The organism is Sinorhizobium kostiense (assembly GCF_017874595.1).
Taxonomy (GTDB): Bacteria; Pseudomonadota; Alphaproteobacteria; order Rhizobiales; family Rhizobiaceae; genus Sinorhizobium; species Sinorhizobium kostiense.
In genome coordinates this window covers 57,672-173,014 of sequence record NZ_JAGILA010000009.1, presented here as the reverse complement: position 1 = coordinate 173,014, position 115,343 = coordinate 57,672, and the positions used below count along the sequence as shown (strand labels likewise).

At 59.8% G+C, this 115,343-nt stretch carries 98 protein-coding genes and 6 pseudogenes (2 of these 104 cut by a window edge); 52 read left to right on the top strand and 52 right to left on the bottom strand.

Annotated features, from left to right (window positions below; genetic code table 11):
• Positions 1–1,537, bottom strand: partial view of a potassium transporter Kup gene (locus J2Z31_RS25940; protein ID WP_234939681.1) — the 5' portion only. It extends 296 nt beyond the left edge of the window; the window shows 1,537 of its 1,833 coding nt (coding positions 1–1,537); the start codon lies at positions 1,535–1,537; its stop codon lies off the left edge, out of view.
• 519 nt (positions 1,538–2,056) lie between these two features.
• On the opposite strand from J2Z31_RS25940, the pseudogene J2Z31_RS25935 reads away from it, so the two are divergent.
• A pseudogene (locus J2Z31_RS25935) lies at positions 2,057–2,423 on the top strand (hypothetical protein).
• Between the two features lie 54 nt (positions 2,424–2,477).
• Here the strand turns inward: J2Z31_RS25935 and J2Z31_RS25930 are convergent.
• The 10 genes from J2Z31_RS25930 to J2Z31_RS25885 form a co-directional block, all read right to left on the bottom strand.
• Positions 2,478–3,314, bottom strand: a complete 837-nt coding sequence (locus J2Z31_RS25930) for a DUF4118 domain-containing protein (protein WP_234939662.1) — start codon at positions 3,312–3,314, stop codon at positions 2,478–2,480.
• Between the two features lie 285 nt (positions 3,315–3,599).
• A complete protein-coding gene (locus tag J2Z31_RS25925; RefSeq protein WP_209606136.1) occupies positions 3,600–5,057 on the bottom strand; it encodes a TrkH family potassium uptake protein in 1,458 nt (485 codons plus the stop codon).
• A 52-nt stretch (positions 5,058–5,109) separates the two neighbouring features.
• Entirely contained in the window at positions 5,110–5,811 is a 702-nt protein-coding gene (locus J2Z31_RS25920) for a response regulator (RefSeq protein ID WP_209606134.1), read from the bottom strand.
• Complete coding sequence (locus J2Z31_RS25915; RefSeq protein WP_209606124.1) at positions 5,808–8,507, bottom strand: sensor histidine kinase; 2,700 nt, start codon at positions 8,505–8,507, stop codon at positions 5,808–5,810. The genes J2Z31_RS25920 and J2Z31_RS25915 overlap by 4 nt, the downstream gene beginning before the upstream one ends.
• Positions 8,485–9,093, bottom strand: coding sequence for a potassium-transporting ATPase subunit KdpC (kdpC, locus tag J2Z31_RS25910; RefSeq protein ID WP_209606122.1), 609 nt, complete (start codon positions 9,091–9,093; stop codon positions 8,485–8,487). Before kdpC ends, J2Z31_RS25915 begins: the two co-directional genes overlap by 23 nt.
• Before the next feature lie 14 nt (positions 9,094–9,107).
• Entirely contained in the window at positions 9,108–11,159 is a 2,052-nt protein-coding gene (gene kdpB, locus J2Z31_RS25905; protein ID WP_209606120.1) for a potassium-transporting ATPase subunit KdpB, read from the bottom strand.
• Between the two features lie 9 nt (positions 11,160–11,168).
• Entirely contained in the window at positions 11,169–12,875 is a 1,707-nt protein-coding gene (gene kdpA / locus J2Z31_RS25900) for a potassium-transporting ATPase subunit KdpA (RefSeq protein ID WP_209606271.1), read from the bottom strand.
• A gap of 13 nt (positions 12,876–12,888) precedes the next feature.
• Entirely contained in the window at positions 12,889–12,975 is an 87-nt protein-coding gene (gene kdpF / locus J2Z31_RS25895; protein ID WP_209606263.1) for a K(+)-transporting ATPase subunit F, read from the bottom strand.
• 341 nt (positions 12,976–13,316) lie between these two features.
• Positions 13,317–13,988 carry a potassium channel family protein gene (locus tag J2Z31_RS25890; RefSeq protein WP_209606118.1) on the bottom strand — a complete coding sequence of 224 codons (672 nt, stop codon included), beginning with the start codon at positions 13,986–13,988 and terminating at the stop codon, positions 13,317–13,319.
• The gene (locus J2Z31_RS25885; protein WP_328243653.1) at positions 13,981–15,381 is read right to left on the bottom strand and encodes a TrkH family potassium uptake protein; all 1,401 of its coding nucleotides are present in this window, start codon (positions 15,379–15,381) and stop codon (positions 13,981–13,983) included. The genes J2Z31_RS25890 and J2Z31_RS25885 overlap by 8 nt, the downstream gene beginning before the upstream one ends.
• A gap of 746 nt (positions 15,382–16,127) precedes the next feature.
• Between J2Z31_RS25885 and J2Z31_RS25880 the strand changes: the two are divergent.
• Positions 16,128–16,284, top strand: a pseudogene (locus J2Z31_RS25880) (CsbD family protein).
• A gap of 193 nt (positions 16,285–16,477) precedes the next feature.
• Here J2Z31_RS25880 and J2Z31_RS25875 read toward each other — a convergent pair.
• Entirely contained in the window at positions 16,478–17,323 is an 846-nt protein-coding gene (locus J2Z31_RS25875) for a hypothetical protein (protein ID WP_209606114.1), read from the bottom strand.
• A 557-nt stretch (positions 17,324–17,880) separates the two neighbouring features.
• Here J2Z31_RS25875 and J2Z31_RS25870 point away from each other — a divergent pair.
• Together J2Z31_RS25870 and J2Z31_RS25865 are read left to right on the top strand one after the other, a co-directional pair.
• Positions 17,881–18,051: a hypothetical protein gene (locus J2Z31_RS25870; RefSeq protein WP_209606112.1), complete on the top strand. Its 171-nt coding sequence runs from the start codon at positions 17,881–17,883 to the stop codon at positions 18,049–18,051.
• Positions 18,044–18,412 carry a hypothetical protein gene (locus tag J2Z31_RS25865; protein WP_209606110.1) on the top strand — a complete coding sequence of 123 codons (369 nt, stop codon included), beginning with the start codon at positions 18,044–18,046 and terminating at the stop codon, positions 18,410–18,412. The genes J2Z31_RS25870 and J2Z31_RS25865 overlap by 8 nt, the downstream gene beginning before the upstream one ends.
• A gap of 105 nt (positions 18,413–18,517) precedes the next feature.
• Here J2Z31_RS25865 and J2Z31_RS25860 read toward each other — a convergent pair whose 3' ends face one another.
• Complete coding sequence (locus J2Z31_RS25860; protein WP_209606108.1) at positions 18,518–18,733, bottom strand: hypothetical protein; 216 nt, start codon at positions 18,731–18,733, stop codon at positions 18,518–18,520.
• A 110-nt stretch (positions 18,734–18,843) separates the two neighbouring features.
• Between J2Z31_RS25860 and J2Z31_RS25855 the strand changes: the two genes are divergently transcribed.
• A complete protein-coding gene (locus J2Z31_RS25855; protein WP_209606107.1) occupies positions 18,844–19,506 on the top strand; it encodes an SOS response-associated peptidase in 663 nt (220 codons plus the stop codon).
• Positions 19,507–19,536: 30 nt separating this feature from the next.
• Positions 19,537–20,193: a hypothetical protein gene (locus tag J2Z31_RS25850; RefSeq protein WP_209606105.1), complete on the top strand. Its 657-nt coding sequence runs from the start codon at positions 19,537–19,539 to the stop codon at positions 20,191–20,193.
• 81 nt (positions 20,194–20,274) lie between these two features.
• Here J2Z31_RS25850 and J2Z31_RS25845 read toward each other — a convergent pair whose 3' ends face one another.
• Positions 20,275–22,353 (bottom strand): AAA family ATPase, encoded by a 2,079-nt coding sequence (locus J2Z31_RS25845; RefSeq protein ID WP_209606103.1) that lies wholly within the window; start codon positions 22,351–22,353, stop codon positions 20,275–20,277.
• An 82-nt stretch (positions 22,354–22,435) separates the two neighbouring features.
• Between J2Z31_RS25845 and J2Z31_RS25840 the strand changes: the two are divergent.
• Positions 22,436–22,819: pseudogene (locus J2Z31_RS25840) on the top strand (ISNCY family transposase); the annotation flags it as partial.
• Positions 22,820–22,931: 112 nt separating this feature from the next.
• Here the strand turns inward: J2Z31_RS25840 and J2Z31_RS25835 are convergent.
• A complete protein-coding gene (locus tag J2Z31_RS25835; RefSeq protein ID WP_209606101.1) occupies positions 22,932–25,949 on the bottom strand; it encodes a type ISP restriction/modification enzyme in 3,018 nt (1,005 codons plus the stop codon).
• Positions 25,950–26,040: 91 nt separating this feature from the next.
• Positions 26,041–26,343, bottom strand: coding sequence for a hypothetical protein (locus J2Z31_RS25830; RefSeq protein ID WP_209606099.1), 303 nt, complete (start codon positions 26,341–26,343; stop codon positions 26,041–26,043).
• A 263-nt stretch (positions 26,344–26,606) separates the two neighbouring features.
• Between J2Z31_RS25830 and J2Z31_RS25825 the strand changes: the two genes are divergently transcribed.
• Together J2Z31_RS25825 and J2Z31_RS25820 are read left to right on the top strand one after the other, a co-directional pair.
• A complete protein-coding gene (locus tag J2Z31_RS25825; RefSeq protein ID WP_209606097.1) occupies positions 26,607–28,217 on the top strand; it encodes an RcgA family putative transporter in 1,611 nt (536 codons plus the stop codon).
• Positions 28,207–29,232 carry an RcgR family putative quorum lactone hydrolase gene (locus J2Z31_RS25820; RefSeq protein WP_209606095.1) on the top strand — a complete coding sequence of 342 codons (1,026 nt, stop codon included), beginning with the start codon at positions 28,207–28,209 and terminating at the stop codon, positions 29,230–29,232. Before J2Z31_RS25825 ends, J2Z31_RS25820 begins: the two co-directional genes overlap by 11 nt.
• A 44-nt stretch (positions 29,233–29,276) precedes the next feature.
• Here the strand turns inward: J2Z31_RS25820 and J2Z31_RS25815 are convergent, their stop codons facing one another.
• Complete coding sequence (locus J2Z31_RS25815) at positions 29,277–29,441, bottom strand: hypothetical protein (RefSeq protein ID WP_209606093.1); 165 nt, start codon at positions 29,439–29,441, stop codon at positions 29,277–29,279.
• A 501-nt stretch (positions 29,442–29,942) separates the two neighbouring features.
• Between J2Z31_RS25815 and J2Z31_RS25810 the strand changes: the two genes are divergently transcribed.
• Complete coding sequence (locus J2Z31_RS25810) at positions 29,943–30,278, top strand: hypothetical protein (protein ID WP_209606092.1); 336 nt, start codon at positions 29,943–29,945, stop codon at positions 30,276–30,278.
• An 82-nt stretch (positions 30,279–30,360) separates the two neighbouring features.
• Here J2Z31_RS25810 and J2Z31_RS25805 read toward each other — a convergent pair whose 3' ends face one another.
• From J2Z31_RS25805 to J2Z31_RS25780, 6 genes are read right to left on the bottom strand one after another with little or no spacing between them, the layout of a single operon-like run.
• Positions 30,361–30,777, bottom strand: coding sequence for a hypothetical protein (locus J2Z31_RS25805; protein ID WP_209606090.1), 417 nt, complete (start codon positions 30,775–30,777; stop codon positions 30,361–30,363).
• A gap of 22 nt (positions 30,778–30,799) precedes the next feature.
• The gene (locus J2Z31_RS25800; RefSeq protein WP_209606088.1) at positions 30,800–31,393 is read right to left on the bottom strand and encodes a hypothetical protein; all 594 of its coding nucleotides are present in this window, start codon (positions 31,391–31,393) and stop codon (positions 30,800–30,802) included.
• A gap of 1 nt (position 31,394) precedes the next feature.
• Entirely contained in the window at positions 31,395–31,799 is a 405-nt protein-coding gene (locus tag J2Z31_RS25795) for a hypothetical protein (protein WP_209606086.1), read from the bottom strand.
• A complete protein-coding gene (locus tag J2Z31_RS25790) occupies positions 31,800–32,501 on the bottom strand; it encodes a thermonuclease family protein (protein ID WP_209606084.1) in 702 nt (233 codons plus the stop codon).
• Positions 32,498–33,034: a thermonuclease family protein gene (locus J2Z31_RS25785; protein WP_209606082.1), complete on the bottom strand. Its 537-nt coding sequence runs from the start codon at positions 33,032–33,034 to the stop codon at positions 32,498–32,500. The genes J2Z31_RS25790 and J2Z31_RS25785 overlap by 4 nt, the downstream gene beginning before the upstream one ends.
• Positions 33,031–33,639 (bottom strand): hypothetical protein, encoded by a 609-nt coding sequence (locus J2Z31_RS25780; protein WP_209606080.1) that lies wholly within the window; start codon positions 33,637–33,639, stop codon positions 33,031–33,033. The genes J2Z31_RS25785 and J2Z31_RS25780 overlap by 4 nt, the downstream gene beginning before the upstream one ends.
• A 222-nt stretch (positions 33,640–33,861) precedes the next feature.
• Here J2Z31_RS25780 and J2Z31_RS25775 point away from each other — a divergent pair, with 222 nt between their 5' ends.
• Genes J2Z31_RS25775 through J2Z31_RS25715 form a run of 13 tightly spaced genes read left to right on the top strand, consistent with a single transcriptional unit; the run spans position 33,862 to position 46,790 of the window.
• Complete coding sequence (locus tag J2Z31_RS25775) at positions 33,862–34,773, top strand: lytic transglycosylase domain-containing protein (protein ID WP_209606262.1); 912 nt, start codon at positions 33,862–33,864, stop codon at positions 34,771–34,773.
• Positions 34,774–34,784: 11 nt separating this feature from the next.
• On the top strand, positions 34,785–35,123 hold the full coding sequence (locus tag J2Z31_RS25770) for a TrbC/VirB2 family protein (RefSeq protein WP_209606078.1): 339 nt from the start codon (positions 34,785–34,787) through the stop codon (positions 35,121–35,123).
• 3 nt (positions 35,124–35,126) lie between these two features.
• Positions 35,127–35,426 carry a type IV secretion system protein VirB3 gene (locus J2Z31_RS25765; RefSeq protein WP_014531077.1) on the top strand — a complete coding sequence of 100 codons (300 nt, stop codon included), beginning with the start codon at positions 35,127–35,129 and terminating at the stop codon, positions 35,424–35,426.
• A 2-nt stretch (positions 35,427–35,428) separates the two neighbouring features.
• Positions 35,429–37,888, top strand: a complete 2,460-nt coding sequence (locus tag J2Z31_RS25760; RefSeq protein ID WP_209606076.1) for a VirB4 family type IV secretion/conjugal transfer ATPase — start codon at positions 35,429–35,431, stop codon at positions 37,886–37,888.
• On the top strand, positions 37,885–38,973 hold the full coding sequence (locus tag J2Z31_RS25755) for a lytic transglycosylase domain-containing protein (protein ID WP_209606074.1): 1,089 nt from the start codon (positions 37,885–37,887) through the stop codon (positions 38,971–38,973). Before J2Z31_RS25760 ends, J2Z31_RS25755 begins: the two co-directional genes overlap by 4 nt.
• 11 nt (positions 38,974–38,984) lie before the next feature.
• A complete protein-coding gene (locus J2Z31_RS25750) occupies positions 38,985–39,686 on the top strand; it encodes a type IV secretion system protein (protein ID WP_209606072.1) in 702 nt (233 codons plus the stop codon).
• The gene (locus J2Z31_RS25745; protein ID WP_081160389.1) at positions 39,676–39,903 is read left to right on the top strand and encodes a hypothetical protein; all 228 of its coding nucleotides are present in this window, start codon (positions 39,676–39,678) and stop codon (positions 39,901–39,903) included. The genes J2Z31_RS25750 and J2Z31_RS25745 overlap by 11 nt, the downstream gene beginning before the upstream one ends.
• Positions 39,904–39,918: 15 nt before the next feature.
• Complete coding sequence (locus J2Z31_RS25740; RefSeq protein WP_209606070.1) at positions 39,919–40,947, top strand: type IV secretion system protein; 1,029 nt, start codon at positions 39,919–39,921, stop codon at positions 40,945–40,947.
• A 25-nt stretch (positions 40,948–40,972) separates the two neighbouring features.
• Entirely contained in the window at positions 40,973–41,668 is a 696-nt protein-coding gene (locus tag J2Z31_RS25735; protein ID WP_209606067.1) for a virB8 family protein, read from the top strand.
• Positions 41,665–42,474 (top strand): P-type conjugative transfer protein VirB9, encoded by an 810-nt coding sequence (gene virB9, locus J2Z31_RS25730; RefSeq protein WP_209606065.1) that lies wholly within the window; start codon positions 41,665–41,667, stop codon positions 42,472–42,474. The genes J2Z31_RS25735 and virB9 overlap by 4 nt, the downstream gene beginning before the upstream one ends.
• Positions 42,474–43,685: a type IV secretion system protein VirB10 gene (gene virB10, locus J2Z31_RS25725; protein WP_209606063.1), complete on the top strand. Its 1,212-nt coding sequence runs from the start codon at positions 42,474–42,476 to the stop codon at positions 43,683–43,685. Before virB9 ends, virB10 begins: the two co-directional genes overlap by 1 nt.
• Positions 43,666–44,694, top strand: a complete 1,029-nt coding sequence (gene virB11, locus J2Z31_RS25720; protein WP_209606061.1) for a P-type DNA transfer ATPase VirB11 — start codon at positions 43,666–43,668, stop codon at positions 44,692–44,694. Before virB10 ends, virB11 begins: the two co-directional genes overlap by 20 nt.
• Positions 44,691–46,790, top strand: a complete 2,100-nt coding sequence (locus tag J2Z31_RS25715) for a type IV secretory system conjugative DNA transfer family protein (RefSeq protein WP_209606059.1) — start codon at positions 44,691–44,693, stop codon at positions 46,788–46,790. The genes virB11 and J2Z31_RS25715 overlap by 4 nt, the downstream gene beginning before the upstream one ends.
• A gap of 256 nt (positions 46,791–47,046) precedes the next feature.
• Here J2Z31_RS25715 and J2Z31_RS25710 read toward each other — a convergent pair whose 3' ends face one another.
• The 7 genes from J2Z31_RS25710 to J2Z31_RS25680 form a co-directional block, all read right to left on the bottom strand.
• Positions 47,047–47,277 carry a hypothetical protein gene (locus tag J2Z31_RS25710; protein ID WP_209606057.1) on the bottom strand — a complete coding sequence of 77 codons (231 nt, stop codon included), beginning with the start codon at positions 47,275–47,277 and terminating at the stop codon, positions 47,047–47,049.
• Complete coding sequence (lpdA, locus tag J2Z31_RS25705; protein WP_209606055.1) at positions 47,278–48,723, bottom strand: dihydrolipoyl dehydrogenase; 1,446 nt, start codon at positions 48,721–48,723, stop codon at positions 47,278–47,280.
• 76 nt (positions 48,724–48,799) lie between these two features.
• Positions 48,800–50,083 (bottom strand): dihydrolipoamide acetyltransferase family protein, encoded by a 1,284-nt coding sequence (locus J2Z31_RS25700; RefSeq protein ID WP_209606053.1) that lies wholly within the window; start codon positions 50,081–50,083, stop codon positions 48,800–48,802.
• Positions 50,084–50,085: 2 nt separating this feature from the next.
• Entirely contained in the window at positions 50,086–51,084 is a 999-nt protein-coding gene (locus J2Z31_RS25695; RefSeq protein WP_209606051.1) for an alpha-ketoacid dehydrogenase subunit beta, read from the bottom strand.
• Position 51,085: 1 nt separating this feature from the next.
• The gene (locus J2Z31_RS25690; RefSeq protein WP_209606049.1) at positions 51,086–52,117 is read right to left on the bottom strand and encodes a thiamine pyrophosphate-dependent dehydrogenase E1 component subunit alpha; all 1,032 of its coding nucleotides are present in this window, start codon (positions 52,115–52,117) and stop codon (positions 51,086–51,088) included.
• A gap of 2 nt (positions 52,118–52,119) precedes the next feature.
• Positions 52,120–53,445, bottom strand: coding sequence for an NAD(P)H-dependent oxidoreductase (locus J2Z31_RS25685; RefSeq protein WP_209606047.1), 1,326 nt, complete (start codon positions 53,443–53,445; stop codon positions 52,120–52,122).
• Between the two features lie 484 nt (positions 53,446–53,929).
• Positions 53,930–54,910: a sugar-binding transcriptional regulator gene (locus tag J2Z31_RS25680; protein WP_209606045.1), complete on the bottom strand. Its 981-nt coding sequence runs from the start codon at positions 54,908–54,910 to the stop codon at positions 53,930–53,932.
• A 301-nt stretch (positions 54,911–55,211) separates the two neighbouring features.
• Between J2Z31_RS25680 and J2Z31_RS25675 the strand changes: the two genes are divergently transcribed.
• From J2Z31_RS25675 to J2Z31_RS25645, 7 genes are all read left to right on the top strand, one after another.
• Entirely contained in the window at positions 55,212–56,891 is a 1,680-nt protein-coding gene (locus tag J2Z31_RS25675; RefSeq protein WP_234939660.1) for an ABC transporter substrate-binding protein, read from the top strand.
• A 4-nt stretch (positions 56,892–56,895) separates the two neighbouring features.
• A complete protein-coding gene (locus J2Z31_RS25670) occupies positions 56,896–57,843 on the top strand; it encodes a carbohydrate ABC transporter permease (protein ID WP_209606042.1) in 948 nt (315 codons plus the stop codon).
• Position 57,844: 1 nt separating this feature from the next.
• Entirely contained in the window at positions 57,845–58,687 is an 843-nt protein-coding gene (locus tag J2Z31_RS25665) for a carbohydrate ABC transporter permease (RefSeq protein WP_209606040.1), read from the top strand.
• 3 nt (positions 58,688–58,690) lie between these two features.
• Positions 58,691–59,734 (top strand): ABC transporter ATP-binding protein, encoded by a 1,044-nt coding sequence (locus J2Z31_RS25660; RefSeq protein WP_209606037.1) that lies wholly within the window; start codon positions 58,691–58,693, stop codon positions 59,732–59,734.
• Positions 59,734–60,729, top strand: a complete 996-nt coding sequence (locus J2Z31_RS25655) for a carbohydrate kinase family protein (protein WP_209606035.1) — start codon at positions 59,734–59,736, stop codon at positions 60,727–60,729. Before J2Z31_RS25660 ends, J2Z31_RS25655 begins: the two co-directional genes overlap by 1 nt.
• 110 nt (positions 60,730–60,839) lie before the next feature.
• The gene (locus J2Z31_RS25650) at positions 60,840–61,445 is read left to right on the top strand and encodes a hypothetical protein (protein ID WP_328243647.1); all 606 of its coding nucleotides are present in this window, start codon (positions 60,840–60,842) and stop codon (positions 61,443–61,445) included.
• Positions 61,438–62,025, top strand: coding sequence for a hypothetical protein (locus J2Z31_RS25645; protein ID WP_209606032.1), 588 nt, complete (start codon positions 61,438–61,440; stop codon positions 62,023–62,025). The genes J2Z31_RS25650 and J2Z31_RS25645 overlap by 8 nt, the downstream gene beginning before the upstream one ends.
• Before the next feature lie 507 nt (positions 62,026–62,532).
• Here J2Z31_RS25645 and J2Z31_RS25640 read toward each other — a convergent pair.
• The 3 genes from J2Z31_RS25640 to J2Z31_RS25630 are packed head-to-tail and all read right to left on the bottom strand — an operon-like array spanning position 62,533 to position 66,096.
• Positions 62,533–62,742, bottom strand: coding sequence for a hypothetical protein (locus J2Z31_RS25640; protein WP_209606010.1), 210 nt, complete (start codon positions 62,740–62,742; stop codon positions 62,533–62,535).
• Between the two features lie 6 nt (positions 62,743–62,748).
• On the bottom strand, positions 62,749–65,691 hold the full coding sequence (locus J2Z31_RS25635; RefSeq protein WP_209606008.1) for a conjugal transfer protein TraA: 2,943 nt from the start codon (positions 65,689–65,691) through the stop codon (positions 62,749–62,751).
• A 3-nt stretch (positions 65,692–65,694) separates the two neighbouring features.
• A complete protein-coding gene (locus tag J2Z31_RS25630) occupies positions 65,695–66,096 on the bottom strand; it encodes a plasmid mobilization protein (protein ID WP_209606006.1) in 402 nt (133 codons plus the stop codon).
• Between the two features lie 703 nt (positions 66,097–66,799).
• Here J2Z31_RS25630 and J2Z31_RS25625 point away from each other — a divergent pair.
• The 4 genes and pseudogenes from J2Z31_RS25625 (at position 66,800) to J2Z31_RS25610 (ending at position 69,055) form a co-directional block, all read left to right on the top strand.
• Positions 66,800–67,514 (top strand): annotated as a pseudogene (locus tag J2Z31_RS25625) (ParA family protein).
• Positions 67,507–67,944, top strand: coding sequence for a hypothetical protein (locus J2Z31_RS29480; protein ID WP_234939659.1), 438 nt, complete (start codon positions 67,507–67,509; stop codon positions 67,942–67,944). Before J2Z31_RS25625 ends, J2Z31_RS29480 begins: the two are co-directional and overlap by 8 nt.
• A gap of 3 nt (positions 67,945–67,947) precedes the next feature.
• Positions 67,948–68,338, top strand: a pseudogene (locus tag J2Z31_RS25615) (hypothetical protein).
• A gap of 222 nt (positions 68,339–68,560) precedes the next feature.
• Positions 68,561–69,055, top strand: coding sequence for a helix-turn-helix transcriptional regulator (locus J2Z31_RS25610; RefSeq protein ID WP_328243645.1), 495 nt, complete (start codon positions 68,561–68,563; stop codon positions 69,053–69,055).
• Between the two features lie 72 nt (positions 69,056–69,127).
• Here J2Z31_RS25610 and J2Z31_RS25605 read toward each other — a convergent pair whose 3' ends face one another.
• The gene (locus tag J2Z31_RS25605; RefSeq protein WP_209606004.1) at positions 69,128–69,496 is read right to left on the bottom strand and encodes a phosphoglycerate kinase; all 369 of its coding nucleotides are present in this window, start codon (positions 69,494–69,496) and stop codon (positions 69,128–69,130) included.
• Positions 69,497–70,160: 664 nt separating this feature from the next.
• Here J2Z31_RS25605 and J2Z31_RS25600 point away from each other — a divergent pair.
• The gene (locus J2Z31_RS25600) at positions 70,161–70,418 is read left to right on the top strand and encodes a WGR domain-containing protein (RefSeq protein WP_209606002.1); all 258 of its coding nucleotides are present in this window, start codon (positions 70,161–70,163) and stop codon (positions 70,416–70,418) included.
• Between the two features lie 57 nt (positions 70,419–70,475).
• Here the strand turns inward: J2Z31_RS25600 and J2Z31_RS25595 are convergent, their stop codons facing one another.
• Positions 70,476–71,456 carry a 3'-5' exonuclease gene (locus J2Z31_RS25595; RefSeq protein ID WP_209606000.1) on the bottom strand — a complete coding sequence of 327 codons (981 nt, stop codon included), beginning with the start codon at positions 71,454–71,456 and terminating at the stop codon, positions 70,476–70,478.
• A gap of 207 nt (positions 71,457–71,663) precedes the next feature.
• Here J2Z31_RS25595 and J2Z31_RS25590 point away from each other — a divergent pair, with 207 nt between their 5' ends.
• Complete coding sequence (locus J2Z31_RS25590; protein WP_209605998.1) at positions 71,664–72,152, top strand: MucR family transcriptional regulator; 489 nt, start codon at positions 71,664–71,666, stop codon at positions 72,150–72,152.
• A gap of 546 nt (positions 72,153–72,698) precedes the next feature.
• Positions 72,699–72,905 (top strand): hypothetical protein, encoded by a 207-nt coding sequence (locus J2Z31_RS25585; RefSeq protein WP_209605996.1) that lies wholly within the window; start codon positions 72,699–72,701, stop codon positions 72,903–72,905.
• Positions 72,906–74,329: 1,424 nt separating this feature from the next.
• On the opposite strand, the gene J2Z31_RS25580 is transcribed toward J2Z31_RS25585, so the two are convergent.
• Positions 74,330–75,511: an MFS transporter gene (locus tag J2Z31_RS25580; RefSeq protein ID WP_209605994.1), complete on the bottom strand. Its 1,182-nt coding sequence runs from the start codon at positions 75,509–75,511 to the stop codon at positions 74,330–74,332.
• A gap of 165 nt (positions 75,512–75,676) precedes the next feature.
• Here J2Z31_RS25580 and J2Z31_RS25575 point away from each other — a divergent pair, with 165 nt between their 5' ends.
• On the top strand, positions 75,677–76,573 hold the full coding sequence (locus tag J2Z31_RS25575) for a LysR substrate-binding domain-containing protein (protein ID WP_209605992.1): 897 nt from the start codon (positions 75,677–75,679) through the stop codon (positions 76,571–76,573).
• Between the two features lie 405 nt (positions 76,574–76,978).
• Positions 76,979–78,475 (top strand): PAS domain S-box protein, encoded by a 1,497-nt coding sequence (locus J2Z31_RS25570; protein ID WP_209605990.1) that lies wholly within the window; start codon positions 76,979–76,981, stop codon positions 78,473–78,475.
• 210 nt (positions 78,476–78,685) lie between these two features.
• On the opposite strand, the gene J2Z31_RS25565 is transcribed toward J2Z31_RS25570, so the two are convergent.
• Positions 78,686–79,075: a response regulator gene (locus J2Z31_RS25565; RefSeq protein WP_209605988.1), complete on the bottom strand. Its 390-nt coding sequence runs from the start codon at positions 79,073–79,075 to the stop codon at positions 78,686–78,688.
• A 300-nt stretch (positions 79,076–79,375) separates the two neighbouring features.
• Positions 79,376–79,675, bottom strand: a complete 300-nt coding sequence (locus J2Z31_RS25560; RefSeq protein WP_209605986.1) for a DUF982 domain-containing protein — start codon at positions 79,673–79,675, stop codon at positions 79,376–79,378.
• Between the two features lie 931 nt (positions 79,676–80,606).
• On the opposite strand from J2Z31_RS25560, the gene J2Z31_RS25555 reads away from it, so the two are divergent.
• Genes J2Z31_RS25555 through J2Z31_RS25530 form a run of 6 tightly spaced genes read left to right on the top strand, consistent with a single transcriptional unit; the run spans position 80,607 to position 86,299 of the window.
• Positions 80,607–81,665: a LacI family DNA-binding transcriptional regulator gene (locus J2Z31_RS25555; RefSeq protein ID WP_209605984.1), complete on the top strand. Its 1,059-nt coding sequence runs from the start codon at positions 80,607–80,609 to the stop codon at positions 81,663–81,665.
• The gene (locus J2Z31_RS25550; protein WP_209605982.1) at positions 81,662–82,615 is read left to right on the top strand and encodes an ABC transporter substrate-binding protein; all 954 of its coding nucleotides are present in this window, start codon (positions 81,662–81,664) and stop codon (positions 82,613–82,615) included. The genes J2Z31_RS25555 and J2Z31_RS25550 overlap by 4 nt, the downstream gene beginning before the upstream one ends.
• Positions 82,615–83,418, top strand: coding sequence for an ATP-binding cassette domain-containing protein (locus tag J2Z31_RS25545; protein WP_209605980.1), 804 nt, complete (start codon positions 82,615–82,617; stop codon positions 83,416–83,418). Before J2Z31_RS25550 ends, J2Z31_RS25545 begins: the two co-directional genes overlap by 1 nt.
• Positions 83,415–84,419, top strand: a complete 1,005-nt coding sequence (locus tag J2Z31_RS25540; RefSeq protein ID WP_209605978.1) for an ABC transporter permease — start codon at positions 83,415–83,417, stop codon at positions 84,417–84,419. The genes J2Z31_RS25545 and J2Z31_RS25540 overlap by 4 nt, the downstream gene beginning before the upstream one ends.
• 5 nt (positions 84,420–84,424) lie before the next feature.
• Positions 84,425–85,492 (top strand): phosphotriesterase family protein, encoded by a 1,068-nt coding sequence (locus J2Z31_RS25535; protein ID WP_209605976.1) that lies wholly within the window; start codon positions 84,425–84,427, stop codon positions 85,490–85,492.
• Between the two features lie 39 nt (positions 85,493–85,531).
• Positions 85,532–86,299, top strand: a complete 768-nt coding sequence (locus J2Z31_RS25530) for a glutamine amidotransferase (protein ID WP_209605974.1) — start codon at positions 85,532–85,534, stop codon at positions 86,297–86,299.
• Between the two features lie 25 nt (positions 86,300–86,324).
• Here J2Z31_RS25530 and J2Z31_RS25525 read toward each other — a convergent pair whose 3' ends face one another.
• Complete coding sequence (locus tag J2Z31_RS25525; protein ID WP_209605971.1) at positions 86,325–87,224, bottom strand: PfkB family carbohydrate kinase; 900 nt, start codon at positions 87,222–87,224, stop codon at positions 86,325–86,327.
• A 24-nt stretch (positions 87,225–87,248) separates the two neighbouring features.
• On the opposite strand from J2Z31_RS25525, the gene J2Z31_RS25520 reads away from it, so the two are divergent.
• Genes J2Z31_RS25520 through J2Z31_RS25510 form a run of 3 tightly spaced genes read left to right on the top strand, consistent with a single transcriptional unit; the run spans position 87,249 to position 90,026 of the window.
• On the top strand, positions 87,249–88,091 hold the full coding sequence (locus J2Z31_RS25520; RefSeq protein ID WP_209605969.1) for a BtpA/SgcQ family protein: 843 nt from the start codon (positions 87,249–87,251) through the stop codon (positions 88,089–88,091).
• Positions 88,092–88,095: 4 nt separating this feature from the next.
• Entirely contained in the window at positions 88,096–88,764 is a 669-nt protein-coding gene (locus tag J2Z31_RS25515) for a TenA family protein (protein ID WP_209605968.1), read from the top strand.
• On the top strand, positions 88,761–90,026 hold the full coding sequence (locus J2Z31_RS25510; protein WP_209605966.1) for a Zn-dependent hydrolase: 1,266 nt from the start codon (positions 88,761–88,763) through the stop codon (positions 90,024–90,026). Before J2Z31_RS25515 ends, J2Z31_RS25510 begins: the two co-directional genes overlap by 4 nt.
• A gap of 320 nt (positions 90,027–90,346) precedes the next feature.
• On the opposite strand, the gene J2Z31_RS25505 is transcribed toward J2Z31_RS25510, so the two are convergent.
• Positions 90,347–91,255 (bottom strand): LysR family transcriptional regulator, encoded by a 909-nt coding sequence (locus tag J2Z31_RS25505; protein WP_234939656.1) that lies wholly within the window; start codon positions 91,253–91,255, stop codon positions 90,347–90,349.
• Positions 91,256–91,363: 108 nt separating this feature from the next.
• On the opposite strand from J2Z31_RS25505, the gene J2Z31_RS25500 reads away from it, so the two are divergent.
• Entirely contained in the window at positions 91,364–92,233 is an 870-nt protein-coding gene (locus J2Z31_RS25500) for an SDR family NAD(P)-dependent oxidoreductase (protein ID WP_209605964.1), read from the top strand.
• Between the two features lie 410 nt (positions 92,234–92,643).
• Here the strand turns inward: J2Z31_RS25500 and J2Z31_RS25495 are convergent, their stop codons facing one another.
• The 6 genes from J2Z31_RS25495 to J2Z31_RS25470 form a co-directional block, all read right to left on the bottom strand.
• On the bottom strand, positions 92,644–94,446 hold the full coding sequence (locus tag J2Z31_RS25495) for an NAD(P)/FAD-dependent oxidoreductase (RefSeq protein WP_209605962.1): 1,803 nt from the start codon (positions 94,444–94,446) through the stop codon (positions 92,644–92,646).
• Between the two features lie 63 nt (positions 94,447–94,509).
• Entirely contained in the window at positions 94,510–95,583 is a 1,074-nt protein-coding gene (locus J2Z31_RS25490; RefSeq protein WP_209605960.1) for a 2,3-butanediol dehydrogenase, read from the bottom strand.
• Positions 95,584–95,754: 171 nt separating this feature from the next.
• Positions 95,755–97,641, bottom strand: coding sequence for a sigma-54-dependent Fis family transcriptional regulator (locus J2Z31_RS25485; protein WP_209605958.1), 1,887 nt, complete (start codon positions 97,639–97,641; stop codon positions 95,755–95,757).
• Between the two features lie 362 nt (positions 97,642–98,003).
• The gene (locus tag J2Z31_RS25480; RefSeq protein WP_209605956.1) at positions 98,004–99,428 is read right to left on the bottom strand and encodes an N-acetylmuramoyl-L-alanine amidase; all 1,425 of its coding nucleotides are present in this window, start codon (positions 99,426–99,428) and stop codon (positions 98,004–98,006) included.
• A gap of 22 nt (positions 99,429–99,450) precedes the next feature.
• Complete coding sequence (locus J2Z31_RS25475; RefSeq protein ID WP_209605954.1) at positions 99,451–100,200, bottom strand: hypothetical protein; 750 nt, start codon at positions 100,198–100,200, stop codon at positions 99,451–99,453.
• Between the two features lie 65 nt (positions 100,201–100,265).
• Positions 100,266–101,129 carry a hypothetical protein gene (locus J2Z31_RS25470; RefSeq protein ID WP_209605953.1) on the bottom strand — a complete coding sequence of 288 codons (864 nt, stop codon included), beginning with the start codon at positions 101,127–101,129 and terminating at the stop codon, positions 100,266–100,268.
• A 397-nt stretch (positions 101,130–101,526) separates the two neighbouring features.
• On the opposite strand from J2Z31_RS25470, the gene J2Z31_RS25465 reads away from it, so the two are divergent.
• The 3 genes from J2Z31_RS25465 (at position 101,527) to J2Z31_RS25455 (ending at position 105,649) form a co-directional block, all read left to right on the top strand.
• The gene (locus J2Z31_RS25465) at positions 101,527–102,651 is read left to right on the top strand and encodes a lipase family protein (RefSeq protein WP_209605951.1); all 1,125 of its coding nucleotides are present in this window, start codon (positions 101,527–101,529) and stop codon (positions 102,649–102,651) included.
• Positions 102,652–102,713: 62 nt separating this feature from the next.
• Positions 102,714–103,859 (top strand): caspase family protein, encoded by a 1,146-nt coding sequence (locus tag J2Z31_RS25460; protein WP_209605949.1) that lies wholly within the window; start codon positions 102,714–102,716, stop codon positions 103,857–103,859.
• Positions 103,856–105,649: a pYEATS domain-containing protein gene (locus J2Z31_RS25455; RefSeq protein ID WP_209605947.1), complete on the top strand. Its 1,794-nt coding sequence runs from the start codon at positions 103,856–103,858 to the stop codon at positions 105,647–105,649. The genes J2Z31_RS25460 and J2Z31_RS25455 overlap by 4 nt, the downstream gene beginning before the upstream one ends.
• 726 nt (positions 105,650–106,375) lie before the next feature.
• Here the strand turns inward: J2Z31_RS25455 and J2Z31_RS25450 are convergent.
• The 6 genes and pseudogenes from J2Z31_RS25450 to J2Z31_RS29465 form a co-directional block, all read right to left on the bottom strand.
• Positions 106,376–107,353, bottom strand: coding sequence for a hypothetical protein (locus tag J2Z31_RS25450; RefSeq protein WP_209605944.1), 978 nt, complete (start codon positions 107,351–107,353; stop codon positions 106,376–106,378).
• Positions 107,350–108,144: an esterase/lipase family protein gene (locus J2Z31_RS29470; RefSeq protein ID WP_234939655.1), complete on the bottom strand. Its 795-nt coding sequence runs from the start codon at positions 108,142–108,144 to the stop codon at positions 107,350–107,352. The genes J2Z31_RS25450 and J2Z31_RS29470 overlap by 4 nt, the downstream gene beginning before the upstream one ends.
• A 656-nt stretch (positions 108,145–108,800) precedes the next feature.
• The gene (locus J2Z31_RS25440; RefSeq protein WP_209605942.1) at positions 108,801–112,127 is read right to left on the bottom strand and encodes a DEAD/DEAH box helicase; all 3,327 of its coding nucleotides are present in this window, start codon (positions 112,125–112,127) and stop codon (positions 108,801–108,803) included.
• 608 nt (positions 112,128–112,735) lie between these two features.
• Positions 112,736–113,332 (bottom strand): McrC family protein, encoded by a 597-nt coding sequence (locus tag J2Z31_RS29670; RefSeq protein ID WP_268828535.1) that lies wholly within the window; start codon positions 113,330–113,332, stop codon positions 112,736–112,738.
• Between the two features lie 68 nt (positions 113,333–113,400).
• Positions 113,401–114,024: pseudogene (locus J2Z31_RS29665) on the bottom strand (5-methylcytosine restriction system specificity protein McrC); the annotation flags it as partial.
• Positions 114,021–115,343, bottom strand: partial view of an McrB family protein gene (locus tag J2Z31_RS29465; protein ID WP_328243644.1) — the 3' end only. It continues 1,434 nt past the right edge of the window; only the last 1,323 of its 2,757 coding nucleotides appear in the window; its start codon lies beyond the right edge, outside the window — the gene reads right to left on this strand; the stop codon is at positions 114,021–114,023. The gene J2Z31_RS29465 and the pseudogene J2Z31_RS29665, both read right to left, overlap by 4 nt.

Sequence of the window (115,343 nt, the reverse complement as noted above, 5' to 3'; positions counted from 1 at the left end):
GCACGCGTTCGGACTCCGGGATGATGGGTCGCTGCTTGGTCACGATCGAGAGAATGACGTTACGTTCGTGCAGCACCTTGTAATGCTTCAAGCTGTGCATCAGCGCCGTTGGGGCGCACGTTGGATCGCTAGTCAGGAAGATGGCCGTACCCGGCACGATCTGAGGCGGTTTTTTCAGCATCTGATCGGCAAGAAAATCGAGGGGAACCTCGCTCTTGCGAGTCTTCTCGAACAGATAGCCCGTCGCGCGGACCCAGGTCCAAATGATGAGGCACATCACGAGAGCAATGGCCAGCGTGACCCAGCCGCCCTCGACCACTTTGATGATGTTAGAGCCAAGGAATACCAGGTCGACGATCAGGAACAGTATCGAGGCCAAAAGCGCTGCTGCCCAGGACCAGTTCCAGATGTGACGCATAACGACGAAGAGAAGCAAATCCGTGACTACCATCTCACCGGTAACCGAAATGCCATAGGCCGAAGCGAGATTGCCGGACCTCTGGAAGCCGAGTACCAGCAACATGACGCCGATCCCGAGCATCCAATTGACACGTCCAAGATAAACTTGGCCCTCTTGCGTCTCCGACGTGTGAAGAATGCTGAAGCGGGGCAGCAGATTCAGCTGCACGGCCTGGCGGACTAGCGAGTAGGCACCGGAAATAACCGCCTGACTGGCAATGATCGTGGCAGCGGTAGCCAGGGCGACCATCGGCAGCAGCGCCCAGCCTGGCTGCATGTCGAAGAAGACATTCTCTGGCAAATCGCTACGCGTCAAAACGAAAGCGCCTTGCCCTACATAGTTCAGGAGAAGGCAAGGGAAAACGATCGAAAGCCACGCCAGGACGATCGGTCCGCGGCCGAAGTGGCCGAGATCAACATAGAGCGCCTCTGCACCCGTGACGGCGAGGAAAATAGCCCCGATCGTGCCAAGCGAGAGTGCCGGGTTGGCGGCGAGATAATGGACTGCGTAATAGGGATTGACTGCCCACAGCACGTCGGGATTGGCGATGATATGACTCAATCCCGAAATGCCGATTGCGATGAACCAGACACCGGTAATCGGGCCAAAAACGCCTCCGACTGCGCCGGTTCCAAAGCGCTGAACGGCGAAAAGCACAAAGAGGATTAGCAGCGTGATGGGCACGACATAGGGCTCGAAGGCCGGCGTCACTGTCTTGAGCCCTTCCACCGCGGCGAGCACCGAGATTGCGGGCGTGATCATGGAGTCACCCGTAAACAGCGCCGCGCCAATGACGCCTAAGGCCAAGATGGCGGTCGAATGCGCAGGAAGGTGCCTGCGGGCAAGAGCCATTAACGAAAGGGTGCCGCCCTCGCCCTTGTTGTCGGCCCTGAGTACAAACCGCACATATTTTACTGTCACGACCAGCGTCAGCGCCCAGAAAATCAGCGAAAGGACGCCCAACACGTCCGCGCGCTCAACCGACCCGTCTGACGCTGCGACCAAAAGCGCTTCCCGAACGGCATACAGGGGACTTGTCCCGATGTCGCCGTAAACGACGCCCAGAGCACCAAGCATCAAGACTCTCAGATTGGCTTGGCCAGGCGATTCCGGGGCGGTAGGTTGCGTGGAATCGGTGCGCCCGCCGGCGTCGGCGTCGGCCATGAGAGCTACTCCATCCCGAACTAGCGGGCTGCGGTAGTCCAGCCAAAAAAACCAAATGGACTGGTGGCCGCAACCGGCCATGACCCATTGTCGGCACACTCCGAGGCCTTGAGGAACCGGTGAGTTGTGTTCTGACATCTCATATGCTGTGCATTGGCTTGTCAAGCGACGCATTTGGCTGCCAGAGCGGTTCGAAGTTCCCAAAGTGACGTCCTGGAACGACAACATGCGAGTGTCGCGTAACCAATCCCATCGCCACGAGCGCTGCGCTGCCTCGCAGGGCGGTCGCTCGAGCTGTCTCAGCGCTTGCCGGCTAAAACCGAAAGGAAGACACTTCTTCATAAATCTTGGAAAATTGGAGGAGGAGGCGATGAAACACCTGGCACCTCCAGACAGTTGCCGGCGTTTCTGCAGACATGCAAGCGTTCGACTATGACACGGGGCGAGCGCCTCGCTCGATGGGCGGAACTCTTGGAAAAAACGCCTGAACGGTGCCTCAGAACACTTTCGCAGACCGAATATCAGCCCCCGGCGCAACGCGACAAGATTGCGAAGCGCAGGTTCCGCTTTCACTGTTGCATTCGAGGATGCTGTGCTTCGTGCGGAGGGCCTCAGCGACGACACCTATGGCGAAGCGAAGCGGTTTTTCGAACTGACCGATTGGCAGTTGCACAAGATCGTGTGCGGTTCGGGTACAACGGTGCGTGCGGACACGGCTGCGCAATGGATTCGCGACACGGCACAGCCCCGGCCCGGCTTGTTCAGCATGCTGTGGGACGCGCTTTATATTTTCCAGTAGTCGCTCTGGTTCGACCCGCTTCGGAAGGTGGCGCCAGCGCCACGTTGATTTTGCTCAAGGAAGCCGGCTCAATTGCTGACGGTCGAGTGCCAACGCTAACACACTCCGAATGATGCCGACTAGCGTATCCGGTGCCGCAGGACGATCTTCGGGGTTAAATGCAAGTCCAATGACAGCGTGCTGGCCCGCTGAAGCTTTTACGGGCCAAAAGTCAAAGCGAGACGCCGTCGCCGGATAAGTTTCGGCGCGCATGAAAGTGCCCGTCTCCAAGGACAATCGCGCCGCCTCGAATTCAGCCTTCTGGGGATCTATACCGCCGACTGCCTTGGCCGCAGCCACTTCGCCCTCCGAAACGAGCATCACGACGACAGGAACCTGGAAAAGCGCTGCGAGAGCTTGGCAAGTTGTTGAGACGATCGCCTGAATGTTGTCGGCTGCCACGACAGCACGGCTGTAGTCCTGCAGCACTGTCGCCTGCCTTCTCAAGAGCGCCGCGTCGCTCGCTCTCCGCTGGGAAGTGAAGGCAACGCTACTGACGATAAGTCCGACGACAAAAAGTAGCCCTATCGCCCAAATATTTGACGGATCATCGACGAGCAGAGTGTTGCGAGGCTCAGTCAGGAAGAAATTGTAGGCGAGAGCACCAAGTACAGCCGAGCAGAACGATTGACCTAAGCCGAAGCCCACGCCGGCGACGACACCGGCACGACGAATATGAGGGAAATGTTCGGGATCGCAATCCCGCGGTCGATGCCGACGGCAATGACCGTCGCCGCTATAGTCATCGCAATGGAAGCAAGGTAACCCGTCCCCTCCGGAATCTCCGATGGTTCCAAGCTCAAATCTGGATCGGTTGCCACAGTTCGTGTGATGTTCGGTCGTGGTTGCCATTTAGCATTGGCCATTGCTTCACTTCCTTCCGAAAAAGGCACTGGTCGCGGCCCCGGTATGCTAAGCGATTATACCAGGATAACGAAACTCTGCGCGCTTGTATTCGATCGCGGAACCTCGGTCCACTGACAAGGTTGAGCTGCCCGAATGTGGGCGGTAGTGCGCTGGCGCTTACGGGCATCTATTCTTGGCAGGACGAGCAGCAACTGCCGGAAGGCTTTAGGCCGTTGCGACTTCCCGGTCGAATTCAACGCGCCGCATAGCTCACGTTCCGTGTCCAGACATTCAGCGCCGCCAGAACCACGGCTGCAGCACGACGAGAAGCGTCACAAGTTCCAACCGCCCGATGACCATAGCAAAAGCGATCAGCCACTTGGCGGTGTCCGGGATCGCGGCGAAATTCGTTGCCGGGCCCACGAGCGGGCCGAGGCCAGGCCCCGCGTTCGCCATCGCCTGCGCCACCGAAGAGATCGCCGAGAGATAATCAAGCCCGGTCGCCATGACGAGGAGCGACATGAACAGCAGGGTCATGATGTAGAGAAAAAAGAAATTGCGGACGTTGCTGATCGCCACGTCGTCGACGGACTTGCCCTGGAAGCGAACGGGGACGATGGCCTGAGGGTAAAGCGTGCCTCGCAACACTCTTCCAGTACCCACGAAGAGAATCTGCCAGCGGAAGATCTTGATGGCGCCTGCCGTCGAGCCGGCGCAGCCGCCGACAAGATAAAGTACGAAGAACAGGCCGATGGCGAAACTTCCCCAGGCGGAAAAGTCGGCAGTAGCAAAGCCGGTGTCGGTCATGATCGAGGTGACGTTGAAGGCAGACAACCGGAGGGCCTCGGGCGGCGACATGCCCTGACTGATATTCCAGGTGGTGCAGGCCAGGATCGCCGCCGCCAGGATCAGCAGAAACGGCTTGATCTGTCCCTCGATGGCGCTGCGTTTACCGCGGCTCAGAAGAAACACGGCATAGAAGGCGAGCGGCAGCGCCCCGGAAATCATGAATATGATCGTGACGACTTCGATCGGCAGGGAATTGTAGTAACCGATGGACGCGTCCTTGGTCGAGTGACCGCCCGTGGCAATCGTCGTCATCGCATGGTTGACGGCATCGAAGGTCGACATGCCGGCGAAGTCGAGCGACACGGCGCAGGCGAGCGTGAGCGACAGATACACGATCAGAATGTTCCGCGCAATCTGCCGCACCCTCGGGAACGGTTTCTCGGAAATGTCGGAGGATTCGGAGCGAAAAAGCTGCATGCCGCCGACGCGCAAAGCCGGAAGTACGCTGAGCGCCATGACGATGATACCGATGCCGCCGAGCCACTGCAGCAGCGAACGCCACATCAAAAGCCCCTGCGGCATGACGTCGAGCCCCACCAAGATGGTGGAGCCCGTCGTCGTCAAGGCCGCCGCCGATTCGAAGACTGCATCTGTCCAGCTCAGCGCGAGCGCTGAATTGTAGAGCGGAATGGCGCCGATAACGGAGACCGAGAGCCAGGCGCTGACCGTGAGGAGGAGAGCAGTCCGACGGTCGGTAAGGTCGATCTCATCCTGCTTGAAGGCTGCAACGAGCAAGGCGCCGAGCCCGGCGCTGACGGCGGCGCTGCTCACGAAGGTGATGACGTCCTCACTGTTGCCCGTGGCGAAATCGACGACGGCCGGCACCAGCATGGCCACCGCCAGCGCCAGAATGAACACACCATTGAGGAAGAGGACGAAGCGAAGTCGGTCGGCGGTCATTCTTTACCTATCTGGTTCGCCAAGGGTTTTCTAGACTAGAACGAGATGAAGCTCAGTCAGATGGGTCCAGCATCCGATAGCCGACCCCAGGTTCGTTCACGATGTAACGCGGGTTTGCCGGGTCATCGCCGAGCTTCTGGCGAAGCTGTCGGATGAATACTCTGAGATATTGCGTGTCATGCTCATGGGCCTTACCCCAGACCTCGTGCAGAAGTGTGCGATGGGTGACGATCCGGCCGGCGTGGCGCGCGAGTGTCCACAGGACCTCGAATTCCTTGCGCGTCAGCCTCAGCGGCTTACCATCCTTGCGGACCTCATGCGCGGCGACATCGATGTGCAGTTCGCCGATCTCCACGACAGCCTGGCTCACGGCATTGTCCGATGCCGACCTGTCGCGTAACAGGGTGCGGATGCGGGCCAGCAGTTCCTTGATGCCGAAGGGTTTGACGACATAGTCCTGCGCGCCCGCGTCGAGCGCCTCGACCTTTTCACCCTCTTCCTGCCGGACGGAAAGCACCAGAATTGGCGTCTGCGACCACTCGCGCACGCGGGCGATGACCTCCTTGCCGTCAATGTCCGGAAGCCCCAGATCGAGCACGATGAGGTCCGGTTCTTCGGTCGCTGCCTTGTGCACGGCTTCCAGGCCCGTGGCGGCCTCTGCGACTTCATAGGCATGTGCTTCGAGTGCCACCCGCAGGAAGCGCCGGATCTGGCTTTCGTCATCGACAATGAGAATGCGGGCGAGCGCGCTCATGCGACACCCTTCGTGTCGGCCGCGAGTGGCAGCCCAATTTCGATCCGAGTGCCGGTTCCGTCCGCCTTGGCGGGTTCGGCGCGGATGCTGCCGCCATGGGCATCAACAATCCCCTTGCAGATGGCGAGGCCAAGCCCGGTGCCGGCTCGCTGCCCGTCCGCTGCGCGCACGCGATAGAACATGTCGAAGACGCGCTCGCGATCCTCCCGCGCGATACCCGGTCCCTCGTCGCTGACGGCAATTGTCAGGCTGTTTTTGCCGGTCAAACCGGTGACGATAATGGTGGAGCCGGAGGGGGAGTACTTGGCGGCATTATCGAGCACGTTGGCAAGTACCTGCTGCATCAGGATCGGGTCGACATCCACTGCCGGCAGATCGTCAGCGACGTCAAGGACCAACAGGTGGCTTCTGAGGGCCGATCCGAGCTGGTGTACTGCCGCCCCGACCAGTTCGCGCGCGTCGCTCGGCTGACGATTGAGTTTCAACGCCCCATATCCCAACCGCGTCATGTCGAGAAGGTTCTGGACGTATCGGTTGAGCCGATCGCCCTCTTCCTTGATCGTTTCGGCAAGCTGTCGTCGGCCGCCGCTGCCCAGTGCATCGTCCGCCTCGATCAGCGAGCTTGCCGAGCCGATGATCGAGACGAGCGGGGTGCGCAGGTCGTGGCTGACGGAGGAGAGCAGCGCCGAACGCAGCCGCTCCGTTTCCGAGAGGATACGGGAGTCCTGAAGGTCCGAGACCAGCCGCGTGCGCTCGACGGCGATCGCCACCTGATCCGTCAGGGCATCGAGAATGCGCAGGTCGTTCGGTGTCAACGATCGCCGCTCCTCGAATGTGATGCCGAGCACCCCATGGGTTCCCTGCGCCGTCTTGAGCGGCAGGAATAGCCAGTCAGAGGAGGGAAGCGTGGCAGTTGTCCAGCCGGCGGGCTCTCCATGCTCCCAGGCCCAATGGGCCGCGCTGTAATCGCGGACGTCGAGTTCATCGAGCGGCGGGAAGGCGCCGCCGATCTCCAGCCGGCCGGCAGCACCCGGCGTGAGCGCGATGGCCTGACATCTAAGGATCGCTCCGACATTGCTGACGGCGGTCCAGATGACATCGTCGAAGGAGGCGGCACTCGCGAGCTTGCGGCTGAATTCGTAGAGGCTCGCAGTGCGCTTGGCGATCGCCCTTTGGGCGTTCACCTGATTGCGCAGCCGTGCAGCCAAATTCCCCGCCAGGACGGACGTCACGTAGAAGAGCACCAGCGTAAGGATGTCGTCCTGCCGGTGCATGACAAAGGTGTGGTAGGGCTCGGTGAAAAAGAAGTTGTAGGTGAAGAAGCTGACGGTCGCGGCATAAAGCGACGGCCAGAGCCCCAGGCGCGTCGCGGTAATGAGAACACCGGTCAGGAAGACGAGCGACAGGCTGGCGACCGGCAGGATGCGCTCGATCGCGAAGGCAATCGCGGTGGCAACAGCGACGATGCCTGTTGCCGCGAGATAGGCCTTCGGGTCGCGCTCGATCCGGACGCGGCCAGCGCGGATGGCAGCTCGACGGGCTTCGTCCTGATCCGGGGCGATCAGGGTAATTTCGAAATCCTGTCCTTGGCGGATCAGTGTCTCGGCCACCGTCTCGCGTGTCATGGATGCGAGAATCCGGCGCGGGCGCGGGCGTCCAACCAGGATGCGGGTGACATTGCGGGAGCGTGCGAACTCGAGGATCTCGTCGGCGATGTTGGCCTCCGCGTTGACGCTGGCGATCTCGGCTCCAAGCGTTTCGGCAAGCCGAAGGGCTTCCGCGATCCGGTTCTTGGATTCGTCCGGCAGGCTTTCGCTGGAAGAGGACACTACGTTGACGGCGATCCATGGCGCCCGCGCCCGATCCGCCATGCGCTTCGCGGCGCGCACCAGTGATTTCGCCACGGGGGACTCGTTGATGCAGACCATGATGCGGTCCTGGGTCGGCCATGGGCCGCTGATCGCGTGGGTTTTCATATGCGCGATCATCTGCGCATCGACGCGGTCGGCGGCCACGCGCATGGCCAGTTCTCTGAGCGCCGTCAGATTCCCCTTGGAAAAGAAATTCTCGATGGCGCGAGCGATCTGGTCTTGCAGATAGACCTTGCCCTGGCGCAGACGCTCTATCAGCTCTTCCGGCGGCAAGTCGATCAGTTCAATCTCGTCGGCAAGCTCCAGGACGTTGTCGGGCAAGGTCTCGCGCACGCGCACGCCGGAGACGCGCGCGACGATGTCGTTCAAGCTTTCCAGATGCTGGATGTTAAGCGTGGTGTAGACATCGATCCCCGCCGCCAGCACGTCCTCTACGTCCTGCCAGCGCTTTTCATGCCGACTGTCCGGCACGTTGGTGTGGGCGAGCTCGTCGATCAAAGCCAGTTGCGGCCTGCGCTCGATCAGGGCGTCCAGATCCATCTCGTGCAGGATACGGCCGCGATAGAGATGCGGACGGCGCGGCAGGACTGTCAAATTTCTGAGGAGCCGTTCCGTCTCCTGGCGCCCGTGCGTCTCGACGATGCCCACCACCACGTCGATACCTTCGGCCGCGCGTTTCCGCCCGGCCTGGAGCATCGCATAAGTCTTGCCGACCCCGGGTGCTGCTCCAAGGAAGATTTTCAGCCTTCCGCGGCCCTCCTTCTCGGCTTCAGCGAGAAGGGCTTCCGGCTCAGGGCGGTTTTCACTGTTCGGCGCTGGCGCCATCCATAGATCCTGTTGCGTCCGTTTCGACCGGCGCCCGTTCATTGAGCGCCAGATTCAGCTTCAATACATTGACGGCCGGTGCACCGAATATCCTGAAAAGCGGCGCTTCAACATGCGCATCGACCATCCGACGCAGTTCCTCAGCGGAAAGACCTCTCGCCTCGGCAATACGCGCTATCTGTAGATAGGCACTTTCGGGCGAAATGTCCGGGTCGAGCCCGCTCGCCGAAGATGTGACGAGATCGATCGGCACCCGCCCGGCGCCTGTCTCCGCGGCGATCTGCCGTGTCCGCTCACCAACGGCGTCGACCAGTTCGCGGTTCGTCGGCGCAAGATTCGTGCCGCCTGAAGAGGCAGCATCGTAGTCGACGGCGGATGGGCGACCATGAAAATATTCCGGCCGCGTGAACGCCTGTCCAACGTATTCGGAGCCGACCACGACGCCGTTACGAGTGATCAGGCTGGCATTTGCCTGATGCGGGAACAAAGCCTGCCCGACCGCCGTCATCGCCAGCGGATAGGCGACGCCGGTCAGCACGGTCATGATCGCCAAAAGGGCGATTGCCGGTCTTATTTGCGAATGCATCGTCTTCATCCTTCTTAAGCGAGACCAAGCGCGGAGACCGCGACGTCGATGGCCTTGATACCGGCGAACGGCACGACCAGGCCGCCCAGCCCGTAGATCAACAGATTGCGCCGCAGCAACTCGCCCGCCGTCGCCGGAGAATAACGAACGCCGCGCAAGGCGAGCGGGATTAGGGCGAAGATGACCAATGCGTTGAAGATCACGGCCGACAGGATAGCACTTGCAGGACTCGCCAAACCCATGATGTTGAGAGCCTCCAGGCCGGGATAGGCGGTGATGAACAGGGCCGGCAGGATGGCGAAATACTTAGCCACGTCGTTGGCGATCGAGAAGGTGGTCAGCGCGCCCCGGCTGATCAGGAGTTGCTTGCCGACCAGCACCACTTCAATGAGCTTGGTCGGGTCGCTGTCGAGATCGATCAGGTTACCGGCCTCCTTGGCCGCCGGCGTGCCGGTGTTCATGGCGACCCCGATGTCGGCCTGGGCGAGTGCCGGCGCATCGTTGGAGCCGTCGCCGCACATGGCGACCAGCTTGCCTTCGGCCTGCTCCTTGCGGATCAGTTCCAGCTTCCTTTCCGGGGTCGCCTCTGCGAGGAAATCATCGACGCCGGCCTCTGCCGCGATCGCGGCGGCTGTCAGCGGGTTGTCGCCAGTGATCATCACCGTGCGGATGCCTAAGCGCCGCAACTCGGCGAAGCGTTCGCGAATGCCGGGCTTGATAATGTCCTTCAGGTGGATGACTCCGAGAATACGCTTGTCGCGGGCAACGACCAGAGGCGTTCCACCCGACTTCGCTATGCCTTCGACGATGCGCGTGAGATCGGGGCTCGCCTTTGCCTCAGCATAGCGGAGGATGGCGTCGCTCGCGCCTTTGCGGGCTTCGCCTCCATCCGTCAGGTCGGCGCCCGAAAGACGGGTCTGCGCGCTGAAAGGCACGAATTTTCCGATCCCTTGCCGAAGCACATCGACCTCCCTGCCCAGCATTTTGTGGGCCAGATCGACGATGGACTTGCCTTCCGGCGTCTCGTCGGGAAACGAGGCGAGCAAGGCCGTTTCGATCAGCTCGCGTTCGCTCACCCCGGGCAGGGGCATGAAGGCGTCGGCCATGCGGTTGCCGAAGGTGATGGTGCCGGTCTTGTCGAGCAGCAGCGTGTCGACATCGCCCGCCGCCTCGACCGCACGGCCAGACTTGGCGATGACATTGGCCTTCACCAGCCGGTCCATGCCGGCAATGCCGATGGCCGACAGGAGCCCGCCGATGGTCGTCGGAATGAGTGTAACCAGCAGCGCCACCAGGAAGGCCACGGGGATCGAGGTGCCGGAGAATAGTGCGAAGGGTTCCAGCGTCACCACAACCAGAACGAAGATGATGGTCATGCCGACGAGCAGGATGTTGAGCGCGATCTCGTTCGGCGTCTTCTGGCGCTCCGCTCCTTCGACCATGGCAATCATGCGGTCGAGAAAGCTCTTGCCCGGCTCTGCGGTGACGCAGATCACCAGCCAGTCCGAGACGAGACGCGTGCCGCCGGTGACCGCCGAACGGTCGCCGCCCGACTCGCGGATCACGGGCGCCGATTCACCCGTAATCGCCGACTCGTCGACCGATGCGACGCCTTCGATCACTTCGCCGTCGGCAGGGATCAGCTGGCCGGCCTCCACCAGAACGACGTCGTCCTTGCGAAGCCTCTGGCTTGACACAAGCTCGAAATCCTTATGGGCGGCCGGGTCTCCGGTAAGGCGTCGGCATTCGGTCTCCGCTTGTGTCGCCCGCAGGCTGTCGGCGCGCGCCTTCCCCCGGCCCTCGGCGATCGCCTCGGCAAAGTTGGCAAACAGCACCGTCACCCATAGCCAAAAGGCGATCTGGCCAACTGTGCCGGTCATCGCTGCGCCGGTGACGAGATCGCGAAGAAAGATGAATGTCGTGAGCAACGCGACCACGCCGGTGACGAACATGACCGGGTTGCGGGAAAGCACGCGCGGATCGAGTTTGGCGACGGCGCTGCGCGCCGCCTGGGCGGCGAGCGCCCGGTCGAACAGCGAAAAGTCCTTGCGCTTATGCTTGCTCATCGAAACACCTCAGAACGTCTGGCCGGCAATCATCGCCACCTGCTCGGCAATCGGGCCAAGGGCGAGTGCCGGAAAGAAAGTGAGCCCGCCGAGGATCAGGACGATCACCATGAGCAGGACGACGAAGAGCGGCCCATGGGTCGGAAAGGTGCCGGCCGAGGCCGGTGCTGGCGTCTTTGTCGCAAGCGCCCCGGCAATTGCCAGCATCGGCACGATGAAGGCGTAGCGGCCAAGAAGCATGGCGATGCCCTGCAGCGTCGTGTGGAACGGCAGGTTGGCACCGAAACCGGCGAAAGCCGAACCGTTATTGCCCGTAGCAGATGAATAGGCGTAGAGGATCTCCGATAGTCCGTGCGGGCCGGGATCCTGAACCGCCGCCAGGGCGGACGGAACAACGGCGGCAACCGCGCCGAAGACCAGGATGCCGACCGGCATCGACAGGAAGGCGAGGACTGCGAGCTTGACTTCCTTCGCCTCGATCTTCTTACCGAGATATTCCGGTGTGCGGCCGACCATCAGTCCGGCTAGGAACACGGTGAGCACGACGAAGAGCAGCATGCCGTAGAAACCAGCGCCAACACCGCCGAAGATGACCTCGCCCACCTGTATATTGAGCAGAAGCGCAAGACCCGCGAGTGGCGTAAAGCTGTCATGCATGGAGTTGACCGAGCCGTTGGAAGCGGCCGTCGTGGCCTCCGCCCAGAGCGCGGAAAGACCGGTCCCGAAGCGGACTTCCTTGCCCTCCATATTGCCTGCCGTCTGATCGATCGGTAGGACGTCATAGGACGTGTTGCCGTCAATCTCCGCGCCGTAAACGACGGCGAGGCCGACGACGAACAGGATGCCCATGGCGGCGAAGATCGCGATACCCTGCCGCTGATCCTTCACCATGTGCCCGAACAGGAAGCAGAAGGCTGCCGGGATCAGCAGGATGTAGACCAGTTGCAGCAGGTTGGAGAGCTGCGTCGGGTTCTCGAGCGGATGCGAGGAATTGACGTTGAAGAAGCCGCCGCCATTGGTGCCAAGCTGCTTGATGGCGATTTGTGAGGCGGCCGGTCCTTGCGCGATGAGTTGCTGCGCGCCCTCCAGCGTGGTCACCGGCACATAGGCGCCCAGCGTCTGCGGCACCCCCTGCCACATGAGCACGAGCGCTCCGATGATCGACAGCGGCAGCAGGACGTAGAGAATCGAGCGGGTGATATCGACCCAGAAATTGCCGACCGACTTGGCGCTGTGGGCCGCAAAGCCGCGGATCACGGCAACGGCGACGGCGATGCCGGTGGCGGCCGAGACGAAATTCTGCACCGTGAGCCCGACCATTTGGCTGAAATAGGAGAGCGTCGTTTCGCCACCATAGGCCTGCCAGTTCGTGTTGGTGACGAAGCTGACGGCCGTGTTGAAGGCGAGGTCCGGGGGCATCGGCGCCAGGCCTTCCGGGTTCCACGGAAGCAGATGCTGCAGCCGCAGGATCGCGTTAAGCAACAGCCAGCCGGCGAGATTGAAGACCAGTAGAGAAAGCGCATAGCGCGTCCAGTGCTGGTCCTGCATCGCGGACTTGCCGGCAACCGCATAGATGCCGCGCTCCACCGGAACGAGCACCGGGGAAAGCAGCGTGCGCTCGCCCTGGAATACCCGCGCCATGTAGCGGCCGAGCGGCCAGGCGAGCGCGACCAGGATGGCTGCATAAAGCAGGAATTGAAGAATGTCGGTAGCCACTTCCGCACCTCCGTCAGAATCGTTCAGGACGCAGCAATGCGACCGTGAGGTAGGCAAGAAGTGCCAGAGCGACAGCGCCGCCGATGACATACTCGATCATCGCCGGCACCTCACAGGCGCTCGCAGGCGCGCACGGCGACTGCAAAAGCCAGAAAGCCGCCAACGGCGAGCGCGACGTAGATTAGGTCGAACATTAGCCGGCTCCTTTCATGGATGTCGGCCCGAGAAATGGAGCTACCGGGCGTAAGGGCGCCATGTTGAAAGCGAGGTCAGGCCATAAAAAATGCGTAAAGAATGGCGCCATGAGGCTCGATCAATGCCGAGCAAACCACTCTGACCAGAGGTGAGCCTCCTGATCGACATGGTTAAACGCATCGTCTCGCGCGACGGTGAGCCGCTACGTGCGACGCCTAAACATTGAGGTGCTCGGGCAGTAAAACCTCAAGTAAGCGCTGCGAACCTTTCAACCAGTTTTGTTGGTCCTGACACGATCAGCAGATCACCCGCCTCGACCATCGTTTCCGGCGTGGCATAGGTAAAGTCCATTTTCCGCCGTTTGACGCCGACGATCGTAACTCCGTACTTGCTGCGAAGCGCGGATTCTCCCAACGATTTGCCGACAGCTTCCTCCGGTGCAGTCGTCTTGACGATGGCAAAGCCATCGTCAAACTCTATGAAGTCGATCATCTTGCCAGTAACGAGGTGGGCGACGCGCTCGCCCATGGCCGCTTCTGGATATACGACGTGGTGCGCACCGGTACGCTCCAGAATGCGGCCGTGGTTGGGATTGATGGCCTTTGCCCAGATGTCGGGCACTCCGAGTTCGGAGAGCGCCAGAACTGTAAGCACGCTCGCTTCGATATCCGTGCCTATTCCGACGACGGCGTGGGGAAAGTCCTGAACGCCGAGGCGACGCAGAGAATCGGTGTTGCAGCTGTCCGCCTCCACTACGTGAGTCAACCGCGTCGCCCAATTCTGAACCAGCTCGGCGCTTTCATCGATGGCCAAAACCTCGTGGCCAAGATGGACCAAGGACTGGGCAACCGCGCTGCCGAAGCGGCCGAGACCAATAACGACGACGCCGTCGCCGCGGACGATGCTGTTCTTAGCCAACGATTGGGCGCTCCTCTGGGTATCGGAACAGTACATTGCGTTCTTGCAGCGCGAGTGCGCTAGCAATTGTAATCGTGCCCACGCGCCCGATGAACATCAAGACAATGATAACCAGTTGTCCTGTGGGAGGGAGACCTCCGGTAATCCCTGTAGATAGGCCAACGGTCGCAAAGGCTGAAATGACCTCGAACATGACATCCTCAAGAGGGAAGCTCGTGACACTGAGCAGAATGAGCACCCCCGCTCCGACGCAGGCAACCGACAGCAAGACAATGGCCAATGCCTGACGCTGGGGGTGGGAGCCGATACGGCGTCGAAACGCATTTGAATCCGGTTGCCCTCGAATTTCGGCCCATACGACAAAGCCAAGAAGGAAGAACGTCGTCACTTTTATGCCGCCAGCAGTTCCGGCACTGCCGCCGCCGATGAACATCAATACATACGTCACCGCCAGGGTCTCAACGTGCATCTCTCCAATATTGACGCTGTTAAAGCCGGCAGTTCTCGCCATCACCGAATGGCTCGCGGCATTTAGGAGCTTCCCCGTCCAGTCGAACGCGCCCAATGTTGCCGGATTGTTCCATTCGTAGGCGGCCGTCGCCGCGAGTGCGGCGATGAGCAGAAAAGCTGTTCCAAGTAGGGTGATCTTCGTGTGGACAGACCAGCGTGCGGGATGCCGCATGTTCTGCCGAAGTTCATGGAGAACCGGAAAACCGAGGCCACCGATGACGACGGAAGCCATAATCGGAGCAAGCATAAGAGGATCTAGCGCAAAGCCGATGAGGCTGTCCGAATATGTCGAGAAGCCTGCGTTGTTAAACGCCGAGACCGCATGAAAGAGGGCATGCCACAGCGCGTCGCTCCAATCATAGTCATAGCCGTAGCGGAGGCGCAAAGTCAGCACGGCTGTTGTCAGCAGTTCGACTGCCACTGTGACCAGAAAGATGAGGCGAAGGACGGCCGCGACATCACCCAGACTAAGGCTCTTGGTTTCCGCTTGGGCGATAAGGCGCCTGGTCAGTTTCAATCTGCGAGTAACGAGGAGGCCCAGAAGCGTTGCCCCAGTCATAATTCCGAAACCACCGACCTGGAACAACGCGAGGATCACGCTCTGACCAAAAGCGGACCAATAGGTCGGTGTGTCTTGAACGATTAGGCCGGTGACGCAGACTGCCGAGGTGGCGGTAAATAGCGCGGTGACTAGTGGAGCTCCACCGGGCTCCGCGCGAGACACCGGCAGCATCAGCAATCCTGTGCCTACAAGAATGGCAATAAGGAACGCCATCGGCACCAGCCGTGCAGGGTGTCGAATCGATCGTGGCAACTCCCACCTTTTTGTAGAATCGGCAGCTTTAATTGATCTGCCGGTAGCGGCACACGGGCCAGGAGGCACAACCTGACAAAGTCGTTGTCCATCGTCAATTCCCGCCACGATACATAGGACGCTTCTCTGCAGCCTAGGCCGAGAAGTTCGATATGTTGCTCGCTTTGCAAGTTTGCACGAGAGATTTGAGTCCTTGGGAGCGGAGCTGCTCCAGGCTCATCGCGTCAGAGGACGGTTCGCCTTATGTTCGGCCTTAGCGTACGTTTTCGAGCACTTCTTGTTGTCACCCGGATCGACACCTCGATTGCCAGGAAGCGATCGAAGCCATGTTTCAGGCTGTGGCAGCCGCGGCGGAGGCCGTTGGCTGGACGCGACACGAAACGGCTGATGCCCTGATCACGGCGCTGTAGAGCCTGTAAAAACGAAAAGACCCCGAGCCGGGAGGAGGCGTCGGGGTCTTTGAGCTTGATCGGTCCTGGGAGGAGGAGTGGGACCGATCGACGTCTTGCGCAGTGGGAGGAGGTACTGCGCTTGACGACGGTCAGGATAAATCAATCGGCATTGTTGAATAGTGCCCTGGGTAACATCGCAGCCGACAGAGCGCACGGCAGGTGCCCCGCGGAACTTTTCCGCTCTGTCTCAATTTTGGCAGCCGGAAGGGCGAACGTTATGCGTCATTAGGAACGTGCCAAGCTGATCGAGTGGATCGCGACATTCGTTGCACTTGCTCTTGTTGCGATGTTCCTGATCGCGACGTTGCACCTCTGGTGAACAGCGCATGCCGTTCGATGCGCCTTGAACAGGAGGAATCCGCGATGGATTGGAACCGTGTAGAAGGCAACTGGAAGCAAGCTGACGATGACCTGGACCAGATTGCCGGCAGCCGTGACCAGCTCGAAGGAACGCTACGGCATTGCCCGAGACCAGGTGCGGCGCGATCTCGATGATTGGTACAACCGTCAGACTTGGTAATTGCATCCCCGCCACAGAGATCGACCCGTTTCGGCGGGTCTTCTCTTGCGATTGCGTCGGCAGTGCCCGCTTTTCAGCGGGCACTGCTTGCCATCAGTAGTTGGGGGACTTGGAGTCGCTCCAGATGGAGGAGCGACCTCTATTAATTCGCGAATGCTAAAATAGTTTCGTCCGACCGATGTCCCGAACGAAGCTATTTCTGCGCGAGCGCGCGCCGAGCTATCTCACGCGTGAGCGCCCGAAGCAGATCAGCGAGATCGATGATAATCTGGTCGTCCTCCTCGCTGGAATAAGGCGAGACGAGTTCGCCATGCATGACACTGTTGCGGACCTTCTTCCAGGACCCGACTTGGGGGCGGGTTCCCACTCCGCCGTCCGCGAGTGTCAACAGCGCCCGCAGTACAGAAACTTCATCCGCTTTCCCAACCGCGTTAGCGGCTGCGTCCTTCAGCCGCTGCGCGCCCGACCACTTGTCGATGTGCGCGAGGAGGGAATCGATTGCCGCCTGATCGGCATCGGGTCGCAGCGTGCCCTTAGGGACGAGAAAACGCGCCAGTCCTTCGATACTGCTGGCCAGGGTCAGGGCCATCACCCACCTCGATCCATGCGCGGATTGGATCACCTCCTCATAGAACTTGGTAATTGAATGGCCTTCCCACTGTCCGTCACGCGCGATCAGGGTCAAGAGCCCAGCATAGAGGTCAAAGAAATCAGCGTCGTTCGTAAGGTGGTCATCGTCGATCCAAAGAGCAGTCCATGCGGAGTCCAGAGTCCAGGCCGGCGACTGCCGTACAGAGACCATCGAGCGTCCGTCCGGAAAGCGGCGCTCGACCAGACGCGAATACACCAACTGGCCGAACAGAATGCGGAGCGGCTCGCCGAACCAGTTCTCCGCTAGGTGTGCCGGCAGAGCCGGCGAACAGATGGCCGAGATAGAAAGTACGTTGGCCTCGCCGTCGAAAGCGAATCTGACCGGAACTCCGAGGATGTTGATGATACGAACGGCGTGTGCGCCATCGGTCTCATCGTTGCTCCGCACGAAGCGCCGGAGAATGATCGAGGCGCTATGACTTCGGGGAATGATAAAGCGAGCCTCAGCCCCACTTTCGCTCGTCGCCGCCCAGTGATGACAGTGCTCAGCCCATCACACGTGCCGCTGAACACCCAATCGTCATCGCCGGGGTTGAACTCAGGGATAGTCCAGCCGCCACTCCACTCTAGCCCGTCGGCATCGGTCATCTTAAGGCGGAACCTATTCAACCCATTATAGCTGTCTGTTTGCAGGCGATTGATTGCGCGGAGCGTATGCGCCAGCTCAATCGGCTTTCCCGTCATTCGGTAAGAGAACTCACGGTCAGCGACGAGTTTGAGCTCGCCTTCACCTTCTGCCAAGGGCGGCTCAAAATCACGGGCCAACAGTGCCATTCTGGGAAATCGAATGATGGCGGGGCCTCGCAGGAACGGATTTAGGCGGTCAATTTGTGACATGAATAGAAATGTAGCAGGGAGTTGTCCGTCGACGCCAGCCGTTGACTGTAACCTCAAATGAGAACATTTTAGGAACAAATTCACAGAACGACGGCAGGGTGTCAGAGAATGAGCGATGAAGCAGGCTCGAGCGCGCGCACGGAATCGGTCCATCACGAGCACTGGTGCGAGCATCCTGGCCGCAAGAAATGGGGCAGCTTCGGCCTTGCAGCGGGGAAGGCCGAACCCCAATGGTTCTGCATGGAACATCGGCCGGAGTGGAAGCTGAAACATGCCTAGATCCGGGACATGGTTGCTGTCGGAGCGACTGTACTGGAAGAAGATCCGGGTCAAATGCGAGTGCGGCGTAAAGAGGCAATATGACGCCAAGGCGCTCATTGATCGGCTCGGCGACCGCAGCATGCCGGCGCTCCTCGGCGAAATCTCGGCGGCGATCGGCTGCGCAAAGAGCGCCAATCTCTACCGGGATCGCTGCAAGCTCACCTACGACATGCCGCCAGGGGAATTGTCCGCCTCTCGACGACGCCGGCTGGTGATGCGGCCCCAGCCGGCGACCCTGACGAGATCACATTCGAGAATCTTCCCGAATGGTGCGACGTTCTTTGCAAGTGCCGGCGCAGCGGTCACATCGACCGGCTGAATCGGCGGGCATTGGCTGCACGGTTCGGCAAAGGTCAGAGAATCCTTCGCCTCGAGCGGCGAATGCGATGCAAGAAGTGCGAAAATCGCGACGGCAACACCATCTTCATAGGAAAGCCCCGACGATAAGGAGGAGGGGGCGATGCGCCATCGACGCGGAATCGACCTGATCCCTGAAAAGGGATCCATTGATCGGGATCGCGGCATCGGTCATCTGCGGCTCGCCGATCTCGCAGACGATCAACTGCTCGGCGCGCGTTGTGCCAATTGCGACCACAACCAATGGGTTGACCGATGGGGCCTCGCTGGCAAGTATGGCCACGACGTCACGCTCGATGATCTTCGGCCGCTGCTCAGATCACCAGGTGCGGGAATACAGAAGGCAATGGCTTTCGGATCGGCAGGGCACACCGCGATGGATAAGGGGGATGCATGTGCAATCGCTATCGGATCGAAGTCGAGTTTGACGAGCTCTGGCGCGCGGCCAGGCCGCACCGCGACATGACCAACCGAGCGAGGCCTTCGACCGAAGTATTTCCCGACAAGCCCGGGCCTGTCATCCGCAATACCGCCGACGGCGAACGCGAGCTGGTGAATCTCACCTGGGGAATGCCGTCGCCGCCGCTCGTCACCAAGGGCAAACCGGATTACGGCGTCACCAACATCCGCAACGTCGACTCACCGCACTGGCGGCGCTGGTTGGGGCCGCAATATCGCTGCATCGTGCCGTGGACGGCATTCTGTGAATACGAGGATACGAAGCCGAAGAGGACGGCGCGCTGGTTTGCGCTCGACAAGAGCGAACCGCTCGCCTTCTTCGCCGGAATCTGGACGCCCTGGAAGGGAGAGCGCGGATCCATGAAGAATCCGCGCGGCGGCGAACACGAGCTATTCGGTTTTCTGACCTGCGACACCAATGAGATTGTGAAGCCAATTCATCCGAAGGCCATGCCAGTCATCCTGACGGAGCCGGCAGAGATCGAGCTCTGGCTCACTGCGGAGTGGAAGGACGCTAGGCAACTGCAGAGGCCGTATCCGAGTGGCGGTATGCTGCTGCTGACTACTGAACGTGTCGGCGAGCCGAGCCTCCTTTGAGGCGGGATAAATGCTGAGGATCCGAAAGCAATGAACGATTCTTTGCGGAGATTCCCTGTACTTCAGACGGTCGACCCGACCGGAGCTGTTGCAGACGCCTTAAGATGGATTCCCCGCTATCGGGCCGCTACCGAACAACGGCACGCGGCCTTCATGTCCCGTTGGAGTGCGGGAGAAATCGATTCCGCACTAGTCGAGCTCCACTTCTTTTTGACCGCGGCATGTCGCATCGTCGCATTCATGAAGATGGCTGCGGATCGCTTGGGAGGCGAAGCCAAGTCCCATGTGGATTCCTGTGACTTCAAAGTGATGAAGAAAGCCCGCAACCACTTCGAACACATTGACGACCAGCTATATGGGACCGGGAAGAATCGCCCACGCCCGATTACCGAGGATGGAGTTACGCGTACGGTGCATTTCGGACTCCGGGCGGCGGATCAGCACATGACGTTCGGAGACGAGGCGCTCGATGTGTCGTGTACCTATCTCACCGTGTTCCTGTCGTTTGTGGATCGGTTCCTCGCAGTGGTCGATGCCGTCGTTGACGCCGCAGCGCCATTCCCGTTCGCGGATAAATATCAAGATATCAGGCACTTGAGTTCCATAATTGTTATTACGCGATTTTATCGCGCGATTTTTTCCTTCCCTCTCGGCGAATCAGCCGCGGTAGGTGCCTGCGGAAGTTGAGGATTCCCGAGTTCAATAGACGTGGCCCTGCGGTCCAGGCCGGAACCAATAGAACGCCGGCGAGAAGCACGCCCGCGGCAATCAGCTTGCTATAGCGGCAAAGAGCTTGGCCCAACGGTCGAGCACGTCAGCCTCGAACTTCGCGTGGCCACGTGCGAGCGCGCGCTTCTTCGCCTCACGGGCGATGTCGACCTTCCAGCCTTCTGCGAGCTCAATTCCCTGTCCGGCAGCCCAGGATTCGACCTGAGGGACAATGGGACGGCCAGCCTGTGCCACGTCGGAGAACGGGATGTCCGCCTGCCGGAGCTGACGGTCGATGACGTCAGAGAAGAAGTCCGTCGGGAGCAGGTCCTCGATCTCCGAATTCGCGAATCCCAAAAAGTCGTCGGTCGACAGCACCCGGTCCTTGGCGGCCTGGTAGATGCCGTTCTTTAGGTCCGTCGCCGTCTTGCGGCCGATCTCGTCTCCGTCCAGCAGCATGATCGGCAGCACCTCGTCCCGGCCACTGAGAATGCTCGCCACCACTTTCGCGTTCTTGGCGCCATGGGACGGCGGAAACACGATCTCCCGCTTCGGAGCGATGCGCTGCGCCGCGATCAGCAGCGTCTTGATCATGGCCAGGTAGTGCTGGTCCGAAGGCCCCTCGACGATCACGGGATGGCAACCGAGAAGCAGACTCTCGGCCACGTTCATGTTGAGTGCGGAGTGGATCGCGTAGGTGGCGCCTGACTTCCTTGGGTCTTCGTGCCCTCTCCTGAGGTCGGACGAAGCCTTCGTCGACCCGTCTTCGCTCACGTACACCTTGCGCGCACGATCCAGCATGTCCGCGTCGACCAGGAACGGCGAATGCGTGGTGTAGAGCAGCTGATTGGTGTGGGAGAGGTTCTCGAAGAACGCGGACAGGTCACGCTGGGCAAGCGGATGAAGCGACAGCCCAGGTTCGTCCAGCAGCAGGATCGAGTTCTGGTGGCTCTGCTCGCTCTCGACCAGGAAGACGAGATAGAAGCTCAGAAACCACTGCAGGCCGGTGCTGCGGTCCTCCAGCTCGACCTTCTCAGGACGCCGCGAATCGCTGACCCAGATCCGGAAGTGGTTGCCGTCCGCCTGGAATTCGAAAGTGTAGTCCCCCTGCTTCCACCAGTTCTTGAAACGCTTCGTCAGGTCCGTCCCCGCCGAGTTCAGCATGATCGTGCGGGTGCGCTTCCGTTCGAACACCTCGGCTATCCGGGCTTCGTTGCCCTTCTCGCCCTCCTGGATGTCACGGCCGAGTTCGAGGATCTGATCCGGCTGGAGCTTGACGAAACTGAAGAGGACGCGAAGGGTCCGGGCCTTCGCGGCCTCGCGCACGCCAAGGTCCTCCCGCCGCATGTTCTGGACAACGTGCGGAAGGTAGATTTCGGAATCGAGATTGCCGTAGTTGGAATAGTAGACGAAGCGCGGGAGCTTGCCGATTACCAGCTTCCGGACTTCCTCGATGTTTCCCGGCTCCGGCATTTCGAGCTGCTTGGCGGCAGCCTCAAGCTCCTCGAGGAGGGCGGAAAAACGCGGAACTATCGAACTCGTCGGGGCCGGATTCTCGGGCAGCGATTGCCGCAGCTTCGCGGCTGCCTGGCGCAAGCCGGCCTTGTCCAGCGGACCCCTGCCCTCGAAGGATTCGGCGACGGAGCGAACGGCAGCCTCGAGCTCCTTCCTGAGCGTTCCCTCCTTGGCCAAGGCGGCGATGCTGCCCAGCTCGCCAAGGGTTTTCTGCAGCATGCCGACAGCGTCGGCCTCCTCTATGGAGCGACGCTGCTTATGCTTCGGGAAGCTGACGAGATATTCCCCGTCGTAGAAACGGCTGACGCTCACGACATCGAGCACGGACCTCGGCAGCCCCGTCAGGGCAGCAAGTTCCTCCGCCAGGTCGCTGGCATCGAAGTCGGCCGTGATGAATGCAAACGACGCCGGCGAGGCCTGGATGTCATTGAACGTGGCCTTCGGATAGTCGGAAGTCGGCTTGAGCTCGCCCTCCCTTGCGGGATTCAACTTCCACAGCGGCAGCAGCAGGTTGGTCTTGCCGGACTCGTTCACGCCTATGAGTGCGGTGACCTGATTGACTTCCACCCAGCCGCTGTCGACCACCGACCGGAAATTCCTGACATTGAACCTGGTTAGCTTCATCCCGCGCCCTTTCCCGTAGCCCCGAATATCACTTCAGCATGCCACAATTGCAATGCGAGGAAGTGCGCCCGTCAACACCTTTGGCGGGCGTGCACTCCCTATCCGCGGGTTTCGATTCCATGTCGATCCACCAGCTTCAGCCGCGGCTGCCCGCTCCGGCGACCTGCATCGTCCCGTCGATCTTGCGCCGGATCGGCTGAAGGAGATCTTGTGCAAGCGCGAACAGCGCTATGTCGGCTCGCAACTGACGTTCTCGTTCGAGCGCAAGCGGATCATGCTGGAGAAGACTGAGGTGACGCAGGGTTTGGCCGGTCACTATGTCGAGACCTATGCCTATGCCGTCGGCCGGCTCGACTTTCGCTGGAAGGGGCATTCCCTGCCCCACAGGATGTTCGACAAGAACCAGCGGGTGACGCATGCGGCGATCACTGAGAACCAGCAGCTTCGCTCGATCGCAGCGGGAATTATGCCAGCTACCACCCCTGCGCCAGACCGTCCGCGCTGGCACCATTCGTGCCGCCCGCGACCAGGTTGTTGTCAGCCACGTCGGGCTGCCGGCCTGGTCGTAAACTCGCGTCCTACGCCACATCGACCTCCGCGATCTCATTCCGCCTGGTTGACGCCATAGCTCCCGTGACCGCGAGGGTCTCCATGGAAACGCGGGTGACGCGAGCGAGAAGGTCGATAACTTTCTCCTTATAGTCTGCGAAGCGGTAGGTGTTGAACTTTTCGCGGACAGTGGGATCCTTCGGCGTTTTTTCCTTGTATTGATCCAGAATCCATTCGAGGCCCGACCGGTTGCCAAGCTTATAGGTCCAGGCACCCTTTGGGATGCCGGATAGCATTGTTTCGCTGTCGAGATGAATGATGCCGTTGACCTTGTCTGCTTTCAACATCGCTTTCACAGGAACGCCGGCTGCTCGCGCTTTCTCATCGGGTTTATCGGTGCGGGTGAGCGGCCAGGGCTCGACCGTCTCATAGCCGATATGGAGTTCCATGAGCTTCCTGCCCCAGTCGGCCCATTTGGGAAAGTCGGGATAGAAAGGAATGCGCGGGAGCTCGTGCTTCAGATTTAGGGCGGTGAGCTTCTGCGCCTTGCCGTAATGATTATGAAACTGCTTGAGCGCCCAGTCAGTGATATTATCTACCCGCTCGCCGTCAGGGCTATGGCGATAGAGCGACACAACCTTATAGGCATCGACAGACGCCCCACAATGCAGATCGGGCAACACCTCCGACGCCGTAGCCATAAAATCTGCCCTGTAGCCAATATCGCTCCAGACAATACTCGGATTAGAAGCGCGATCCGAAAACATGTAAGGAAGTTGGTAGGTCATTCCGTTGAAGTGACGATCAAAATAGACGTAGCGCTTGTTAAATGGGCGAAACAGTGCAACGCGGATCGCTTTTTCATCGAAGTTTTTCGGAACGCCTGCCCCAAGATATTTTTCAAGTTCTCGATCCCATTTGATACTGTCGCGGGCTCCGAAGTCCGCGTTTTGACGTGTAGCTTCATAAACATCACAAAAGTAAGAGACTTTATTGGACAGGTGTTTGGGATCGAGGTCGTAGACCCACTCATCGCGTTGCGACTTTAGTCCGGTGCTGAACAGTCGGAATATTGCTTGGTTCTTTGAGCCTGTTTTGTTGGACTTCGCGCCCTTGCTGACCATCGGCATGAAATCATCCCAAACGTTTTCAGCGTGATCCAACCAATTGGCGTTTCGGTCGGGCTCTATCCGATCGAACTGTATCGCGGATGCTCTGGTATTGGATAAGAAACTTAGCTTGTCCTGCGCGGTCTCGAATTCCGGACGGCGGGCATAAAAAATCTTGCAGGTTTTAAGTGCTCGACGCTTGACAAGGAATGTAATTGCAACGCCGGTTTTGATGCCGAATACATTATGCTTATTTCCGGAGAGCTTCGGGTTTGCGATGACGTCCCCACCAAGGTCGACAACGTAAATCTCGCTAAACTCTGCTGCAACCGTGCGGCGGAAACCATCATAAGACATCTTCGCGAACGGCTTCCGTCCGGTGATCAGCGCTATCACGCCGTCGTCATGCAGGCGATCGGACGCCCAGCGGAAGAAGCGGGTATACATGTCGTAGACTGAGCTCTGGTTCTGCGCGGTCCCCTTCGAAATATACGTATCTCGAATGCGCTCATCTATCCGCTTATAAGCTCGGTTCGGATTGCGCATATTGAAGTTTTCCTGCCACGCGTTGTAAGGCGGATTCCCGATAATGACGGAGATCTTGCGGGCATTCTGTCGCTTGACCCGCTCGACGTTCTCGTCCGACAGCGCTGCAAACATGTCGTGCTGGTGGCCGGAACGTATACCCAGGCCCGCCACATTATCGAGTGTGTCGACAAAGCAGAGATTGCTGAATTCAGCGAACTGGCCGGAAATCGCAGCGTAGGTCGCCTCAATATTCAGGTTGGCGACGTAGTAGGGGAGGATCGCCACTTCGTTGGCATGCAATTCATTCTTGTATTTTTGTGCGAGTTTTCGCGGATCCCCGCGAAAATATTCGAGCAGTTCGCAGATGAAGGTGCCGGTCCCGGTCGCGGGATCAAGGATCTCGACATGCTCGTCGATTAGATTCTTGCCGAAATGCTTCTCGCACAGCCAGTCGGCGCCCTCGATCATGAATCTGACGATTTCATTTGGCGTGTAGACCACCCCGAGGCGGTCAGCCTTTTTGGTGTCGTAGACCTTGTAGAAATTCTCGTAGATAACTTTGAGAAAGGTCTGCTTCTCCGAGTGACTGGTGATCTGCGCGGCATTGGCCTTAATGGCCGCGTAGTAGAGTTCGAGACCTTTCAGCGTTTCCTTCTTCACCGCGCCGGTGAAGAATTTTCCTTCCAGCGCGTAGAGCTCTCTGGCGATGTTATTCTCGTGGTGAAAATCACCCTCGTTGAAGATGTTAGCGAAGATTTCTTCCGTCAGGATATGCTGGATCAGCATTTCGCGGACATCGGCCTCGCCGAGCGTCGGGTTGATGGTATCGCGGCAATGATCCAGAAATTTCCGCGCAGCCGCTCGGAAGACGGGGTTCTCTGTGTAAGCCGCCTCGATGCGGGTTCGAAGCGCGTCCAACACAAAGGGGAGATAGGTCTTGAACTCCTCGACTGCCTTGCGGAACTCACGAATTTCCGCGCGCTCGTAGCCGAAAAACAGGTTAAGCAGCTTCAGAAGCGCGTCGTTGTCCGTCATCGAGCAGCGGAAGACCTCCCCCCGATCCTGGATGAGGACGGCAACCTGTGAATTCTCGAAGATGATGTTGTCTTGGGGATAACCCTTTGCGAGCTTCTTGCGGATCTCTACGTCCAAGTCGTCAGCCGTATCCTTGGCTTCCCAATAGCCGAAAGGCAGGCCGAGACTGTGGAAGATCGTGCCGTCCGGTCGGATCCGCGATTTCTGTGACGAAGCGAATTCATATTGTGCGGCGAACTGCCAATTCAGCTGACGGGACCAGGTCTTCAACAGATCCTTGAAGGCCTCGGAAATAACCCCCTCGGTCACCGAGCCTGAAAACTTCCGCAGGCGGTCGATCTCGTTGAGATATTGATTGATAAGTTGCTGGCTCATGATTCCCCCGATGCTGCAATCTAATTCGATTGCGATCGACGAGGGTAGTCTATTCTCGCGCTAGTAGTGCCGAAACCTCCGTTCGGCGCAATCAGGGAACCGATGTGCCTGCCCGGCCGCGAGGGGCTTTCAAAACGGAATTCATCTCATTGGCGGTCAGAGTGCTCCCGGTCGCGATCAGGTAAGCTGCCAGATAGGTCAGCTTCAGCCTCGCCTCCCGATCGCCTCGCGGAGTGTAATTGATGATCGACAGTCGGCCGGCTTCTTCTTTTCGCCCGACGCCTAGCAGAGCGTTTGTATAGGCAACGCTCGTAACCTCTGCGATCGCCATGCCCTCATTGGACGCATGAACGGCATCCGCGGTCGCCCGTAGCGCAGCGATATGCTGATCCATCAAGTCGCAAAGGGCAACCGCAGTTTCCGCCCCGCTCTCTTCTTCTTGTCCCGCCTTGCGCTCCGGCGCTGACGCACTCAAAGACGCGCTCGGGCGCGGAGAAACGGACCCGGTACCACGGGACGAACGCGAACTGGATGACGACAACAATAGCATGGTGGAATGCCTCATTGATCAAGTTGCATTGCAGCCCTTAACACCATTGATTGAGGCTGACGGCACGATAGGATACGAAACGAAACGAAATTTGGGCCTTTAAGCTATTGGAAAAGAACGGAAAGATTTTTGTCGCACCGCCCAGGGACGGGAGCGATTTCAAGGAACTGTTCAAGCAGTTGACCGCTGCGGGAGCAGGCCGGCCATTAGCCAGTGACGGGTTTCCGCAAGGCCCTTGGACACCGGAGCTTTTGGCAGAGGCGATCTCTCAGATCGACTCCAACCGGATCGGGGTCGATTTGCGGACAGTGCAGCTCTGGTTTCAAGAGAACGAGAAGGGGATTAGCCCGTCCAACATTCGTTGGCTGGCGCGGATCTTTGGGTGCGACGATCCGGAAGCGACCAGCGAATGGCAGATGGAGCTCGCCGCGGCCCAATCCCGGCTAACCGCCAAGAGGCGAGTTTCGAAGAAGGCGGGAAGCAGCACGGCGCTGCGGGTTCCAGATATGCCGGCACCTGTGACGGTCGATGATCAGACGCAGCCTGCGGGCGATCTGCCAGAAGGCAATGAGGCCACCCGGCGAAGACAGGGTTTCAGCTTGGCGAGAAGATCGGAGGCGCTTTTCAGCCATGGATCTCCCCTGAATCTACCGGCGTCGATATTCGCGGGTGCCTCCGCCCTTGGGTTTTTGTCGTATATCGTGGGGATCCACAGCGCCACCTATAGCCGGGCGGATGGTGTCGTTAAGCAGGTCGGTTTTCTATGGGCGCCGAACTGGACGTTCCTCTTCATGGTGCTCTTGCCGCTATTTTTCGCGTTCGTGATAGAGCTGCTGGTCTTCTGGAAACATGACGCGCGCTTCGGGCTGGTAGCGCAAGGCGACCGGTTGGAAAGCGACGATGCCTGGACGCGCAACGTTCAAGCTTATTCGTACACATACTGGGCGGTTTTCTTGATCTGCGTTTTGTTCGCGGGTCTTTTTCAGTGGATCGGCGTGTGCTTGATCCCGTTGATCAACGGCGGTGGCAACTATGCGGTAGATTGGGGCAAGTTAGCCATTGTGCGCCCTGAAGTCATATCAGTGCCGATGACCATTGTGTTCACTGGTCTCGCATATCTCTACATGTGCCTCTGCTTTTATCTTTTTTTCGCGGGCCTCATTCTGCTTCATACGATCGTCCATGATCTTTCGAGAATTGAAGAGGCGTTGACGATGCGACCGGTGGAACATCGGCGCCAGGACAGTGAAATCAGCCTTAGGGTGATGCGGGGAATTTTCCGGTGCACTGTCCTGGGTGTTCTGGTCGCCATATGCATGAAGGTCCAAAGCTCTTACCTGAGCTCGAACGGAGGAGATATCGTGACCTGGATAGCCCACGATATGTCTTCGGCCCTGTATGAGCGCCACGACGGCGGCAATAGCTTCAGCTATAGAATGCCAACGCACTACAGCAGCCTCCTGGTCGCCATTTCGACCTGTATCGTTTTTCTGTACGGTTCCATCCGCTTGGGTGTCGGAAAGCGGTTTCGCGTGCCTCTACGGAGGATGTCTGCAGTCGTAGGGTTGCTCTTTGCGAGCTACTTGTTGATCGATGCCTTTGAGGGCTTTTCGATCCTCCTCGGCGTTGGAGTGCTGCTCGCGACATACGGCCTCTTTGATCCAGAGTTTCGGCGATGGCGAGCAAGCGAGTTAGGAAGCAACCAGAGTGTATCATAATTGGCTTGATCGTTGGGACGAGCGGCGGGCGCGGCGCGGAGAGGAAGCGAAGAAAGTAACGGATTTCATCCTCGACGCCGGCCGGGCCTTTCCGGGCGAAAAGAGGATAGAAACTATCGACGAGTTTTGTGTCCTCGCGGATCAGGCCTTGTCTGATTCAAGCTTTTACGATGAGCCCAGCGGGGGCGGTCAGGGCTTTGAAAGGCACCATGGGTGGCTCAGATTTCCATCGGACATTTCTACTGACGTCGAAGAGAACAACGTCGTTTGGGCAAAAATCACCGAGAGCGGCTCGCTCGATCGGGCATTGGTGATTTTTCATCACTGGAATGCCACCGCCCGAAATCGTCAGATTGCCAAGTTTTTCTCGCAGCGTGGGATCACGGTTGTCGAGATTGCTATGCCTTATCACTTCGAGCGCAGCCGTCCCGGCTCGCTGTACGCCGATTATATGCTTAGTTCGAATCTCGGCCGAACGATCCAATCTGTAAGGCAGGCCGTATGGGACGGGCGAAAGCTCATCCGCTGGCTCAAGAGCGAAGGCTATCGAGAGGTCTCGGTTCTCGGCATGAGCCTTGGCTCATGGGTTGCGGGATTGATCGCTGCGCATGATCCCGCCGTATCGAAGGCCTCGTTATTTTTGACGGCGGGTAGTCTCGCAGACATGGTTTGGACGGGCCGCGCGACCCGATCGATACGTGATAGCCTTGAGCCTGTAATTGAGCTCACCGATCTCCGAAGGGCATGGGGTCCGCTCAACTTGGAGAATTACGCGCATAATCTGGCACGGTCCGATCTCGAACTTCACGTCGTGTTGGCTACGAGGGACAAGGTGGTGTTGCCCGACCTATCGAGACGCCTCATTCAGAAGCTGAAGGAAGCCGGAGTCCGGCCGAATGTTTTGGAACTGAACTGCGGTCACTATTCGCTCGCAATGCCGCCTTACATTTTACTGGCCGGTTTGAGCTTGAAGCGGTTTCTATCGTGTGCAGACAAATCGGCCCAGCGAAAATGACTCGGCCGCCGTCACAGTGACACTTAGGAAAGATCGCGAGCCGCCTAGTGAGGCGGTTCAACGCTGATCATCGCGTCGAATGCGGCCTCTTCCTGCTGGTGCTGCGCGACGGCGCGCTCCAGCTCGGCCGCGATCTGCTGACGCTCGCCGGCGTCGATGGATGCCGCCAACTCGGCCCGCAATTCCTCGATGTGCTCGTAAGTGGTCATCGTCAGCTCCTCTGATTGAAAACAGAAGCTGGGCCCCGAGGTGATGGGCTTGGGTCAATGATCGCGCTAAGCGGCCCGAAGGGCAGATGGGGGAGCCGATTTTGTCGCTCGCGGCAAAATTGGGGGAACCGACTGTCATTGAGGCAAGCCCATTAGCTCGGTACGATCGCCCTATGTTGAGAGAGAAAACTACCTCTCCGTATTGCACCGAAATAACGGCCGAAGGCCGCATATTTTCAACTCACTGAGAGGGGAAGAAAGAGCCCTGCCCTCTCTCCCCCACAAGCACTAAACCGGTCTCCCCATGCTTCGGCCCGATGGCCTGCAGCACCGGGCGGCTGCGCCGACACGGCCCTGCGGGTGGGTGATCCCCCTCCGGTTTAGCGCTTGTCCCCCTCTCTTCCGCTGTTCCGCACGAGCTCGGGAGCAGGAGCGGGCTCCTGCCCTCCCTTCGATTTGGGAGGTCCGGTAGTTAGCGCGGAACCTGGGATTGAGGGTGCGATGACCGAGGATTTTGGAATGGAAGCCGCGGTGTCGTTGGATGCGATGATAGAGCGGCATATAGCGGCACTATCGGCGATTTCTGAGGCGGTGCGCGAATGGGATGAACGCCGCGCGGCTGGCGATGTAACCAACGTGGTCTACGCAAATGCTCTGCTCAAGGTGACGAAAGAGGAAGAGGCCACCAGGCTATGGATCGTGAACTACCGGCCGTGCAACGATCAGCAAGGATGGCAAAAGTTGACCTACTTAGCCGCGTATTTATTCGCGACGCGCGGCTCGCTCAAGCCGGAAGAAATGGATGCCGTCTTGAGTATGACCGAGCCCGTGGAATAGGCCTGTGCCTTGGCCTGGCAATGTGTTGGGTCGAGCGTGGAGGGCAGAAGAATAAAGCCGCCCTTGTTGGGCGGCTTCTTTCTTAGTTGATTGTGGCGATCCACTCGCCGGATGCAGACTTAGCGAAGCCGACTATTCGATCGATAGCTCGCGCGTCGGGTGCCATCTTGACTGAGGTCATGCAGGCGACACCTGGCCCTGCCCCGGCCTTGTCACATTGGCCGAGTGCCAGAGAGATTTCCGGCAGGTTTTTCCGATCCCAAACGAGAGGAGACGCCGCATGTGCTTTGCGGTAGGCGGCCAATGCTTCGGCTTCTGTCGGCGCTTCAACAGTCGGAATAGGGCAAAGGGATGGATCAGCGGAGATAGCCGCAACGAGTTCTGCTTTCGAGATGGCCTGAGCTTCGACTTTCGGCTCGGAGGTTACAATGTAGGTGCCGCCGGCGCCAGCCGCTATACCGAGGGTGGCTGCGATCGCGATTATGGCGTTCTGGTGCATAGATTCTTCCTCTTAGGCCAGGCTAGGTGCGTAGATTGAACCAGAAGCGCTCTTTGACGCCCTTGTCGTTGGGAACGTCGAAGAACCAGGGATTTGCGCGCCGCGGACGGGGGGACGTTACCTGCACCTTGCAACCGTTGTAGCGATTGTCGCGATTCAAGAAATGTTCGCTGTTGCCGCTGATGGACCTTACGGTCACACCGTTACGCTGGTTGGCGTCCTCGTCACCATAGAGGCGATTGTACTCGCCGCGGTTCTCGCATCTGTCCACGACCCGGACGCATTGGTCCTCCTCGTTGCGGCGGCGGAAGCCGTTGTCGTTCCCATCATTGCTGGAGGTGGGGCGCGACCCTGCAGGGCAGTCCTCGAACTCTTGCCGGCCCGGCTCGCTGGTCTTCGCCTCGTGACAAATGGGCCAATCAAATCCCGGCTTCGACATTGCGGCTATCAGCCTCTTCATCGGGGGCACGCAATAGGGAACGCCCTGCCAGGACGGATTTTGCGAGGCAGCGCAAAGGAGAACCTGGCAGCCCCAGGAAGCATCTTCTGCCTTTGCTCCTGTGGGGGGCATGGTAAGCGCAGCAAGACCGGCTGCAGCATAAAGCAGGTGTTTCATGTCAGTTGGCCCTCATGATGGTTGCGGCTGGAGACGCCCGATCGACGAATAGCTTGTCGAGCGGTGTGGCGTGGTGCACTCGACCGCCTGCTGCGTAGAGGACGGCGGCGACGAGCGCGAAGGCTGAGAACCAGAGGATCCCGATCTGAAAAAGCATCGGCTGGTTGGGAATGTCCCGGCAAAGCGGTGGAAAGGCGAATAAGCCGACGAGAAAGCTGTCCAGCGCCAGATGACGTCGATCGAGAAAGAGGATCGAAAGGATCAGGAGCACCAGGGCGAACGGACCGTGCACCCACCAGATTCGTTCCGAAACGACGATGAGCGCAAACGATAACGGAATGGCGAGCATTAAGCTCGCCAGCGGATCGGTTGCGAATGAGCTCGCAATATGTGCGAGGTCGGGCAACTATCGGTCTGTCCTCGTGGGCTTTTTCCGCGCGTCGATGAAGGGCGGCGATATTTCGCTTTCCCGTTCGACAATCAGGTTGAAATCAGCGATCGGCCGCCGGTCTAGCGTCTTGTCGACGGCCTTGCGACGCCACTCGTTCATGTCGAGAACGTAAGTTGCCCACATGCCATAGCGGGCCGCCATCGCATGCTGCTGATAGGCCAGGTATTGGCTGTTGTATGAATAGGGTGACGCGACACGCGCCCATCCGACACGAAGCAAATCGACTGCAATATCGCGGCCGGCTGACGTGCAGCGGGCTTGGGGGATACCGTCATTGCCATAGGCTAAGACGGTGCATTCGACCGGTTTGCTGCCTATGGTCCTCTTGAGCCAAGCCTTTGCAAGTGGGCCGCACGGAACGGGTGAAGGCGCCTTTTGCCGATCGCGATCCACCCACGTGGGATCAATCGCCCACTGTGGGAGCTCGCACGCGTCGATCTCGACGAGGCGAACGCGCTGCGCATATTGCGGATACCACAAGGTGCGGCCGTCCATGACGGAGACTCGGCCTTTGTAGACCGGATTTTGGTAGATCGGAGCTTCGCTCAATCTCTGCGGTGGCCGAGCCGCCGCGGCCGGAGTCTTGATGAGATCCGCGGCTGTCGCTGCATGGGGGATCGTGGCGAGCGCGGCGGCTGCAAGCAGGTATCGCTTCATTGATCTGCCTTCTTGGTTCGCGCATTCACCTCGCGGCTCAAGAGAATGGCCGGATGCTGGACGTCTTCGAACTGCCAGAGGCCGGCACGCTTATCGCGCGCAAGTTTCTCAGCCACGGCATAGGGGACGTGATAGGGCATGCCCTCACCGTTGAGGGCCGCGAAGGCGTATCCGCTCGTGATCAGGACGTTTGCCAGATCAAGCCGCTCCTTCACAACTGTGGCGTAGCAGACGACGTAAGCGATACCGTCTTTCTTCACCACCGGGGCGCAAACCGGTTTGGTGTCCTTGATATAGGCCGCCAGCACGGCAAGGGACGCCTCGCCGCAGTCGCGTTTCTGCCCGTGCTTGTCCGTATAGGAAGTGCCGCGCAAACAGGACTGGACGCCATAGAGGCGGAATCTTTCACCATTGGAAACCCACGTGTCGCCAGTTTCCAGGGTGACGCCAGGAAGAAGATCGAAATAGCCTGCCGGCGCTGCGGATACGGAAGTCGGCAAGAGAGCCAACAGAAGGGAGAGAGCCTTACTCATTGACCCTTCACCCTCGGATCGGCCCACATTCCGAATGAGCCCTTCTGGCCGATCTCCTCAGCTTTGGAGAGATCCGGACGAACGGGAGTCCCATCTGGGTTTTTTGCGAGGCGGAGCGCGCCGAGCGACAAAAGCTGCTCCTCGAACATATCGACGGAGTCGAGGCTACCGCGGAAATTATAGTAGCCGTAGCAGGTGGCGTTCTGGACGGGCGAACCTTGCTCGCTCACGAAGGCACGGCAAAACACGACCTTCGGGTTTTGTAACAGGATCTGAAGCTGTTGCTGCGCATAATCGGTGCAGCTCCCGGCGAAGTCTTCACTGCGATTGACCATTTCGCCCTTGCATGGCTCCAGGCCAAAAAGGTGCAGTGTTGTCTTGTCATCCACGCGAAAGTCGGTCGGTGAAACGGCCTTAAATCCGGCCGTTGTTGCATAGCCCTTCCGATCGGCGACCTTCCCGCTCCCGTCGTAATATTCGAGCACGAGAACCGTCTTGCCCGGCGCTGCGAGCGATTTGATGTAATCCTTGTTGATGTCCGAGACGGACAAAGCAGGTGTGGCGACTGTGCAACTTGCAAGTGCGGCGATAATGGTCCGTTTCATTTTCTAGCCCTTACCCATATTGCTTCAACTCGTTCCCCTGCAATAGGGGGTTTAAGTCTGCCTCGAAAAGTTGTATCGCTGAACCAAATCGATGCGATACCTTCATCAGCTTAGTTGGTTTTCGTTTCGATCACAACACCGCAAGTTAGGCGCGGGACGATGGAAAAAAGGGCTAGATTTTCAGGCGTTTTGGGCTGGGCCGCTTTGGCGGGTAGCGCCCTTTTGTGCACGAGCTGGGTTCCGATTTCTTACGCCCAAGATGGGCGTAAATCCGAAAATATCATAACAAATAAAAGTACTTGGCCGGTTGACAAGAAGGCGGAGCTTGCAACGAACTTCGATGAGCGCTGGCGCGGCTCAGAGAAGGAGTTCGTGCTAGGCGCTGATGGCGTAGTAAAGCAGCAAGATGCGGTTCAGAACAAAGCTGACAACAGCCCCCATGATTTTGGGGGCCTGCATCATATTGATGCAGGTTTGAGCAATTTCGCTCCCTCCAACAACGTGCCGAACAGGGTTGATGAACCGCAGGTTCCCACGGGCTCTATACAGCAAATTGGTGCATTTCGGCAGATCAATGACAACACCATAGACGTGTATGAGTGCGGTCCGTCTCCGCTCAGCCCGGAAGAGGTTAAGTCTCTGGTTGTGCAGACGGCGCGCAAATATCGCGTCGATGAAGTCTTCGCGGCGGCCATCGCCTGGGCCGAGAGCAGCTTTGACCAAAGTCGCAACTCCCCAAAGGGCGCGCGCGGACCGATGCAGCTCATGCCTGCTACGGCTGCGCGGTTCGGAGTTACGGACATGTGTGATCCCGCTCAGAATATCGAGGGCGGGATGAAGTACCTGCGCTTTCTGCTTGATGAGTTTCAGAACCCGCTCCTGGTCGCGGCTGCTTACAACAGCGGCGAACAGCGGATCTACCAACACGGCGGGATCCCGCCTTTCCAGGAAACAGTCGGATACGTCGCGAAGGTGGTGAACTACCAACTCGGGCTGCCAATGCCGTCGGCAAAGGGCAAGGCGAGGCCGGCCGCCGCTCCGCAGGCGGTCTCGGATGCGAGTGACAGCCGCGACGCCGGTGTCATCGCCGTGAAGAAGACCGGCAAGTTTGTCGGCGGTGTCATGCACTTTTGAAGGAGAGAAACATGCAATTTGAAATGCAAACGAGGAAGTCTAAGGCTCTCAAGCTCGCAGCCACGCTCGGCATTGTGGCCGCATTCCAAGTCGCGGGCGCTGATGTTGCTCTCGCGCAGAGTGCAGGCGGCGCCTTCGGGCCGCTGCAGACGGCGGTACAGATGATCGTCGATTTCATCACAGGCCCGTTCGGTCGGCTGCTCGCGATCATTGCCGTTATCGGCCTTGGCTTTCTGGCATTCGCCGGTCGCTTGTCGTGGTTCACGGCCGGCGCGGTCGTGATGGGAATCGGTCTGGTATTTGGCGCACCGGCGATCGTCGACGAGATGATCTCGGCGGTCGGTCAGTGACCGATGAGTGAGTTTCAGGACGAAAAACCGGCTCTGACGCCGTTGGTGATCGGGTTAACCCGGTCCCCAACCCTTTGGGGCGTGCCCTACATGGCGGTGGTGCTGATCGTTGGCGTCACCATCATCGGTTGGCTTGCAACGAACGACCTCCTGGCGTTGCTCATCGCGCCGGTTGCTTACCTTGTCCTGTTCTCGCTCTGCACCTGGGACAACAGGATCCTCGATGTGATGCAGGTGACGTCCCGCAAGACGCCCCGCACGCCCAACAAGCGCTTTTGGGGCACCAACTCTTACGGACCGTGACCATGCTGAAAGTCGTCAAAGAAGAGCTTGGATTCGGCCCGGTCGCCAGCAATGAGCGGCCCATGTCGACTCATATTCCGTATCTCCGACATGTCTCCGATACAGTGATCGGGCTGGAAAACGGATCGCTTCTAAGCGTCATCAAACTCAATGGACTGTTCTTCCAGACGGAGGACCAGGCTGAGCTCAACATGCGGTCGGTCGTCCAGAACACGATGATCCGTGCCTTGGGGTCGAGCCGCTATTCTCTTTGGTCGACCGTGATCCGGAGAGAGGTCGAAACGCAGATCGGTGGCGCGTTCGACGAACCATTCTGCGATCTGTTGAACAAGCGCTACATGGGGCAACTGCGCCACAAGCGCATGTTTACGAACGAAATATACTTGACGGTCGTGCGGTCTGGGATGCGGGGCGCCCTCGGCATTGGCGACTCGTTGAAGAGGCTCTTTGACAAGACCAACAGGGTCGCTCGGGTCCAGCAAACGCGCGAAGATGTTACGGAGCTCGAGGAGCTGATCGGCAACATCGCCCGCGATCTGCACAAGTATGGAGCCCGGGCGCTCGGAATTACCTATCGTCGCAGGAATGACGACGAGGCCAAGATAGAAGGGCGTGATGAGAAGGGGAAAGGCGAGCCCTACTCCGAACCCTGCGAGTTCTTCAACGCGATCCTGAGCTGCGGTGTGCCGCGCAAGATGCGCCTGCCGCGCATGGGCATTCGCAATTATGTCGGAACGTCGCGACTGCATTTCAGCAAGCGGACGATGCAGGCTCAAGCAGCTGTCGATGAAGACACCCGCTTTGGAGCGCTGCTGTCCATCAAGGAGTATCCGCCTTTCACCGGGCCGGGCATGCTGGACGGCCTGCTGCAGGTAAACCACGAATTCATTCTGACGCAGTCCTTCACCATCGCCGACAAGCCGATCGCCCAAGAACGAATTAGTCGGTTGCAGAGGCAGATCAGAGCCTCGGACGAGTCCGGTAGCTCAGTCGAACAGGATATCGACTATGCGCTCAATAGCCTGATGAACCAGGAAGCCGTCTTCGGTTTCCACCATCTTTCGCTCCTATGCCTCTCCCGCGATCTCCCAGGCCTTAGCCGCACCGTTTCCGAACTCGGTGCTTGCCTCACCGACATGAATCTCACCTGGCTTCGCGAGGATCTGAACCTCGAAGCGGGTTTTTGGGCGCAACTGCCCGGCAATCACAGCTACATTGCTCGCAAAGCGATGTTGTCGAGCGCGAATTTTTCCGGCCTGTCCTCCATGCACAATTTCGCGACGGGCCAGGCCGATCGCACTCATTGGGGACTGCCGATCACGATCCTCGAAACCACGTCGCAGACGCCGTACTGGTTCAACTTCCATCGCCGCGACATCGGGCACTTCCTCGTCACGGGACCAACCGGCTCCGGTAAAACGGTCGCTTTGACCTTCCTGCTCGCACAGGCGATGCGCGTGTCACCGACGCCGAAAGCCGTGTTCTTCGACAAGGATCGCGGCGCGGAAATCTTCGTAAGGGCGATTGGTGGTTCATATGAGGTGCTGTCACCGGGAACGCCGACCGGCTTTAATCCGCTGCAGCTCGAAAATACCGGCCCAAACCGCGAATTCCTGCTTCGCCTCTTGAAGGCAATGCTGCGCTCCGGTGATCGCAGTGATTTCACTCAGGAAGACGAGGATACGCTTGAGCGGGCGATCGTCCGCCTGATGCAGGAACCTGCGTCGGAACGAAACCTAGCGAACCTGGCCGCCCTGCTTGTGGGCCGGTCGCGGGCGGATGCCAATGACCTTCACTCTCGCCTTCGTCCTTGGATCGAAGGTGAAAAGGCGTGGCTCTTCAACGCTCAGCACGACGTCCTCTCTTTCTCGGGTCGCAGCGTCTTCGGGTTCGACATGACGAACATCCTCGGCAACGAGGATCTCCGCACGCCGGCGCTGATGTATCTCTATCATCGCCTCGACGAGCTGCTCGACGGAAGCCCCGTCATGTTCTTCATGGACGAGGGCTGGCAGCTTCTTATGGACGAGACCTTTTCGGCGTTCATCGTCGACAAGATGAAAACCATCCGCAAGCTCAACGGCATTGTTGGCTTCGGCACCCAGTCCGCGGCGGATGTCGCCAAGGCAAAAGCCTCGCATACGCTGATCGAGCAGTCGGCGACGAACATTCACTTTCCAAACCCGCGGGCCGACGAAGAGAGCTACATCAAGCGCTTTGGCCTGACGGTGAAGGAATTCAACTTCATCAAGAACACTCCACCCGAAAAGCGAACTTTCCTGATCAAGCACGGCAATGACTCGGTCATCGCTCGGCTCGATGTCTCCGCCATGCCCGATCTCGTGAAGGTGCTCTCCGGCCGCAAGGAGACCGTCGAGGAGTGCGCGGCGCTTCGGGAACAATATGGCGACGAGCCTGAAAATTGGCTGGCTCAATTTTGCGGATGGGAGAAGGCCGAATGAGGAAGAGTCCTGCTTTGTGGGTGATTTCTGCGCTGTGGCTTGGTGCCTTCGGAACGGCGCACTCTCAGGTGCCGGTGGTTGACGGCGAGGTGCTCGAGACCGACATCAAACGCGACCAGAAGACGACGGAAATCGAGAAGACGGATAGTGACCGTCATACGGTCAGCAAGAGCGTGACCTGCTCAATGTATCGTCCAGGTCGCAGCGGTGACGCCGCTTCCGCTGCAACGGCCAACCCGGAAATCACCGGCCTCGTGAAGCGAGTGGCCCAGGAAGAAGGCGTCGACGAAAGCCTCTTCATGGCGCTCGTCTACCAAGAAAGCCGGTTCAATCCCTGTGCGAAATCGCCGGTCGGCGCCATTGGGCTTTCTCAGCTCATGCCGGGTACAGCCAAGGATCTCGGGGTCAATCCTTATGACATGGAAGACAATCTTCGTGGCGGCGCGCGCTATCTGAAACAACAGCTCCGGCGCTTCAACGGCAACACGAATCTCGCACTGGCTGCCTACAACGCTGGACCTGGCAACGTCCAGAAATATGGCGGTATTCCGCCATTTAAGGAAACGCAAGGGTATGTTGCAAACATCACCCAAAAATGGCTCCCCGCCTTCGGCGGCTCCGACGTTACCAACATCCCTGTGAACTATGGCGGCGGGTCTACAGGCTTCACCGGCATGCGGGATTCCACCATCAACTCCATGGCGACGTTCCAGGCGATCGGGGAAAGCAGCGGGAATGTTGCCTCCTGGCTGCAGCAGTTGGGCGCAATGTCCAGCGGGACCATCCAGGGCAGTTGGGACCATAATTCCGGCGCGCGAAATGCCAACCTCGAAATGATGAACCAGGTCATCCGCCTCGGCACGACGATGGCGGACCTCATGAATTCTCGTAGTGCGGTCGATGTCGGCAATATTTCCGGCGCATCACGTACGAGCGACTTCAAGAAGGATGACGACGACGAGGATCGCGAAACGACCGGCGTTTGCGATCCCCGCGCGGCGCTTGAATGGAGCCCGACAGAAAAGGCTTGCGTCCAGAAGCGGGAGCGCGAAGCCAACGTAGATCTGATGTTGACCGCTCAATGAGGAGAACTGCCATGAAACGTTTGATTTTAGCGGCGTGCTCGGTGGCCCTTGCGTCCGCAGCTTCCGCGCAAGTCCCGGTCATCGACGCTGCTAATCTTGAGATCGCCCAGAGGACGTCGACGACGACCGACCAAATTCTTGGGACGAATAAGGAAGTCCTGAAAACGGTCCAGGAGACCCTTCAGGCGGTGACCGGGGATCGCGGTAGCGATGCAAACCAGATGCAGAACCTTGCCGTCGGTAATGGATTCAGCGTCTCCCAGATGCCGTCCTTCGACAGCCTGATGTCGGGCGGCGTTCCGAATTTCGGAAGCATGGGCGGCGATGTTGCCAAGGTTGCAACGACCTTCATCAATGGGCTGCAACTGGTGAAGAACCTGTCCGGTCAGACAGGCAGCTCGTTTTCAGGCGACAAGTCCTATGAAGAGATGGTGAATACCGTTCTCGGTGTTGCGGCGCTCGTTAATGGCTCGCAACAGGCCGTCCAGAAGCGCCGCACCTCGTTCGAGCAGGCGGGCGCAAATATCGGCCAGGCCAAGGACATCAAGGGCTCGATCGATCAGAACACACAGCTTCAGGTCCAGGCAGGCCTGACGATCAACGAGCTGATCGGCGTCATGAACGGCGCCGTGTCTTCGCTCCAGGCCGATAACCAGCGGCGCCTGACGGACATTTCCAACTCGAAGAAGGCGCTCTCCTACAGTGACCAGTAAAATCACCATGACGGCAAAGGTTCTGTCTTCAGTCCTAATCGCGGCCGGCCTCGCCGGCTGCGGTACGGCGGCCAAGGAGAAGACCGCACCCTGCAAGAGACCTGCCAATCTAACTTCTTACGCGCCGGATCCTCGCCAGGAATGCGGACCGATGATGAGCGTCAATGGTGATGCAGCGGCCGCCCTGGCGGCAATCGAGGCAATCGCGGCTGAATAAGGACAATTTGCAACGATGCACGATTTCTTGGGCGATCTGCTCGACAGAATTGAACAGACAGGCGCGGATTTCTCTGAGCAAGCCTATGGGATTGTCGGCGATGAGATCGTGCCGCTGCTCACCATCATGTTCATCGCATATGTGGGATACTACGGGCTCCAACTCTTCATGGGAACGGCCCGCATCAGCGTCAGCGAGATCATTGGTCGCGTGGCCCGTATGTTGATCATTCTGGCGCTGGTCAGGGAGTGGGACTACTTCAACACTCTTTTCTATTCCTGGCTGAATAACACTCCGGAAGATGTGGGCCGGGCGATCCTGACCGCCACCGGGACAGGCATCACAGAGCCGACAAACGGCCTTTCGATGATCTGGAAAACGGCGAACGAGGCCGCTTCTGCCTTTGCGGAACAGTCCGGTTATTTCGCGGTACTCCCGTCCATGATCGGTTTTCTGATCATGCTTGCAGTGGCGGTTTTCATTGCAGTGGCTCTGGCGATCCTACTCCTTGCCAAGGTGATGATGTGGGTGCTGATCGGGACCGCACCTATCTTCATCGGCTGCATGCTCTTCCAACAGACAAGAGGCATGGGCGTCGCCTGGTTCCAGCAGGTGCTGATGTATGCGCTGATCCCACTATTCGTCTACGTCGTGGCTGCATTCCTGATCTCAGCGATGGACCCGGAACTGACAAAGGTCACGAGCGCTGCAAACCAGCGGGAACTTCAGCTTAGCGACATTTCCGCTTTCCTGCTGCTTTGCGCCGCGGGCGCATTTGTACTCTTCAACATTCAGGTTCTCGCGCAGGGCATTACCGGTGGCGTGGCCGCCGGCATTGGCAACGTAGCGCGCGCCGTCGGCCGATTTGCAGGCATATCGGGGCCAATATCCACCCTGTCAGGCGGACAACGTCTGGCGGGGTCAATTGGCAGCGCCGGCATGCAAGCCAGGGCACGTACCCAGGAAGGCATGAGAACCAACATTCGCAACGCCGCTGCTGAGGCGATGCAGAACCGCATTAGCAGCAACAGCATGCCTCGCTGAGGCGCGAATTTAAGGGCTAGAACTAATGGCAGAAACGAATGACGCAGCTCTTCGGAGCTACTTTCAGGACGGCGATCGTTGGGAACTGGAGATCGTCAAAAAGGCCAAGCGATCGCGCTCGCTCGCATGGTTCGTCACAATGATTTTCGGCGCGATCACCCTGCTGTCACTGACAGCATTGGTGATGCTCGTTCCGCTGAAGAGCTTCGAGCCGTACATCGTTGAGGTCGATAAGATCACCGGCTATATGGAGGTGAAGACCGGCCTAACCAGGTCCGCCAAGCTGACCGACCAACAGGCGGTCACTCAAGCGAACGTCGTTCGCTATATCCGATCTCGCGAAGGCTACGACCCATTCGCGATTGAGCAGAATTTCGGCATCGCCGCCCTACTCTCCACTGATGATGCGGCCCGTGAGCTGCAGGAGCTTTACAGCGCGGCCAATCCCAGCAATCCCGCAAAGGTACTCGGCAAGAACAAGAAGGTGACGGTCGACATCAAGTCCGTCACCTTCTCCAATGCAAGCACGGCCTTGGTCCGGTTTTCGACCACCGAAAAATCGGACACGGATTCGATCGTCCGTCACTACATTTCGGTCGTTCGCTATCGCTATACGGACACGCCAGCGACCAACGAATGGCGCTTCGAGAACCCCTTGGGCTTCCAGGTCTACAACTACCGTCGCGATCAAGAAACGGTTACGCCGGGAGGTGAGGAATGATCAAACGCCTCCTGCTTTCCACGGCCTGCGCGGCCGCGATGATGACTCACGCCCATGCTGCGCAGGCACCTCGCCCGGGCAGCCTCGATTCGCGCGTGACCAGCGTCGTCTATCAGTCCAATAACGTCGTGAAGGTCTCTGCCACCTACGGCATCTCTACCATGATCATCTTTGACGAGGACGAAAAGTTCGAAACGATCTCGCTTGGCGACACCGACAGTTGGCAGGTTGCCCCTTCCGAGAAGGGCAACATTCTGTTCGTGAAGCCGATCGCAAAGAACGTCGCCACCAACATGAATGTCGTGACCAGCAAGAGGATCTATTTCCTCGAGCTCAACGACCATGCTCCGTCCGATGGCAAGCAGGTGTTCGGGGTCCGTTTCGTCTATCCCGAGAAGGATCTAAATGCCGCGCTCCGCAAGAAGGCTGAGTACCGGGCGGCCTACCCAAACATGTCGAATGTCGATAAAGCCAACGTCAACATCGACTATTCGTTTTCCGGTGATCCGGCGTTGAAGCCCTTGGTGATCTTCGACGACGGGAAAAAGACCTTCTTCAAGTTCGGCAGCCGGGTCCCGGCGATTTTTGCCGTCCAGGCCGACTTTTCCGAGACGCTGCGCAATTTCCGGAAGGAGGGCGAATACATCGTCGTCGATGGTGTCGCGACGCAATACACGCTGCGCGAGGGCAATCAATGGACCTGCATCTTTAACCTTCGCAAGCCCGACTTCGGCGCTCCGGACCCTGCCATTCTCGGTCCGGCTCCTGACACCAAGGCGACGAAACGTAGGAGGAGCGGCAACTAATGAAGCGCAGCCCTGAACTTGAGGCCATGACGACGGCCGATGAAACGGCCGTCAGCAACAGAAACGCTGGACGCAATCAAACCATCGGCATGGCTGCCCTACTCCTGGGGGGCGCTGTCGCCGCCTATTTCGTGCTTGCCACGGCAGGAGAAAAGCCGCGTGACGTCGCCGATAGCGATGAAGAGTTTCAGACGACCACCTTCCGGCCGCCGTCATACGTGCGTGAGCAAGAAGAGCCAAAGCCGGAGATAGAGCCTGCAGTCATCAATCTGCCCCCTCCTCCGGAGCCAGTTGAAGAAGAGCCCGCCGATACCACGGAGTTCAACGTTCCACCGCCACCAGAGGTCGTTGAAGCCACACCCGAGATTGCGCCTGTCGAAGAGTTTCCCGAACGCTATAAGTCGGGGCTGATCTCGCTTGATCAGAAAGGCAATGGCAACGGCAACGGAGGTTTTCCAGGCGAAGACGATTCAGGGCTCAGCGTCGCCGGCGAAGACCGAAACAGCAAGTACCTCGCTGCGGCCTCGAGTCTCGCGGATCGGAGCGCAAAGGCGCGGCAGATCGAACGCATCGACGCCATGATCCCAGAAGGAACGTTAATCCCCGGCATCCTCGAGACCGCAATCAACAGCGATCTTCCCGGCCAAATTCGTGCGATCACGTCGCAGGACGTCTATTCCTTCGACGGGAGGCGCGTCCTCATCCCGACTGGAACGCGCCTCATTGGCGAATATCAGTCCGAAATTACCCGCGGACAGAAGCGCATTTTCGTCATCTGGACCCGGCTCATTCGCGATGACGGCGTGTCGGTGCGCCTTAACTCCATTGGCACGGATAGTTTGGGGCGCTCGGGCCTGACCGGCCACGTCGACAACAAGTGGCGCGAGCGGTTCGGCTCCGCAATCATGCTTTCCGTCGTCGGCGCCGGCGCCAGCTTCCTGACCGGCTACGGAAGCGACGAGGCGTTCGGCGACAATAACAGCGAGGCGCAACGTGGCGAGGAGCTCGCCCGCGAAACCATCGCCGAGACCTTCTCGGACATGGCGAACCAGGCGTTGAGCGAGAACCTTCGTATTCCTCCCACCATTAGCGTCGGCCAGGGCGAGCAGATCTTTGTCTACGTGCGCCAGGACCTCGATTTCAGCGCCATGTATGACGACCCGGTCACCGAAGCGATGAAGGAGATTCAACGTGAACGTCGCCGCAGGTAACACCACTACGATCAGACGCGATCCGCATTACTTCCTCAACCGCGCTCTTGAACCGATCAGGGAATTTCTTGACGATCCGAGGGTGGTGGAAATCGCCGTCAACAAACCGGGTCATGTCTATGTGGAACGGTTTGGCGCCGATCACATGGAGCATCATCGAATCGACGCCCTGACGGGTGATGAAATCCAGAACATCGGCGAGCGTGTTGCGGCTGCGACGAACCAGTTTATCAGCCGCTCCAAGCCGATCCTCAGCGCCGCGCTTCCGACCGGCGAGCGTATCCAGATCATCTTGCCGCCGGCGGCACCCGAAGGCGGCTCGATCTCGATCCGCAAGCAGGTGGTCAATAACTTCACGCTCGAGGAGTATCGCGACAATGGTTCGCTTGATAAGGTCTCTGTCGCCGTCGGCGGTCTCAGCGACACCGATCGCGGGCTGATAGGGCATCTGCGCGCCAATCGGATTTACGATTTCATCCATACCGCCATCACCAGACGGGTCTCTATCCTGATCAGTGGCGGCACTTCCTCCGGCAAAACGACCTTCCTCAATGCCTGCCTTAAGAGCGTCGATCCGCATGAACGGATCATCACGCTCGAGGACACGCGAGAGCTCTTCCCGCCGCAAGAAAATGCCGTTCACCTGATCGCGTCGAAGGGCGATCAGGGCACAGCGGATGTGACCATACAAAGCCTGCTCGAGTCGTCGCTGCGCATGCGACCGGACCGTCTGTTCGTCGGCGAAATTCGAGGCGCAGAGGCTTTTTCCTTCCTCCGCGCAATCAACACCGGCCATCCCGGCAGCATAGGGACGGTTCACGCCGATACGCCGATGGGCGCTTATGAACAACTCACCATGATGATGCAGCAGGCCGGCATGTCGGCGGGTTTTTCGAAGCAGGATCTGATGTCGTATATCCAGAAGGTCATCCCGATCGTCATCCAGCTCCGCCGTGAAGGTGGCAAGCGCGGGGTCTCTGAGATCTTCTTCGCCCGGGATGAGTCATGACGAAGCAGCTCCAGGCGTTCTACCTGCTCTTTTGCGTCGGGATAGCGTTCGTTGTCTGGATGCTCGGGTACGGCCTGGGGCTTCAGCTCTTCTATAAGGACGGTCGGATCCTCGAAACGACGATCACGAGCAATCCTTTTGCTCCGATTCAACAGTTCTGGCACTACAACACGAGCCCTGCCCTGCAAAAGGTCGCGGTTGGTTCGATGGTGCCGGCGCTGCTGGTGGCGGGCCTTGTGGGCTACATCGGACTGAAACCGACGAGCAGCCCCTTGGGGGATGCCGCCTTTCAGGACATGGCTTCGCTACGACGCGGGAAGTGGTTCCGCAAACAGGGCCATATCTTCGGCCGGGTCGGGCGGAACATACTCCGCACCAAGGACGACCGGCATCATCTGATCATTGGCCCGACGCGCTCGGGTAAAGGCGCGGGCTATGTGATCCCCAATGCGCTGATGCACGAAGGCTCGATGATCGTTACCGATCTCAAGGGCGAAGTGTTCAAGGCGACGGCGGGTTATCGCCGCCAGAACGGCAGCCAGGTCTTCCTATTCGCCCCCGGCTCCGCAAAGACCAACAGCTATAACCCACTGGACTTTATCCGGCCGGAGCGCGGCAATCGCACGACCGACATTCAAAACATCGCCAGCATTCTTGTGCCCGAGAACACGGACTCGGACAATTCCGTTTGGCAAGCGACCGCGCAGCAGGTCCTTGCCGGCGTGATCAGCTACATCACGGAAAGCCCCTTCTACAAAGACCGGCGCAACCTCGCCGAGGTCAATTCCTTTTTTAATAGCGGCGTCGATCTCCAGGCGCTCATGAAATACATCAAGGAGAAAGAGCCCTATCTCTCAAAGTTCACCGTCGAGAGCTTCAATTCCTACATCGCCCTATCGGAACGCGCCGCCGCGTCTGCTCTCTTGGACATTCAAAAGGCGATGCGGCCTTTCAAGAATGAGCGGATCGTTGCCGCGACCAATGTCACTGACATGGACCTTCGGGCAATGAAGCGCCGGCCGATCTCGATCTACCTGGCGCCGAACATCACCGACATCACCCTGCTGCGCCCTCTCCTCACCCTGTTCGTGCAGCAGGTAATGGATATCCTCACGCTCGAGCACGATCCAAATTCCCTCCCCGTCTACTTCCTGCTTGACGAGTTCCGGCAGTTGAAGCGGATGGACGAGATCATGACCAAGCTGCCCTATGTGGCTGGTTACAACATCAAGCTCGCCTTCATCATCCAGGATCTGAAGAACCTCGACGAGATCTACGGCGAAACGTCCCGGCATTCCCTGCTCGGCAATTGTGGCTATCAGCTCGTCCTCGGCGCCAATGACCAGGCCACAGCCGAGTACGCGTCCCGCGCGCTCGGAAAACGCACGATCCGCTACCAGTCGGAATCTCGCACGATCGAACTGATGGGCCTGCCCCGCCGCACGAAGGTGGAGCAGATTCGCGAGCGCGATCTGATGATGCCGCAGGAAGTCCGGCAAATGCCGGAGAACAAAATAATCCTGCTCATCGAAGGACAACGGCCGATCTTTGGTGAAAAGCTTCGCTTCTTCCAAACGCAGCCCTTCAAATCAGCCGAGGCGTTTTCCCAAGCCAACATCCCGCAAGTACCGGAAGTCGATTATCTGTCACCGAAGCCCGTGCCGGCGACAACTCCAGAATATGCCAAGGGGGGAGATCCTTCAGTCGAAATTCCCTCGCCGGCGCCAGCGAAGGAGGAAAAGTCCTTGACGGCCGCCGCGGCGGAGGCAGCTCCGGTCAAGGCGGAACCTGAAGCAGACGAGAAAGCTGCAACACCTGCCAAACGCACGGTCAACAAAAAGGCGCTGCGCCCGAGTCCCAAGGCGACTGCTGCAAACACGGGTGGTGCGGAAGCATCTGCAAGCCTTGATGCAATGGAAGCCCGGATAAAGGCCATCGAGGAGGGCCTCAAACCAAAGGCCGCGCAACTCAAGGAAGTGGTCGAGACGAAAGCTGAAAAGCTCGGCGACAAGTCTCCAACCACGCGCCGCAACATCATGGACATCTTTAACGCGACCGTGCCTGATCCCGTCGAAGTCGGCGTGGCGGCCGAATAGCTTTGCGGCGACCCCATTACGGCCACTCGCGCGGCGACGCTGTAAGACTGGAGTGAGCCCATTGTGGACCACCAAGCCCGCCGGACCGAGGACCCGAATGTGGGGGCAAAGCGGTCTTAGCTAAATGAAAGACCCTTTGCCTTGGCTACGGCTGCATCGCCACTATTCTACTCCTGCCCTGCCCACGAGTTTCAAGGGCCGGAGCCGACGTGACGGCCCAGCGGGGTAGATTTTCAGTAGTCCCGCAGCCGGACAATCAGGCGATCAAGGTTGCGAGGCGAATCGCCCCCAAGGCAAATTCCAAATTGAATTCGCGCTTGACGCTGCGCGCCTCGTCCGAACGCGCATGCTTCTCGGCCTCGCGAGGGCTCGCGCCGTCATGGATACTACGGAAGGTTTCGGCACAACCGAGTTTTCCAGATGGAGCAGATCCCTTCGGCAGTTCATGATCAACGCCGTGCAAAATGCTGCGTGAGGCAAGGGCCACTCAGGCGTTCAGCACCTTGCCGTAGGCGTCGAGCACGCTTTCCTTCATCATTTCGGAAAGCGTCGGATGCGGGAAGACCGTGTGCATCAACTCCTCCTCGGTCGTCTCCAGGTTCATGGCGACGACAAAGCCCTGGATGAGCTCGGTCACCTCGGCGCCGACCATGTGCGCGCCGAGGAGCTCGCCGGTCTTCTTGTCGAAGATCGTCTTGATCATGCCCTGATCTTCGCCGAGCGCAATCGCCTTGCCGTTGGCGCCGAAGCTGTAGCGGCCGACGCGGATGTCGCGGCCGAGTTCCTTGGCCTTCGCCTCGGTAAGCCCCACCGAAGCGACCTGCGGGTCGCAATAGGTGCAGCCCGGGATCTTGCCCTTGTCGAGCGCATGGACGCCGGGGACGCCGGCGATCTTCTCGACGCAGATCACACCCTCGTGCTCGGCCTTGTGCGCCAGCATCGGCGGACCGGCGACATCGCCGATCGCGTAGATGCCGGCGACATTGGTCCTGCCGTAGCCGTCCGTGACGATGCAGCCGCGACTGGTCTCGACCCCCAGCGCCTCGAGCCCGAGGTTTTCGATATTGCCCTGGACCCCGATGGCGGAGATCAGGCGATCCGCCTTGATCTCAGTCACCTTGCCGTCCTTCGTCTCGACATGGGCGGTCACGTCATTGGCGCCCTTCTCGACCTTCGTCACCTTGGCATCGGTGAAGATCTTCAGGCCGCGCTTCTCGAGCTGCTTGCGGGCGAAGGCGGAGATTTCCGCGTCCTCGACCGGCATGATCTGCGGCAGGAGCTCGACGACGGTGACGTCGACACCCATCGACCGGTAAAAACTCGCGAACTCGATGCCGATCGCGCCTGAGCCCATGACCACCATGGACTTCGGCAATTCCTCAGGCTTCATCGCCTCGAAATAGGTCCAGATCAGCTTGCCGTCCGGCTCGATGCCGGGGAGCGCGCGCGGCCGCGCGCCGGTCGCAATGATGATGTGCTTGGCGGAGTAGGTGCCCTCGCCCTTGACGCCCTTCGGCACGGGGTTCTGCGGCTGCACTGCCGGCTTCGACGGCGCTGCGACGACGATCTCGCCGGGTTTCGTCAGCTTCGCCTCGCCCCAGATCACGTCGATCTTGTTCTTCTTCATCAGAAAGGCGACGCCGCCGGTCAGCCGCGCCGAAACCGCCCGCGAGCGGGCAACGACGTCCTTGACGTTGGCGGTCATCTTGCCTTCGAGCGTCAGGCCATAGTTCTTGGCGTGATTGGCATGGTCGAGGATTTCGGCGGAGCGCAAGAGCGCCTTGGTCGGGATGCAGCCCCAGTTGAGGCAGATGCCGCCCAGGTGCTCGCGCTCGACGATCGCCGTCTTCAAGCCCAGCTGCGCCGAGCGGATGGCGGTGACATAGCCGCCCGGGCCCGAACCGATGATGATTACATCGTAAGACATGAGCATTCCTTGAAAAAAAAATTGGGGGACCCGCCTCGGCTCGACTGCGCCGCGACAACGGTCCCCCATAGTTGGGAGGAGACTAGACCAACACGCTCAATGGATTCTCGACGAGCGCGCGGAACTTCGCGAGAAGCTCTGCGCCCAGCGCACCATCCACGGCACGGTGGTCCGTGGACAGTGTCACGCTCATAACAGTAGCAACGCTCAATTCCCCGTTTTCGGTTACGACCGGCCGCTTCTCTCCGGCGCCGACCGCCAGGATCGTGGAGTGTGGGGGATTGATGATCGCGGCGAATTCCTTGACGCCGTACATTCCGAGGTTTGACACCGCTCCCGTCCCGCCCTGATATTCGCTGGGCTTCAGCTTTCCTGCCCTTGCACGCACAGCCAAGTCCTTCATCTCGTTCGAGATGGTCGAAAGGCTCTTTTGCTCCGCCTGGCGGATGATAGGGGTGATAAGTCCACCCGGAACGGAAACCGCGACTCCGACATCCGAATGGCTGTGGCGCACCAGATGCTCGTCCGTCCACGACACGTTAGCGTCCGGAACACCCGCGAGGGCTAGTGCGTAGGCCTTGATGACGAGGTCGTTCACCGAGAGCTTGTAGGCCGGGACGCTCTCGACCAGCGGCGCCGCAGCATTAAGCTCCGCACGCAATTTCAGGAGCGCATCGAGACGGCAGTCTGCCGAAAGGTAGAAGTGCGGAACAGTGCTCTTGGCTTCGACGAGCCGGCGGGCGATTGTCCGACGCATGGAGGTGTGCGCCTGAAGCTCGTAGGACCCATCGGGAAAATGCCGAAGCGCATTCTCACCTGAGATGTTATCGCCAGCCTCCGATCTCGGGGTGGGCTCCGCCTGTACCCCGGCATCGGCAACACTGTTCGAGGTCGCCAGGACATCGGCACTGACAACGCGGCCATGCGGGCCGCTGCCGTTCAATGTGGCAAGATCCAGTCCGCGTTCCCTCGCGAGGCGCCGTGCGAGCGGCGTGGCGCGGACCGCGCTTTCCGCTTGCCGTTCAACAGCAACGTCTGCGGCCGGCGCCTTTCCTTCGGACACCACCGGCGAGCGTTCGACGGCCGCCGGCGCCGTAGGAGACACGGCGGTCCCGTCGACGGCCTCTCCCTCGGCATAGATCCACGCGACGGCCGAGCCGACTGGGATATCCACGCCTTCCTTGCCGGTCACGTTACGCAGGACCCCGCTTGCCGGCGCGTCGATTTCCATCGCCGCCTTGTCGGTCTCGATCTCGAAAAGGACGTCGCCCTCCTTCACGGCATCGCCCTCGCCGAAGAACCACTTCGAGATCTTTCCCGTGGCCATGTCCATGTCGACCTTCGGCAAAATGACTTCGGTCGCCATGTCTATCGCACTCCCCTGACAAGGCCGCGGGCCGCATCGACTATCTCCGGCACCTGCGGGACGGCAGCCTTTTCCAGCTCGGGGTTGTACGGGATCGGCGTCTCGGACCCGCCAAGGCGCAAAATCGGAGCATCGAGGTAGTCGAACGCCTCGCTTTCGGCGATCATCGCGCTGATCTCCGCGCCGACACCAAGCGTTTTCACGCCTTCATAAACGCAGATCAGCCGGGAGGTCTTCTTGACGCTGGCGACCACCGTTTCCCGGTCGATCGGGCGGATCGAGCGAAGATCGATCACTTCCGCGCTCACGCCCTCGCCGGCAAGCACTTCCGCAGCCTCGAGGGCCTTGTGAACCATGATCGAGGTTGCGACGATCGAAACGTCGCGCCCTTCCCTGCGGACCTCCGCCTTGTTGAGCGGAACCGTGTAATGTCCCTCAGGAACCGGCCCCTTCATCTTGTAGAGCAGCTTGTGCTCGAAGATCATCACAGGATCCGGATCCGCCACGGCAGCAAGAAGCATTCCTTTCACGTCATGCGGCGTAGCCGGCTGAATGACCTTCAGCCCCGGCACGTGGCCGAGCCATGCTTCCAGGCTCTGGCTGTGCTGTGCGGCAGCCCCGGTTCCGGAACCGGCGGGGAAACGCATGACGAGTGGAACGGACACCGCCCCACCAAGCATGTAGCGCATCTTGGCCGCCTGGTTGACGATCTGCTCCATTGCGAGCGCGGCGAAATCGGAAAACTGGAATTCGAAGATCGGCCGCAAGCCGGTGACCGCAGCGCCGACGGCGACACCTGCGCCGCCAAGCTCGGAAATCGGGGTATCCATGACGCGGTCGGGACCGAAGCGGTCAATCAGATCGCCCGTCACCTGAAAGGCGCCGCCATAGACGCCGATATCCTCGCCCATGAGGATTACGCGCTCATCCGCTTCCATGGCGATCGCCATGGCTTCCTGGATGGCTTGGGAGTAGCTGATTTCTCTGACTGGCGCGTTCATGTCATGCCTCGAACGTGTAGACGTTGTCAGCGAGGCCATCGATAGCCGGCATCGGGCTCACCTTCGCGAATTCGATGCCAGCGTCGATTTCCTGCTGCACACTGCCGCGGATCGCCTCTAGCTCGTCCGACGTCGCGATGCCGAACTCGAGCAACTGGGCTTCGTAGCGCTTGATCGGATCGCGATTGGTCATCCAGTCGTCGATCTCGTCCTTCGTGCGGTAGCGATTGCGGTCGCTTTTGGAATGTCCGCGATACCGATAGGTCTTGCACTCGATGAGCGTCGGTCCGTCGCCGCGGCGGGCCCGTTCAACCGCCTCATGCGAGGCCTCCGCGACCTCCGACAGTACGTTGCCGTCGACAATCACACCCGGCATGGAGTAGGCGGCCGCGCGATCGGCGACGTTGGCGACCGCAGTCGAGCGTTCGGTTGAAGTCGACATGCCGTAGCCATTGTTTTCGCACACGAAAATGACCGGCAGCTTCCAAATGGCCGCCATGTTCAGCGCCTCATGGAAGGCACCCTCGTTGTTCGCGCCGTCACCGAAGAAGCAGACGACAACCTTGCCCGTGCGGAGCCGCTTTGCGGTGAGGGCCGCGCCGACGGCGATCGGAAGCCCGCCCCCGACGATCCCATTCGCGCCCAGGTTCCCGGTCGACACATCGGCAATGTGCATCGAGCCGCCGCGGCCGGCACAATAACCGGTAGTCTTGCCAAAGAACTCTGCGAACATCCGCTTCACATCGGCGCCCTTGGCGATGCAGTGGCCGTGGCCGCGATGGGTAGAGGTTATCTGGTCCTCGTTGACAAGAGGCATGCAGATCCCCATCGCGCTCGCTTCCTGACCGATGGAAAGATGCATCGTCCCGTGAATGAGTCCGCGCATATAGCACTCTTCGGCACCTTCCTCGAACCGGCGAATGAGGTGCATCTTTCGGAGCGCATCGAGAAGCTGCTCGCGTTCGTATTGGCGGTAGATGAAGGGCAGATTGCTGGTCTCTTCTACTTGCATTGCCCGGGCGCGTCCCGACATGATCAAGCCTCCTCTCCGTAAACAAGCGCATCCTGGCGCGCGCGGAGTTCCGCAATGCGCGAGCCGGGCGCAACCGACGCGTTCTGATTGGTAATGAGCTCTCCTTTACGGATCGGCTGCGTGACGGTACCGCCCTGAAGGAGGCCGCACGGGATTGCAGAGGAGGACCGAGCCTCCGGCGCCGTCATGATCCAGGCCCGATAGCAGTACTCACCGATAGCATCGAGCTTTTCGCCGGGCGCAAGGTCCTTCTTGGCGACCGCGCAGACTTCCGCAACCGGGGTCGAGAGCGGCACCATGTCCGGCTTACCGTAAAGCACGACACGCGCACAGGTGAGCGGGACCTCAAGTGACGTGAGGTGATAGGGGCGATGGAAGGTGAAGTAGGGCCCCTTGCCCATCTTGAGGTCTTCCATGCGCTCGGATATGCGCGGATGCGACATGTCGGCGACAACGAACACGCCCGGCGCCACGCCCTTGCCGATGGAGTAATCGACCACACCCGCCTTCGAGAGGACGCCACCGTCCTTCTCCGGGACCAGGACCGAGGAAAGCTCGTCCAGCGTGGCCGCTGGGCCGTGCATGCCCGGCTTGTCAGGGACCAGTCCCGTGGCATTCGCGATCGCGGCCATTTCAACCATTGTCTTGGAACCGTCGACGAACTCCACGAGCATCCGGACATTCATGTTCCGGCGCGCGGCCTCCTCGGCATAATCGCCTGGAACAGCATCGACGTTCAGCGGATTGTTCTTGCCCTTGCCGGCCGCAACGATCGGATGTCCCATGGCCGACACGAACTCGATGAGCTCAATGCATGAAGACGGCTCGTCACCCGCCCCGAGCGAGTAGGTCACGCCAAGACGCTCGGCTTCGCTCTTGAGATAGGCGCCGATCGTTACATCGGCCTCAACATTCATCATCACCAGATGCTTGCCGTGCTCCATGGCGGCGAGACCGATCTCGGCGCCGACTGCGGGAACGCCGGTGGCATCGATGACCACGTCGATAAGGCCACTGTTGAGAATGTTGGCCGAATCCGCGGTGATCGCGACCTTGCCGCTTTCAATGGCGGCGTTCAGGTCCGTCGAATTGGCCGCGTCGCGATGATGACCGTCGGCTTGGTAGGCAATGTCCACTGCAGCGCGCGCGCGGGCTACGTTCAGATCGCAAATCGCGCCGATTTCGATGCCTGGCATGTGGGCGACACGGGTCACGATGTCAGTGCCCATTTCTCCACTGCCTACAAGGCCTACACGGATGGGCCTTCCTTCCTCCTCGCGTCGCATGAGGTCCCGCGCAAGGCCTGTTGGCGCAACATTGATGGGCATTTCACTCCTCCCGATATCCGCTGTCAGCAATGTAGGTAATGTACATTTGTTATTTCGTCAATATGTTTGTTCTCAATCGAAGGCAATGACCGCGCTCGGGCGAAGCGCCTTCGCCGCAAGAATCCGGATATCAAGGAGTTAAACTTGGAGCTCGGGAATACTCGCGCGCTCCTTTTGTGGATGGCATCAAATTTGACCGGCGCTGGTATCAGCAGACGCGTTCAGGCATCCGCGACACCGGCAGCACAGCGGCAGGCGTGCCATTTGGCACGCCTGAGCGCCCGTCGGGCTTCGCCTGAAACTACCGATGCTTTGATCGCTATCGCGATCCGAATTTTATGCAAAACGATGGGACGCCCATGCAAGGATGCTAACGCCGGGTCAACGCAGACAGATCAGAACAAACAACCTAGTCATATAAAAAATGTTCCCATGAGTGGAGGCGAAGCGTTACGCCAAACGGACGCCGCGCCTCCTCCGGGACCTATATGTCGGTCCGCCCAGCCGCCGACAGCAACGCCTTTGCCGTTTGCTCATCGGTTACGAAAGTGGTCGGCTTTATGGTGGCGAGAGAGGCGAGCAGCGCGTGCAGTTTTTCCGGCCCGCCCGAGATCAGCACACGCTCCGGCGTGCGACGCAAGCGATCAAGATTCACCGAGATCACGCGGGAATTAACCTCGTGATCGATCAAGTTGCCCTGCTTGTCGATGAAGTTGTAAAGGACGTCGCCGACTGCGCCCGCGTCGATGAGGGAGCGGCGGTCAGCCTCGCTCAAATAGCCCGTGCGATAGCTTGTTGTGAGGGCCGAAATCCCGCCGACGGACAAAAGGGCAACGTCGAGCTTGTCCGCCATCTCAAAGATTGCCGCAAGCCCACACCTCTCGAGCAGAGCATGCTTGGTTTCCGGACTGTCGACCACCGCCGGCGCAGGAACAAGGAATCCCTCCCCCATGAATAGTTCCGCGAACTGCCAGGCAAACTCGGCTGGATTGAAGCGCCGCGCCGCAGAAATGCCCCCCAACAAGGAGACGACGCGGAAGTCTTCGAGAGTGGCGCCAGCAATGAAGGGCAGCGTATTGTAAAGGGTTCGGCCCCAGCCCACGCCGACCACCATACCCGATTTCATCATCCCCGATATGAGCGTTCCGGCGGCAGCGGCGATAACTTTCGTGGGGTCTCCGTCGGGGTCACTGAATGGCGCGACGATTGCCCGCGTGACCCCGAAGGCGATCTCAAGCTCCCTTTCGAGCGCCACCATGTCTGAGAGCGGGGACGAAATGGAAACGCGCACCTCATTCCGACGCCGCGCCTCTGCCAAGAGTCGGACGACCATCACGCGATTGATGCCAAGCTGTTTGGCAATGTCGTTCTGCGTGTAGTTCTCCACGTGATACAGCCACACGACGCGAGCTCGCAACCTCTCAGACTCGCTCTGGGCCATCACAACTGGAGACGTGATCTGCATTTTGCGTTCCTCATTGGTTCTACAGGCGTTGCGGTCGATAGCACACTGCCGTCGCGATTTCACCTCCTCCTCCTGGTGAACACGACGGAGTCCAAATACAGGCGGCCCATCCGCCAAGCCGGGGAGGCGCTCTATCGTCCGACCTGCCGCCAGCACCTTCGCCTGCGTTGCTGCCCCCACCGAGCGCATTTTCGCACATATTTGCATCTGACACCATCGATGTTCGCATACGGAAGGTCATAAGGCGGAAAAATTGGTTGACATCCAGCCGCAGTGAACACATTGTATTTTTGGTTGGCAATTGTTCTTCCCTTACGGAGCGAGGAACGCCGCCGCAAGGGCACGGAATGGAGGCCGCGCCAAAACAGTCTTGCCTCCATGGGCATTCAACTGGTTAGCTAATATTCGGGAGGAACAGCTAATGACTATCTTGAGTACGGGTGTGTCGCGTCGCAAGTTTCTGCGGCAGACCGCAATTTTGGGCTTGGCCGCCGGTGCGGCCTCCAGCCTGAGGCTTCCGGCCTTCGCCCAGTCCGACCTTCCGGATGTTCAGTCCATTCTCGATAAAATCTCGGTTAAGGACTACGTGCGGGAGGACTACCGCAAGCTCTACTCAATGTCGGACGAGCCGTTGTGGGACCCGGCAAAAGACTGGATCAGAACGGTCGATTGGGAACAGGTACGTTCAGAGCAAGCAGGTAAAACCGTCCGCTTCGCCGTCGGAGCGGCAGACCAGGAGTCCGCGGCCGAGGGTCTCAAGCCGTTCGAACAGCTGTCCGGCATCAGGGTGGAGCTTGTTCCGATCCCGGACGATAGCTTCTACGATAAGGCGGTTGCCGAGTTCATCTCAGGCAACGCTTCCTTCGACGCGCTGCAATTTTTCTCGGCGTGGCTGGGAGATTTCGCCGGTCCGGGCTTCCTGTACGATGATCTCGGCGAGTTCGCCGAAAAGTGGAAGCTCCCGCTTGACGACTTCTACGACACCTACCGCCTCAATTACGGCTATTTCGGTGGAAAGCTCGTCGGCATTCCGTTCGATTGCGATATTCAGATGGTGCACCTTCGCAAATCGATCATGGAGAAGATCCTTGGCGGACCGATCGATCGTGCGAACTCCGTTCCGAGTTATGACGAGCTCATCCGCATCACCGCCGAAGCGAATAAACTCGGCGGTGGCGTGTCGGGCGTCGGCCTGATGGCGGCGCGTGGCTTCTGGGCAACCTACACTTGGGAGCACATCGCCGCGCAGGCCGGGTTGAAGCTCTTCGACGACCAATGGAACCCCCAATTGACGAGCGATGCGGGGATGAAGGCCATGGAAATCATCATGGCGCTTCAGAAGAACGCGATCGAGGGCGTCTCAGGCGCCGGCTGGGGCGAAAACCGTGCGGCCTGGCTCGGCGGCCAGGTTGCTGCCAATATCAGCTGGCAGGACAGCGGCACGCAGGCCATGCGCCCGGACCAGTCGAAAATCGTTGATGATTTCGTGACAATTTATGAGCCGCGGATTTCGGGCGGTGTGTTCGCTCCGCCGAACATCGCAGGCTCGACATCTTGCGTCGCTGCAACCTCGCAGAACCCCGAAGGCGCCTTCCTGATGCTCGCCTTCCTTACAACCTCCTCCATCATGGCCATGAACGAAGCAAACGCCAACGGCGTGGCGCCCGGCTATCGCTCCGTATTGGCGAACGAGCGGCTAAGAGCGGTCAGCCAACCTGCTAAGGTCTGGGCGGATAGTCTTGAACATGCCTGGTGCGCGCCCCGTCTTCCGGGCATGTTCGAGATGGAACAGGCTCTCGGCAACGAAATTAACCGCGCAGTTACTGGCCAGATCTCCGCCAAGGAAGCTCTTGAGAACGGCCAAACGGCTTGGAAGAGTATCATGGAGAAGAACGGCTTCTCAGGCGGCAGCGGCCCCGTCGCTTATGCGGACGTGGCACCAGGCATGTATGTTGGTGGCGGCAAGGCTTTGCCGTTCTAAGTCCATGGCACATCTATCTCAAAAACTTGAAAAGGGAGCGGCAAAAGCCGCTCCCGCTGCGGCGGTGTACTCGGTCCGCCGCCCTCGCTCGGCGGCCGCTAAGAAGATGTTTCCCTATCTTCTTGTCGGGCCCGCGGTCCTGTACCTGCTTGCGATTACGCTCTACCCGGGCCTGTTCGCGATGTATCAGAGCCTTTTCGTCGTCAAGTTCGTGAACTGGTCGTGGGCCGGCCTCGGGAACTACACGCGGATCGTTCAAGATCGGGAATTCTGGGCTGCACTGGGAAACACCGCAATTATCGGCGGCCTGTCGTTGTCCCTCCAGACAATCATAGCAATGACAGTTGCGTTCTTTTGCTACCGCGATCCATTTGTGCGCGGCTGGCGGATCATCTTCCTGATGCCCATGCTGTTCATGCCGTCGGCGGTAGCATTCATCTGGAAGCTCGCCTTCAACGACGGCCGCGTGATTTCCGATCTGCTGATGTCGCTCGGACTGGCGTCGAACAATGTCGACTGGCTGTCATCCGTATGGCTGGCACGGCTTACGCTCATCGTTGCCGATGTCTGGCAGTGGACACCATTCCTCTTCATCATCTTTGTCGGCGCCCTCCAGGGCCAGGACGAGGAAATTGAAGAGGCTGCCCGGCTCGACGGAGCAAGCTGGTCGAGCATCTTCTGGAACATCTCGCTTCCGATGATGCGGCCGATAATCGTCGTGGCGGTAACGCTTCGCGGTATCGATATCACGACGATGTTCACCAATGTCTACATTATGACCCAGGGCACGCCCGGCGGCGCGACGGAGACAATGAGCTACTTCATCTATCGCCAGGGCTTCCGGATGTTCAACTTCGGTTATGCATCCGCCGCCTCTGTCCTCATGCTCCTCATCACGATTGTCGTCGCCCAAACGATCGTCAAGCGTGCATTCAAGTCAGGAAAGTCGTGAGATGGCCAGCATTCGCAAATCCGGTGGCGACAACCTTCTCGTCCGCTACATCATCCTCGTCAGTTGGACGTTGGTCTGCGTGGTGCCGATCCTGTGGTTCCTGACGATCGGCTTCCGCCCGCGCACCGAAATCATTGTTCCAGAACCCATTTACTGGCCGACTTGGAGCCTGGATGCATGGCGCCTGCTTGTAAGCGATTGGCCCATCGCGCTCTACCTGCGAAACTCGGTTGTGGCCGTAGCGGGATCCGTCGTCATCGACCTTGTTCTCGCGATCCCGGCAGCCTTTGCGCTTGCCCGGTACGAGTTCAAGGGGCGCGAGGATATCGGCTTCTACATTCTTTCCACGCGGATGATGGCCCCGGCGATCGTCGCTGTGCCGATCTTCTTCCTGTTCAGGAACATCGGCCTGCTCGACTCCGTCTGGGCGCTCATGCTCATCTACGCGGCCATCAATCTCAGCCTCGTGACCTGGATCATCCGTAGCTACATGCTGGATATCCCGAAGGAGCTCGAGGACGCGGCTCGGACCGACGGCGCAGGTGACCTGACCATCCTCTGGGAGATCATGATACCGGCCTGTCTGCCCGGCATCATCACCGCGGCGGTCATCGCAGCCATTTTCGCCATCAACGAGTTTCTCTTCACACTCCTCATCGCCTCGACGTCGAAAGCCTACACGATGTCGGTTGCGCTCGCCAACTTTACCGGCGGCTCCGATGGGGTGATCTACAACGCAATCGCACTCGTCTCGTTCATCGCCTTCGCGCCGATCCTGATCCTCGTGATCCTGATCCAGAAGCATCTTTCGCGCGGACTGACGATGGGTGCCGTGAAAGGATAAGCCATGGCTTCCATTCTGCTCAAGAACGTCGTCAAGAGCTTCGGCTCGTTCGTCGGCGTACAGGACATGAACCTCGACGTCGTTGATGAAGAATTTCTGGTGCTACTGGGTCCATCCGGTTGCGGGAAAACGACGACCATGCGGATGATTGCGGGACTTGAACACCCGACGGAGGGCGAGATTCGCATCGGCGGCGCGCTGATGAACGACATCGACGCCCGGGATCGGGACGTGGCCATGGTCTTTCAAGGCTATGCCCTTTATCCGAACATGTCGATCTACGAGAACATCCGCTTCCCGTTGAGGATGCGTCAGGTGCCGAAGGCAAAGCACGACGACCTCATCCGCCGCGCGGCGGAAATGGTCGAACTGGGTCCTTTCCTGGATCGCAAGCCCGGCGCGCTTTCCGGGGGACAACGGCAGCGCGCGGCGCTCGCGCGCGCAATCGTACGCCAGCCGCAGGTGTTCCTGATGGACGAGCCCTTGTCCAATCTGGACGCGAAGCTGCGCGCCAGCATGCGCGTCCAGATCAAGCATATGCAACGGGAACTGAAGGTGACCACCGTTTACGTCACCCACGACCAGATCGAGGCGATGACGCTGGCTGATCGCATCGTGATCATGAACAAAGGCGTCATTCAGCAGATCGGGACCCCGGACGACATCTATTCGAACCCGGCCAACACCTTCGTGGCGGGCTTTATCGGTTCGCCGCCGATGAATCTCATCGCCGGCACGGCGCAGAACGGCACCTTCTCAGCCGCGGGCGTTAAGGTTCCCTGCCCTGCTAGTCTCTCCGGAAACATCACGCTTGGTATCCGTCCGGAGGACTGTCAGGTTGGCGGAGACAACCTTCAGGGGCAGGTTTACGGGGTGGAGCCGACGGGCGACATCACCTACCTCACGGTGCGCACGGCGAACAAGAACATCGAGATCAAGGCGGGGCGTGAATTCCGCGCGCCGATCGACAGCGCCATCGCGGTGGGTTTCGATACAACTCGCCTCTACTTCTTCGGCGAAGACGGCAATCGAGTTGGGGTGAAATGATGTCGACGACGTTCGATCTCAGCTGCGTGGGCTTCTACACCTTCGACGCTCTTTGCCGGCCCGTCACCAACATACCGCCGGGTGGCCAGACGTATTTCGTGGAGGACTACACGCTCGCGGTCTCGGGTGCGGCGGGATCTGCCGCCATTGTGGCCGCCAAATACGGCCTGCGCGTCCAGGCGGTCGGAGGTGTCGGGTACGACGACATGGGAGACTGGGTTCGCATGAAGCTCAGCTCATACGGCGTGGACATCCGTATGATGCAGCGCTGCGAGGGCTTCTCGACCTCTTCCTCGATCGTGACCACGCGTCCGGACGGCACGCGTCCGGCTCTGCACAAACGGGGCGCCACGGACTCATTCTACGTATCGGATTCAGACATCGATGGATTGCTGGACACGAAAATCCTGCATATCGGCGGCGTTGGCCTCATGAATCGCATGGATGATACTGGCAGGACGGCGGAACTGATGTCAGAGGCGCGCCGCCGGGGCGTGATCACCACTCTTGACGTATTCGCCTCAACGCCGGAAGACCTTCCGAAGGTGGAGGCCCTTCTTCCCTACACCGACTATTTCCTCCCATCTGAAGAGGAGGCCAAGGCGCTATCGGGGTTAACGGAGAACCGCGACCTTGCCCATTTCCTGCTGAGTAGGGGTGCCGGGTGTGTTATCCTGACGCTTGGTGCCGATGGGGCCTATTACCTCGACCAGACGGGCCTGGAGTTCCATTCTCCAGCTTTCCAGGTTGAGGTAAAATGTACGTGCGGATGTGGAGATTGCTTCAATGGCGGATTCGCCACCGGTCTCGTCAAGGGGCTCTCTCCCTATCACGCCGTCGAGCTCGGCCAAGCGTCTTCGGCGCTGAACGCGACCGGTCTCGGGAGCCAGGCGGGCGTTTCAAGTTACGAGGCGACGCGACGATTTATTGAGTCCACTCCGAGACGCGGAGGAGTTATGTTTGCGGAAGCCGGCGTAGCGAAAGCGATGCAATAGTGTCATGGGGGTAGGTCATGGGAGTGCGGCCACAATTCACTCCAGATGCAGCGCAACTGAAGGACGCGCTGCGTGGCTTGCGGTATGCTTTCTGGAGAGGATGTGACGCGGTGCAGGGGACGGCGCCGACGAAGCTTCCTCCCCCTGCCTCGAGGATAGCGCTGACAGCGCTTCGGGAAATGGGGCTGCTCGCCCGCAGCGTCGACCAGATGCTAAGCAGCGTCGTCCATACGGTTTTCGGCGAGGTGACGCTTGGATCTCACAAGCTCCAGGACATGATGGTCCCCGGCGGAAAATCAGAGGAGTTCTCTGCTGTCTTCTACGAGACGATGAAAATCGTCCTTAGCCACTTGGGCGCCAGCAGGGCGCTTGTCAGCCAGAGCGCCGGGAGAAAAGCCTTTGGCCAGGTCACGTTGCGCGACGCGCCCGAGCAGTTCGCCGCGCAACTGGCCCTCCAGCTTCTCAGGGAAGAGCCTGTCCGGATCGATTATCTGGACGCCCATTCCCCCGTCTCAAAGGAAACTGTCGCGCAGGTTGCTGTTTTTTCCGTTCTGCTGTACCTGCTCTCGGACCGCGAGAGCGGAGACTACGCGAAGATGATCCAAGCCGCGACCGCTCTGGCAACCGCGCTTCAAGACGAGATTTTGCAGGCCTTTCGGACGCAGAACGGAGCTGTGCTGTCTTCGCTCTTTGCGAGGTACGCGGCCCATGTTTGATCTTCGCCAGTTAATCTCAAATCTGCCACCGACGAACAAGCCCCTGCGGATCGCCGCCAGACAGCTCCACTGGTTCAGAACGGCGTTCGAGGCGCACGCTCAACTGTGCGGCGAGCTTATGGGATGTCGTTTTCAGATCGATGAGTTGAAACTTGCGCGTGCCTTTGTCCGTTGGCTGAAAAACATAGAGCAGCAAAGGCCGGCTCAGAAAACCGAACGCCGCGAGTTCTTCGATTTTGCTCCGTCGCTCATGCTGAGCGAACTCATTGCCGAGATGCCCCTTATTGCGACCGCGCCTCGGCAGCACGTCGGTCCCGGACCTGCCGCCGAGTTTTGGCCCGAAGGCTATGTCGCCACGACGTTCTGCCTCACCGTCTACGCGGCGACAATCGATCAGGAATTTCACGCGGAGATCAAGATAGACCAGGTAATCGATGACCTGCGAAGCTGGTGGTCTTTCCGGGAGAATGCCAACGAGGATACAAGCTATGCGGCTGGTTTCTTCCAGAAGGTGCTTGGCAACGAGCCAAACTGGGCGATGCCGGCAAACTTTGCGGCCCGCCGCCACAATCCGGGGTGAAGAGGGGCTGATCGCAGAGCAAGGAGGCTGGTTGCAGAGTGGTCTTTCTGTTGGCGTACGGTCCGGCCGACTCGCCGAAAACCGGAGGACCTTTTGACTGCAGCTGCGCCGACAAACGTTTAGCATCATCATGCCGCCGATGAGGCACCGGATCTCCTCGCCGACCCTTGCGCTTAACCACTCACCCCCGCTGACGGCTGTGTTGTTGAGCAACATCAGCCCTCGCGTCTGCCATGTAAACGCGGAAAAAACTGCCGTCTTTGTAAAGCAGAGCTTACGTCAATCCCACGTGCATCGGGCGCGTCGCGCATAGGCCGGGCACCCGGATTTGCGACTCCATGTCCGCTGTTGGGCCAAAACACGTCTTCCGGCAATCGGCTTGGCGACAACCGCTTAGTCCGCAGTGCCGAAATAGACGGTGCTCGCCCGAACTTCTGTTCACCACACGGAGCAGTCAGGTCCTGCGATAAGACCGGCATGCTTCATGCCGATCTCGAATACTGAGCTTTAGAAAGGCCAGAAACCAGCAAGATAGGCCGCGGTATCATTTAGCCAAAGCATCGTGTCACGATACCAGGCCACGACTGATTCATAGACTTCCTGGAAGAAGGCCAGAAACATGGAGACGATGAAGATGAAGGCAAACACCTTCCCCAAGCCATCCTCTTTAGTGGAGTCGGTCTGGATGACGTATTGTTGCCGGTTATCGTTGAGCATGTTCCCTTAACGGTCCCGATCGTCGCGGTCGCGTTCCCTCTGTTGCATCTGTTCCCGCTCCAGCTCCTCGAGTCGGGGAATATGCTGTTGGGCGGGGTCGGTCCGTGTCGTTTCTCCGCTGCGCTGAGCGGCTTCCTTATCTTTATTTAGACGATCTTGCAGGCGATTTGTAGCATCGACCGTGGACGCCAGCTCGTGAGCGTCGCGCGTGTCGTTGTCGATCGGCTGCCGATCCGGCTCATCACGACCCTCGCGCCGCTGCTCGGCAGCATCCACATTCGCCGGCGCCTTGTCCTTTTCCTCGACTGGCCGATCGCCGTCGCGGTCGGGCGCGGATTCCGGATCGAAATCCCTGTATATCTCGGCCCATTCTGCGTCATGGTCCCGCGGCGTCGGCTCTAGGATATTGAACTTGGTATCAACGGTAATGCCACTCTTTCTGAGCTGACCCACTTGTGCGGCAACGCTGTCCAGATGGCTTTCGTGCTCTCGTTTATCCCTCTCAATCGAAGGCTCGTACTCAATGCCACTCATCTGGTCCGACGCAGCTTCCTCTGGATCGTAGCCGTAGTCGGTTTCTGTCCGCGAAAGATCGAGAACATCGCCCGGTCCAAGCTTGTCAAGTTGGGCATTCATGTCCGCGAGGAATTGCCGTTCGGCATATGCCTCGTTTCGGGTCGCATAGCTGTCCTCGGAAATGTAGTGTGGGGAATCCTGATCGCTAAGGCGCTCACTCAGGCGGTCAATCCGCTCGGATATGACCGTCTGCACTGCTTTGATGACGTCTGCGCGCCTGTCATCTTGTCGGTCCTGCACTTCGGCTTGTTTTTCCGCGCGTTCAATGGCCTGTCGCAAATCCGGCTCCTGCTCGGCAACTTCTCTGAGGTAGCTGTTTCCTTCGACAGCCAAATGAGCAGCCCTTTCCATTGCCTGCTGAAGGCCGGCTTGCATCCCGTCCTTGCGGTCGGCGGAAAACTCGCCGGCCTCGGTCCGATCAAGCCCCTCTCGGTAGTGCTCGATTTCGATCATCGCCTCGTTGCCGTCGACAACAGCCTCGCCGTGCTTAGCAACCGCGGCGTCCCGCTCGTCGTTGGCCGGATCACGCGGGTCGCTGCGAGGCGCTTCGCCACCTTGCTCCGCCAACGCCTCCTTGCGCTGCTCGTAGAGGTCCACCAGCTCACGCTTCTGATTGACGAAATCTCGGGCCAGGCCGGCTATCTCGTCAAAGTCCGCCCGATCGTCTGCCGAGACCGACCGCTCCAACTTGAACAAGGCCGTCTCGACCTTCTTCTCGTAGGTCTCAAACTCTGCTCGTGACATTTCGCGCAATTCCTGACCCTCCAAAACCATCTCCTGCAATGTAGCCAAATGGATGCGGAAGTTCGATCCAAAATCCGCGCCAATGACAGTGCCGCTCGTTTCCGTCTGCGCTGTCGAAACGCTTGATTCTAAATAGTGTTGATGCTGCATGGCATAGGCCACGGTCTGACGATCACCACCCGCCAGAGCGACCTTCTGCCACGATTCCTGCACCTTTATGATGTACTGTCGGCTCCGATCGCTCTTCGCGACCGTGCGTCGGCCGCTACGCTTGGCGTCGTATCGCGCCTGCGCAGCCTCGCTCGTCCCGACATGCTCTGTGCGGCCTTCGCGGCTCACCGGCCGGACTTGGGTGCGCGTGAATGCCGGCGGGGTGGCAAACTCGCGCCGGTCGGTCATCTCCATCTGAATGCCGTGCTCCCGCGCCTTCTCTGCCATCACCGATCGCCATTCGCGAAACACGGCAGGCGTCGTCTCGATGCGATCACCGGAATCCGATTTCATCGCCACGATCGCATGGGCATGCACATGCGGACGCTTCCCCCCCTCCCCCGCCTCTTTCGGATCGCTAGCCGGATCGTGCATGGCGAAGACATACCGGTGGCCAGCAAACTGATGCGCCAGGAAGTCGCGAACCGCGGCTTCGAACGCGGCAACGTCGGTTCCGGCCCGAGCCGACATGATGACGTGCATCACGTCGCGGCTCTTGCGGCTGTGAAGCTCGCCGCGCCATTCTTTCTGCACCAGGTCGCCCGCGACCTTCTCATTCGCTATCAACTGGCCGCGATCGTCGCGAACGTCGTCATGCCGATCGACCAGCCCACGCAAGCGGCTGGCGCCGAACTCGACGCCATTTCCGTAGCCATGAAAGGAGAACTTCGCCGCAGCCTCGCCCGCGGCCGCGCTGGCGTCGTATCGGCCCTGGATGATGCCGGCCGCCTTCACGTCGCCCGTTAGCCGCTCCCCCTGTCCGCTTCGCAATACGACAAGCCCCTGAACGGTCACGGAGCCGCCGTCATTTTTCGCGATCGCATAGGCATAGCGCCGGTCGCCAAAGCCGCTCGTCAGGGTGCTTCTCACCTGCTCGTGCAATGCCTCGTCCGATGCAAAGCCGGACGCTGCGATTTCGACGGAAAAGCTCCCAATGTCGCGACTTTCTGCGCGGTTCTGAAAAAGGTGGTCCCAATCGCCACGGATGCGCGCCAGTTCCTCCCGCCCCTCGAGGATCCTGCCGCTTTCATTCTCCACCTTCAGCTCGCCGCCACGGGACACATAATTCAGCATCGCACCGACCCGAGCACCGCCGCCATAAGACGCCATTTTGACGACTGCCGGCTGGCTTCCCTTTGCGATGGCCGTTAGCCGCGCCTCCATCGGTCGGGCGGCCGTTGTCGCCGGCGTCGCCTGCGCTCGAGGAGCCGCCCTGCCCTTCGATGCAGATCCACGTCCACCGGGTGCGCCACTTGAGCCTTCGCCGCCACCTGTAGCGCCGAGTTGAGCCAACTGCTTCAGGCGCTTTCGCATCTCTTCTTCTGCCGAAGCGCCTCGCCCGCCAGACGACATTTCGTGCAGCAGCGCTGCGCGCCGCTGCTCCCATTCGCTGGTGAACGCGCCAAAGAAGATTTCCAAAGGCTACTTCTCCCCTCGACGCTGATAACCAGCTCGCCGCGTCAGCGCACGCAGCTCGCTCATCACGGCCGCTTGAACCCGCTGCACGTTCTCAAGATTGATGTCCAATTCGCTCGGGTGGACACCACGGCCGCTGTTGAGCGCCCTCGCAACCTGGTTCAGGTTGATCCCGATCATCCGCATGTCTTCGAGAAGAGCCGCCATGACCAGGCGGTCATCGCGGGTCAACATCGGCCGAACCCCTGCCCCCTCCAGAAGCAGCGACCGGAAAAAGCTGGATACCGTCATGTCGGCATCCTCAGCGGCCTTCTCGATCGCCGCATGTTCGTCACACGTGACGCGGACATGCACAGTGCGATCCTTCTTCGCCGGCTCGAGAAGAGCGTTGAATTTCCCCTCATCCATTTGGCCGTTGGCCCCCTACTGACGCTTGCGACAATGATCGAGGGCTCGTCCCTCGATTGCAGGAAAATGGCGTAGCACATTTTTCCGTATCCTGCCTCTCTCAATTGTAAGGGGTTTCATCCAAACAACTTGGAGCTGCCCTCGCTACGCTCGCCCTTTTGTCCTTCCGGACCGGGCCTCCGCCCCGGTCATTAACGAGGGAACGCTCACCAGGGTTCACCTCCGAAATCCGCTTTTGAAGGCCTTTATCTGCCCCTCGTACTCAGCCGCAAGGGACGCTCCGCTCTTCGCCCTTGCGGCTTCCGTGCACGCGTCAAAGCCGGCCTCACTCGGCCCCGGGGTTCACTGAATTGGCGGTGCGTTTTGGTCGACGCCGCACCGGATCTCCTCAAAAGGCCGGCTCAAAGATCAGGCGCCACACATGCCGGGGTCCGTGTTGAACTTTCACACGAGTTAGCAACACGACGCTTTCACATCATGTGGTCATGTGGGCTCTGCGACGTGATTTCAGACCGTGGGGAGCATTGCTCATATCATGTAGCGGTGGTTTAGTTCGACAGATTGACCACACCGTGAGGTAGTGGCATGTTGCCTTATTGTGTGAGCAATTGTTCCCATCGTGTGCACGCGCCGTGTGGGAACGCCGTGCAGACACACCACAATCGCCGGAATGACTTTGGCCTAACAAAGGGAGTTGCGACGCTTGCCATTATGTATTTCTGCCGTGAGCGGCAAAGGTGGGGCTGGGAAGACGACAGCGGTAATCTTGATTGCCGGGGAATATGCGCTTCAGGGAAGACGCGTCCTTCTGATCGACGCAGACGGGCGCCAGAATTTGCAGGAATGGTGGAAGCGCTGCGAGGCAAAAGACAATCTGCCGGGCAATATCGAGCTCATAACCGCCGCGCGTCAGACAACCGTACAGCAGCTCCTCGAAAACGAAGCGAACAAGTTCGACGTCGTCATGATGGACACGCCCGGCCAGGATACCGTTCTAAGGGAGACGATCATCGCCGGGTCCGATATCGTGCTGACGCCGATCCAGCCCAACCAGGACGAGATCAAGGCGGCAGGACAGGCGGCGGCCGACGCCGCGGATATATCCGACAAGGTGGGACGGGTAATCCCGCACGCCAACTTCGTCACCAGGATCACACTGCCAGCCAAATGTTTGGAGGCCTACCGACTGATCAGGCCTTTCGTGCAGAACCTGCAGGAAGCGGGCTACGACTCCTATCTGCTCGATACGCAGTTGATGGAGCGTAACTGCTACCGCGAAATACGAAACGGCTATGGCACGCTTCAAATGCTCGACCTCACGGAACCCGGTGAAAAAGGCCCGGGCGGAAGTCATGAACCTGGTGGGTGACATCGAAGCGCTCTTGGCGGGTGAACAGCGGGTGGCAGCGCATGGCTAAGCGACAAACGACAGTTTCTGACTTTGCGGTGGCGCCGCGCCGCAGCCGTCCAGCGAAACGGCAGGTGACAGAGGACGGTTCGAGCAAGCCGGCTGAGTTGCCGGCCGCCGAGCCACCGGCTGAAAATCAGTCTGACGGCCATGCGCCGGCCACCACTGCATCCGATTGGCCGATGAACCGTCTGATAGCACCGACCGAAGAGGCGCGGCGCGAGCGGACAACGGCACGGGCACTGCAGCGTGAGGACGCGAGAGTTCGTCTGCGCGACTTAAAAAGGGCGCGCGATCGGGAATCCAAGCACTACGTCAACTGCCCGCTCGATTACGACACCAAGATGCGGCTGCAAAAGGCCGCCCTCGAGAACGACGTGAAGATGACTGTAATCATGAAGGCCGCGATCGATCAGTTCCTGAAAGACAGCGGCTATTGATCGATGCTGGGCCGCGGCTTCCTGATTGGCGTGGCCGTTGGCTGCGTCCTAGGCGTGTATGTTGCTCCCCATCTCGGCCGACCAACAGTCGGGATGGGAAACATTTCTGAGTGCATTTTGCCTTACACGAACATAACGAAAGCTTTACCCGAAAAGCATTGGCCGACGGCCGATCAGGCCAAGGCTCAGCTGTTCGATTTGTCCAGATGGAATCTAAAGAAACATGGCAACGGATCCAAAGTGATCGTCAACCGTTGCATTCGAATTGCAGAGACGGAGATCGCTTGCGAGCTTTCCGCGCAGCTCAAGTGGATCGTCGGCGACCACGCGAATTGAGGCGGTTTTTCAAGTGAAAGACGGCGACTGGAACATGGTGGCGGCAAGGAATCGCTAATTGCTTTTCTCGACTGCTTCGCCATTTTTAGAGCGAGTTCAGTTGCCAACGCCAGGGCGCGCGCCGAAGCCTTTTGATTCTCTGGCTGAGCTCGCGATCGGGAAATCCCCCCTAAAAATGGAGGGGAAATGCTGTGTGTCTCTCTGGCGGCGTGCTCCAAAGTGCTTCAATTGGTGCATAGTAACCGCTCAACGGGTGGTATCTACAAAAAGGGTAAGGTCGGTGACTGATGCAAAGAGCTTGATTCGTGCACGAGGTCTGGTTGAAACAGCCGATCCGGAGTTTCCTAGGCCTGCCTTTCGCCAACCTGGGTTCGACGGCATCCTTACCGCAAAGGAGATGGACGAAAAGATCTCGGCCTGGCTCAAACACACACGCGAGGCCAAGGGTATCTCCCGCGCCGATGCAGCGCATTTGCTAGGACTGTCGGTAACTGTTTACGGCAGGTACGAGCGGTCAGAAGGTCGAATGACCGTCCCCCGCCTGATTCATCTCTGTGAGATCATGGGCTTTATGCCTCTTGATTTAATCTTTGACGCAGCGCCGCACCTGTGGGGCAAGACGCCCGAAGAGGCAGAGGAGCGCCGAACTCTGACGAGACTCATTGAGCTCCTGCCGGCTGATACGATGCGGGACTTGATTCGACTCCTGAAGCGCATGACGCCAGGCGAAGAAGTGGCCGAAGCTGTGGCGCCCGGCGAGACGCAGCGCGGCTGATCGATATCGACATGGTGGTGCCGGCCAGCCGCGCGGAAACCGGGACGGATCGACCGTCCCGGCGCGCAGGCCCTACCACCATGACACATAGAAGATTGCGAGGCCGGCTGCGAGCGCGTCGCGGGCCTTGGCGACAAAGGCGAGATCATCGTCGACTTCGCTGCCGTCGGACACCCCGAAGAAGAAGCCTTCGGTCGGCGGCAGGGTGCGATCGCAGATTGCCGTTTCCAGGCGATCGAGATCGTCGGCGGTTAGCTGAAGATTGATGCAATTGAAATTCGCGTGCGTGCCGCCCTTCTCGCGGTAGAGCCGTTCCATCCAGCCGTGAAGGTTCGGATGCTTGCGCCAGTAGTGGAGCGCCGTAGTGGCCTCTTCGACTTCAAAGTCGACCGGCGCGGCGGGCGGCTCGCGAAGCGTGCAGGCATACATGTCCAGTCCCATGATCTTCTCCTTTCGTTGCTCTGTCCCGAAGGACGCAGCGTGAAAGGCCGGGCGGCGTCGGCCGCCGCCGTCATGGCCAACACGGGCCTTCTACGAAGGGTGGCGCGGGCAGGCCATTGACGACAAGGCGCCGTCCGGCAGAAGCGCACGAAACCGAAGGGGCTGCAACGCAAGGGAGCCTGGGACCGGCCTCGTCCTGCACCGAAGGATTGCACCACGCGAGGGATGCGGAGGAGGATGTGTGCGTAAGCGCGACCCGAAGCAACGGCGCAACTCCGTATGACGGCTGCAGTGCCCTGTGCACGATGTTGCGAAACGGGCAGCCGCCCCACTCTTCGGCGCAATGGAAAGCGCGTTCAGGCCTCCGCCTGCGTCGCTCCGCCAAAGGCGGAGTGGAAAACGGGAGCGGGTCGGGACTTCTTCTTGGTCGCCGCCGATTGGCTGCGCCCGACGACACCTGCGCAGTGATCGTGCAGGCGCTGAGCGCTACAGCGCGCGATCTGTTTCGCCGCGCCGCTCGTCGGCTTCTGCGCTTCTTCAGCTTGCACTTGCGACGGACCACGGACGGATACTTCACCGTCGCATCAACGTCCTGAATCGATCAGCGCTGATCGATTCATAAATGTCGTTGGACGCCTGAGCCTTGTCCGGCCAATTTGGAGCCATGACCCAGCACTGGTTTCGCCTTTATGTTCAGCGCATCGATGCGGGCAGAAACATGGCACGCTTTTATGAGATGTCGATCGAGCCCGATCTCTTCGGCGGCTCGGCGCTCGTCCGCCGTTGGGGCCGTATCGGCACCCGCGGCCAGGAGCGCGTCCAACTGTTTGAGGATGACCGTCAAGCGATAGGTCGCTTCCTGTTCCTGCTTCGCCAGAAGCGGGCGCGCGGCTACCGGATCCTGAAACGGTATTCAGATTAGCCCCACTTGAGAAGCGCTCCGCCGCCCTCGTGGCCTGTGGTCAGCGTCAAAGTCCAGTCAGGCCCTGAAGCGATCGAAAGCGGTCAGGCGTATCACCGGCGGATCGGCTTCGTTCCACCGGTAGATCTCGGAGCGCAAGTAACGGAGCTCCTCGTCGAGCTTCTCCTCGTCGATCTCGGTCCACCAGGATTTCGGACGGCCATCGCTGCCATCCGACCAGCGGTAGCCTCTGGCCTTCAGCCGCTCCTTCATCTCGAACGGACTATGCTCGGCAAAGATGCGCAGGCGTGTTTTCTGGCTTGCCTGGACGAGCTCCGCAAATGCGTGGCCGCCGGCCCCCTCCCCGCGAAACGACAACACCTCGAGAAGGGCCAAGCAATCGTCGACGGCGCGATGGCCGTTGTGAAAGCAGCCGACCTGTCCGATCAGATAGCCGAGCTTCGTCCCTTCGAAACCCCGTGCCGCCCAGTCGATCTCGGATACCGAGCAGGCCCAGGCCTTGTCCGAGAACAGGCTCGATAATGCCTCGCAGAAGGGGCGATCGAAGGAAGCATTGTGGGCGATGACGAGGTCGGCGGGCGCGGTCAACGAGTGAAGCTTTGCCAAATCGATTACTTGCCCGGCCACCATTTCGTCGGTGATGCCGGTGAGGCGGGTGATCTCTGGCGGGATCGGATTCAAGGGCTGCTGTAGCCCGCCATACACACCGGTGACATCGCCGATGGTGCCGTCGTCGTCGAACGTGAATGCAATGGCGCCGATCTCGATGATTTCGTCCTTGCGATGGTCGAGGCCGGTGGTCTCGGTGTCGACGATGACCCCGAGGCGCGGAAATCTCGCCCGCGGCGTAGCGACGACTGCGCGGGGAACGAGCCTTCGCAGAACACGATAGTTGCCACTCTTCTCGAGATGGCGCACCATGGCTTCATCATCGAGCTCCCGTCCTTCACGCCGCTTTGCCGCCGGGAGGGGCGCCACGACAACGTCATCGGTCTTCTTCGCGCATGGCGGCGGAAACATCTCGAGCTGCAATGTCATCGTCGTTCGTACTTCCTCGGGCAGCTATGGAAGAATAACGAGGCTCACAATAGGGAGCCGGTGACGGCAGATCGACAGACAAACGAAAACGGCCGGAAATCTGTCGATAAACTCAGCCCGCCGGCGAAACCGGCTTCCTCCCGGCCGGATTGCCTGCACATTACCTCCGCCAATTCATGCCAATATCAAAGTCTCGGGAGAAGCGAATTGATCGAACCGCGTTCGGACGCCGACGAGCGAAAACTCGAGCTTACCAGCCGGATCGTGGCGGCCTATCTGAGCCGCAACGTCGTGCCGATCGGCGATTTGTCAAGTTTGATCCAGCAGACCCACGCGGCGCTGAACGGGGCCTCACAATCATTCCAGGCACAGGAGGCGCCTGTCATCGAAGAGCAGCGTCCCGCCGTGCCGGCCAAGAAGTCGGTCACGGAGGATTTCATCATCTGCCTCGAAGACGGCAAGCGGTTCAAGTCGCTGCGGCGGCACCTGATGGCGAAATACGGTCTTACACCCGAACAATATCGGGAGAAATGGAAGCTCCCGGCCGACTACCCGATGACGGCTCCGGCCTATGCCCGCCAGCGCGCCGAACTCGCTCGCGCGTCCGGACTGGGAAAAAGACCGGCGCCGTCTGCGCCGACAGAGGCTGTTGCTGCGCCCCAGCCTCGCAAAAAGATCGGTCTCAAGTTCCGTTGAGGCCTTCCACTGTGCGAGGTCGGGAATGCGGTGGCATAGCCCCATTCCCGCAGCGCGGTCTGGATGAGGCGTTCGGCCTTGCTGTTCTGGGCGCGATCGGACAGGGCGCTCATTAATGCTTCATCTCTTACCTCTAATTTCTAACCAGTTGCTGCCGCCCATCGGATACACGCAATATAGATCGATACGATCAATATTGTTAAAAAATAGTACTTGAAAATCGACTCGACCTGTAGGTCCTTCTCTGGTTCTATTCTGCCGTACTGTTTTCAGATGCTTTCAAGGGGGCGGATGCCAGATGGCTTACGACTGGGACGGAAAGCGCACACGTCGTCTTCAAATGCTTAGGTTCATGGGAGCTCTGGCTATACCTGCTCTTCTATTCGGCTCCGCCATTGCGGCAGTGGAGTGGACCGACATGGATGGCCCAGCCGTGAGGACGGTTCACTTTCGCTAATCTCCAGCAAAACTGCTTTCATCGAATAAGGCCGTGCATAAGCGGCCCATGGTGGTCTCCGTTGCGGCGTTGTCGGAGGGAGGGGTACGATGAATTCCGCTCAGGCGTTCAGTTTCGATCCGATTGGGCCCGACGAGTTGGCTATGATTGGGAAGGCCTTCCAAGATGAGCTTCAAAGGCGAGCTTTGTCTCGCAAGTCGGAAGAAGCTGAAGCACTCGCCGCCAAGCTGATTAACGCCTATCAAGCAGGAATTCGGGATGATCTGGGCTTGAGGATTATCGCGGGGCTGTCTTGAGCCGCGCGCGGCGGCGTCCGCGTGTCGCGAAGGCATCGACCTCAATCGTTCGATGAAGCAATACAATGCGGTGCTTGCCATTGCTAAACCCGACGCTTGTCGGGCGATGTGCATTTCATATCGGGTCTTTGTCGGCTCTGATCGTGGTGCTGATCGCGCCGCCTCCAGGATGACGATCAAACGTGCGATGTATGGCAGGGCAGGCACGGAGCTCCTAGAGCATGCATGCTACCGCTCGCGGACCTGATCGGCCGAAGCGGCTGACGCCCGGTTGGGAGACGGTCCTACCGAAGCGATCGGTCGGCGCGGCCTTCGCCGCAATGGCGCTCGGCCTGGCGCTGGGCGGGGATGGCATCACGAAAATGGCAGCGCCCACTTCAAGGCGCGAAATGCATCCCGGGGCTCCCTATCCGGCGCCACCAACCGGAGTGATCACCTTACCCGTCCCGCCGCAGTCTGGGCATGCTTCGCCGTCGAGCTTGCCTGTTCCAGCGCAGCGGCGGCAAATATTCTCGCCCGACCCGGGCGTGCCGGCGGGAACCTCCTCCGGATTGGATGAACTGGGCCGGGTATTTGATCCGGTCGTTTGCTTGGACTTCTGAGCCATTTCGCTGTCCCTGTTCTGCCGGTGATGCCTCGCAAGGCCGCGCGTCGTTACTCTGTGTCAGGTAGCAAAGCGACCGAATCCTAAGGGGTCCAGACCGAAGGGAGCCGCTCGCGGTGCCCCCTGAACCTTCGTAGCGCCGTTCGCTGACTTGCGGCAGTGCCCGCCGTATTGCGGGCGCTGTTTTCTTGCGTATCGGACGACTGACACCGCTCCGGATGTGAATTGGACCTAGTAATCCATCAGGCGCTAATTTGTTCCTGGGCAACTGCTTCGCTGCCGCCACGCTGACCGGCACCCCGACGCTCGGAGCTCTGTAAGGAAATGGTCGGAGGCATCGGTTCCCAGGAACAGCGAAGTTCCCGTAGATGATCTTTTTGGCCCAGAACGTGAACATCCTCGCAACAGGCCGTGCACGGGGCTCGTGAAGACAAGGAGCTGCAACGGGGTGCTGATTAACGATTAGCCGCAACTAGGCCTCTCCTTGAGCCACAGGATGTCTGCCTTTCGCGGCAGTGTCAAAAAGCGGGCAGTCTGCAGTCGGCCCCGTTCAAGACGATCGGCGCCTGATAATGCGACGCTGAGGGAATCCGATTGCGAATCCCTCGCCTTGAAGGGAGTCAAACCGCAGACCGCGTCGGTAAATGCGCTGCCGCAACCGGGTTCAAGAAGGCTCGCTACATGCTCGTTTAAGAACGAAGGAGGGGAGACATCCGCCCCTCCCTTTCGTGGTATAGGTAGCCTTGCTGCCAGACCGCTGCGCGTTACTGCCGCGGCGTTTCCATGAAGTTTCTCCGGTTGTTGCGGCGGGGTTGCCAGGTTAGGCAGTGCTGAGGGCTGGAAGCGCGCGTCGATCTAGCGCGCCGCTCCAAAGGGTGAGGACGACAGCTGCGGTCACAAGGATCGCTCCGACGGCCGGCGTCATGCCGAGGCCGAGCGGCGAGGCGACGACTAGGCCGCCAAGCCATGCCCCGACTGCAATGCCGAAATTAAAAGCCGCGATGTTGAGCGCCGAGGCAACATCGACGGCGCCGGGGCGGTACTGCTTGGCAAGCTGAACCACGTAGAGCTGGAGGCCCGGCACATTGGCGAAGGAGAGGAAGCCGAGCGCGGCGAGCGTGAGGAGCGTCGGAATCGCGAAGGGGGATGTAAACGTGAAGAGTACGAGCACGGCAGCCTGCGCCCCAAACAGGCCGATTAGCGCCTTCACCGGATCACGGTTGGCGATCTTGCCGCCTGCAATGTTGCCGATCGCGATGGCGACACCGTAGAGCACGAGGATCAGGCTGACGGCACCTTGGGAGAAGCCGGTGATCTCCTGGAGGATCGGCGCGAGGAAGGTGAAGGCGACGAAGGTGCCGCCGTAACCGAGTGCGGTCATGGCGAAGACGATCAGCAGCCGCCCGGAGCCGAGCACGCGCACCTGCTCGAACAACCCGGCTGGTGCTGCCTTGGTCAGTGTTTTGGGCTGGAGGATCGCGATACCGGCACACGCGACGACCCCGAGACTGGTGACCGCCCAGAAGGTGGCGCGCCAGCCGAAGGTCTGGCCGATCCAAGTGCCGAGCGGCACGCCGGTTACGATGGCGACGGTGAGGCCCATGAACATCATGGCAATCGCCGAGGCACGGCGATCTTCCGACACGAGATCGGCCGCGATGGTCGAGCCGACGGAGAAGAATACGCCGTGAGCGAAGGCGGAGATGACCCGCGCAATGAGTAGAGACTCATAGTTTGGCGACAGCGCGGCGGCAGCATTGCCGACGATAAACAGCATCATTAGGCCCAGGAGGAGGGGCTTGCGCTCCATGCGACCGGTCAAGGCCGTCAGTATGGGCGCGCCGAACGTTACGCCGAGCGCGTAGGCACTGACGATAAGACCGGCGAGCGGCAGAGTGATGTTGAGATCATTCGCTACCGTGGGCAGCAGGCCGACGATCACGAATTCGGTCGTTCCGATGGCATAAGCAGCAATGGTCAAAGCAAAGATAGCCAATGGCATGACGAGCACCTCTTCGCCCGAACATGGAAAGCCTGTTCGCAGCGGATGGGACAGCGGACTGTCGATTGGATTGATTGTCTAGGTGCAATATGCGCGAGCACGACTTGTGTGATAATCGACTTAAGTGGATAAGGACACTTGAACCGAATTCACAGGTAACGAGCCGTGGACAACCGCGCTGGTGAGATGGAGGTCTTTGTGGCGGCTGCCGAGTTGCAGAGCTTTTCCGCCGCAGGACGCAAGCTGAAGCTCTCCCCGTCGGCCATTAGCAAGCTAGTGAGCCGGATCGAGGACCGCCTCGGAACGAGGCTGCTTGTACGTTCCACCCGGATTGTTACGCTGACGCCGGAGGGAGAAGTCTATCTCGACCGTGCCCGCCGCATTCTGGCAGAGATAACAGAAACAGAACAAATGGTGGCGAGCGGTGGCAAAGTCGTGCCCCGAGGGCTACTGCGCGTCAACGCATCGCTCGGTTTTGGCGAAAGATATCTTCTCCCTCTCATTCCAGAGTTCCTCGCCCGTTACCCGGAGGTGGAACTCGATATTTCCCTGACAGATGGAGTCATCGGGCTAATTGAAGAACGGACCGATATCGCGGTCCGCTCCGGCAGCATGAGCGACTCATCCCTAAAGGCGAGGAAACTCCTGGAGAGCCGCCGGGTCGTCGTGGCCTCCCCCGCCTATCTCGAGGCGCACGGGACGCCGCAAATGCCGCAGGAGCTTGCCGGCCACAACTGCCTCAGCTTCAACTTCCGCAGGAGCCTCAACGAATGGCCGTTCCGCGATCCAGGCGAGGAAGAAGTCCGGCGGATCCCAGTGTCAGGTAACACGACTGTCAATAGCGGCATGGCCATGCGCCAGCTCTGCATTGCGGGTACCGGCATCGCAAGGGTCGGACAATTCCATGTCCAGGCGGATATCGACACCGGATTGCTTGTACCACTTCTTCAGGACTACAACCCCGGAGACATTGAGACAATTCATGCCGTCTACGCCGGCCATGAGCACTTGGCCGCCAGGGTGCGCGCGTTCATCGATTTCCTGGTAGGTCATGTTTCATAGTGCGAGGGCTCGAAGTCGCCACGACGGGAACTGTCGGCTGCCGAGGGGGCAAGGGATCGGGCCGGTTCAAGATCGGAAAATGGGGCACCGTGCTGGAGGACTTCGGATACTACGGCCTCGTTTCGGTCTTTCCCAAAGCCAGTCGCGCCCTTTTTCATGGCGATCCACCGATCAGCTGATCCCTACCAATAACGAGGTGTTCCCCGTGATCTCGCCCATGCGGAATGGCCCGTCATGCGAGCATCGATCTCGCTCCCGTCGTTCCCGAAGCTGACGGCCAGTCCAGGCCAGCAGTGGGATGGCTCGGGGCTGCTTTGCAACCTAGTGCCGAATGTAGTATTTTGAGGCATTCCTCGCATTTCGGGCTCGGTGTTCCTGAACTGTCGTCTCCGGGGGAACCGTGAAATGAAGGACGAGCGCGCTCGCCTCGCGGAACCACTTGCGCGGCGTGCCTACGAACAAGGTGTGCTCTTTCGTCTCACAGATCGGCTTTATCGAGCGCGATCGATGACCGAGGTTTATGGTGCTTCTCTGGATGCGATCGCTGACGGGCTTGGATGTACTCGGGCCTCGATCCTTCGCTTCGACGATAGCGGCGCCATGAGGTTCGTTGCCTGGCGTGGCCTGTCTGCTGCTTATCGGCAGGCGGTGAGCGGGCACTCTCCCTGGAGACCCGGCGATCGGACAGCTCAACCGATCACCGTCGGCAGCGTTCAGGTTGCAGATATGCCTGAAGCTCTGAAGGCGACTATCCTAAGCGAAGGAATCCGCGCCCTTGCGTTCATTCCACTGACGACGATCGACGACGGGGTGATTGGCAAATTCATGTCCTATTACGCCCAGCCCCACGGTTTCACGGCGCACGAGCTTCAGCTGTCGCTAACGATTGCACGGCAACTGAGCTTCAGCATCGACCGCCAAGTGACTGACGACAACGCCCGTCGAATGAATGCCGCTGTGCGATCCTCGAGCGATGCCATTTTCACATGTGATTTGGCCGGCATCATCACCAGCTGGAATGCCGGTGCCGAGCGGCTGCTGGGCTATCGGCAGGGTGAGGCGGTTGGAAAAGAAGCAGCGGAGCTTGTGCCGGACGAACGAGCAGCGGCTGTCCTCATGCGGGTCTGCCAGGGTGAACGCGACAATCACTGTGAGACGGTGTGGCAACGCAATGACGGAAGCCAGGTCGATGTCTCGCTGACGGTCTCGCCAATTTTGGACCGGGCTGAAGCGCTCATGGGCGTCTCTTTCATCGCTCGCGACATTACCGATCGCCGCCAAGCGCAGGCACAGCAGCAAATTTTACTCAGCGAGATGGAACATCGCATAAAAAATCTGTTCGCCGTGGCCAGCAGTATCGTCCGCGTTAGCGCTCGATCCGCTACTTCACCCAGTGCCTTGGCTTTGGCGGTTTGCAACCAATTCGACGCACTCGCCCGTGCCCACTCTCTGACCTTGACGCGCCATGCCGCCAATGATCTTGGAGAAGCGCCGGCCACGACCTTGCACTCCCTCGTCAGGACCATCCTGTCTCCCTATGAACGCGAGGGAGAGGTTGAGAGCTGCTTCACGATTACTGGCGCCGACGTACGCGTGAGTGGTAATGCGATTACACCCGTTGCGCTATTGCTGTACGAGTTCGCCACGAATGCAGCGAAATATGGCAGCCTATCCAAGCACGGTGGCCGAGTTGACGTGGAATGCACAATAGAAGGCGATCGCTGTTCGTTTGTCTGGCGTGAATGCGGCGGACCGCCGAGTAAGTTTCAGAAAGGAGAGGGCTTTGGCAGCATGCTGGTAAAGGCCACAGCTGCGCAGATTGACGCGGAACTAATCCATGATTTTAGCTCGGACGGATTGACCATCCGAATGCTGTTATCCGCGGACCGTCTCGCGAGTTAGAAACGCGAGACCTCGACCTCACAAAAGTCGAGAATCCTACCCCGCGGCTCTTTCGCCGGAGCTACCCTTACTTTCATACCTGTAATTCTTCTGCGCCCTACTTTTGTTTGGCGTCTCGCTCGGGCGTCCTCCGCAGATACTTTGCCGCAGGCGCTGCAGATCACGTTGGCTGTCTATGTCGCTAATCGGCGACGGCAAGCGTTCCACTTGCTAGGGAGGCGTCGGCTCAATTGACCGTCCATTGAGCAGCTGAGAGATCGCCGTCACCAGCTGTGCCATGGCGAAGGGCTTCTCGAGCATGATGCTGTTCGGAACACCTTTTGATGCCCAATCGATGGCGCTGTTCCCACTCATATAAACGATGGCGATCGCGGGATTTGCCACGCGCGCGGCCCGTGCAACGTCCCAACCGTCCGGCGGCTCGCGAAACTGAATGTCGGTAACTACCCCGTTCACGACTAGCTCGGCGGCCTCCAAGACTTCTAACGCCCTCTTGCCACTAGTTACGGCCACGACGCGGTATCCGGCCTCGGTGAGCGCCTGTTCGAAATCAAGCAGCAACAGCGACTCGTCGTCGGCTAGTAGTATCGTGACCGCCATGGCCCCCCACCATAAAATGCGACGTTGGCATCATCAACGTGGGGCGGAGGCAAACAGTTCCCATCTTTTGGTCACGCGTCATGATAAACATGAACTGTTCAATGACCACCTTGCTCTGCTTTGCGTCAACCCCTGCTGACTAGGTTTACAGAAACCTGCGGGTGATGGTCGCGTGTTCATCCAGCCATTGGGCCATTGCGACTTTCTGTTGCAGGATGAATTCGCAAACGCGCTTGGTTTCCTGGTCGCCCACATGAGGCTCCGCCTGGGCACGTTGCACGGCGGATTCGGCAGCTCTCCTCAATGTTGCCGCTCGGCAGCCGCCTTTGCAGACGCCTCGGAACGGCTGGCGGCGTGGGCGTCTCTAAGTGCCAAAGACGCCTCCGCGCAGGCGGCCGCGAACGACGCTCTTGCTATCTCCGCGGCGACGATCCCTGAAAGGGCGGCACGGCAGTCGCGTATCGCCCGGTGGCGCCACCTGCTGTGGTTCGGCCACTCATATTCCAGAAAATCGAGAGCGTCATAGGGACCACGGAATACGCGAGGCATGCCGTTCTGGAGAGTTATCGACAGAGGTATATGCCAAAGAGCTTCCTTCACTGGAACCTCCCGAATTTTTCATCAAAATAACCCGCCACAAGCGCGACTCGTTCCATGGCACCCCTTTGCTTTGCCGGATGCTATCCATGGGTGATGCGCGCACGCGCCTACCTTCCCCCATGCTTCATCGTGGGGATAGGAGCCGTTCGGGTAAGTCAAATAAGGCGAGGCTCCGCAAAGGTCATTTCGTGTGGGAAGCCACCCACTGCATTCGCTTCATGCGTTCTGCGAAAGCGGCAGCCCCGAAGGCGGCGTCATAACGATATGTGGCCCAGCAGCGCGAGATCGTCGCCGAACTCAACAAGGAACGGCGGTTACGACTCCAGAATGGCCCACGAACTTGAGCTCGCTCTTGCCTCGTGCACGGCCGATCGCGACCGGCTTATTGGGGAACGAAGCCAGAGAGAGGAGTGGACAACCGTTCCTTGGCGGGAAGCAACAAAAACGCCGGGTTGAACCGACCTTTCTGCCGTCACCTCATGCCAGTACATCCGTGGTCACGAGAGACGATTGCCTCCACTATAAGCGCTGATCGATTTTAATTAAATCGGAAATCAAAAGAGGTGTGCCCGCGAAGAGATGTGGCGGGCACTCCAGGGACCACAGAGAGGAGAACTTAGACGCCTAGCGCAACGCACTTGGCAGTCAATTGTTCCTGCGCTCCCCTACAGCGGAAAACACGCGGCCAAGGCTCTTGCGGTACCCTGTGCCGCCGCGAATTCCCCGGCGCGGGTCCTCGTCTTCATCAGAAATCCGTCTATAAGAATTACGCACTTTTCTTATAACGTGTAATTACGGTTCGCTGACAAGGGACACCGCGGTTCTGCGGCGCCCGGCGGTCTACCGAAATTAGATCTTGACAAGAGCATCGTGGTCGCGCTTTGCTTGTAAATCGGTTTACTAAAGCGCTTTACAACGCATCGGGGGCACGGTGGCGCGGGAACGGGTGACCAGTCTCAAGGATGTGGCGGCGGCGGCCGGCGTTTCTGTGGCAACGGTGTCGCGGATGCTGAACGGATCTCTCGAGTTGCCGTTGGAAACGAAAAAGCGCATCGAGGACGCGATCCGCGATCTCAATTACCAACCGAACCCGCATGCTCGTCGCCTGAGCCGCGGCCGCTCCGACACGATCGGTCTGGTCGTTCCCGACATCGCCAACCCATTCTTTGCGACCTTGGTCGCCGCCGTCGAGGCGGAAGCCGACAAGCTCGGACTTGCGGTTTCGCTCTATGCAACGCTGAACCGCCCAGGACGCGAGGTCGCCTATCTGCAGCTCATCGAGCGCAATCATGTCGACGGGCTGATCTTCGTCACCAACCACCCGGACACCGGACAGTTGGCTGCGCTGATCAATAGTACCGGCAAGGTCGTCATCGCCGACGAAGACGTCCCTGACGCGAAGGCGCCCAAACTCTTCTGCGACAACGAACACGGCGGCTACCTTGCCGGACAGCATCTGGTCGAGCACGGGCATCGGAGAGTCCTGTTCATTGGCGGTCCCGAGACGATGATCAGTTCCCGCCGCCGCCAGCTGGGCCTGGAGCGGGCGATCTGTGAGTCCGGCGGGAGCCCGGCGGACATCTCGATCTATCACGGCGAGTACACAATCGAATTTGGCCGAGATGCGGCGCGGCGCTTTCTCGCGGACAAGAGACCCGCAACTGCGATCTTTGCAAGCTCGGACGAAATCGCGATCGGCCTTATCGAGGTCCTGCGTGCAGAAGGCGTATCTATCCCCGATGACGTCTCCCTCATCGGCTTCGACGATGTCGGGCCGCTGCATCTCTTCGCTCCACCGCTGACGGCGATCCGCCAGCCGGTCCGGTCTATCGGCGAACGCGCCGTCGCGCTGCTCCTTGAAACCAATTGGCAGGAGGCGCCGCGTGCGTCTGAAACGCTCCTGCCGGTCGAAATCGTTGTGCGGAGATCCGTTGCCCCGCCCACGAGACAAATAAACCGCAACGAGAACCATCAGAGGACAAGCACATGACGTGGAATTTGAAACGCAGAACTCTCGTCGCCGCGCTCGGTTTCACCGCACTCGCGTCCGTCGGCGCTCTCTCGCCCGCTTCCGCCGCGGAAAAGACCTTCGCGCTCGTGCAGATCAACCAGCAGGCGCTCTTCTTCAACCAGATGAACGAGGGCGCGCAGAAGGCGGCCGATGCTGCTGGCGTGAAGCTGGTGATTTTCAACGCCAACAATGACCCGGCCGCTCAAAACAGCGCCATCGAAACCTATATTCAGCAGAAGGTCGACGGGCTCGCTGTCGTTGCGATCGACGTGAACGGCATCATGCCGGCCGTCAATCAGGCCGCCGAAGCCGGAATTCCGGTTGTCGCGATTGACGCGATCCTCCCGGAAGGGCCGCAGAAGGCTCAGATCGGCGTCGACAATGAAAAGGCCGGTGCCGATATGGGTAAATTCTTCCTCGATCACATCAAGGCCAATGCCGACGGCAAAGCCAAAGTCGGCATCGTCGGCGCACTGAACTCCTTTATCCAGAACATCCGCCAGAAGGGCTTTGAGAAGACGCTCGAAGGCGTCGAGGGCGTCTCCGTCGCCGGTGTCGTGGACGGCCAGAACGTCCAGGACACCGCACTCGCGGCGGCCGAAAACCTGATCACCGGCAATCCGGACCTGACTGCCATCTATGCCACCGGCGAACCGGCTCTGATGGGCGCTATCGCCGCGGTCGAAAGCCAGGGCAAGCAGGACAGCATCAAGATCTTCGGCTGGGACCTGACGGCCCAGGCGATCGCCGGCATCGATGCCGGCTACGTGGCCGCCGTCATCCAGCAGGATCCGGCCGCAATGGGCGCCGCGGCGGTCGATGCATTGAAGAAAGTCTCGGAAGGCGGAACCGTTGAGAAGAACATCGCCGTCCCCGTGACGATCGTCACGAAGGACAATGTCGAACCCTATCGCACGGTCTTCAAGTGATGGCGGCAGGCACACAGCATATCGCGGCTGTATCCGGTGTCGGGGGGGCTTCGCCCTCCCGCGCTGGCCCGGCGCCGCGGGTATCTCTTAAAGGGATCCGCAAGATCTTCGGCTCGCATCAGGCGCTGCGCGGTGTCGATCTCGACCTCTATCCAGGGGAATGTCTCGGTCTTGTCGGTGACAACGCGGCCGGCAAGTCGACACTGACGAAGATCATCTCCGGGACCTACATCCCCGACGACGGCACAATTGCGATTGAGGGCAAGGAGGTCCGCTTCTCCGGCCCCGCTGACGCGCGCAGTCTCAATATCGAGATGGTATTCCAGGACTTGAGCCTCTGCGATCACATCGACGTGGTCGGCAATCTTTTCCTTGGCCGCGAAATCAGCAAGGGGCCGTTCCTCGACACGGCGACGATGCTGGCGGAAGCCCGCAAGATGCTCGATGCGCTCGAGATCCGCATCCCGCGGCTGACCGCCAAGGTGGAGAAGCTCTCGGGCGGCCAGCGCCAGGCAATCGCCATCGCGCGTGCCGCCTCCTTCAATCCCAAGGTCCTGATCATGGACGAGCCCACCTCGGCTCTCGCCGTCGCCGAAGTCGAGGCCGTGCTCGCGCTGATCAACCGGGTGAAGGCAAAGGGGGTATCGGTGATCCTGATCACGCACCGCCTGCAGGACCTCTTCCGCGTCTGCGACCGCATTGCCGTCATGTACGAAGGCACGAAGGTCGCCGAACGCGATATCGGCAAGACGGACCTCGAGGACCTCGTCAAACTCATCGTCGGGGAAGGATCCAAGCAATGACGACCTATACCGAACGCGCGCAAGGCTCGGCGGCGGCGGATTTCCTCGCCGAACACGCGCAGGTCCTTTCGATCGCCTTCTTCTTCTTCGCCTGTCTCGTGTTCTTCAGCGCCACGACCGACACCTTCATGGCGCTCGGCAATATCCTGAACGTCATCCGCCAAGCGGCACCTATCCTGATTGTCGCGGTCGCAATGACCTTCGTCATCATTACCGGCGGCATTGACCTTTCCGTCGGCTCGCAGGTGGCGCTCGTCAACGCCGTGGCAGCGATCATCCTAGCAATGGGATATCCCTGGCCGCTCGTCGTTATCGTCATGCTCGCCTTTGGCGCGCTCGTCGGCTTCCTCCAGGGATGGTTCACCGCCTACCAGGGTATTCCAGCTTTCATCGTCACGCTTGCCGGTCTGTCCATCCTGCGCGGATTCGCGCTCTACCTGACGCAAGGCTATTCGATCCCGATCAAGGATGCGCCGGGCTTCTTCGCGCTCGGTCGCGGGGAACTTCTCGGACTTCCCGTACCAGCCCTGATCGCGATCGTGATCGCCGTTCTGGGCTATGTGGTCATCCGGGCGACGAAATACGGCCGCCAGGTCGTCGCCGTCGGTTCGAACATGGAAGCGGCGCGGCGTGTGGGCATGCCGGCCAATTGGATCATCGCCTCGGTGTACCTGATATCCGGCGTCGCCTGCGCGCTCGCCGGGCTTCTGATCGCCGCTCGCCTCGGCTCCGGTTCGTCGAATGCGGCAGTCGGCTTCGAACTGCAGGTGATCGCGGCGGTCGTCCTCGGCGGCACGTCGCTGATGGGTGGGCGCGGGACCATTCTCGGCACCATTCTCGGCACGCTGACGATCGCTGTCATCGGCAATGGTCTCATCCTGATGCATATCTCGCCGTTTTTCACGCAGATCGTCACCGGCGCCATCATCCTGATTGCGATCTGGCTCAACACCCGCATCTTCACCACCAATTTCAGCTTCGGCTCGGGCAGAAGGAAGTGAGCGCCATGGGCCGCGAATGGTCAGAAGGACATATCCGCTCCGGCCAGGTCATGACTGTGAACGGACCCATCGCCGCCGAGGCGCTTGGCGTCACGCTGATGCACGAGCACATCCTCAATGATTGCCGTTGCTGGTGGCACGCGCCGACGACCAGGGAGCGGCAATATCTTGCGGAGGGCCTCGTCTGCATGGAGATCCTCGGCGAACTCAGGCAGGACCCGTTCGTCAGCAAGCACAACATCACGCTCGACGACGAACCGCTGGCGATCACCGAACTCAAGGCATTCGCCGCCGCCGGCGGCCGGACCGTAGTCGAGCCGACCTGCCGGGGCATCGGTCGCAATCCGTTGGCGCTTCGGCGCATCGCCCAGGCGACCGGGCTCAATATCGTGATGGGGGCCGGCTATTACCTCGCCTCTTCTCATCCGGCGGAGGTCGCCGGAATGAGTGCCGATGCAATCGCCGACGAGATCGTCCGCGAGGCCGTAGATGGTGCGGAGGGCACGGACGTCAGGATCGGCCTCATCGGCGAGATTGGCGTCTCGGCCGATTTCACCCCATCCGAGGAGAAATCGCTGCGTGGCGCCGCGCGTGCGCAGGTGAGGACCGGGCTGCCCTTGATGGTGCACCTGCCCGGCTGGTTCCGGCTCGGCCATCGCGTGCTCGACATCGTCACCGAGGAAGGCGCCGATCTGCGCCACGCGGTGCTCTGCCACATGAACCCCTCGCACGACGATTTCACCTATCAGAGCGAGCTCGCCTCCCGTGGTGCTTTCATCGAATACGACATGATCGGCATGGATTTCTTCTATGCCGACCAGCAGGTCCAATGCCCGAGCGACGAGGAGGCGGCGCGCGCCATTGTCAGGCTGGTGGAGGCCGGGCATCTCGACCGAATCCTGCTGTCGCACGATGTCTTCCTCAAGATGATGCTGACGCACTACGGCGGCAACGGCTACGCCTATGTGCTGCGCCATTTCCTGCCGCGCCTGAAGCGCCATGGACTTGAAGACGCGGTTCTCGAACGGATGATGCGGGGGAATCCCCGCTCCGTATTCCAAGCCCGGGCTTGATTATCGCCCTAAACGAAATTCAAGACAGACGGATAGACGATGACAAAGAAAGTACTTCTCGTAGGCGAAAGCTGGGTCAGCTCCGCCACCCACTACAAGGGCTTCGACCAGTTCGGCAGCGTGACCTTCCACCTCGGTGCGGAGCCGCTCGTCAAGGCGCTCGCCGGCAGCGAATTCGAACTGACCTACATGACCGCGCACGAGGCCGTGGACAAGTTCCCCTACGACATGGCGGGGCTTGACGCCTTCGACGCGATCATCCTGTCGGACATCGGCGCGAACTCGCTTCTCCTGCCGCCGGACGTCTGGCTTCACTCACGCACCGTGCCTAACCGCCTGAAGCTCATCAAGGCCTGGGTGGAGAAGGGCGGCGGGCTCCTGATGATCGGCGGCTATTTCTCCTTCCAAGGCATCGACGGCAAGGCACGCTGGCGGCGGACGCCCGTCGAGGACACGCTGCCGGTCACCTGCCTGCCCTATGACGATCGCGTCGAGATCCCCGAGGGCGCGGTTGCCGATGTCGTCAAGCCGGATCACCCGGTCATGGCGGGGCTTTCCGGCCAATGGCCGCCGCTGCTCGGCGTGAACGAGGTCGAAGTCAAGAATGGTGCCGACGTGATCGCCCGTCTTCCAGAAGACCAGGGCGGACATCCGCTGCTTATTCTCGGCAGCTACGGCAAGGGTCGCTCCGCCGCCTGGACCTCCGATATCGGCCCGCACTGGCTGTCGCCGGCCTTCTGCGAATGGGAGGGCTACGGCCGGCTATGGAAGAATATTCTCGGCTGGATGACGGAAGGCGCGCGCTGAAATCGAGGCGTTCCCGTCACGCTCGTCAGCCTGCGGCGAATATCGCCGCGAGCTCGTCGCCGGTCGGGAAGGCCGAACGTGTTCCCGGGCGGCTGACGGTAATGGCGGCAGCCCGCGCCGCCTGTTCGATGGCGGTTCGGTCGAGTTCGGTACGGCGCAGCGCCGCAGAAGCGAGCGCGACGGCCATGAAGGTGTCGCCGGCGCCCGTGGTGTCGACGACGGTGCAGGGAGCGGCGGGAACCTGGATGATGCCGGCACCGGTCGCCAGCATCGCGCCATTGCCGCCGAGGGTGAGGGCGACCGCTCGGACGCCGCTTGAAATCAGCCTACGGGCGGCTTCTTCGCCGCCCGTTCCGGTAAGCACCAGAGCTTCTCCCTCGTTGAGAAAGGCGAAGTCGATGAGCGGCCAGAGGTTGGCGAAAAACGGGCGCAGCGGCGACGGATTGAAGGCGGTGACCATGCCGCGGGCGCGGGCCTGTTGCAGAACGCCGCGGGTCGTCTCGTCAGTTAGATTGCCCTGCAGTACCGCCAGGTCGCCGGGAGCGGCCTCGGCAAGCGGGGCGACGGCATCGGCAAGCCCAAGATTCTCGGCGGCATCGGTCGTGGTGACGTTCAGATTCTCTCCGTCCGATGTGGTCAGGACGATCGAGAAATCGCTCGATCGGCCGGCAAGCGGCACGAAACGGCTGATGACGGGCTCCTGTCCCAGCGCCTCACGGATGCTCACGGCACGGAAGCCTTCGCCGATCGCGGCGACGAGCGTCGTCGGCAGTCCGCAGCGCGCCATGACCACCGCCTGGTTCGCCCCTTTGCCGCCGAGATCGCGGGACTGCTGGCGGCCCAATATGGACGCTCCGGCGGCCGGCATTTCGGATACGGCAATGGTCTCGTCGATAGTGACATTGCCGATGACGTAAGCGCGCATGAACAAACCTTTGAGAGGCAGGAAATGCAGGAAATCTCCGACAAATCATCAAGCGCCATAAGGGAAATTTTCGGGACTGACAAGGTTCTGATCGGCATGATCCATTGCCCGGCCTTTCCGGGGGCGCCGCGGTATCGCGGTGCCGGAATGGCGGGGATCTACGATGCCTGCATGCGCGACGCCGAGGCGCTGGTCGAAGGCGGCATGCATGGCCTGATCATCGAGAACCACGGAGACATCCCCTTCTCGAAGCCCGAGGACATCGGCCACGAGACCGCAGCCTTCATGGCCGTGGTCACGGATCGCATCGCCCGCGCCGTCGGCGTTCCGCTCGGCATCAACGTGCTCGCCAATGCCCCTATCCCCGCCTTCGCGATCGCTATGGCGGGCGGCGCGAAATTCATTCGCGTCAATCAGTGGGCAAACGCCTATGTCGCCAATGAAGGCTTCATGGAAGGGCGCGCGGCCGAGGCGATGCGTTACCGGTCACTGCTGCGCGCCGAGCATGTCAGGGTCTTCGCCGACAGTCATGTGAAGCACGGCAGCCACGCGATCGTCGCCGACCGCCCGATCGGGGAGCTGACGCGCGATCTGGCCTTCTTCGACGCCGATGTGGTCATCGCCACCGGACAACGCACGGGCAATGCCGCCACGCTTGACGAGATCGAGGAAATCGGTTCGGCGACCCACTTGCCGCTTCTCGTCGGCTCCGGCGTGACGAAGGATAATGTCGTCGAAATCCTGAAGCGCACCAACGGCGTGATCGTCGCCTCCTCGCTGAAGCAGGGCGGGGTGTGGTGGAACCCGGTCGATATCAGTCGCGTGCGGACCTTGCGCGCCGCGGCGGCCGCCATCCTGGAGGCGTGAAGCGGTGTCGTCGGCGACCCTTTCCGAGCAGATGCTCGACGAAAACGCGGCCGTATACCAGGCCATGGTGAACCATCGCTTCGTGGAGGATATCAAGACAAACCGATTGGGCGGCGAAGTCTTCGATCGCTATCTCGTCTTCGAAGGCGCATTCGTCGACACCGCCATTGCGATCTTCTCCTATGGAGTGGCGAAAGCCGAGACGATTGATCAGAAACGCTGGCTCATTGCTGTGCTCGATGCGCTCGCCAACCGGCAGATCGCCTATTTCGAGAAGACCTTTGCCGAGCGCGGCATCGACCCTGCGGGCCATGATCTTAACCGTCCCGGGGGCGAGGCATTCCGAAACGGCATGCTGGAAATCGCGCGCGAGGGCGCATTCCTCGACATCATCGCAGGCATGTTCGCGGCCGAATGGATGTACTGGACCTGGTCGAAAGCGGCGGCAGGCTGCGTGACCGGCAACCCGCTGCTCGAGGAGTGGGTCGCCATGCATGCGGATGATGAGTTCGCGGCTCAGGCCAGCTGGCTAAAAGGCGAACTCGACAAGGCTGGTGCCACATTGAGTGCCGGGCAGCGTGCACGGCTCAGCGGCATCTTCGGCCGCGTGCAGCGGCTCGAGATTGCCTTCCACGACGCGCCCTATGAAGCAAGGCCGGGGGATTCCGCATGACATTAGAGGTCACGACCAACGCTCAGCGCCTCCTGCAGCGGCTTGACGACTTCGCCCGGATCGGCGGGACGCCCGCCGGGGGCGTCGACCGTCAGGCTCTGTCGGAGGAGGACAGGCAGTCGCGTCGCCTGCTCGCCGAACTCGCACGGGCCCGCGGCTTTCGCGTGTTTCAGGATCCGATGGCAAACCTCTTCATCCGTCGCGAGGGCCGCCTCGCCGACCGGCCGCCCTTCGTCATCGGCAGCCATCTCGACAGCCAGCCGACGGGCGGCCGCTTCGACGGGGCGCTCGGCACTTTGAGCGCCTTCGAGGTCATCGAGAGCCTGGAGGATGCGGGCCTTGAGACCGATCTCCCCCTCGAAGTCGTGGCATGGACCAATGAGGAAGGCAGCCGGTTCGCTCCCGGTACCATGGGCTCCATGGCCTTCGCGGCAGGCGCGATACCGGGGGCTTGGTCGGATCTTCGCGGCAGGGACGGAGCACTCTTTGCTGCCGAGCTCAAGGGCACGCTCGACGCACTGCCGGAGGCCGAGATGCGGCCGCTCGGCTTCCGGATATCGGGCTATCTCGAGCTGCATATCGAACAGGGTCCTTCGCTGGAACGGGAAGGCATACCCATCGGCATCGTTCATGGCGTCCAGGGGACACGGTGGCTCGAGATCACGATCACCGGCCAGGCGGCGCATGCCGGGACGACAGTACTCGGCTTTCGCCGCGACCCGATGGCGGCTGCGGTCGCGGCGCTCGACATTCTGTTCAAGAGCATCATGCCGGGGGACGAACGGGCTCGATTCACTGTCGGCCGTTTTGCGGTGGAGCCCGGATCGGTAAACGCGATCCCTGGCTCAGTCATACTCACGGTCGACCTACGGCACCCGGAACCTTCGGTCATCGATGCGCTTGAAGCGAAAGTCCGCAGCACCTGCAAGACCGCCGCTGGGGCTCACGGTTGCGACGCCGTGTTCCGCCGGTTCTTCGAGATGCCGTCAGCCACGTTCTCGCAAGACCTCCTCGACTGCCTCGGCCGGGCTGCGGCGACGCTGCGGCTTCCGGTCAAGCGCATGATTTCGGGCGCGTTTCATGATGCCTTGTTCGTCAACCGCGTGGCGCCGGCCGCAATGATCTTCGTGCCTTGCCGCGACGGCCTCAGCCACAACGAGGCGGAATATGTCGAGCCGGCCGACGCAGCCACCGGCGCGCAAATGTTGCTTGCCTCGACTTTGGAAGCAATGCGTGCGATCGCATCGGCGGAAAGCAGTTGACGAGCCTTGATGCGACTTCTGCTGAATTGCGGGCGCAGGCAACTTGCCCCGTTGAGTCGGTGGCAGCGGTCGGTCAAGATCAAAGATGTCATTGCGGCCGGCGGTCCGATCCTCGTTGTTCAGGCGAACCCCAAGGCCAATCCGGAAATCAGTCAACGCCCCACACCTTCTAGCCAGGACGCAAGATCGCTCGATCAACGGTCGTGGCACCGTACTGTTCCACTCATCTCCTGCAGAGTGCGCCTCAGGCAGACATGGCCCTGGTCGCTACCATTCCGCCGGTGCACAAGCATTGTCTCTTCGTAGCCGTCTGCTTCTGCTCATCGAATCGACTGCAGCACCTGTTTGGCTACATCGATAAAGGCGCGCAGCTTTGGCTGGATCTGTGCGCGCTGCGGGAAGTAAAGAAGGAGGCCGGGCGTCGTCGGCAGGAACGCTTCGAGAACGCGAACGAGTTGCCCGTGGCGCAATTCAGCCTCAACTGCGATGTCGGCGACATAGGCGAGGCCGAGACCGGCGCGCGCCCAGGAAACGAGCAGCGCACCATCGTTTACGATCAAGCTGCCGGGCGGATCGACGGAGAAGGCGCGGCCGTCCCGCTCGAACTCCCACCGGTAGAGGGCGCCCGACCGCGGAAAACGGTAGCGGATCGCCTCGTGAGTCGTCAGCTCCTGCGGTGTCTGCGGCGTCCCGCGCGCGGCGAGATAAGTCGGGCTCGCCACGACCGACCAGGCGATGTCGCGCGTAAGACGCACCGCGACCATGTCGCGTTCGATATATTCGCCGATGCGGATGCCGGCATCGAAGCCGCGCCCGGGCAAGTCGACCGTTGCATCCTCGACCGCGATCTCAATCGCGATTCGCGGATGAGCGTGTCTCAGAGCGGGGATGACCGGTTCGATGACAAGCGGCACCGCCATGCGCGGCACGGTAAGGCGCAGCAATCCCGAGGGCTCGTCCGTTGCCGCGGCCTGCTCGACGGCAGCGATGATCTCGGCCGCAGCGGGATTGACGCGCGCCAGCAGGGCCGCACCCGCCTCGGTCAGCCCGACGCGCCGTGTCGTGCGAATGAACAAGGGCGTGCCAAGCCTCTCTTCGAGAGCCTTCACGGCCTGGCTCACGGCAGCCGACGAGACATCCAGCCGCGCTGCCGCCGCGGTGAAGCCGCCCGCCTCCGCCACGGCGAGGAAGGCCGAAAGGCCAGAGAATGGATCCGATCGCAGGCTCATGTGGCGATTATAAACTCAGACTTAAAAATCCTGAAAGCAGACACGCATTTTTCCGGCGAATACTCTCGACTAGCCTTCTTATCCATAGCAGAGGAAAGGAGACGAGCAATGACCGACGAGATCACACCCGACATGATGATTCCGCGCAGGCACCTTGTCGCCGGCATGCTCGCGACTGGCGCAGCGGCCGGCGGCGCCTTCACGGCGGCACCCGCGATGGCGCAAAACCCTCGTATTCTCGAGGGCAAGGTCGCAATCGTGACCGGCGGCACGTCCGGAATTGGCGCGGTGACTGCCGGCGCCCTTGCTCGGGCCGGTGCCAAGGTCGCGTTCAATGGTCGGCGGGAAGCGCTCGGGCGCGAGGTAGAGAGCCGCCTGCGCGCCACGGGCGGGGACGTTGCCTACATCAAATCGGACGTGCGTGATGCGCTTCAAGTCGAGCGTTTCGTGGCCGAGGCCGTCGGGCGTTATGGCCGCCTCGACATCGCCTTCAACAATGCCGGCATCGACCTGCCGCCGACACCAATCGCCGACACGGACATTGCCGGTTTCGACGACCAGATCGCCACCAACTTACGCGGCGTGTTCGTCGCGATGAAATACGAACTGCCGCATCTCGTGCAATCACGAGGCGCCATGATCAATACAGCCTCGATCGGTGGCCGGCACGCCTTCCCGAATATCGTCGCCTACGGAGCTTCCAAGGCCGCTGTCATCCACATGACTCGCGCCGCCGCTCAGGAGTATGGCCGGCAGGTGCGCATCAACGCCATCGCACCCGGACCCATCGAGACGCCAATGCTGGAGCGAGTGCGGCGCGACTGGAAAGTGACGACGGAACAGCTCGTTGCCCCCTACCCGATGCGCCGCGTCGGTACGCCGGAGGAAGTGGCTTCTCTGGTGGTCTTTCTCGCCAGCGACGCAAGTTCGTACATCAGCGGCCACGTCATCGGGATCGATGGTGGTGATCTTGCCTGAACTCGGGCTGGGGGCTATTAGGACGGCTTTGATCTCCGCCCTGCTTTGCGCTCGTCCATCGGATCAACGCCGATAAGATCTCCTGCCGCCGGTCTCCCCTTCAGCATCGAAGCGGGGTCGGCGGGTGGCTATAACGTTTCAGCCAGCGCCCTCGTCGGCGCGAACGGTGTCGGCCGGAATGGCATCCCGGCTCGCGATCGCCGGTCGCGGTTATCGCGCAAACCCGACCTTAACACTTTTTCTTTGCCAGACTGCGGATCCCTCGTTTTGAAAAGAATCGAAACTGCCGACCCCATTGAAATCGGTTCACGTCCGGATCCTGCCGTGTCCACCACCAAGGGCGATTGAATTTTGGTTTAAGAACGAAAGTGGCACGCCAGCCGACGGTATGGCCGGCTGGCGTTTCCCGATTAAGACAAATGGTGACGCTCCTGCAAGCCGTATACGGGGGTCGAAATACCTTCGGCGCGGGCCTTCAATTGCAGCGAAAGATACTGCGAATAGTGCCGCGACTGGTGCAGGTTGCCACCATGGAACCAGAGCGCCTCCTGCTGCGTCGGCTTCCACATATTGCGCTGCTCGCCCTCCCAGGGACCGGGGTCCTTCGGTGTGTCGGAACCGAGCCCCCAGACCTTGCCGACCTTGTCGGCGACCTCCTTGGAGATAAGGTCGGCGGCCCAGCCGTTCATCGAACCATAGCCGGTGGCATAGACAACGAGATCGGCGGGAAGTTCGGTGCCGTCCTTCAAGACCACCGCGTCCTCGGTCAGGTGGCTGACGTCGGAGCCGGATTTGAGCTTGATGCTGCCGTCGATGACGAGATCGCAGGCGCCGACATCGATGTAATAACCGGAGCCGCGGCGCAGATACTTCATGAACAGGCCGGAGCCATCGGCGCCCCAGTCGAGCATGAAGCCGGCCTTTTCCAGGTCCGCATAGAACTTCGCGTCGCGCTCGCGCATCTTCTCGTAGAGCGGGATCTGAAACTCGTGCATGATCCTGTAGGGCAGCGATGCGAAGATCAGGTCGGCCTTGCGCGTCGTCATGCCCGCAGTAACCGCCCGCTCGGAATAGAGGTCGCCTAGCCCGATCTCCATCAGCGTGTCCGACCGAACGATGTGGGTCGACGATCGCTGCACCATCGTTACGTCCGCACCGCCTTCCCAGAGAGCCGCGCAAATATCGTGCGCGGAATTGTTGGAACCGATGACCACCGCCTTCTTGTCGCGATAGGCGTCGGGACCGGGATGCTGCGAGGAATGCTGCTGCTCGCCGCGGAAAATATCCTGGCCCTTCAGTTTCGGGACGTTCGGCTTGCCCGACATGCCGGTCGCCAGAACAAGTTGTTTCGGCCGCAGGACCAGCTCCTCGCCGTTACGCTCGACGACGACTTTCCATTCCTTCTTCGCCTCGTCGTATTGCGCCGACTTGCAGGTGGTCGAGGTCCAATAGTTGAGCTCCATCACCTTGGTGTACATCTCCAGCCAGTCGCCTATCTTGTCCTTCGGCGCAAACACCGGCCAGGTTTCCGGGAAGGGGATATAGGGCAGGTGGTCGTACCAGACCGGGTCGTGCAGGCAGAGCGACTTGTAACGCTTGCGCCAGCTGTCGCCCGGTCGCTCGTTCTTCTCGATGATGATCGTCGGTACGTTCAGTTGCCGGAGGCGGGCACCGAGCGCGATGCCGCCCTGGCCGCCGCCGACTATGACGACATAGGGCTGGGTTTCGTAGCCGAGTTCCGCCGCCTCGCTTTCGCGCTTTTCCCTCCACGTCTTGCGGTCGGGATCGTGGCCGTGCTCGGCGCCGAGCGGCCGCCTGAAGCCCTTCGGCTCTTCATGCCCTTTGAGCTCCGTCATCGTCGTAAGGAGCGTCCATATCAAACCGTTCTTCAGACGAATGTGACCGTAACCGCGCGCCACCTCGGTTTCGAATTCGAACCAGCCTTCGGTCAACCCGTCGCTGGCGCTTGCCGGTTCCTTCTCGTCCTGGCGGAAGCGCGCCGGCTTGATGGCTGCCAGCTGGCTCGATAACATGTCGCGGATCTGGTCCGGTCCTTCCAACGTCCTGATGTTCCAGGTGAAGGCGACGAGGTCGCGCCAGTAGCAATCGGCCTGGAACAGGTTGACGGCTGCGTCAATGTCGCCCCGTTCAAGGGCTTTGCCGAGCTTGGCAAGCGCGGTGTCGATGCGGATGCCGGGACTTTCTTCAAGCATAGTCTCCTCCTTTTTGCTTGGGTTGGCGCGGGCGGCTCCTCATCCGCCCGCGGCAATGCATGCTCACTTCATGAGATCGATCAGGATCTTCAGGTGCTTGCCGCTCGGATCGAGAAGCGCGTCAAAGCCTTCCGGCACGGCGCGATCCAGGGTGATACGCCCGGTGACGACCCGCTTCGCCGGCAAGAGGCCCGAGGCGATCAGGCGGATGACCCGCGGCCAGTAGTGCGTCGGATAGGCCCAGGAGCCGCGCAGATCGATGTCCTTGAAAGTAACCTGGAACCAGTCGAGCGGGTTTTCATGCGGATGCAGCCCCGTCTGAACGACGACACCCTGCTTGCGCACCGCGTCGACGCAGGCCTTGAGCGCGTGCTCGTTTCCGACGCACTCGATGGCGACGTCGCAGCCAACCTTGCCCTCCGTCAGGGCGCGTACCGTCTCGCCCGGGCTGCCTCGCTGCGGATTTATCGTTGTCAGACCCGGCAGGATCGAAGCCGCGAATTCGAGCCGGGCATCATTAATGTCTGAAACGAAGAGCTCTGCGGCACCGGCTGCGCGTGCAGCAAGCAGCGTCAGAACGCCAATCGGACCGGCGCCGGTGACGAGCACGCTGCTGCCGGCCGTCACGCCGCCGCGATCGCAGGCATACACCGCAACGGCGCTTGGCTCGACAAGTGCCGCCTCCTCGTCCGTCATCCCGTCGGGGATCTTCTCGACATTGTAGTCGTTGAGCAGCGCGTATTCGGCCATGCCGCCGGAGAGCCAGCTCAAGCCCGCAAGCGCCAGATCGGTGCTCAAGTGAAACAGTCCCCGATCGGCGAAATAGTCGCCGGCGCGCGGCATGATCAGCGGCTGCACCGAAACGCGGTCGCCGGCGCGAACCGAGGTCACGCCCTCGCCGACGGCCTCGACCACGCCGCCGAACTCGTGGCCCAAGACCTGAGGCCCGTGGGCGCCGGTATATCGATGCGGCTCCTTCGGAATGAAGATCGGGCCGTAAGCATATTCGTGCAGGTCTGTGCCGCAGATGCCGACAAATCGGTTTCGGACCAGCACCTGGCCCGCGGCCGGCTCGCCGGGTGCCGGGATGTCTTCGATCCGCAGATCTTTTGCCGCGTAGAATCTGAGCGCTCGCATGTTTCCTCCCGGTCGCTGCCGTTGTGATCGCCAGTGATCTGCAATGGCCGTGCCAGAGTCGGAACGCCGGGAAAATGCAGTGTTTTCAAAAGTAGGGAGGGGCTGGCGTGTTGCGCCAGGTGATGCGACTGCCACAGCTGTTGCAGTCGATCTGTTGCAGGGCGAAGACGCTCAGTGTTTCTGCTTGAGGCGATAGCGCTTGATCTGCCGATGCACCGTCGATCGATCGAGGCCTAGCCTTCGCGCGGCCTCGGAGATGTTCCAGCCGCAGGCCGACAGCATCAAGCCCAGGGCCGCACCGGCGTCGCCCATACCGGCAGCCCCGGCCTTCGCGGCGAGGTGGTCCGGCAAATCGCCAATCTCCACGACGCAGTTTTCGGCGAGCGCGGCGCCGACGGCGATGGCGTTATCGAGTTCGCGGATGTTGCCGGGCCAATCGTGCGACTTGAGCGCGACGAGCGCCGCAGGAGAGAGCGTCAATTCGCGTTCGCCATAAGAATGCCGCGCCAAGATCTGAGCCACGATCCACTCGAAGTCCGGCCTGTCTCTGAGCGCCGGAAGCGAGAGCGTCGCGGCGTTAAGACGATAATAGAGATCTTCGCGGAAAGCCCCTTGTGCGACGAGCGTCTGCAAGGGCCGGTGCGAGGCTGAGACGACGCGGATCTGGACCGGACGCGGCACGCTTCCCCCGACCGGCAGCACTTCGGCCTCGGCAAGCACGCGCAAGAGCCGGCTTTGCAGGACAAGCGGCATATCGCCGATCTCGTCGAGGAAGAGCGTGCCGCCGTCGGCCTGTTCGATCAGGCCTTTGCGGCCCTTGGCGGAGGCGCCGGTAAAGGCGCCCGGCAGGTAACCGAAGAGTTCGCTCTCGATCAATTGCTCGGGGATTGCCGCGCAATTGATCGCGACGAATTGGCCCTTGAGGCCGCTGCCCTCGTGGATGGCGCGTGCCAGATGTTCCTTGCCGGTCCCGGTCTCCCCCTGGATGAGGATCGGCAGGCCCGTGCGCGCAAGCTTCGCCGCCTTGACCTGAAGCGAAACGATTTCGGGGGCGTCGCCACCCAGCCGGCGCAAGGGCGGCGGAATCTGCTCGCGCGAGACGGCCGGAGCGCGGGTGCGGGAATGCGGCTCGATCGCATGGGCGAAGAGCGCATTGCCGTCGCGGGCGAAGACGAGCCGCTCCTGCGTCGGACGCCGACGCGTAAGATCGGGGAGGTCGTCGATCTCCATGTCGAAGAAGCGCGATACCGGCTCGCCGATAAGCTGGCGCGGATCGCGCCAGTCGCGCCCGGTCGAGCGCGCCAGGATCTTCGCCCCTCCGTGGGTCATGCCGGCGATGCGCCCGAGGCTGTCGATTGAGATCGCCGCCTCCGGGTCGACGTCGAGGAATTCCGGCGAGCGTGAGAAGCGCAGCACCCATTGATGCGGCGCCTGGGCCATGAGGTTTGCAAGCTCAATGCGCCTTGCGGTCGCGGTGACGAGATGCAGTGCGAGGTTCTGGCTCGCCTTCTGGATCGGCGAACTCAAGAGCGAAATGTCGAGGACGGCGGAAAGCTCGCCGCGCGCGTCGTAGATCGGCGCCGCCGTGCAAGAGAGCGGCGTATGGGTGTTGTCGAAATGATCCGTCTGATGGATCGTCAACGCCTCCCCCGTCTCGAGGCAGGCGCCGACGGCACAGGTTCCGGCACGCCATTCCGACCACTCCGAGCCGAGATAGAGTCCGGCCTTGCGCAGGTTATTGTCGAAGAGCGGATCGCCGAGGAACTCAACCGTCACGCCCTGCCGGTCGGAAAGCAGCAGCACGTAGTTTTGTCCCGCTACCTGCCGGAACAGGTGCTCGAGCCCGGAGCGGGCGATGTTGATGAGATCCTCCGATTGCTGGCGGTGCTCCTTGAACCGCGGTTCCGGCACGATATAGGCTTCACAGGTCTGTGCCGGGTCGAGCCGGTGATGCTCGAGACAGCGCAGCCAGGACTTCACGACCATATCGTCGCGGCTAACAGGAAGGCCGCGGCCGACGCGCTCGATCTCACGGATGTGGTCGGAATGTGAAAACATGACCGCCTCCCAACGGACGCCCTCTCTCCTCCGCCGAGTGTGAGCATCGCCAGGGCGAATGTAAAGGAAGAGCAAGCAGGCGCTCTCGGGGTTCACCAATGGGGGTCTGCCTCGCCTGCGCAGTGAAGGAGTTCCCGACGATACATTATGCGACTTTCGAAGCACGAAGCAGGAACATCTGTGCCACAGAAGTCTGCTGTGAGCTAGGACCGCTGGTATATCAGGGTTCGCATACTAACCCCTTGGTCATGTCGTTTGGCCCGGTTCAGCCACGGGGGAACATCCAGTTCGGGAGCGACGGATAACAGCGCATACCGCCCATTGGGCGTTCCAACCGCAAAATCCGTTTAGCCGAACAAGCTTCAACTATTGAGCGCTTTTGCCTCCAACCAATCGCGCACTCCCCGCAGATAGGCGCGTCCCAAGGCTTCCCGCCCGACGCTCGCCGCCGCAACGCAGTCTCCCGCGTTCGATCCGAAGAACGGTTCACATAGCACGGTCGGAATATTCGGCAGTGCCGACACTGATTGCCAACCTCGATCGCCGGCCGAAAGCGCGAGCACGCCGTCGCTATGTCTTATCTTCACGTTGAGGAGCTTGTTCGTCGAGCCCACCAGTTTTGATGCAAGCGCCCTCGAATTCGCACTGGGAAGGCACAACATCTCAAGGCCGTTTGCAAGCGGGTCACTGTTGCTATTGAAATGGAGCTCCAGAATGCAGGTTGGCTTCCACGTCGCCACCTTTTGGTATGCATCCTTGATCTCCTTCGTGTAGCTGCCGCTAGGCTCTCTCAAAAAGACTTCAACATCCAGGTTATAATGGCCTGCCTCGCTCTTCATTCCCTGTGCGACAATCTGGTTGAAGTCGAACTCCATCAGATTTATCGGCGTAACGGAAGCAGCTCCCTTGCTTACGCGGTTATGCCCGACTACAACAGCGACGCGGGTGCCGTCGGAGGCCATGGACACCGCACCGTTACCAGGATTTGTGCTGGTGCCACTGATACCAAGAAGCTCGCGCGCTTCCTGGAACAATCCAAGGACCTTTCCGACGTACTGCCCGTCGGCCGCGTAGCTTGCCGAAATGTGTCGAATATAGGCGGCGCCATCGCCCCCGAGCTGATCCCAACCTTCATACGGTCCGCTTCGGATAAAGTGCCAATACCCCGCTACGAACTCGGCAACGGACGAGAAGCGACAGTATGTCGTGGCCTCCCCATCCGTTCCGGTGTAGTCGACGGGAAGGGCATACCCCACCATGCGCTCCCGATACTTCAAGCCGCCAAAATTCAGATGTTCACGAGCGAGCCTGCTTGCTCCCCTCCCCGATTCAAGGATCCACTGCGAAAGGCTCGCGACTCTCAGGCCGTCCGGAACACCCTTGAACGACGTATAGTAGGTTATCAAGTCGGCCCAAACGGTTGGCACAGGCGTTCCATTTCCACTTGTGGGTTGCTTGATGCCCCCGCCCGTGCCGTCTGATTTCCCGCTGGGTGCGGAGCCTATTCCAATCCCGCCAAGCGCCTGGTGGAGCGCTTCCTTGTACACGGCAGGCTCGGATGTTTTCGCCGATGCGATCGCTCGCTCCAACTTGGCCACTGCGCTCGCGACAGAGGCAGCCGCCTGCTCCATCATCAACTCGTCTATCTGCCCGAGGATCACCCACAATCTCGCATAAGCTGCTTTGAGCTGAGCCTGTTCGTCGGCCCCTATGCCTTGTTGCAGCCGGTCTTCAATCGCGATCATGCTTGAGTTGACCGCCGCACGCGCTTCGGAAACGGATGTCATGTTGGCCTCCCATTGGCGACTGCTATCCCCCGGCGAAAACCTTTCGCGCGGCATCGACATCGGCACGAAGTCGGGCAGACTCCGCAGCCAATTCAGCGAGTCCGGCTCGACCGTTCTGATGTTCGAATCCGACCTTCAACATGCCGAACGTGGCTCGCAGCCGATCAAGCAAGACTACAAAATTTGCGACTTTGGTCCGGTCGGCGTTGAGCTTTGCAGTCTCAGACTCCGACGATCCCGGAACCTTGCGGTCCATATAAATCATCGTGCTGTAGATTGTGGGAGCGGCATTCTTGAGCGCGAGGAGCAACTCTTCGACGCCCAGCGTCCCCTGCAGGACCAAGCGACGCGCTTCAGCCACGCTCTGGGCCCTCAGTGCATGATCGATGAGTGGATCGAGCGTCTGAACGGCGACGGCCACGCCCGGTATGCCGGTAATCTGCTTGAGGTCGTTTGAAATTTGCACCAGGTAAGACTTGGATGCTGCAACATCCTTGCCTTCCACCAGTGCCACCACCAGATCGGCATAAGCGGTCACTACTGCAAGCGCACGTTTAAAGGACTCGGTCCCTGGTGGTTCACTTATGGTCGCGAAATAAGGAGCGTCGTCGACGTTGAACTCATATCTCTGCGCCGGATTTGCGTTGTGTAATTCTCGTCGTCTTTGCCTCTCCGCGACGGCGAGACCGTCAAACAAGAGCGTTCCTGCATCGGTAACCGCATCAGCCGCCTCGGCAAACGCCCTCGCTTCCTCAACTGGCGCCCCGCTCACACAGGCAGCTCCAATCGAGGCAGGCCCCAGAACGACGACAATTCTTATCAACCGAAGAACGGGGGTCATCGCGCCACTACCGAGATGGTGCCATCGGCGCTCGTCAGGGTGCCATTGGCATCCCTCACCGTCACGCGATAGCCGACGAGGGATGGCTGAAATTCGCTTGCGATTGCCACTTCCTGAGCAAACCGTCCGCCGGCAAACCCCTTGACGTCTATCGGAGTCAAACCGCCGCCCGCAGAAGAGGTGAATGCAATATTGAGGTCATAAGGCCCAACTCCGCCGAGTACGATCCCCGTCACAGAAGCTTTGTCTCCGGCCCGAACTTGCGGGCTTGAGGTTGTGACGTTTGCCGCCAAGAGGGTGCTTCGTGTGTACGGATCGTCGGCTGCACCGAAGTAAAATCCGAGAATGGTACCGAGCACACCGATTAGAATGGTTATGAGGTCCTTTGCGCTTCCGAAGCGCTCTTTCACCTCTTCTTTGTCCATCCAAAATGTTGCGATGGCGACCAGAATTACGATCGCGATCGTGGAGAAAGCGAACAAGAACGTGATCAGCCCCCGGGCCAACTCCGGTTTGGCGATGTCTGAAAGAAGTTTCCCCTGGAAAATCCCCCACGCCAGGATGGCTGCGATGATAATCCCAAAACCAGCGAGGAGAACGGGGCCCGACAGAACACTCCACCCGCGTTTACTCCCAGCGCTCGCGCGCCCTTGTTCCCATTGCTCAAGAGCCTTGCCAGCGATGTCCAACAATTCCTTTCGCTCAGTCGGTTCTGCATGGGTGGCGATGACCTTGAGGTAGTCGACCGGGGCGTCGCTGCCGTACGGCCATTCGGAACCCCGGTCAGCCGCGAACTTCCGAAGTCGCTCGTTCGAACCACCTTCGCCAGCGTTCCCCACCAGCCATGCGCCAAATGTCATTTCCCTCTCCACAGATCAAAAAAGCCAACGCATAGGACGAGCATGCAAGGCCCTACATCACCCAGACACATGCCGTTCACGAAGCGGCATGCCTCGTTTGGGCAACTTGGGCGTGATTACTCGTCCCATCCCGACCACAGAGGGAGATAAAATCAAAAGGATTCAAATATATTACAAGTCGGAATTATGTATCAGCCACCATCCCCGTGCCCACGAAGACAATTCTAAAGCACTTATTTCTAACTTATGCAACTTGAAAACGAGCTGAATCGGTGCCTATAATCCTGTTTTGGCGAAGATCTGTAACAGGTTGGAGGGATGGCCGGAAGGGGATACGGCCATAAGTAATACTGACGTGTGACATGATGTTTATAACAATCAACCCTGGAGGTTGAATGTGACTACTGTTGTCTTTGTACACGGTGTAGCGACGCGAGCCACCCCAGCCTATGAAATTGAGACCGAGAACAGAAATTCTCTGTTCAAATCAGCGGTATTTGGTGACAAGGCGACCATAATTTCACCTATGTGGGGAGAACTTGTCCCAAAGCTTCTATTTGACGGCGCGTCTTTCCGAAAGAGCGAGACTCAGACACTTGGGCTCGGCGGCCTCGAACCCAGCAGCGACGTAAACCCCACGGTATTGCACGTGATCGCAAAGGAATCTCCTAGTTCAGCCTTGGATCTTCTCTTCTCTGAACGTATCAAAATGATTGAGGCTAGCGGACAAAAACTAGATAAGGCGGACTTGGCTCTCTTCGCCGGGATCGTCGATTTGCTGGACGCCGACGATCAGAAACCAAGCGGCACTCCTTCCGCCCTTAAAGGTCTCCAAGACGCGGTAACCGATCAAGATTTTGTATCCGAGGTCCGGCGACTGTCCAACTTGCCCCATAACCTTGCGATCGGCGATGCGCTTAAGTCGGCGGCACAGGCGATAGCCGATCGAGCAGCGAACCTTGCCGCCAAAGGCGTACATTCGACCGTTGTCGAGCGGCTTAACCCAACTGTCGCGCGATTTCTGGGTGATGTTTTCATCTACCTGAAACAGGGGTCGATCCGCGAGGCGATCAGAGCGACCGTTCGCGACGCTATCCAGACGGCGTGGACGTCTCGGAATGGTGGCAAACTCGTCCTCGTCGGCCACAGCCTCGGAGGTGTGATCCTGTACGACATGTTGTCGGATTTGAAGTCCGCAGAGCTACCGGGGGATCTGCGCGCAGACGCCCTCATTACAGTGGGATCCCAACCGGGGCTGTTCCAGGAACTTGGCCTATTTGCAAGTAGTGAAGGCCTCCCAGCCAAAACGGCGAAGAAGGGCCCAGAAGCGGCATCGCTGTGGCTGAATGTTTTCGACCCAATCGACGTCTTTGGCTTCTGCGCCGCCCCGATGTTCCCTGATGCTGAGGATTACAGTTTCAGCACTATAACCGGGCTAGGTGCGGCACATTCGGCGTATTTCACAAGACCGCAGTTTTACGCACGTCTTCGTCGCAGGCTGGTTGAGGGGGGTGTGCTCTGATGCCAGAAGGAAAGCCGGAACCGATCGGGCCTACGTGGAGTAGGAGCGTGGAAGGCCCTGCAATGAGAGCCTTCGTGGTCGGTGTGGCCGGTTACCCGACCGCGAAGGAAGGGAGAGGTATCATCTACAAACTGGGCGTCCCCGACGTTCCCTGTGCGGCTTCAGCAGCCCGGAGAATGGCGGATTGGCTATACGTGAACAGGGATGCGTTAACGCCAAAGCTGGCGTCAATTCACCTGTTGGTCACTGATGGAGAGGCGGATTACCTCCGCATCCCCTATGCCTTTCAAGACTTCCCAGGGGGGCCTGTTCATCCCGCTTCAAGCGACGCTGTGGAGCGTGCTGGTGAGGATTGGGTCGACAGCTTCCAAGAAGGGGATTCAGCATTCTGTTTCATCAGCGGTCATGGTGCAGTACGGGCAAACGATGCCGTTGTATTTCTGGACGATCTCAACTCCGACAAGAGAGATCCATGGGGCTCACACATCAATGTGACAGAAGTGGCGAGGGCCTTCAAAGCTAATCAAGCCGTAAGAGCTGCGTACTTTTTCGTCGACGCATGCCAGGAGTTTTCAAAGGATTTTGCCCTTAGTAATACGGAAAGCATCCGCATAATACGTCCCTTGGAGCAAGACCAACTCAAATATGCGCGCGAGAAGGTGTTACTCATCAGCGCCGCATCAGCAGGTATGTTTGCGTACGAGGGTGACTGGCCTGAAGACAGGAAGAATCCTCTGCATCCTTCGGTAACGATCGGGCGATTTACTCAGGTGCTCATAGACGCACTGGACGGCGCGTCGGCTCGATTTGACGACGTAAAATGGGTAGTCGACACGGGAAAGTGGAAACTTCACACCGATCTGAAATACTTGTATGGCCGGCGCGTTACATGGACCACAGAGCCGTTCGAACCTGTCCTGTTGATCGACCAAAACAACTATTTTCCGCTTTTGGTTCCGCCGAACCCTCGCATCCCAATATTCGTCCTGACAGACCCCGAGCGCCTCATGTCCACTTATCGGTTCCATGTCCATGACGCAAATGGGATTCTACTTATAAGTTGCCCGCTTAACCATCCGTCGACATGGATGTTTGATATCAGCCCCAGCCCCCACTACCTCATCGCCGATAACGGAAACGGACAACCCCGCCAGTACGAACTAAAACCATCTGGGCCCATATTCGATAAGAGGATCCCAGTGCCATGACGAGCACACTCAGCATCGTCGCACCTTCGGATATGTCCATAGGCCGTATAAGGATACTCGGGCAGGAAGCACAGGTTGGGGAATGGCTCGCGACGCCCACCAAGACGACCTGCCAATTCGACGTGCCGCCCGGTATTTACACAGCAACTGTCGAGCCATTGGGACAGTTGGCTCGCAGCGTTACATTTGCCGTTCACGATGGCGAGGCAAACCATGTTCGCCTTCCAACACTTCGTGAGCTCGCCGTAACCGGCGATGCTTTCCTGAATAACATTATCGACGCCGTGCAGTTATCGACCGAGGTTTCATCCGCGGCCGCGGAGACCTCCGCCCCTAGTCGGTGGCTTTCCATCGCCATATCGCAAGACACGCTTCCGGGCCGAGTTGGAGGCTGGCGTCCCTATAGGTCGCACCCTGAACCGGTCGTTACTATATTGGGTAGTTTAGCGGAGTTGCTGATCCAGCGACCGGGCGGCGGCCTTGACCGCGAACATGGACGCTTGCGGCTAGAATACGCGGTGAGCGGGCTTAGAAACGAGCGGCTAATGCTGCCCCTCTTCAACGGCGGCACGAAGGTGTTACTGCGAAGTACTCCTTCTTCAGACATCACCGCAATAGTGTTTCCGGCTGAAATGTCTCGACGAGCCTTGGTCCAGGCACTGTACGCAGGAAGTGTCGCCGAGGCTAAACAGATCACCATGGAACAGTTGGAACAAGGCGGTGAGCTTTCGATGGAAGCAAGCTCCTCGGACACCGATCCTTGGCTCGAAATCGCCGTCGCACTTTTGGCATTGCGATTCCCTGAACTCGAAAGAGCCACGCCCCGAAGTAAAATTGATCAACTTGTTGCAGACTTCGATTGGATACCCGACCTACTCGCCTTGTCTGCTAGAAATCATATCGACGTTGCGCCTGCGGAGAAAGCGGAACAAGCAGCAGCGGGTGCCATAGCTCTCGACTTGATCGCAAAATGCAGGCGACTTGGGATGCCCTACTTCGCTTATACGGCGCAGATCGTAGGTGACATGCTGAACGCACTCTCCAAGTCCGGGACGGCTGCAGTTAGTGAGAAGGCAACGGATGAGTTAGCCAAGTGGAAGCTGCGCATGCCTGCTCAAAAAGCAGCCGGCGCGAGCTTTTCTTGGTTAGTGACAGGGAACAAGTTGCAGCCTTCTCTCGGGAACATTGATGAGAGATTCAGCAAGGTCGTATTCCGCGGGCGCCTCCATGCGGGGCGATTTGGCGTACAAAGTCCAGCTACCCGGCCGGCCAAATCTCGCCCATTTGGTTCCGATCTAGCATCACAGCCGACCTATTCGGACGACGGTGTATTGCTTTCGCCAGCTATATCAGAAAACGAAACGCAGGCACCATCACGCGAACTACTGACCCGGATTCGTCAAGATCCAAACGCGGTATCAATGCAAATCCTGGAGGCGAATGATCCTCACAAAGGGCGCTGGGGAGGATCGGCATCTCGCGAGGGATACTTGCTATCCGCAGAATTCATACCAAATGCAGCCAATCGTTCCTGGGTTACCGTCGTCTTAACAGTGGAAGCAGACCCTGACCTGATTTCGAGCAGCTATGACGAACCGGTTGAATTCTTCCTTCACCCGACATTTCACCCGGACCGCATTCGCACGATATTTCGTGGTTATAGAGCACGGATCGAACTGGGGTGCTACGGTGGATTTACCGTCGGCGCGTGGATACCAGGAGCTGGTGTAGAACTTGAATTGGATTTAGCCGAACTGAGCGACGCTCCGCATATTATAAAGAACTTTTAATCCAAGTCAGCCAAACAAGTAACATTGTCGCCTCGTTCACCGTCCCAAGGGGAACCGTACGCCCGAACCGCCCGACCACCGAAGCACGGTGGCGGGCCTACCAAAGGCGCTCACATTCCGCGGCCGTAGGAGGGATCTCTGAGAGAATGCCTCCGGACGCTCGAAAGCAGCCTCAATGCGGGGCGCTCGGCCGCATCGCGCCTGTTTCTCATTTTTGCAAAACACGGTCTTGATATACTGGCCTAGGCGGGCATGCCGCGGAAGGATTAGCGCGCGCAGTATCCAGTCGATATATTATGCAATGTTTTTGGCCCCAGAACGTGAACATCCTCGCAACAAGCCGTGTACAGGGCTCGTGAAGGACGGCTCCCCTCGACCCCATTGCTGCCGCTCGTTTATATCGGCCGGGATTTGCGGTGCGAGCCGGAAACAAACTTTCCAGCCACGGTTCACGAACGACCGCTGGGCGCCCCCTTTCAAGTCGTTTCGAGCCAGTTCGCCTGCCCCGAAAGCGGCAGTTCATCTGCTGGTGCGGCCAACCCGACTACAATGACGAGCTGACCGGAACGCTGGCTTTCGACTGATCAATCTATGCGCGCGAGCTGCGGCTTTGGGGCGAAATCGGTCGAATGTCGCAGCGACGGACGAAGTACCGCTTCCATCCCGCCTGGTTAAGAAGCGGTCGAAGAGCACTTTTGGGAGGAACGAACAGGCTGCCGCTGCGCTTCAAAGCGATCTAGAGCCGGCGCTCAATTGCTCGCCCACGCCGCTCGTTTCAAGCCAGGGACCTAGCACATCAGCGGTTTGCTCGAGCAGCGCTAACGGGTAGCGTTGCGGATCGCGCAGGCGGGCCAAGGCCTCACCTAGCTCGGTACCGTCGATGGATTCATCGACTGCAGCGTGGGATACGGCATTCTGAAGCCACAGCGCCACCTCCTCCATCCGCGAGCCGCCATTGCCGAACCAGTAGGCGAAATGCAGCCAAACGTGCCCGCGCAGCATAGGAAACTCCAGCGCGGCGAGGTATTGATCGAGATCGAGCGCAAACTCGTAGAACGATGCCATCCCCTCGAGCAGTTGCCAGCGATCGGGCGTCGTCAGCCAACCTTCAAGCCGTGCAGGCTGTTCAAGCACCCGACGGAATTCATCGATGTGGGTGTCGAACACATAAAAATCGTCGAGCAATTCAATGAAATATCCAATCACATCGTTGGCAATGAAACGAGCGTTAAGATGGAGGAATTGGCGATAGGTCGCGTCGAAGCCTTCTTGCTCCAGCTCAGCCTGCCACTGCGAGCGATAGGTGTCGGATAGCCGCCTGTCTCCTGCGGCGCGTACCAACAGCGGCGGCGCGAATGGGTAGTGCCGTTCATAGTAGGCGACCACGGCAGAATGGCGCAGCAACTCCCAAACGAACTGGCCCTCAGGATCGCTCCAGATCTCCGCGCCCTCGGCCTGCAGTCCGCCGATATGGAGCGCTGACAGCGCTCCAAGCAAAAGGTCGAGTTGCTCCCGCCAAACCACGTCCTTCCCCTTTACAATGTCGTTCGCGACAACCCTGTGCGAACGGAACACTCTAAACGGATCGATAGCGCCTTGGCTGAACACCGGCTTTAGCCCCGCGACCTTTTCGCCCACCGCATAGGCATGCTCGACATCGCGCAGCAGACTGGTTGCATTCCCGGTCAGGCAGATCTCTGTCATGCCAGCTGGCTCGCAATAGCCGGGGCAGTTTTATCGCAACGGCAGACGGAGCAGTGCCCATGCCCGGGCCAGACGGTGTGCGGAGGATCCTCCAGAAAGCGCTGGACCATGACCACGTTTTCCCTATCGCCAAAGATCACCTGCCGCGCTTTGACCTGCGCATCCCAACCGTTCGCGAGTTCTTTGCTGGAATCCTCCATCAACTGGGTGAGGAAGGGGCTGCCCGGCTCCAGCCCGTCGAGCGAGAGAACGCCGAATTTGGTCAAGGCGGTCAGCGATGCGATCAGACGCGAGGCTATCCCGAGTTCCTTGCGCACTTTGTTAAGATAGGCTCCCATGTGCGCGGGTGCAAAAAGCTGCAGCCGTGTCTTTCCCGCCCAGGACGCTTGGTTGCGGATTGCATCTAGCAACGCTCGGCGTGATACAGGCGCTCCCAGTGAATGGGCGATCACCGTTACTTCGTCATACTCGCGGAGAACCGCTCCACCGAGCGCGCGGCTGGCAAGCGCGTTCCACTCGGCGCTAGCTCCGGCCGCTTCGTCGAGGAAGTGCCTAAGGGTGCCCGCCGACATTTCTGGCTGGGCGCTGAAGCTGGGATAGCCGAAATAGGCTAGGTCGCAAGTCCCGGCCCGGGAGTCAGCTGCTAGTGCCGCTTCCGTACCGGCCCAGGTTTTCAACGCATTACCCCCGAAGCCATGCACAAACACCAGCAACCGCCGTGCCGGCTGTTTGGCGAAATAGCCTACCGATTCCTGTCCCCACGGCAGCGCAATCGCAACAGAATGGCTCAAGTCTCTGCCCCCGTATATTCCTGCGCCCAATGCCGGCGCGGGTTCCACTAGAAAGATAGCATCGCCCGCAAGCCTTTGACCAGACTGCACCTTGGCCTGCGGGCTCGCTCCGAATCGCGTCACTCTCCGGGCCGACAAATTGGCGGTGCCCGGCCGGCACCACACCCCGGCGGTAAACGACTGTCAATAGGGAACGATTGACGGGCCAATTCCGGGAGGGTTTATAGCCCTAAAGAATGGACGAAGTGAGAGCGGGTGCAGTGGCATCGCGCCGATGGAGATGAAGGACGGCCATGTATCTGCCGTGGCCCTGAACCGGTCTGGCGGGAGACGGCCCCGAATGTGTTAGAGTATTCGATTTTGGCAATGGTCGCTCCTGGCGCACACGTGTCGTCGGATAGCTGGTGAGCTGAAGTCTCGTTCCCACCCGACTGAGACAGCCAGCAACATGCCGCCCAGTCCGGGATGCCGACTCCTATCCCTCGCCTTGAGGGGATCAGAACCACCGACCCTGTTGTTACAAAATCCCTCCGTCTCAACTACCCAGTAGCGGACCTCTGCTCGGCCTGAGTGGAACGACAGATTTGGGGCCGAGAGCGGACTGTCTGCTCCCAGGCGTTGGGACGAAATAGCTGCCTTTCTTTGCCGTTCAGTCGCTACTCGTTGAACCAAGCGAACATCGCTATTCGATAGGTGTCCATGAGATATGCCTGTGTGGCGGCCAGCAGCTCGAGGTGTTCGCTTTCCGCCCGGCGCGTCGAGTAACCCGGCTGGACGAGTGTGATCGTGAAGTCCGGTCGCAGCTGCCGCCACTTGTTGATCCAGGCCACCAGTGTCTGTTGACCTCCTAGTTCATATCGGCTCGCCTTTCCGGCCCTGAGGCGATCCGCCTCCCTGCGGTGGAGCCTTTTGAGCATGTCCCCGAGGTGTTCGGCCCAGCGGATGGATTTCTGCGCTTGGCCACAGATCTCGTAAAGGTCGCCCACGCGTGCTCCGGCGACAGGCTCGGAAGAATACTTGCAGTGGAACAGATGAACCTTGAGCCGACCATCCTCCAATCTCATCGCGACGACATCCGCGACCTCGCCGGCTCCGTCATCGTCAAAGACGATGTCCCAGCCACCTTCATCCAACAGTGACTTGATTACCCGTCGCTGGATTGAATCCGCGCGTTTGGTCGGCCCCTGGGATTCTTTCGTGATGTCGACGCCGGGCCAGCTGTCCGAAGCGATCCTGTCCAAATCGAACGGCAGCACGTCTTCCCGTTTGGGCACGATGAACAGGGAGGCACCCACCAGCATGTCACCGTCGGCGAGGTAGACGTGCGGTGGACTTTCGGCAAACAGGTCGACGAGCCGCCGTTCCCTTTTTCCGACCCTCAACGTCAGCTCGGCCCCTTCACGCTGGGTGTACTGGGCTATGCCTCGCTCGATGGTGAAGGTGTAGGAAGTTGTGAATGTGTCGCTGGTCACCCGGAATTTCACGCCACCATCGGAGGCGAAGCTTTCCAACTCGATGTCACACTCATGGAATGGCGCAACCTGCTCGCCAGCGATGATCGAAACCTTCTCCTCGTTCTCGAACAGCAAATCCTCGGGCCAATCCACGGCCAACGGCGTCTTGTGGCCGGTTAGCGTATCCAAGCCGACGGCCTTCACAAGGTTGCGCAGTATATGTTCGGTGGTGATACGCTCGTCGAGCAGCTTGGCGCCCAGCTGTTGGCACCAGCGCATCCATTCCGCGGGATTGTTCGTGGTCGACTGCGACCAGATCTTTCCCTTGATCGAACACCCCATGCTCGATCGTGCGCGGATCGACCCTTCTATCAGTCCATCCTCGTCGACCCTCTCTTCGTCCACGAAGCCCTGGCCGAACAGGTTGTTGAGCGTCTTGGTCCGATTTCCGGCGTAGGCATTTAGCTGGTCGGCGATATCGACACCCATGAACATCGAGTAGCGGACCGGCTTGCGCTGCGCCTCGCTCAGTCCGAGGTTACTCAACATCAGGCGGTCGAAGCCGCTGAGCACCCGGAAGATATTCTCGCCGCTCATCCGCTGGACATCCGGTCCGGCCAGGGCCCGCGCCAAGGGGAGGTGGAGGTCCTTCTTCCTGGACGTGTTGATAAAGAGGAGGTTCTGCTCCTCGTCCCAGTGAGCCATGACCAGGTTATACTGCACGTTCCTAGGAAATTTGATACTCGTCCACGGCAACGCTTCCTCGTCCCGAGTTACCAGTATCAGCAAACGCTCTTCCGGGTTGATGCTGGGACCGTCCGCTATGATCGCGTGTGGACCGATTGCGTTCTCAATGTCGGCAATATCCCACTCGGCACATGTCGTCCGATAGACAATAGTGCTCATCCGCGGCTGCAAATTCTCTACATGGAAGCTTTCCGGCGGAGCGAGAAGACCGGTTATGATGTCCTCGCGGCGCTTGGCGTCGAATGTCTTCTTGAAACCGACCACGTTAAGGAGGTGGTTCCAGTCGGCATCCTCGGCGTAAAGTGCTTTTAGCCTTTCGTTCACGTCGTCCATCGCGATGTTGGCGATCACCGTGGCATCGCCCAGGTCTGTGCGCGTGCGGGTAAACCGACCTACGAATTGCAGCGTGATAGCCTCGCTCTTGTGCTTGTCGTGCAAGGCCGCGATCTTGAGTTCGGGTAAGTCGAAACCCTCGCCAAGCATGTTGACGCAAACGATGATGGACGCCTGGCCGGAACGTAGCTTTTGCAGGGCCTCCCGGCGGGCTGCCACCCCCATCTTGCTGTGGGTGAGCTGCGGGTTGAACTCGGCACCAGCCCTGGCGACATACTTCGCATGCAATGCCTTGGCGTCTTCGATGGTCTCGACCCGCGCCATCGCCAGATGAGGCCGATTTTCCGCACGGTCCTGGCGTAGCTTCGCGAGAACCTGCCCAATGATGAGATCGTCGGCGTCGGCTCGGTCCAGTCCCATTACCGGAATATAGTTCACCGCCTTGAACAGGCCGTCGAGTTGCGCCTGGCGGAGCGGATAGCTGTAGATGTGCTTGCCGTCGACCCGCTTGCCGTCATTGCGATAGGGCGTGGCGGTGAACTGCAGGACCGGCCGCTGACCGAACCGCTGCTTGAAGGCGCGCCACGTCTTGGCAGCGATATGGTGGGCTTCGTCGACGAAAAGATGCGACGCCCAGTCCGACACTAACGCCTGCATGTCCTCTGATAGCTCGGCGACGACGCTCATGGTGGCGACGACCACGTGAGCACTACCCAACAGTTGGTTCATGCCCTCGAGCGTCTTGGGAGCGCGGGTCAAGGCAACCACGGTGGGCAGTAATGCCCCGTGAGCGAGGCACCCCGTCTCTTTTAACTTCCCCAAGCCTAGGAATTTATCGGCTACCTGCGAGCGCAACTGGTCGGTCGGCACGATCACGAAAAGGCGGGGGATGGTGGCCATCACCAATAGCGCGAGCATAGTTTCGGTCTTGCCGGTCCCCGTCGGCAGCACCACGGTGACGGCACTCTTGCTCACGCTCCAGTGCGCCAAGACCGCACGCACCGCGCCGACCTGGGGAATACGCATACCCGGGCGTACCAACCTAGTGCCGTCGTAGCGTTCGACACGGAGATCGAAGGCATCCTGCCAAGACGCAAGCGTACGATCGGTGTTGGAGACCTGCGACGGTGTCAGATCGTCTATGGTCGTCGGTTTGGGCAATATCCACTTGCCGCCTGTCGCGGCGGCCCTGATTGTCGATGCGTCATCGACCTTGAGCACCGCCTGTTGCCCTAGCAACGAGGTCGTTGTTCGATCCACGACTGCAAAAGGGAGGAATTCCGGGCTTGAGCAACGGAAACCTGTACCTTTCGGCAACAGCGACCACTTGATCTTCAACCGCTGCTCGGGATGGAAAAGCCGCCTTACGGTATTGCCTTCGACCTTGCCAGTAAGGCTCACCAGTGCAGGAAGCGTGATCTCCGCATCCTCGGCAAAAAGATCGTGCAACGCCGTGCCCCCCGATAGACGAACGGTACTTGTCCGTTGAACGTGCTATGAGCAGTCAATCCGACCACCATACGCACGAATACTTCAGTGAATTGCCTATTTGTCATCTGCCCGACATCACTCGTCAACCGGAGGCTGCAGCAAAGGGCCGCTTATCCCGAGCGAACATTTGCGATTTGGCATTGTGCCAATCCGGGACCAGCCGTGCACCCCGACAGGGGCCGCCACGCCGCGACCTTGGGAAATTAATAGCAGTTGTCCGATTTTCCACCGCGAGAGGTTCTGGCGGATGAAGTCGCCGCTCAGCGCCTTGGCTTGAAGATCGCGGTCCGCAGCTTGAGGCGCATGACGGCGCCGGCGCTCCGCTCCGGGACGTCGAATCAGGCAACGGCAGCTTTCAGAAAGTGATCGTGACGACTTGAACCACCGGAATGGCAGGCGCGAAGCCGTCGTTGAACGCGTTAATCGCAAATGTCCGCAATGGGCCCGACAGCGAACGAGCTTTTAAAAGGTCTTGAGGAACCTTCGACCTCCAATCGCAGCCTCTGGGTCCCCATCGGCTAATGCGGACAAGGGTCCTTCCTCCGGAATCTGATGAAGCAGACCGCTCATGAGCACGCGCAGTGGACAAGCCGCCTTAAACGTGAGGCCATGTCGCCTGCGCGCCCGACGTCAATGGTGGCCGTTTCAAGTCGATCATCGCTGCCGGTGATCACGTTAGTAGCCAGCACCCCGTCATCGCCCAGCAAATCTCCGTGGTGCGGATAGAGCAAAGTGAGATGACCACATCTATACAGCCGTCCGTATGCCATCATTTGATAGATGTCGGCTTGTGATATGCCTTGCTTGGGATCGTTGATCCGAGAAGTGATCCGCTTCCATTTGGTGTCGATCACCTGAACGACAGTATCGCCGCGTTTCAACAGAATATCTGGCTGAGTTTGGAAGAGACCGTGACGATCTTCGGTCTCGAGGCAGTAGAGCCGCCCGCCCTGGCTCACAACGCGAAGATCGTCGCTGGCCAGAGCGCGCTTCAACATCCGCGCGATGTACTCCTCGAACAGCGTGTTCATCTCGAACAGCAACGAGAAACCATCCTGTCCGCCCGTCGACGTGGTCTGAAAACGCTCGCCCAGCAGGAACCGTGCGAGATTGAGGAGTTCGCTCCAGCGCGCATTGGTCCGGTCAAGTACATCTGGTCCCATCTCAGCGCCGCAATCGGCACGTCGGCAATATCCGCATAGGCAAAGGCCAATTCGCGCAGGCGACGCTGGTTATCGCCGGTTCTTGCGATCCGTGCCAACCGACCGATGGCGGCTTTCATGATGCGATTGAGTGCTATGTCCGGCGTCAATGAGTCGTAACGGCACGCCAGCCGTGCGGGTTCGGCCGCCAGCGCTGAAAACTGTCGCGTTACATCAAGACGGCCCCGAAGAACATGCAACTCGTCCGCTTGTTCGACATAAAGCCGAGGCATTCCTTGGCGAATTGCGTCCACCAGCTTTTCGGAAAAGAGGCGGATGAGGATTTCGAGCAGCGTATCTCGCTGCCAGTCGAGCGCGGTGATCTGACCCGCGTCGATTTTCATATCGAGCGCCACGGCGAGCATGTGGACGAGGCGGCGGCGAATGCTTCCCTTCGCTTGCTCGCCCTGTTGGCCGGGAAAATCGATCTTCGGCAGAATCTCCAGCGCGCAGCCGTCGGCCGCGACCACGCCGACGACGCCTCGCGCGCGGAGGCTCTTGCGGCCATGCTCGATAACGCCTCCACCACCGCTCCCGGCGAGCGGCGACGCAGCAGCTACTGCGGCGATCCGGTCGGCGGCACGGACTGGAATGGCGCCCGGTCCGTCGCCATATGGCAATGCCTCCCACTCAATGATGGTGCGCCGGATCATTTTCCCATGAGCCGATCGTAGTTGAACCTCTCGCGAACGCTCCAACGGTAGCGAGGGGCAGCGTCCTCGTTGCCACCCATTCCGTCCGGTGCCCTGAGCGGCTGGCGGTCAATGAAGCCGACGTCTCGAAGCCCCTCGTCGCCGTTCCCATCCCCGAGCACCGTGGCGACCTTCGCCCAGTCCTCGTAGAAATATTCCGCAAGCAGCGGGATAACCTTATGGCGCATCACGGCGTCGACGTCCGCGCGATTTCGGCAGCCTATGAAATAGGCGTGGCCGATCTGATGCTCACGGTCGAAGAGGTACTCGATCCGCTCGTTGATGGTCGCCAGCATCGCGGCCAGATCGATGCCATCGACCGTCCCGAGCAAGGAAGCGTCCGGCATCAGTTCGCGAAATTCAAACCGGCGGCGAAGTGCGGTGTCAAGCAGCGCGATCGATCGGTCGGCAGTGTTCATAGTGCCGATGATGTGAAGATTGGCTGGCACGCCGAAGCGGGCACCGCTATAGGGCAGGATCAGCCGCATCCCCTCGTCCATGCCGAGCCGCTTGTCCGGCTCGATCAGGGTGATAAGTTCCCCGAAGACTTTCGAAATGTTGGCGCGGTTGATCTCGTCGATCACCAGGACATGTTCTTCCGCACTCGCCTCGGCGGCTTCCGCCATGCGGCGCAGGATGCCGGGTTCAGCCACCAGCGTGAAACCAACGCCATCGGCGAGCGGTTTGGGCCGTAACCCTTCGACAAAGTCCTCATAGGCGTAGTTCTGATGGAAGGTGACGAAGCCGATCTGCCCCTGCCCACGCAATTCCTCATATGCCTTTCGCATCTCCTGCCTTCGTGCGGGGTCGGTGAGCAGCGGGTCGCCGTCGGCAAGGCCATGACACAACCGAACCGCCTCGGCCATCGTGCGGTAGGTCTTGCCGGTGCCCGGCGGGCCATAGAGGATTAAGTTGAGCGGCGAACGCTTCACTGGGTCTGGCGCCGGTGCTTCCTCGGTGGGCAAACCACCCCAGTGGGAGAGGTTCTGAAGGAACCAACTGTAGTCCTGGGTTTCACCGTCGAAGGCGAACCGAATCAGGCGCTTCGCCATCTCGTTGTTCGGATAGACTTGCCAAATCGTCGGCTGGTAGGTGTAGTGGTACCATTCCCGAGGATTGTAGCCGCTTTCCCAAGCAACCGACACGCTCTTACCATCTCCCGCGTTGGCCGTAATAGTACCGATGCCTTTGATCTGCATAACGGAAACTGTCCGACCGCGGTTTTCGAACGGCAGCCCATTCCTGCGGACGTAGGTTGCCTTGATGGCGATCCGCTCGCC

Coding starts and splice junctions, on each gene's coding strand:
- J2Z31_RS25930 (WP_234939662.1), bottom strand. CDS start 3,314: ATGGCAACCACGACCGAACATCACACGAACTGTGGCAACCGATCCAGA.
- J2Z31_RS25925 (WP_209606136.1), bottom strand. CDS start 5,057: ATGACCGCCGACCGACTTCGCTTCGTCCTCTTCCTCAATGGTGTGTTC.
- J2Z31_RS25920 (WP_209606134.1), bottom strand. CDS start 5,811: ATGAGCGCGCTCGCCCGCATTCTCATTGTCGATGACGAAAGCCAGATC.
- J2Z31_RS25915 (WP_209606124.1), bottom strand. CDS start 8,507: ATGGCGCCAGCGCCGAACAGTGAAAACCGCCCTGAGCCGGAAGCCCTT.
- kdpC (WP_209606122.1), bottom strand. CDS start 9,093: ATGCATTCGCAAATAAGACCGGCAATCGCCCTTTTGGCGATCATGACC.
- kdpB (WP_209606120.1), bottom strand. CDS start 11,159: ATGAGCAAGCATAAGCGCAAGGACTTTTCGCTGTTCGACCGGGCGCTC.
- kdpF (WP_209606263.1), bottom strand. CDS start 12,975: ATGATCGAGTATGTCATCGGCGGCGCTGTCGCTCTGGCACTTCTTGCC.
- J2Z31_RS25870 (WP_209606112.1), top strand. CDS start 17,881: ATGAGCGATGAAGCAGGCTCGAGCGCGCGCACGGAATCGGTCCATCAC.
- J2Z31_RS25865 (WP_209606110.1), top strand. CDS start 18,044: ATGCCTAGATCCGGGACATGGTTGCTGTCGGAGCGACTGTACTGGAAG.
- J2Z31_RS25855 (WP_209606107.1), top strand. CDS start 18,844: ATGTGCAATCGCTATCGGATCGAAGTCGAGTTTGACGAGCTCTGGCGC.
- J2Z31_RS25850 (WP_209606105.1), top strand. CDS start 19,537: ATGAACGATTCTTTGCGGAGATTCCCTGTACTTCAGACGGTCGACCCG.
- J2Z31_RS25845 (WP_209606103.1), bottom strand. CDS start 22,353: ATGAAGCTAACCAGGTTCAATGTCAGGAATTTCCGGTCGGTGGTCGAC.
- J2Z31_RS25835 (WP_209606101.1), bottom strand. CDS start 25,949: ATGAGCCAGCAACTTATCAATCAATATCTCAACGAGATCGACCGCCTG.
- J2Z31_RS25830 (WP_209606099.1), bottom strand. CDS start 26,343: ATGGATCAGCATATCGCTGCGCTACGGGCGACCGCGGATGCCGTTCAT.
- J2Z31_RS25815 (WP_209606093.1), bottom strand. CDS start 29,441: ATGACCACTTACGAGCACATCGAGGAATTGCGGGCCGAGTTGGCGGCA.
- J2Z31_RS25810 (WP_209606092.1), top strand. CDS start 29,943: ATGACCGAGGATTTTGGAATGGAAGCCGCGGTGTCGTTGGATGCGATG.
- J2Z31_RS25805 (WP_209606090.1), bottom strand. CDS start 30,777: ATGCACCAGAACGCCATAATCGCGATCGCAGCCACCCTCGGTATAGCG.
- J2Z31_RS25800 (WP_209606088.1), bottom strand. CDS start 31,393: ATGAAACACCTGCTTTATGCTGCAGCCGGTCTTGCTGCGCTTACCATG.
- J2Z31_RS25790 (WP_209606084.1), bottom strand. CDS start 32,501: ATGAAGCGATACCTGCTTGCAGCCGCCGCGCTCGCCACGATCCCCCAT.
- J2Z31_RS25785 (WP_209606082.1), bottom strand. CDS start 33,034: ATGAGTAAGGCTCTCTCCCTTCTGTTGGCTCTCTTGCCGACTTCCGTA.
- J2Z31_RS25780 (WP_209606080.1), bottom strand. CDS start 33,639: ATGAAACGGACCATTATCGCCGCACTTGCAAGTTGCACAGTCGCCACA.
- J2Z31_RS25770 (WP_209606078.1), top strand. CDS start 34,785: ATGCAATTTGAAATGCAAACGAGGAAGTCTAAGGCTCTCAAGCTCGCA.
- J2Z31_RS25765 (WP_014531077.1), top strand. CDS start 35,127: ATGAGTGAGTTTCAGGACGAAAAACCGGCTCTGACGCCGTTGGTGATC.
- J2Z31_RS25760 (WP_209606076.1), top strand. CDS start 35,429: ATGCTGAAAGTCGTCAAAGAAGAGCTTGGATTCGGCCCGGTCGCCAGC.
- J2Z31_RS25755 (WP_209606074.1), top strand. CDS start 37,885: ATGAGGAAGAGTCCTGCTTTGTGGGTGATTTCTGCGCTGTGGCTTGGT.
- J2Z31_RS25750 (WP_209606072.1), top strand. CDS start 38,985: ATGAAACGTTTGATTTTAGCGGCGTGCTCGGTGGCCCTTGCGTCCGCA.
- J2Z31_RS25740 (WP_209606070.1), top strand. CDS start 39,919: ATGCACGATTTCTTGGGCGATCTGCTCGACAGAATTGAACAGACAGGC.
- J2Z31_RS25735 (WP_209606067.1), top strand. CDS start 40,973: ATGGCAGAAACGAATGACGCAGCTCTTCGGAGCTACTTTCAGGACGGC.
- virB9 (WP_209606065.1), top strand. CDS start 41,665: ATGATCAAACGCCTCCTGCTTTCCACGGCCTGCGCGGCCGCGATGATG.
- virB10 (WP_209606063.1), top strand. CDS start 42,474: ATGAAGCGCAGCCCTGAACTTGAGGCCATGACGACGGCCGATGAAACG.
- J2Z31_RS25715 (WP_209606059.1), top strand. CDS start 44,691: ATGACGAAGCAGCTCCAGGCGTTCTACCTGCTCTTTTGCGTCGGGATA.
- lpdA (WP_209606055.1), bottom strand. CDS start 48,723: ATGCTCATGTCTTACGATGTAATCATCATCGGTTCGGGCCCGGGCGGC.
- J2Z31_RS25700 (WP_209606053.1), bottom strand. CDS start 50,083: ATGGCGACCGAAGTCATTTTGCCGAAGGTCGACATGGACATGGCCACG.
- J2Z31_RS25695 (WP_209606051.1), bottom strand. CDS start 51,084: ATGAACGCGCCAGTCAGAGAAATCAGCTACTCCCAAGCCATCCAGGAA.
- J2Z31_RS25690 (WP_209606049.1), bottom strand. CDS start 52,117: ATGTCGGGACGCGCCCGGGCAATGCAAGTAGAAGAGACCAGCAATCTG.
- J2Z31_RS25685 (WP_209606047.1), bottom strand. CDS start 53,445: ATGCCCATCAATGTTGCGCCAACAGGCCTTGCGCGGGACCTCATGCGA.
- J2Z31_RS25680 (WP_209606045.1), bottom strand. CDS start 54,910: ATGCAGATCACGTCTCCAGTTGTGATGGCCCAGAGCGAGTCTGAGAGG.
- J2Z31_RS25670 (WP_209606042.1), top strand. CDS start 56,896: ATGGCACATCTATCTCAAAAACTTGAAAAGGGAGCGGCAAAAGCCGCT.
- J2Z31_RS25665 (WP_209606040.1), top strand. CDS start 57,845: ATGGCCAGCATTCGCAAATCCGGTGGCGACAACCTTCTCGTCCGCTAC.
- J2Z31_RS25660 (WP_209606037.1), top strand. CDS start 58,691: ATGGCTTCCATTCTGCTCAAGAACGTCGTCAAGAGCTTCGGCTCGTTC.
- J2Z31_RS25655 (WP_209606035.1), top strand. CDS start 59,734: ATGTCGACGACGTTCGATCTCAGCTGCGTGGGCTTCTACACCTTCGAC.
- J2Z31_RS25645 (WP_209606032.1), top strand. CDS start 61,438: ATGTTTGATCTTCGCCAGTTAATCTCAAATCTGCCACCGACGAACAAG.
- J2Z31_RS25640 (WP_209606010.1), bottom strand. CDS start 62,742: ATGCTCAACGATAACCGGCAACAATACGTCATCCAGACCGACTCCACT.
- J2Z31_RS25630 (WP_209606006.1), bottom strand. CDS start 66,096: ATGGATGAGGGGAAATTCAACGCTCTTCTCGAGCCGGCGAAGAAGGAT.
- J2Z31_RS29480 (WP_234939659.1), top strand. CDS start 67,507: ATGGCTAAGCGACAAACGACAGTTTCTGACTTTGCGGTGGCGCCGCGC.
- J2Z31_RS25605 (WP_209606004.1), bottom strand. CDS start 69,496: ATGGGACTGGACATGTATGCCTGCACGCTTCGCGAGCCGCCCGCCGCG.
- J2Z31_RS25600 (WP_209606002.1), top strand. CDS start 70,161: ATGACCCAGCACTGGTTTCGCCTTTATGTTCAGCGCATCGATGCGGGC.
- J2Z31_RS25595 (WP_209606000.1), bottom strand. CDS start 71,456: ATGACATTGCAGCTCGAGATGTTTCCGCCGCCATGCGCGAAGAAGACC.
- J2Z31_RS25585 (WP_209605996.1), top strand. CDS start 72,699: ATGAATTCCGCTCAGGCGTTCAGTTTCGATCCGATTGGGCCCGACGAG.
- J2Z31_RS25580 (WP_209605994.1), bottom strand. CDS start 75,511: ATGCCATTGGCTATCTTTGCTTTGACCATTGCTGCTTATGCCATCGGA.
- J2Z31_RS25570 (WP_209605990.1), top strand. CDS start 76,979: ATGAAGGACGAGCGCGCTCGCCTCGCGGAACCACTTGCGCGGCGTGCC.
- J2Z31_RS25565 (WP_209605988.1), bottom strand. CDS start 79,075: ATGGCGGTCACGATACTACTAGCCGACGACGAGTCGCTGTTGCTGCTT.
- J2Z31_RS25550 (WP_209605982.1), top strand. CDS start 81,662: ATGACGTGGAATTTGAAACGCAGAACTCTCGTCGCCGCGCTCGGTTTC.
- J2Z31_RS25545 (WP_209605980.1), top strand. CDS start 82,615: ATGGCGGCAGGCACACAGCATATCGCGGCTGTATCCGGTGTCGGGGGG.
- J2Z31_RS25540 (WP_209605978.1), top strand. CDS start 83,415: ATGACGACCTATACCGAACGCGCGCAAGGCTCGGCGGCGGCGGATTTC.
- J2Z31_RS25535 (WP_209605976.1), top strand. CDS start 84,425: ATGGGCCGCGAATGGTCAGAAGGACATATCCGCTCCGGCCAGGTCATG.
- J2Z31_RS25530 (WP_209605974.1), top strand. CDS start 85,532: ATGACAAAGAAAGTACTTCTCGTAGGCGAAAGCTGGGTCAGCTCCGCC.
- J2Z31_RS25525 (WP_209605971.1), bottom strand. CDS start 87,224: ATGCGCGCTTACGTCATCGGCAATGTCACTATCGACGAGACCATTGCC.
- J2Z31_RS25520 (WP_209605969.1), top strand. CDS start 87,249: ATGCAGGAAATCTCCGACAAATCATCAAGCGCCATAAGGGAAATTTTC.
- J2Z31_RS25510 (WP_209605966.1), top strand. CDS start 88,761: ATGACATTAGAGGTCACGACCAACGCTCAGCGCCTCCTGCAGCGGCTT.
- J2Z31_RS25505 (WP_234939656.1), bottom strand. CDS start 91,255: ATGAGCCTGCGATCGGATCCATTCTCTGGCCTTTCGGCCTTCCTCGCC.
- J2Z31_RS25500 (WP_209605964.1), top strand. CDS start 91,364: ATGACCGACGAGATCACACCCGACATGATGATTCCGCGCAGGCACCTT.
- J2Z31_RS25495 (WP_209605962.1), bottom strand. CDS start 94,446: ATGCTTGAAGAAAGTCCCGGCATCCGCATCGACACCGCGCTTGCCAAG.
- J2Z31_RS25490 (WP_209605960.1), bottom strand. CDS start 95,583: ATGCGAGCGCTCAGATTCTACGCGGCAAAAGATCTGCGGATCGAAGAC.
- J2Z31_RS25485 (WP_209605958.1), bottom strand. CDS start 97,641: ATGTTTTCACATTCCGACCACATCCGTGAGATCGAGCGCGTCGGCCGC.
- J2Z31_RS25480 (WP_209605956.1), bottom strand. CDS start 99,428: ATGACATCCGTTTCCGAAGCGCGTGCGGCGGTCAACTCAAGCATGATC.
- J2Z31_RS25470 (WP_209605953.1), bottom strand. CDS start 101,129: ATGACATTTGGCGCATGGCTGGTGGGGAACGCTGGCGAAGGTGGTTCG.
- J2Z31_RS25460 (WP_209605949.1), top strand. CDS start 102,714: ATGAGAGCCTTCGTGGTCGGTGTGGCCGGTTACCCGACCGCGAAGGAA.
- J2Z31_RS25455 (WP_209605947.1), top strand. CDS start 103,856: ATGACGAGCACACTCAGCATCGTCGCACCTTCGGATATGTCCATAGGC.
- J2Z31_RS25450 (WP_209605944.1), bottom strand. CDS start 107,353: ATGACAGAGATCTGCCTGACCGGGAATGCAACCAGTCTGCTGCGCGAT.
- J2Z31_RS29670 (WP_268828535.1), bottom strand. CDS start 113,332: ATGGGACCAGATGTACTTGACCGGACCAATGCGCGCTGGAGCGAACTC.